Source organism: Candidatus Flexifilum breve (genome assembly GCF_016713355.1).
Genome location: NZ_JADJPI010000035.1, coordinates 922,743 through 1,038,085, shown reverse-complemented (window position 1 = coordinate 1,038,085; position 115,343 = coordinate 922,743). Strand labels below are relative to the sequence as shown.

The 115,343-nt window shown below is 60.7% G+C and carries 97 protein-coding genes and 1 pseudogene (1 of these 98 only partly in view); 36 read left to right on the top strand and 62 right to left on the bottom strand.

The features are described 5' to 3' along the window. Nucleotides 1-37 precede the first annotated feature (37 nt). Together IPK17_RS27425 and IPK17_RS27420 are read left to right on the top strand one after the other, a co-directional pair. Nucleotides 38-1,591, top strand: a complete 1,554-nt coding sequence (locus tag IPK17_RS27425) for a xylulokinase (RefSeq protein WP_343420881.1) — start codon at nt 38-40, stop codon at nt 1,589-1,591. Beyond that, nucleotides 1,588-2,652 carry a galactitol-1-phosphate 5-dehydrogenase gene (locus IPK17_RS27420; protein WP_343420880.1) on the top strand — a complete coding sequence of 355 codons (1,065 nt, stop codon included), beginning with the start codon at nt 1,588-1,590 and terminating at the stop codon, nt 2,650-2,652. Before IPK17_RS27425 ends, IPK17_RS27420 begins: the two co-directional genes overlap by 4 nt. Before the next feature lie 330 nt (nt 2,653-2,982). On the opposite strand, the gene IPK17_RS27415 is transcribed toward IPK17_RS27420, so the two are convergent. Next, the gene (locus IPK17_RS27415) at nt 2,983-4,332 is read right to left on the bottom strand and encodes a sensor histidine kinase (protein ID WP_343420879.1); all 1,350 of its coding nucleotides are present in this window, start codon (nt 4,330-4,332) and stop codon (nt 2,983-2,985) included. Between the two features lie 2 nt (nt 4,333-4,334). Continuing rightward, the gene (locus IPK17_RS27410; protein ID WP_343420878.1) at nt 4,335-5,036 is read right to left on the bottom strand and encodes a response regulator transcription factor; all 702 of its coding nucleotides are present in this window, start codon (nt 5,034-5,036) and stop codon (nt 4,335-4,337) included. Nucleotides 5,037-5,203: 167 nt separating this feature from the next. Here IPK17_RS27410 and IPK17_RS27405 point away from each other — a divergent pair, with 167 nt between their 5' ends. The 15 genes and pseudogenes from IPK17_RS27405 (at nt 5,204) to IPK17_RS27335 (ending at nt 18,874) form a co-directional block, all read left to right on the top strand. Further along, the gene (locus tag IPK17_RS27405; protein WP_343420877.1) at nt 5,204-6,451 is read left to right on the top strand and encodes an HlyD family secretion protein; all 1,248 of its coding nucleotides are present in this window, start codon (nt 5,204-5,206) and stop codon (nt 6,449-6,451) included. A 12-nt stretch (nt 6,452-6,463) separates the two neighbouring features. Further along, entirely contained in the window at nt 6,464-8,050 is a 1,587-nt protein-coding gene (locus IPK17_RS27400) for an efflux RND transporter periplasmic adaptor subunit (protein WP_343420876.1), read from the top strand. 2 nt (nt 8,051-8,052) lie between these two features. After that, nucleotides 8,053-8,889: an ABC transporter ATP-binding protein gene (locus IPK17_RS27395; protein WP_343421512.1), complete on the top strand. Its 837-nt coding sequence runs from the start codon at nt 8,053-8,055 to the stop codon at nt 8,887-8,889. Continuing rightward, entirely contained in the window at nt 8,889-10,121 is a 1,233-nt protein-coding gene (locus IPK17_RS27390; protein ID WP_343420875.1) for an ABC transporter permease, read from the top strand. The genes IPK17_RS27395 and IPK17_RS27390 overlap by 1 nt, the downstream gene beginning before the upstream one ends. Beyond that, nucleotides 10,118-10,828 (top strand): annotated as a pseudogene (locus IPK17_RS27385) (ABC transporter permease); the annotation flags it as partial. The gene IPK17_RS27390 and the pseudogene IPK17_RS27385, both read left to right, overlap by 4 nt. Next, on the top strand, nt 10,811-11,329 hold the full coding sequence (locus IPK17_RS27380) for an ABC transporter permease (protein WP_343421511.1): 519 nt from the start codon (nt 10,811-10,813) through the stop codon (nt 11,327-11,329). The pseudogene IPK17_RS27385 and the gene IPK17_RS27380, both read left to right, overlap by 18 nt. 21 nt (nt 11,330-11,350) lie before the next feature. Next, entirely contained in the window at nt 11,351-11,593 is a 243-nt protein-coding gene (locus IPK17_RS27375; RefSeq protein WP_343420874.1) for a hypothetical protein, read from the top strand. Further along, a complete protein-coding gene (locus tag IPK17_RS27370; RefSeq protein WP_343420873.1) occupies nt 11,572-11,892 on the top strand; it encodes a hypothetical protein in 321 nt (106 codons plus the stop codon). Before IPK17_RS27375 ends, IPK17_RS27370 begins: the two co-directional genes overlap by 22 nt. 52 nt (nt 11,893-11,944) lie before the next feature. Further along, nucleotides 11,945-12,283 (top strand): SH3 domain-containing protein, encoded by a 339-nt coding sequence (locus tag IPK17_RS27365; protein WP_343420872.1) that lies wholly within the window; start codon nt 11,945-11,947, stop codon nt 12,281-12,283. A 122-nt stretch (nt 12,284-12,405) separates the two neighbouring features. Continuing rightward, nucleotides 12,406-13,413, top strand: a complete 1,008-nt coding sequence (locus IPK17_RS27360; RefSeq protein WP_343420871.1) for a DUF2059 domain-containing protein — start codon at nt 12,406-12,408, stop codon at nt 13,411-13,413. Between the two features lie 188 nt (nt 13,414-13,601). After that, a complete protein-coding gene (locus tag IPK17_RS27355; protein ID WP_343420870.1) occupies nt 13,602-14,006 on the top strand; it encodes a hypothetical protein in 405 nt (134 codons plus the stop codon). 204 nt (nt 14,007-14,210) lie between these two features. Then, a complete protein-coding gene (locus IPK17_RS27350; protein WP_343420869.1) occupies nt 14,211-15,233 on the top strand; it encodes a LacI family DNA-binding transcriptional regulator in 1,023 nt (340 codons plus the stop codon). 242 nt (nt 15,234-15,475) lie between these two features. Next, nucleotides 15,476-16,702 (top strand): extracellular solute-binding protein, encoded by a 1,227-nt coding sequence (locus IPK17_RS27345; protein ID WP_343420868.1) that lies wholly within the window; start codon nt 15,476-15,478, stop codon nt 16,700-16,702. Nucleotides 16,703-16,778: 76 nt separating this feature from the next. Continuing rightward, complete coding sequence (locus IPK17_RS27340; protein WP_343420867.1) at nt 16,779-17,891, top strand: carbohydrate ABC transporter permease; 1,113 nt, start codon at nt 16,779-16,781, stop codon at nt 17,889-17,891. Then, nucleotides 17,888-18,874: a sugar ABC transporter permease gene (locus IPK17_RS27335; protein ID WP_343420866.1), complete on the top strand. Its 987-nt coding sequence runs from the start codon at nt 17,888-17,890 to the stop codon at nt 18,872-18,874. The genes IPK17_RS27340 and IPK17_RS27335 overlap by 4 nt, the downstream gene beginning before the upstream one ends. Before the next feature lie 248 nt (nt 18,875-19,122). Here the strand turns inward: IPK17_RS27335 and uxaC are convergent, their stop codons facing one another. The 36 genes from uxaC to IPK17_RS27155 all read right to left on the bottom strand — a co-directional run bounded on the left by uxaC (nt 19,123) and on the right by IPK17_RS27155 (nt 58,009). After that, entirely contained in the window at nt 19,123-20,520 is a 1,398-nt protein-coding gene (gene uxaC, locus IPK17_RS27330; protein WP_343420865.1) for a glucuronate isomerase, read from the bottom strand. Nucleotides 20,521-20,603: 83 nt separating this feature from the next. Further along, nucleotides 20,604-21,830 (bottom strand): glycoside hydrolase family 2 protein, encoded by a 1,227-nt coding sequence (locus IPK17_RS27325; protein ID WP_343420864.1) that lies wholly within the window; start codon nt 21,828-21,830, stop codon nt 20,604-20,606. Nucleotides 21,831-21,849: 19 nt separating this feature from the next. Then, on the bottom strand, nt 21,850-23,130 hold the full coding sequence (locus IPK17_RS27320) for a glycoside hydrolase family 2 protein (protein WP_343420863.1): 1,281 nt from the start codon (nt 23,128-23,130) through the stop codon (nt 21,850-21,852). Then, on the bottom strand, nt 23,130-25,535 hold the full coding sequence (locus IPK17_RS27315) for an alpha-mannosidase (RefSeq protein WP_343420862.1): 2,406 nt from the start codon (nt 25,533-25,535) through the stop codon (nt 23,130-23,132). Before IPK17_RS27315 ends, IPK17_RS27320 begins: the two co-directional genes overlap by 1 nt. A 27-nt stretch (nt 25,536-25,562) precedes the next feature. Further along, complete coding sequence (locus IPK17_RS27310) at nt 25,563-27,395, bottom strand: MBL fold metallo-hydrolase (RefSeq protein ID WP_343420861.1); 1,833 nt, start codon at nt 27,393-27,395, stop codon at nt 25,563-25,565. A gap of 145 nt (nt 27,396-27,540) precedes the next feature. Further along, entirely contained in the window at nt 27,541-29,535 is a 1,995-nt protein-coding gene (locus tag IPK17_RS27305; RefSeq protein ID WP_343420860.1) for a beta-galactosidase, read from the bottom strand. Nucleotides 29,536-29,576: 41 nt separating this feature from the next. After that, a complete protein-coding gene (locus IPK17_RS27300) occupies nt 29,577-30,482 on the bottom strand; it encodes a carbohydrate ABC transporter permease (protein WP_343420859.1) in 906 nt (301 codons plus the stop codon). 3 nt (nt 30,483-30,485) lie between these two features. Then, nucleotides 30,486-31,427, bottom strand: coding sequence for a carbohydrate ABC transporter permease (locus IPK17_RS27295; RefSeq protein ID WP_343420858.1), 942 nt, complete (start codon nt 31,425-31,427; stop codon nt 30,486-30,488). A 9-nt stretch (nt 31,428-31,436) separates the two neighbouring features. Next, on the bottom strand, nt 31,437-32,792 hold the full coding sequence (locus IPK17_RS27290) for an ABC transporter substrate-binding protein (protein WP_343420857.1): 1,356 nt from the start codon (nt 32,790-32,792) through the stop codon (nt 31,437-31,439). A gap of 167 nt (nt 32,793-32,959) precedes the next feature. Continuing rightward, nucleotides 32,960-33,970, bottom strand: a complete 1,011-nt coding sequence (locus tag IPK17_RS27285) for a potassium channel beta subunit family protein (protein ID WP_343420856.1) — start codon at nt 33,968-33,970, stop codon at nt 32,960-32,962. A gap of 73 nt (nt 33,971-34,043) precedes the next feature. Beyond that, nucleotides 34,044-34,496, bottom strand: a complete 453-nt coding sequence (locus IPK17_RS27280) for a hydrogenase maturation protease (RefSeq protein WP_343420855.1) — start codon at nt 34,494-34,496, stop codon at nt 34,044-34,046. Between the two features lie 5 nt (nt 34,497-34,501). Beyond that, entirely contained in the window at nt 34,502-34,906 is a 405-nt protein-coding gene (locus tag IPK17_RS27275) for a DUF302 domain-containing protein (RefSeq protein ID WP_343420854.1), read from the bottom strand. Between the two features lie 11 nt (nt 34,907-34,917). Further along, nucleotides 34,918-36,225: a Ni/Fe hydrogenase subunit alpha gene (locus tag IPK17_RS27270; RefSeq protein WP_343420853.1), complete on the bottom strand. Its 1,308-nt coding sequence runs from the start codon at nt 36,223-36,225 to the stop codon at nt 34,918-34,920. Further along, nucleotides 36,215-36,994 carry an NADH-quinone oxidoreductase subunit B family protein gene (locus IPK17_RS27265; protein ID WP_343420852.1) on the bottom strand — a complete coding sequence of 260 codons (780 nt, stop codon included), beginning with the start codon at nt 36,992-36,994 and terminating at the stop codon, nt 36,215-36,217. The genes IPK17_RS27270 and IPK17_RS27265 overlap by 11 nt, the downstream gene beginning before the upstream one ends. Nucleotide 36,995: 1 nt before the next feature. Next, on the bottom strand, nt 36,996-37,859 hold the full coding sequence (locus IPK17_RS27260; RefSeq protein ID WP_343420851.1) for an FAD/NAD(P)-binding protein: 864 nt from the start codon (nt 37,857-37,859) through the stop codon (nt 36,996-36,998). A 12-nt stretch (nt 37,860-37,871) separates the two neighbouring features. Then, nucleotides 37,872-38,333 carry a cyclic nucleotide-binding domain-containing protein gene (locus IPK17_RS27255; RefSeq protein WP_343420850.1) on the bottom strand — a complete coding sequence of 154 codons (462 nt, stop codon included), beginning with the start codon at nt 38,331-38,333 and terminating at the stop codon, nt 37,872-37,874. Further along, nucleotides 38,320-39,501, bottom strand: coding sequence for a 4Fe-4S dicluster domain-containing protein (locus tag IPK17_RS27250; RefSeq protein WP_343420849.1), 1,182 nt, complete (start codon nt 39,499-39,501; stop codon nt 38,320-38,322). The genes IPK17_RS27255 and IPK17_RS27250 overlap by 14 nt, the downstream gene beginning before the upstream one ends. 165 nt (nt 39,502-39,666) lie before the next feature. Further along, nucleotides 39,667-40,167, bottom strand: a complete 501-nt coding sequence (locus IPK17_RS27245; protein WP_343420848.1) for a hydrogenase maturation protease — start codon at nt 40,165-40,167, stop codon at nt 39,667-39,669. After that, the gene (locus IPK17_RS27240) at nt 40,164-40,535 is read right to left on the bottom strand and encodes a 4Fe-4S binding protein (RefSeq protein WP_343420847.1); all 372 of its coding nucleotides are present in this window, start codon (nt 40,533-40,535) and stop codon (nt 40,164-40,166) included. The genes IPK17_RS27245 and IPK17_RS27240 overlap by 4 nt, the downstream gene beginning before the upstream one ends. Further along, nucleotides 40,532-41,446 (bottom strand): complex I subunit 1 family protein, encoded by a 915-nt coding sequence (locus tag IPK17_RS27235; protein WP_343420846.1) that lies wholly within the window; start codon nt 41,444-41,446, stop codon nt 40,532-40,534. Before IPK17_RS27235 ends, IPK17_RS27240 begins: the two co-directional genes overlap by 4 nt. Beyond that, a complete protein-coding gene (locus IPK17_RS27230) occupies nt 41,443-42,618 on the bottom strand; it encodes a hydrogenase large subunit (RefSeq protein ID WP_343420845.1) in 1,176 nt (391 codons plus the stop codon). Before IPK17_RS27230 ends, IPK17_RS27235 begins: the two co-directional genes overlap by 4 nt. Next, nucleotides 42,602-43,054 (bottom strand): NADH-quinone oxidoreductase subunit C, encoded by a 453-nt coding sequence (locus tag IPK17_RS27225; RefSeq protein WP_343420844.1) that lies wholly within the window; start codon nt 43,052-43,054, stop codon nt 42,602-42,604. The genes IPK17_RS27230 and IPK17_RS27225 overlap by 17 nt, the downstream gene beginning before the upstream one ends. After that, nucleotides 43,051-43,521 (bottom strand): NADH-quinone oxidoreductase subunit B family protein, encoded by a 471-nt coding sequence (locus IPK17_RS27220; protein ID WP_343420843.1) that lies wholly within the window; start codon nt 43,519-43,521, stop codon nt 43,051-43,053. Before IPK17_RS27220 ends, IPK17_RS27225 begins: the two co-directional genes overlap by 4 nt. 12 nt (nt 43,522-43,533) lie before the next feature. Further along, on the bottom strand, nt 43,534-43,851 hold the full coding sequence (locus IPK17_RS27215) for a hypothetical protein (RefSeq protein ID WP_343420842.1): 318 nt from the start codon (nt 43,849-43,851) through the stop codon (nt 43,534-43,536). Then, nucleotides 43,848-45,308, bottom strand: a complete 1,461-nt coding sequence (locus IPK17_RS27210) for an NADH-quinone oxidoreductase subunit N (RefSeq protein ID WP_343420841.1) — start codon at nt 45,306-45,308, stop codon at nt 43,848-43,850. Before IPK17_RS27210 ends, IPK17_RS27215 begins: the two co-directional genes overlap by 4 nt. A 1-nt stretch (nt 45,309) precedes the next feature. Continuing rightward, nucleotides 45,310-47,178, bottom strand: coding sequence for an NADH-quinone oxidoreductase subunit L (gene nuoL, locus IPK17_RS27205; protein ID WP_343420840.1), 1,869 nt, complete (start codon nt 47,176-47,178; stop codon nt 45,310-45,312). A gap of 9 nt (nt 47,179-47,187) precedes the next feature. After that, a complete protein-coding gene (locus IPK17_RS27200; protein ID WP_343420839.1) occupies nt 47,188-47,517 on the bottom strand; it encodes an NADH-quinone oxidoreductase subunit K in 330 nt (109 codons plus the stop codon). Continuing rightward, complete coding sequence (locus IPK17_RS27195) at nt 47,517-48,029, bottom strand: NADH-quinone oxidoreductase subunit J (RefSeq protein ID WP_343420838.1); 513 nt, start codon at nt 48,027-48,029, stop codon at nt 47,517-47,519. The genes IPK17_RS27200 and IPK17_RS27195 overlap by 1 nt, the downstream gene beginning before the upstream one ends. A gap of 104 nt (nt 48,030-48,133) precedes the next feature. Further along, complete coding sequence (locus IPK17_RS27190; RefSeq protein ID WP_343420837.1) at nt 48,134-48,676, bottom strand: hypothetical protein; 543 nt, start codon at nt 48,674-48,676, stop codon at nt 48,134-48,136. 9 nt (nt 48,677-48,685) lie between these two features. Next, entirely contained in the window at nt 48,686-50,695 is a 2,010-nt protein-coding gene (locus IPK17_RS27185; RefSeq protein ID WP_343420836.1) for a beta-galactosidase, read from the bottom strand. 102 nt (nt 50,696-50,797) lie between these two features. Next, entirely contained in the window at nt 50,798-51,670 is an 873-nt protein-coding gene (locus IPK17_RS27180) for a beta-L-arabinofuranosidase domain-containing protein (RefSeq protein WP_343420835.1), read from the bottom strand. Between the two features lie 35 nt (nt 51,671-51,705). Beyond that, on the bottom strand, nt 51,706-52,596 hold the full coding sequence (locus IPK17_RS27175; RefSeq protein WP_343420834.1) for a beta-L-arabinofuranosidase domain-containing protein: 891 nt from the start codon (nt 52,594-52,596) through the stop codon (nt 51,706-51,708). Nucleotide 52,597: 1 nt separating this feature from the next. Further along, complete coding sequence (locus IPK17_RS27170; RefSeq protein ID WP_343420833.1) at nt 52,598-53,497, bottom strand: carbohydrate ABC transporter permease; 900 nt, start codon at nt 53,495-53,497, stop codon at nt 52,598-52,600. A gap of 14 nt (nt 53,498-53,511) precedes the next feature. After that, nucleotides 53,512-54,459 carry a carbohydrate ABC transporter permease gene (locus IPK17_RS27165; protein ID WP_343420832.1) on the bottom strand — a complete coding sequence of 316 codons (948 nt, stop codon included), beginning with the start codon at nt 54,457-54,459 and terminating at the stop codon, nt 53,512-53,514. Between the two features lie 76 nt (nt 54,460-54,535). Continuing rightward, nucleotides 54,536-55,915, bottom strand: coding sequence for an ABC transporter substrate-binding protein (locus IPK17_RS27160; RefSeq protein WP_343420831.1), 1,380 nt, complete (start codon nt 55,913-55,915; stop codon nt 54,536-54,538). A gap of 144 nt (nt 55,916-56,059) precedes the next feature. Beyond that, nucleotides 56,060-58,009 carry a glycoside hydrolase family 127 protein gene (locus IPK17_RS27155; RefSeq protein ID WP_343420830.1) on the bottom strand — a complete coding sequence of 650 codons (1,950 nt, stop codon included), beginning with the start codon at nt 58,007-58,009 and terminating at the stop codon, nt 56,060-56,062. Nucleotides 58,010-58,214: 205 nt separating this feature from the next. Between IPK17_RS27155 and IPK17_RS27150 the strand changes: the two genes are divergently transcribed. Continuing rightward, complete coding sequence (locus tag IPK17_RS27150) at nt 58,215-59,039, top strand: helix-turn-helix transcriptional regulator (RefSeq protein WP_343420829.1); 825 nt, start codon at nt 58,215-58,217, stop codon at nt 59,037-59,039. Nucleotides 59,040-59,042: 3 nt separating this feature from the next. Here IPK17_RS27150 and IPK17_RS27145 read toward each other — a convergent pair whose 3' ends face one another. Beyond that, on the bottom strand, nt 59,043-60,071 hold the full coding sequence (locus tag IPK17_RS27145; RefSeq protein ID WP_343420828.1) for a PfkB family carbohydrate kinase: 1,029 nt from the start codon (nt 60,069-60,071) through the stop codon (nt 59,043-59,045). Nucleotides 60,072-60,088: 17 nt separating this feature from the next. Next, nucleotides 60,089-61,507, bottom strand: coding sequence for an NAD(P)/FAD-dependent oxidoreductase (locus IPK17_RS27140; RefSeq protein ID WP_343420827.1), 1,419 nt, complete (start codon nt 61,505-61,507; stop codon nt 60,089-60,091). 202 nt (nt 61,508-61,709) lie between these two features. Here IPK17_RS27140 and IPK17_RS27135 point away from each other — a divergent pair, with 202 nt between their 5' ends. Further along, the gene (locus tag IPK17_RS27135; RefSeq protein WP_343420826.1) at nt 61,710-62,108 is read left to right on the top strand and encodes a response regulator; all 399 of its coding nucleotides are present in this window, start codon (nt 61,710-61,712) and stop codon (nt 62,106-62,108) included. A 70-nt stretch (nt 62,109-62,178) separates the two neighbouring features. Here the strand turns inward: IPK17_RS27135 and IPK17_RS27130 are convergent, their stop codons facing one another. Further along, on the bottom strand, nt 62,179-63,279 hold the full coding sequence (locus tag IPK17_RS27130) for a class I fructose-bisphosphate aldolase (protein WP_343420825.1): 1,101 nt from the start codon (nt 63,277-63,279) through the stop codon (nt 62,179-62,181). Between the two features lie 210 nt (nt 63,280-63,489). Between IPK17_RS27130 and IPK17_RS27125 the strand changes: the two genes are divergently transcribed. From IPK17_RS27125 to IPK17_RS27110, 4 genes are all read left to right on the top strand, one after another. Then, a complete protein-coding gene (locus tag IPK17_RS27125; protein WP_343420824.1) occupies nt 63,490-64,638 on the top strand; it encodes a 6-phosphofructokinase in 1,149 nt (382 codons plus the stop codon). Between the two features lie 93 nt (nt 64,639-64,731). Then, the gene (locus IPK17_RS27120) at nt 64,732-65,706 is read left to right on the top strand and encodes a 6-phosphofructokinase (RefSeq protein WP_343420823.1); all 975 of its coding nucleotides are present in this window, start codon (nt 64,732-64,734) and stop codon (nt 65,704-65,706) included. Nucleotides 65,707-65,732: 26 nt separating this feature from the next. Beyond that, nucleotides 65,733-67,970 (top strand): 6-phosphofructokinase, encoded by a 2,238-nt coding sequence (locus IPK17_RS27115; RefSeq protein WP_343420822.1) that lies wholly within the window; start codon nt 65,733-65,735, stop codon nt 67,968-67,970. A gap of 304 nt (nt 67,971-68,274) precedes the next feature. Next, nucleotides 68,275-69,993, top strand: a complete 1,719-nt coding sequence (locus IPK17_RS27110; RefSeq protein ID WP_343420821.1) for a WD40 repeat domain-containing protein — start codon at nt 68,275-68,277, stop codon at nt 69,991-69,993. A gap of 267 nt (nt 69,994-70,260) precedes the next feature. On the opposite strand, the gene IPK17_RS27105 is transcribed toward IPK17_RS27110, so the two are convergent. From IPK17_RS27105 to IPK17_RS27085, 5 genes are all read right to left on the bottom strand, one after another. Next, a complete protein-coding gene (locus IPK17_RS27105; RefSeq protein ID WP_343420820.1) occupies nt 70,261-71,532 on the bottom strand; it encodes a DUF5667 domain-containing protein in 1,272 nt (423 codons plus the stop codon). After that, a complete protein-coding gene (locus IPK17_RS27100) occupies nt 71,525-72,298 on the bottom strand; it encodes an RNA polymerase sigma factor (RefSeq protein WP_343420819.1) in 774 nt (257 codons plus the stop codon). Before IPK17_RS27100 ends, IPK17_RS27105 begins: the two co-directional genes overlap by 8 nt. A 415-nt stretch (nt 72,299-72,713) precedes the next feature. Then, complete coding sequence (locus IPK17_RS27095) at nt 72,714-73,394, bottom strand: hypothetical protein (protein ID WP_343420818.1); 681 nt, start codon at nt 73,392-73,394, stop codon at nt 72,714-72,716. 19 nt (nt 73,395-73,413) lie between these two features. After that, complete coding sequence (locus tag IPK17_RS27090) at nt 73,414-74,142, bottom strand: FFLEELY motif protein (RefSeq protein WP_343420817.1); 729 nt, start codon at nt 74,140-74,142, stop codon at nt 73,414-73,416. 276 nt (nt 74,143-74,418) lie between these two features. Further along, a complete protein-coding gene (locus IPK17_RS27085; protein ID WP_502749419.1) occupies nt 74,419-77,076 on the bottom strand; it encodes a sodium-translocating pyrophosphatase in 2,658 nt (885 codons plus the stop codon). Between the two features lie 471 nt (nt 77,077-77,547). Between IPK17_RS27085 and IPK17_RS27080 the strand changes: the two genes are divergently transcribed. Next, on the top strand, nt 77,548-77,805 hold the full coding sequence (locus tag IPK17_RS27080; RefSeq protein WP_343420815.1) for a hypothetical protein: 258 nt from the start codon (nt 77,548-77,550) through the stop codon (nt 77,803-77,805). 78 nt (nt 77,806-77,883) lie between these two features. Beyond that, nucleotides 77,884-79,887: a S41 family peptidase gene (locus tag IPK17_RS27075; protein ID WP_343420814.1), complete on the top strand. Its 2,004-nt coding sequence runs from the start codon at nt 77,884-77,886 to the stop codon at nt 79,885-79,887. A gap of 97 nt (nt 79,888-79,984) precedes the next feature. Here IPK17_RS27075 and IPK17_RS27070 read toward each other — a convergent pair whose 3' ends face one another. The 6 genes from IPK17_RS27070 to IPK17_RS27045 all read right to left on the bottom strand — a co-directional run bounded on the left by IPK17_RS27070 (nt 79,985) and on the right by IPK17_RS27045 (nt 88,930). After that, entirely contained in the window at nt 79,985-82,498 is a 2,514-nt protein-coding gene (locus tag IPK17_RS27070) for a glycoside hydrolase family 38 N-terminal domain-containing protein (RefSeq protein ID WP_343420813.1), read from the bottom strand. A 9-nt stretch (nt 82,499-82,507) separates the two neighbouring features. Next, a complete protein-coding gene (locus tag IPK17_RS27065) occupies nt 82,508-84,544 on the bottom strand; it encodes an alpha-galactosidase (protein ID WP_343420812.1) in 2,037 nt (678 codons plus the stop codon). Nucleotides 84,545-84,562: 18 nt separating this feature from the next. Further along, the gene (locus IPK17_RS27060; protein ID WP_343420811.1) at nt 84,563-85,447 is read right to left on the bottom strand and encodes a carbohydrate ABC transporter permease; all 885 of its coding nucleotides are present in this window, start codon (nt 85,445-85,447) and stop codon (nt 84,563-84,565) included. Between the two features lie 2 nt (nt 85,448-85,449). Continuing rightward, nucleotides 85,450-86,325: a carbohydrate ABC transporter permease gene (locus tag IPK17_RS27055; protein WP_343420810.1), complete on the bottom strand. Its 876-nt coding sequence runs from the start codon at nt 86,323-86,325 to the stop codon at nt 85,450-85,452. Between the two features lie 272 nt (nt 86,326-86,597). Continuing rightward, nucleotides 86,598-87,899: an ABC transporter substrate-binding protein gene (locus tag IPK17_RS27050; RefSeq protein ID WP_343420809.1), complete on the bottom strand. Its 1,302-nt coding sequence runs from the start codon at nt 87,897-87,899 to the stop codon at nt 86,598-86,600. Nucleotides 87,900-87,970: 71 nt separating this feature from the next. Continuing rightward, on the bottom strand, nt 87,971-88,930 hold the full coding sequence (locus IPK17_RS27045; RefSeq protein ID WP_343420808.1) for a GntR family transcriptional regulator: 960 nt from the start codon (nt 88,928-88,930) through the stop codon (nt 87,971-87,973). An 88-nt stretch (nt 88,931-89,018) separates the two neighbouring features. Here IPK17_RS27045 and IPK17_RS27040 point away from each other — a divergent pair, with 88 nt between their 5' ends. From IPK17_RS27040 to IPK17_RS27030, 3 genes are read left to right on the top strand one after another with little or no spacing between them, the layout of a single operon-like run. Beyond that, entirely contained in the window at nt 89,019-89,777 is a 759-nt protein-coding gene (locus IPK17_RS27040) for an SDR family NAD(P)-dependent oxidoreductase (RefSeq protein WP_343420807.1), read from the top strand. Between the two features lie 12 nt (nt 89,778-89,789). Next, nucleotides 89,790-90,965, top strand: a complete 1,176-nt coding sequence (locus tag IPK17_RS27035; protein ID WP_343420806.1) for a mandelate racemase/muconate lactonizing enzyme family protein — start codon at nt 89,790-89,792, stop codon at nt 90,963-90,965. A gap of 6 nt (nt 90,966-90,971) precedes the next feature. After that, complete coding sequence (locus IPK17_RS27030) at nt 90,972-91,970, top strand: aldose epimerase family protein (protein WP_343420805.1); 999 nt, start codon at nt 90,972-90,974, stop codon at nt 91,968-91,970. Nucleotides 91,971-92,016: 46 nt separating this feature from the next. Here IPK17_RS27030 and IPK17_RS27025 read toward each other — a convergent pair whose 3' ends face one another. Both IPK17_RS27025 and IPK17_RS27020 read right to left on the bottom strand, forming a co-directional pair. Next, a complete protein-coding gene (locus tag IPK17_RS27025) occupies nt 92,017-93,588 on the bottom strand; it encodes an FAD-dependent oxidoreductase (protein WP_343420804.1) in 1,572 nt (523 codons plus the stop codon). Nucleotides 93,589-93,864: 276 nt separating this feature from the next. Beyond that, nucleotides 93,865-94,803 (bottom strand): aldo/keto reductase, encoded by a 939-nt coding sequence (locus IPK17_RS27020; RefSeq protein ID WP_343420803.1) that lies wholly within the window; start codon nt 94,801-94,803, stop codon nt 93,865-93,867. 117 nt (nt 94,804-94,920) lie between these two features. Between IPK17_RS27020 and IPK17_RS27015 the strand changes: the two genes are divergently transcribed. Further along, the gene (locus tag IPK17_RS27015; RefSeq protein ID WP_343420802.1) at nt 94,921-95,964 is read left to right on the top strand and encodes an arabinan endo-1,5-alpha-L-arabinosidase; all 1,044 of its coding nucleotides are present in this window, start codon (nt 94,921-94,923) and stop codon (nt 95,962-95,964) included. A gap of 72 nt (nt 95,965-96,036) precedes the next feature. On the opposite strand, the gene IPK17_RS27010 is transcribed toward IPK17_RS27015, so the two are convergent. The 4 genes from IPK17_RS27010 to IPK17_RS26995 form a co-directional block, all read right to left on the bottom strand. After that, complete coding sequence (locus IPK17_RS27010; protein ID WP_343420801.1) at nt 96,037-97,428, bottom strand: family 43 glycosylhydrolase; 1,392 nt, start codon at nt 97,426-97,428, stop codon at nt 96,037-96,039. After that, nucleotides 97,428-98,273, bottom strand: a complete 846-nt coding sequence (locus IPK17_RS27005) for a carbohydrate ABC transporter permease (RefSeq protein ID WP_343420800.1) — start codon at nt 98,271-98,273, stop codon at nt 97,428-97,430. The genes IPK17_RS27010 and IPK17_RS27005 overlap by 1 nt, the downstream gene beginning before the upstream one ends. 12 nt (nt 98,274-98,285) lie before the next feature. Next, complete coding sequence (locus IPK17_RS27000; protein ID WP_343420799.1) at nt 98,286-99,176, bottom strand: carbohydrate ABC transporter permease; 891 nt, start codon at nt 99,174-99,176, stop codon at nt 98,286-98,288. A 165-nt stretch (nt 99,177-99,341) separates the two neighbouring features. Beyond that, nucleotides 99,342-100,697, bottom strand: coding sequence for an ABC transporter substrate-binding protein (locus IPK17_RS26995; RefSeq protein WP_343420798.1), 1,356 nt, complete (start codon nt 100,695-100,697; stop codon nt 99,342-99,344). Between the two features lie 311 nt (nt 100,698-101,008). Between IPK17_RS26995 and IPK17_RS26990 the strand changes: the two genes are divergently transcribed. The 5 genes from IPK17_RS26990 to IPK17_RS26970 all read left to right on the top strand — a co-directional run bounded on the left by IPK17_RS26990 (nt 101,009) and on the right by IPK17_RS26970 (nt 109,422). Further along, a complete protein-coding gene (locus tag IPK17_RS26990; RefSeq protein WP_343420797.1) occupies nt 101,009-102,046 on the top strand; it encodes a LacI family DNA-binding transcriptional regulator in 1,038 nt (345 codons plus the stop codon). Nucleotides 102,047-102,199: 153 nt separating this feature from the next. After that, entirely contained in the window at nt 102,200-103,678 is a 1,479-nt protein-coding gene (locus tag IPK17_RS26985) for an alpha-N-arabinofuranosidase (protein ID WP_343420796.1), read from the top strand. Nucleotides 103,679-103,804: 126 nt separating this feature from the next. Further along, nucleotides 103,805-105,064: a glycoside hydrolase family 27 protein gene (locus tag IPK17_RS26980; protein WP_343420795.1), complete on the top strand. Its 1,260-nt coding sequence runs from the start codon at nt 103,805-103,807 to the stop codon at nt 105,062-105,064. A gap of 6 nt (nt 105,065-105,070) precedes the next feature. Further along, nucleotides 105,071-106,561: an alpha-N-arabinofuranosidase gene (locus IPK17_RS26975; protein WP_343420794.1), complete on the top strand. Its 1,491-nt coding sequence runs from the start codon at nt 105,071-105,073 to the stop codon at nt 106,559-106,561. A gap of 14 nt (nt 106,562-106,575) precedes the next feature. After that, the gene (locus tag IPK17_RS26970; RefSeq protein ID WP_343420793.1) at nt 106,576-109,422 is read left to right on the top strand and encodes a glycoside hydrolase family 2 protein; all 2,847 of its coding nucleotides are present in this window, start codon (nt 106,576-106,578) and stop codon (nt 109,420-109,422) included. A 182-nt stretch (nt 109,423-109,604) separates the two neighbouring features. Here IPK17_RS26970 and IPK17_RS26965 read toward each other — a convergent pair whose 3' ends face one another. Next, nucleotides 109,605-110,615, bottom strand: a complete 1,011-nt coding sequence (locus IPK17_RS26965) for a LacI family DNA-binding transcriptional regulator (RefSeq protein ID WP_343420792.1) — start codon at nt 110,613-110,615, stop codon at nt 109,605-109,607. 188 nt (nt 110,616-110,803) lie between these two features. On the opposite strand from IPK17_RS26965, the gene araA reads away from it, so the two are divergent. Further along, nucleotides 110,804-112,306 (top strand): L-arabinose isomerase, encoded by a 1,503-nt coding sequence (gene araA / locus IPK17_RS26960; RefSeq protein ID WP_343420791.1) that lies wholly within the window; start codon nt 110,804-110,806, stop codon nt 112,304-112,306. A 105-nt stretch (nt 112,307-112,411) separates the two neighbouring features. Here araA and IPK17_RS26955 read toward each other — a convergent pair whose 3' ends face one another. Continuing rightward, on the bottom strand, nt 112,412-113,170 hold the full coding sequence (locus IPK17_RS26955; RefSeq protein ID WP_343420790.1) for a glucose 1-dehydrogenase: 759 nt from the start codon (nt 113,168-113,170) through the stop codon (nt 112,412-112,414). 174 nt (nt 113,171-113,344) lie between these two features. Here IPK17_RS26955 and IPK17_RS26950 point away from each other — a divergent pair, with 174 nt between their 5' ends. Then, a complete protein-coding gene (locus IPK17_RS26950; RefSeq protein WP_343420789.1) occupies nt 113,345-114,376 on the top strand; it encodes an alpha/beta hydrolase in 1,032 nt (343 codons plus the stop codon). Here IPK17_RS26950 and IPK17_RS26945 read toward each other — a convergent pair. Both IPK17_RS26945 and IPK17_RS26940 read right to left on the bottom strand, forming a co-directional pair. Continuing rightward, nucleotides 114,366-115,217, bottom strand: a complete 852-nt coding sequence (locus IPK17_RS26945; protein WP_343420788.1) for a carbohydrate ABC transporter permease — start codon at nt 115,215-115,217, stop codon at nt 114,366-114,368. The two genes, IPK17_RS26950 and IPK17_RS26945, sit on opposite strands and share 11 nt — an antisense overlap. Further along, on the bottom strand, nt 115,214-115,343 hold the 3' end of the coding sequence (locus IPK17_RS26940) for a carbohydrate ABC transporter permease (protein WP_343420787.1). 1,415 nt of this gene lie beyond the right edge of the window; only the last 130 of its 1,545 coding nucleotides appear in the window; its start codon lies beyond the right edge, outside the window; it ends in the stop codon at nt 115,214-115,216. The genes IPK17_RS26945 and IPK17_RS26940 overlap by 4 nt, the downstream gene beginning before the upstream one ends.

Sequence of the window (115,343 nt, the reverse complement as noted above, 5' to 3'; positions counted from 1 at the left end):
GCCTACATCTGGTCAAACGAGAGCATAGACGACAAAAATGAAATATTTCCTCGGCATTGATGTCGGTACATCAAGCCTGAAGACGGGGTTGTGGCGCGAGGATGGTGAACTCGCGGCGAATGCCAGCCGTCCCTATCCAACTGTGCGCCTCGCGCCGAGTTGGGCGGAGCAGGATCCGCTCGATTGGTGGCGCGCGCTGACCGAAACCGTCGCGCAGGTGCTCAATAAGAGCGGCGTCCGCCCGGCAGAGATCGCCGGGATCGGTGTGGACAGCATGGGCTGGACGTTCGTCCCGGTCGACAAAGCGGGCGAACCGCTGTACTCGGCGCTCACGTGGCAGGATCGCCGCGCCAAGGAAGAAGCGGCAGCGCTGCGCGCACATCCCCAAGCCGATCAGCTCGTCCACCTGAACGCAAATCCGCTCGACGAAGCGTATTCGACGGCCAAAGTGCAGTGGCTCAAGCAGTATCACCCGGACATTTACGCTGGGGCTGATCAACTGTTGATCGCCTCCAGCTTCCTCGTGCGCAAGCTGACGGATGTCAACACGTGCGATTATACGCAGGCTTACGCCTTCCATTGTTTCGATGAGTGGAATCTGCGCTGGGATGAAGCTGCCGCTGACCTGATTGGCCTCGACCTCGCCAAGCTGCCGCCGCTCTACCAGTCGTGCGCGGTCGTCGGCGAAGTCACGACCCGCGCTGCCGCCGAACTCGGACTGATCGCGGGCATCCCGGTGATCGCGGGCGGACTCGATGCCGCGGTCGGGGCGTTCGGCAATGGGGTGACGCGTGTTGGACAAACTGCGGATCAGGGTGGGACGGCGTTCGGCATGTCGATTGCCGTCGATCAGGTGGTCGTCGAGCCGCGCCTGATCTTCTCGCCGCATGTCGTGCCGGGGTTGTATCTGCTGCAGGGGGGTACGGTCGGCGGTGGCACATTCGAATGGTTCCGCGCGCAGCTTGGGCAAGCCGAGCAGCTCGCCGCCGAGATCACGAGCGAGAATGTGTTCTCGATCATGACGGCAGAAGCGGAACGCGCGCCTGCCGGGGCGAACGGTCTAATCTTTCTGCCGTATATGTCCGGTGAGCGCAGCCCGATCTGGGACAGTGATGCGCGCGGCGTGTTCATCGGCTTGAACTTCAGCACAAAACGTTCGGACATCATCCGTGCCCTGATGGAAGGCTGCGCGCTGGCCGTCTACCACAACATGCAGGTGGCCGAAGAATCGGGTGCGCCTGTGCTTGAGTGGATCGGCATTGGCGGCGGGGCGAACAGCCCGAGCTGGTGCCAGCTCAAGGCGGACATCACCAACCGGACGTTCACGGTCAACCGCCGCGCGAATGGCGAAGCGGGCGATAACTCGCTCGGTGTGGCGGTGATGGCGGGCTATGGCGTCGGGCATTACGGCAACCTCGCGCAGACGATTGAGCAGTTTTTGCCCCGGCGGCAGGTCTACCAGCCCAACCCGAAAAACCACGCCGTCTACCAGGAACTTTACCCGATTTACCTCAACGCTTACGAACCGCTCAAACCGACCTTTACGGCGTTGGCGGCGTTTACCCAGAAAGCAAAGGAACAGACCTCATGACTCTCCCGGAGATGATGAACGCGGTCGTGCTCGAAGCACCGCAGCAGATCGTCTACAAGCAAATTCCTGTGCCCGCGCTCGAACCCGGTTGGGTGCTGCTCAAGGTGGGCGCAGTGTCGATCTGCGGGTCGGATGTGCTGCGCGTGTGGGCGGGACATGCCCGCGTACTGCCAATTGTGCTCGGTCACGAATGCGCGGGGACTGTCGTCGCCGTCGGCGACGGTGTGGATGCGGGGCTGATGGGACGGCGGTTCGCGCTCATCCCGCTCATCCCGAACATGGACTCGCCGATCAGCGACCTGGGTTTTTACTCGTCATCACCCGGTTATTCATTCATCGGGTCACGTATCAACGGTGGCTTTGCGGATTACGTGGCTGTGCCTGCCGCCAACATCATCGAACTGCCCGCGGACGTGCCGCTGCACCTCGGCGCGCTGCTGGAACCGTGCACGGTCGCACACCATGCGCTGAATCGCAGTGGCGGCGTGGCCGGTAAGTCGGTGAGCGTGTTCGGCGTGGGCGCAATCGGACTGCTGACGATTCAGGTAGCGAAGGCGCTCGGCGCGCGGCAGATCATCGCCGTCGACTTGTCCGACGCGCACCTCGAAGCGGCGCGGCACTTCGGGGCGCACGTGACGGTCAACCCCAAGACGACCGACGCGGTCAAGGCGATTATGGAGGCCACCGAATTCGGCGCGGATGTCTCGGTCGAAGTGGCGGGTGTCCCGGCGACGCTCATGCAGGCCACACTGAGCACTCGCGCAGGCGGCGATCTCGTGCTGGTCGGCAACCAACCCGTGCACAAGGAGATTTCACTCGACTTCTTCGAGCAGTTCATGCGTCGCCAGCTCAACATGCACGGCTCGTGGATGTCCTATTCCAAGCCGTTCCCCGGCATGGAGTGGCAGCACTGCCTTGATTTGATGCAGGCGGGCGAACTCAACCTCGAAGAGATGATCACGCACAAGCTGACCCTGCCGGAACTGCCCGACATGTTCGCGCAGATCAACGCGGGCGGGCTGGACTACCGCAAGATCATGGTGTTTGCTGACGGCGCGTAACCTCACCCCGTTTCGCTGCGCTCAACTGCCCCTCTGCAGCGGGCGAGGGGATCCAGAAATGACGCTTGTGTAGGGACAAGGTATGCCTTGTCCTTTTTGTTTTCAATTGGTAGTGATTAGGACGAGGCATGTGGGTGTTTAAAGAGCTTTCGTAAAGCCTTTCCACTCGCCAGCGGACGCAATTCATTGCGTCCCTACGAAAACTATTTCGACTTGGCGGGTGATGTTGGCTCGCCTCCCTGAATTCGGAGGCGTGGGGTCGGGGTGGGATCGGAATCTGACGTTTTCAACACCCTCAAGCCTCGTCGTTACGAATCTTTGAAACCGCTTCTAGGTCGCGCCGACGGGCAGCGACACAAGCATACACGTACCCTTGCCGAGGTCGCTGCTCACACTTACCTGCCCGCCATGCGCGCTGATGATCGCCTTGACGATCGCCAAACCTAACCCCGTGCCGCCCATATCACGACTGCGGCCTGAATCGACGCGGTAGAAACGGTCAAAGACGTGCGGGAGGTGCTCCGGCGCGATGCCTTCGCCTGTGTCGCTGATGCTGATCTGCAAATCGGAGGCGCTTCTGCCAACGGCTAACGTTATCTTGCCACCTTCGGGCGTGTGCCGCAGCGCGTTGCTCAGCAGGTTGTTGATCACCTGCGTGATGCGGTGTTTGTCCGCCAGTACGGTCGGCAGCGCGGGCGCGATCGCGACTGCAAAGGCGATCTCTTTGCTCTCCGCGACGACGCTGAAGGGCGCGGCGATCTCCTCGATGATGCCGCCGAGATCAGTTGGCTTGCAGTTGAGCGGAAGTTGACGTGCCTCCGCCTGAGCGATTTCGTGCAGGTCGGTGACAAGGCGACTGAGCGTGCGCGTCTGCTCGTACAACCCGGCGATTTCGGTCTTGGTCATGGGGTAGGCGTCGTCGAGGATGGCGTACAGGTTGGCTTGCAGCGCCGTGATCGGTGTGCGCAGTTCGTGCGCCACATCGGCGACGAGGTTGCGCCGGAGCTGCTCCGCATCGTGCAGTTGATCGACCATCCGGTTGAACGACTTCGCCAGCGTTTTGACTTCTTCTGTCCCGGCTTCTTCCACGCGGCGATCCAACTTGCCTTCGCCAATGGCGCGGGTGGCTTCGGCCAATTCGTCGAGGGACGTGGTCAGCCAGCGGCTGATCATGATGCCGAACAGCAAACTCAGCGTGCCGCCGACGAACATCAGCAGCACGAGCAGTTCATCGAGCCGCACCATATCGCGGAAGATCCAGAAGCCGCCGCCGATCGGCTTGTTCTCAGGGGAGGGCGGCGCGGCGACTTCAAGCATGCCGATGGTGACGCCATCCACCGTGATCGGTGTACTTTCGCCCACCTGCGCGTCGGTGGGCAGTTCCCCGGCGACTGTGTTTCCGTCCGCGTCGACCAGTCGCACCCCGTCATTGAACATGCGGTAGGGGAAGGCGGCCTGCGCACCGCTGAAAAGAGAGGCGACGCCGTCCCAATTGCCGCCCGTGAGATAGTATTCCCGCAGTTGCGTGGTCAAGCCTTCGACGATGCGCTCGCGTTCCTGCTCAAACGAGTTCTGCGCGTTGGCGCGCACAATGGTTACCGTGAGCACGGCGACCAGCGCGAACGAGATGAACACGACTGCGCTGAAGGCGAGGCTCAGCCGAACCCACATCTGTTTCATGATCAGCGATTCCCTAACCGATAGCCAACACCATAGACCGTCTGAATGTATTCCGGGTCGCGCGGGTCGTCGCCCAGTTTGCGCCGCAAGTTTTTGATGTGCGTGTCCAGCGACCGCTCCATGCCGTCGTACTGGTAGTTGAGCGCCGACTCGATCAATTCGCCGCGCGTAAAGATGTGCTCCGGGCTGCGGATGAGCGCATGCATAAGGTCGAATTCGATGCGCGTGAGTTCGACTTCGGTCCCACTTAGCGTCAACTGCCGGCGCGATACGTCGAGCCGCAGCGTATGGTACACCAGCACTCGTTCGACCTCCGCTTCGAGGTCGCCTTTCGCGCGGCGCAGCACTGAGCGGACGCGGGCGGCGACTTCGCGTGGGTTGTAGGGCTTGGTGATGTAATCATCCGCGCCGACTTCCAGCCCGACGATCTTGTCGGTGTCGTCCACGCGCGCGGTGAGCATGATGATCGGGATCGACTTCAACGCGGAATCGGCGCGGAGTTGGCGCGTGATATCCAGTCCATTGTGATCGGGCAGCATGAGGTCGAGGATGATGAGATCGGGGTGGTCTGCGCGGATGAGCTGGAGACCGCTTGTGCCGTCAAAGGCGCTGAGAATGCGGAAGCCCGCGTCTTCGAGAAAGACGCGCAGTGCGCGCACGGTTTCGCGGCTGTCGTCGACGATCAAAATGGTTTGTGCTGCCATTGTGCCTTGCCATAGTCCAACGTTATGCCCCCATTGTAAAGGACGATTGTGGCAAAAGTGTAAAATTTCGCGCTCCTCGAAAAAGTTTACAGTTTCCCCAAAATCCCCACACCAGACCTTCAAATTCGCTCGTGACAATGGGGCCATGTCGAATGGTTGGAGGGGTTATGCGTGTCACACTGGCTTTGTTCTTACTCTTGCTTTTGACCCTCGCCGTGCCGGCGGGCATCGGCGTGTTTTCCGCTAGTCAGGGGGGCACTTCGGCGTCGATGGAAACGGTCACGCTGCCGAATGGGCAGCAGGCGCAGGTTCCCGCGCAGGTCGCCACGCGAATCGCTGCGAACGGTGGGACGTTCCCGCAGGTGGGACAGTTCGGCGCGGCGAGCGCGGAGACGACGACGGACACCGTGACGAGTGTTGCGGTTCTGGGATCAGTCGAAGAAAACCTGACGGCTGATCTTGCGTTTCAGACATCCGGTACAGTCGGTGAAGTCTACGTACAACCGGGCGATTATGTGGAAGCGGGGACGGTGCTGGCGGGGTTGGACGACACCGACGCGCAGATCGCCTACCGGCAGGCGCAGTTGAGCCTTGAAAACGCGCAAATCAACCTGCACAACCTGCTCGATCCACCCAGCGAAGACGAAATCCGGCAGGCGGAACTCAGCATCACCAGCGCGCAGGCCAGCTACGGCGACGCGGCGGACAACAATAACGATGCGCAAGTGCAGCAGGCGCAGATCAAGTACGACCAGGCGGTCACGAGCTACAACCTCGCCGTGCAGCAGCGTGCCAACATGAACGGCTCCGAGCAGGAACTGGCGCTGCAAGAGGCGGCGATCGGGCAGGCATCGTTCAACATGGAAATCGCGCGCTTGCAGCTTGAAGACACGCAGACGACCGACAATTCGAACTTGTGGGCGGCGGGCGTGCGCATTCAGATCGCCCAGCTCCAGTACGACGAACTGCTGGCGGGCGCGGATGAGGCGCAGGTGACAAACGCTCAGCTTGCCGTCGAGATCGCCGAGGCGAATCTCGCCAGTGCCGAGACGACGCTGCGTCGCCTTGACCTGATTTCGCCGATTGCTGGGGTGATCAGCGCGGTGAACATTGAAGTGGGCAATACTGCGGGGGCAGGGACGGCGGCCATCACCATGACCGATCTGTCGCACCTGTGGCTGACCGCGCCGATCCACGAGCTGGATCTCGATCAGGTGACGGAAGGTATGAGCGCGAGCATCGTCCTCGACGCCATCCCCGACGAAACTTTCGCCGCCACCATCGAACAGATCGCGTGGATTGGCACGGAGAGCGATGGCATTGTGCAGTATACGGCGCGCTTCCTGCTCAACACGGATGATCAGCGCATTCGACCGGGCATGACGGGTGAAGCCACGATCGCGCTGGACGCGTAAAGGAGCATGAACATGACAGTCAAAAAGTATCCTAAGCGCGGGCTGCGGCGCGGTATTGTGATTATCAGTCTGGTCGCCGGGGTGACAGTGGTTGGGTTTGGCGGCTACACGATCGTGAGGTCGCAAGACAATTCGGTGACGAGTGAAGCGACGAGCACAGAGACGGTGAGCATCAGCGAGCGCGCGACGGTGTCGACCGGGACGCTCACGCTCACACTGGATGCGGCGGGGTCGCTTAGCCCGGCGGCGAGCGAAACGCTCAGTTTTGGCGCATCGGCCCCGGTGACGGAAGTGCTTGTGCAGGTCGGCGATACGGTGCAGGCGGGTGATGTGCTGTCGCGGCTCGAAACAACGGACGCGGACGCCCGCATCCGGTTGGCTGAACTCCAATTGGCGCAGGCGCAGGCGTCACTGGATGCGCTCCTCGCGCCGCCCACGCAGATCGCCATCGACCTCGCGGAAGCGAATGTGACACTGGCACAGGCGCAGTTGTACTCGGCATCGCTGTCGGGCACGACCAGCGATGCCGATGTCGAGATCGCGCGGTTGCAGGAAGAACTAGCGCGCAATTCGCTGTGGCAGGCGCAGCTCCGCCGCGATCAGAGCGTGGCGCAGGATATCTATCGCAGCGGCGAACTGACATGGGTGGAGTCGCAGGCGTATGACCAATCGGTCAATAACGCGGCGGACAATGTGACGTTGGCGGAAACGAATTACGAGGAAACGCTGAATCCGACGACTTCCAGTTCAAGCCTCGTGTCGGCGAGCGCGTCAGTCGAAAACGCGCAGGCGCAGCTTGACAGTTTGCTGGCGGGCGCGACGGAAGACGAAATTCGGCAGGCCGAGATCAAAGTCGAACAGGCACAGTTGAGCCTCGACTCGACCCGCGAGACGCTCGAAAACTATGTGCTGGTCGCACCGTATGCCGGGGTGATTGCCGAACAAGCGCTGATCGTCGGCGTGAATCCGCCGGTGACGGGCGCGATCACGCTGCTGGATACGAGCCAGTACACGATTGACCTGAGCATTGCCGAAGCTGATGTCGTTAACGTGAGCGAAGGGCAGGCGGTGACCGTCGACGTGCAAGCCTTCTCCGGTGCCAGCATCAACGGGACGATCACCCACCTCGCCGATGTGCCCACGCAGAGCAGCCAGTTGGTTACCTATGATGCGGAAGTTCTGCTCAACGCGACGGACAGCGTGACGCTGCGCCCCGGCATGAGCGCGACCGCGACGGTCATCCTCAAGCAGTTGAACGATGTGCTGCTTATCCCCAACCGCTTCATCTCCACCGACAGCGCGACCGGCGAAAACATCGTTACGGTGGAGAACGCCGACGGCACGTACACAAGCGTCCCGGTCACGATTGGCGAACGCAGCACCGACTCGAGTGAAATCACAAGCGGGCTGGAAGCCGGACAGACGATCGTCATCATCGCGCGTGAAGTCGACGCGGTGACGGGGACGCAGGGTGGTCTCGGTCTGGGTGGTTTGCTCGGCGGTGGCGCAGCCGGTGGCGGCGGTCAACCGCCGGAGGGCTTCCAACCGCCGAGCGGCGGTATGCCGAGCGGCGGCGGGTTCCCCGGTGGTGGAGGCTGATGATGAAACTGTTCAAGCGCACCAATGGCAACGGGGCACACGAACCCGAAGTTGACAAACCGGTGATCTCCATTCGCGAGATCACCAAGGAATATCAGATGGGCGAAGAGAAGCTGCAAGTGCTCAAGGGCATTTCGCTCGACGTGCACAAAGGCGAGTTTCTCTCCATCATGGGGCCGTCGGGGTCGGGTAAAAGCACGCTGATGAACATCCTCGGCGCGCTCGACTCGCCGACGAGCGGCGAATACTTCCTCGATGGGGAAGACATCGCGCGGCTGAGCGCGACGGCGCTGGCGAAGATCCGTAACCGCAAGATCGGCTTTGTCTTCCAGAACTTCAATCTGCTCAAGCGCACTTCGGCGTTGCGGCAGGTGGAACTGCCGCTGATCTACGCGAATACGCGGGATCGCAAGGGGCGGGCGCAGGCCGCGCTCGAATCGGTTGGTCTCGGTCAGCGCCTACATCACTTACCAAGCGAACTCTCCGGCGGGCAGCAGCAGCGCGTGGCGATTGCGCGGGCATTGGTCACTAACCCGGCGATCATCCTGGCCGACGAGCCGACGGGCAACCTCGACTCGCGCAGCGGCACGGAAGTCATGCAGATCTTCCAGCGGATGAATAACGAGCAGGGCATCACCACGATCTTTGTGACGCATGACCCGTGGATCGCGCGGCATACCAAGCGCGTCGTCATGATCCGCGATGGGCGCATTGTGGCCGATCAAAAAGTCGGGCAGCCGCTGGTCGCTGGTGTGGACGAGCGACCGTCGGAAGCGCATGAGCTCCAATCGATCTTTCAGGAGACGTACTACAGCGGCAAGGCGGAGGAGTACACCTGATGCGCTTCTTCGAAAGCTTCCGTATCGCTGTGGTGAGCCTGCTGCTCAACCGCACGCGCGCACTGCTGACGATGCTCGGCATCATCATCGGCGTGGGCGCGGTGGTCAGCCTGATGAGCCTGGGGCGCGGTGTGCAGGATTACGTCGCGTCGCAGTTTGAAGGGCTGGGCGCGGATCTGCTGACGGTGCGCGGATCGCCGCCGATGCGCGGGTTCTTTCAGGCGACGAATCCGCTGACGATGGTCGACGTGGAAAAGCTGGCGGGTGACACCGTCGCGCCGGATGTGAATCAGGTCGCGGCAGACTACTCGGTCAACGGCACGGTCGTCGACGGCTACACCAGCGTCAGCGTGACGGTGCGCGGCGTGACCGGCAGCTACTTCGCCGTGCAGGACTGGCTGCCGAGTCTGGGCAGTCTGTTCACGCAGCAAGATATTGACGCGCAGGCGCAGATCGCGCTGCTGGGCACAACGGTCGTCGAAGACTTGTTTGGCGATGCGACCTACAACCCGGTCGGGCAGACCATCCGCATCAACGACCTGGCGTTCGTGATTGTCGGCGTGATGGAAGAACGCACGGCCACGCGCAGCGACCCGAACAACGAAATTCTCGTGCCGATTTCGACGGCGCAGGCGCGGCTGGCCAATGCCCGCGTCGCGGGGGAGGGCTACACCGTCTCGACGATCTACGCGCAGGTGAGTGAAGACGCGTCGATGGATGCCGCGCAGACGCAGATTGAAGCCTACCTGTTGGATAAGCATGGCATTGCCGATGCAGATGAAGCGGATTTTGACGTGACGAGCGCCGAAACCATCGCGGAGTCGCGCACGGCGGTGCTCGGCACGCTGACCATCTTCCTGAGCGGTATCGCGGCCATCTCGCTGCTGGTCGGCGGTATCGGCGTGATGAACATCATGCTTGTGTCGGTCTCCGAACGCACGCAGGAGATCGGTTTGCGCAAAGCGGTCGGCGCGCAGCATGGCGACATTCTCAGCCAGTTTCTGTTCGAAAGTATCCTGCTCTCGCTCCTCGGTGGCGCGGGCGGGGTCGCGGTCAGTTGGGGGATTTTGCAGATCGCACCGAATTTCCTGTCCGGCGTGACCTTCAGCCTCAGCCCGGATGTGATTTTGCTGGCGACGAGCGTCAGCAGCGGCATCGGCATATTCTTCGGGTTGTTCCCGGCCAACCGTGCCGCGAAGATGAGCCCGATTAAGGCGTTGAGGTTCGAATGATGTTCACTCCCATTCTGGAAAACGTTCGCATCGCCCTCAATCAACTGCTGGGCAATAAGCTGCGCACCATGCTGACCATGCTTGGCATCATCATCGGCATCACGTCCGTCGTGCTGCTGCTCTCGCTGGGGCAGGCCGTGCAGTCGAGCATCACCTCGCAGTTTGAAGGGCTCGGCGCAAGCCTCATCCGTCTGTAGCTGACGGGCAGCAGTTCGACCAAGCCGCTCACGCAGTCACTGGCGGACGCGCTGGCCGACGACAGCCGGGCTCCGGCGATTGCGTATGCCATGCCCACCACCAGCGGCAGCTACGCGGTCGTGTACAACGCCGTTGAGGACAACATTTCCGTCACCGGGGCGACCGCCGAGTACCTTGATGTTAATGACCGCTCGATCAGCAGTGGGCGCATGTTCACGCTGGCGGAACTCGAAGATAGTGCGCGGGTCGCCATCATCGGCGTGGACACGGCGGAGAACCTGTTCGAGAGCGCCAACCCCATCGGGCAGCAGATCCGGGTGCGGCAGGTGTTCTTTCAGGTGATCGGCGTGCTGGATGACACCGGCGGCGAGAACGACGACCTAATCGTTGTGCCGCTGACGACCTCCCAGACGCGCCTCAACGCGGCGCGCAGCCTGACGGGCGACGCGGTGATCAACATGATCCAGATTAAGGCGGTCGATAACGAGCAGGTGGATGCCGCAATTGAACAGGCCACGCGCATCATCCGCGAAGAACGCAATATTACATCGAGTGCTGACGAGGATTTCCGCCTCTTTACGGCGACGACCATCATCGACTCGCTGTCCACGACCATCGAAACGCTGACCGTGTTCCTCGGCGTGCTGGCGGGGATTTCGCTGGTGGTTGGCGGCATCGGCGTGATGAACATCATGCTGGTGACGGTCAACGAGCGCACGCGTGAAATCGGCTTGCGCAAGGCGGTCGGTGCGCAGCGCGGTGATATTGTCTTTCAGTTTCTGACCGAGGCGGTCGTCATGGCGCTGTTCGGCGGCCTGCTCGGCATTCTGTTGGCGGTGGGTGGCTCACTGCTGATTTCAGCACTGGTGGACAGCCTGCCGGTCGTCGTGCAAGCCTCCAGTATTGCGCTGGCAGTCGGCATTTCGGTGAGCGTCGGTGTGTTTTTCGGCGTCTACCCGGCGAGCCGCGCCGCCAGCCTCAACCCGATTGATGCGCTGCGCTATGAATAGCGCGGAAAGTGGTGGTAAATCATGGAACAACTGATGCTGATAGCAGGCTTTGTGCCGCTGCCCTACGTGCTTTACTCGATTGTGCAGACGCTGCGCAAGCACCCGCAAGCGAACTTCGTCGGCGTGCTGCTGGCGTATCTCGCCGTCCTCATCCCCGTGGGGGTTTTCGCGTGGGGGACGGCGCGACAAACGCTGCCCGATTTGCTCACGCTGATCATCGTCAGCAGCGCGGCAATCAGCTTGTGTTTGGCCTCGTGCTGTTGATCCGCGAACTACGCAGCGCGGGGCGCAAAGTCACGCGGTCGTACGGGTTGCTGAACTTAGGCGTGAGCGCCTTGATCGCGCTCGGGCTGGTGGTCACGCCGACGATTCTCACGCTGATCCCGAATGCGACGGTCAGCGTGGCAACCGCTGCCGCGGATGGATTCCCCGCGTTTGGACAGGGTCGAGGAGCGGCGGGCAGCACTGATGCGGCAGCCGCGGACGTGATCGATCAAGCGCACCGCTGCGGCGAGCGCGTTCCCGGCAGCGCCAGCGGGCTTTGCAGCGCCGGCGGGGTTTGAAGCGCCATCCGGTCTCTCTGCTGAGAGCACGCAGGAAGCGGAGCCCGCCGCCGTGCCGCAAGCCACTGCGACTGAAGTGCCGACCCGTGTCCCGGCGCGGCAAGCGGTGCTGCCGACCATCACGCCGACGCTGGTGGTCACGGCGACGCCGCTGGTGCAGGCGACCGCCGTACCCACGACCGGACCAAGCTGCGCTTTGCTCACGATCTACAACCTGAACCTGCGCGCGGAACCGAGCGCCGATGCCGCGCTGCTGACAACCATTCCGTTCTCGACCACGCTCACAGCTTACGAAGTCAACACCGACGGTTGGTGGCGTGTGGACTATGCCGGGCAGACGGGGTGGGTGAGTGGGGAGTATGTTTCGCCGCCACCGCGTGTATCGCGTTGACTGGCGATTAACGATGAGATCAGGCGTGGAGAGATGGATTTCCTGTAAGTCGGCCTCTAGGCGCGGATCGAACAACGCACTGGAACATGGAAGCACTCTTTAGGATGAGAAAGGACTCGCGAATGAAACGGTTGTCACTGATAGCAGTCGTGATCTTGGTACTCGGCGTCTTCAGCGCGGCGCACGCGCAGAGTGACCCGACGCTGGTGGATACCGTGGTGCAGGCGTTTGAGCAAACCCGCGCTAGCACCAGTCTGCATGTCGCAGCGCAAAGCCTGACCGAACAAAGCGGCGATGCCGGGTTTGGCGGCGGTAGTCAGCAGGGGCAGTCGGCATGGGATGTGGCGGTGGCGGCGGATGGATCGTGGAATCTCTCCGGCTCAACATCGACGGTGCTGCAAGTGGGCGATAACCAGATGCAGAACGCCATTCAGTATGTGGTCCTCGATGGTGTGACGTATGTCAACCTCGACGAGGCGCAAATGGGACAGATGCGCGGCCAAACGGATCAGGCGACCGCACCGCAGGGCTGGATCGAAGTCAGCGCGGACGGTACCGATCAGACCGCAGGTTTCCCGATGCTGGGGTCGACCGCCAACTTGTCGGGGCAGGCACTCGGTGCGCTGCTGCTGCCGATGAGCGCGACCAGTATCGCGGCGATGGCCGCGCTGCCCGATGACATCATCGATGGTCAGACGATGCACGTCTACCAGATCAACCTTGACGCGCAAGCGGTGATCGACAGTGAGGCTAGCGCACTTCTGCGCGGCAATGGCTTCGGTGGCGGGTTTGGCGGCGGCTTTGGGGGTGGTCAGCCGTCACAGGGATCAGGTGATGGGAGCGGCGTTCCCCCAGATGGTCAGACTCCGCCGACGGATGGACAGGGTACACCGCCGAGCGATGGACAGCGCCCCAGCTTTGATCAGGCATTGGACTCGGCGAATGTCATCGTGACGATTGCCGTTTACATCGGCGCTGATGACGGCTTCGTGCATCGCATTTACAGTGTGATCGAAACGGCTTTGACCGCGCGGGACGGCAGCAGCGTTGTATCGACGGTCACCAGCATCACCGATTTCTCGGCCTTCAACCAGCCGGTAAGCATCAACGCGCCGCAGATCGGCGCGTAGTTTCCGGGGAAAAACATCTGGTTATCGAATACCCGTGGTCGAATCGATCACGGGTGTTTTTATGCCTGACTCAGTTTACAGAAAGTTTACGCTCCCTCGACCAGACTCCACATTGTCTACCTAAGTTCCTCACAGCGGCGGCCTATGCTTAGGACAAGTTCGAATTCAGACAAGGAGCAACACCTACCATGAAACGCAATCTCACCATTCTCGCTGTTCTCGCCCTGCTGCTGATGTCCTTCGCGGTCGCCGCGTACGCCGATGATGAAGTCGTGCTGCCGACGATTGAAGACGGTCGCATCAACAAGTTCGATATCGCCAGCCCGGTCGCCATCTTCGCCGACTACAGCTATCCGTATGCCGACGACATCAACATGGGCGTGCTGGAACGCCTCGAATTCTGGGGCATCACCTATGAAGATCACGTCGAAAAGGTGTTGGATGTGAGCGCGGCGCAGCTTCAGGCGGCGGATAACTCGGCGGGCAGCGCGGTCGTGGCCGCGGCGAATGGTTACACGCTGATCCTCGAAGCAGACGGCAGCCTGACCCTCACTGGCGCGGGCTACACCTACAACTGGACGCAAGCCTTCTAGCTCCCTCCCAGCAGCAGCCTCGCTGTAACCCGGCCATTATTCCCCTGATAATGGCCGGGTTTTTATTTGTTGCGCAAGCAACACTCCAGAAATATAAGAAAATCCGGTTGTGTGTGCAAACTATACAAAGACTCTCCTTGACAGGCGTTTGCGGAAGGCGTTAAGCTTAGAATCAACGCAATCGATTGCGAAGCTATATTCTTGATGCCGAATTCGAAGATTACCTTAGCTGACATTGCCAAACTCGCGGGCGTTTCGACCTCCACCGTCTCGCGGGCGCTCACCGACAGCCCGCAAATCAGCGACCCCGTCAAACGCAGCATTAAGGCGTTGGCTCGGCAGCATAACTATCATCCGCATCTCGGCGCGCGCAATCTGCGCTTGAGAAAGACCAATGTGATCGGCTTGGTCTTACCCATTGAAGCCAACGACGCCGCGACACTCTCCAACCCGTTCGTGTTGGAATTTGTCGGAGCGGTGGGTTTGGAACTGCGGCAGTATGAGTGCAATTTACTGCTGCTCCAGGAGCGCATTATCAACCCGCAGTTGTGGAATTCCGGTCTGGTGGATGGCTACCTGATGCTTGGCCACGGGAATGACCCCCGCCTGCTGAATGAAGTTTCCGGCCTCGTTCCGCTCGTGGTGTGGGGCAATCGACTGGCGGAACAGCAGTACGTCACGGTGGGCGTCGACAATACCGATCTGGCTCGGCAGGCGGTCGAACATCTCATCCAGTTAGGGCGGCGGCGCATCGGCATCATCGTCGGCACGTTTGGAGCGAACAACACCGAGTCGTACCTGCGCTACCGCGGCTACTGTCAAGCGTTATCCGCTGCTGGCCTGAACTACGACCCGGCGCTCGTCGTCTTCACGGAATTTGACGCCAATTCGGCCTACTGCGCCGCGCGGCAAATTCTCGACCAGGCGCCGCAGATTGATGCGTTGTTCGCGGCGCACAGCGATGTGGTGGCGCTGGCCGCAATTCAAGCGTTGGGGCAGGCCGGGCGGCGTGTGCCGCAGGATGTCGCTGTGATCGGCTTCGACAACATCAGTTTGGGGATGCATTTCGGCCTGCCGTTGACCACGGTGAGTCAGGAAGTCCAGTCGACGGGCGCTCGGGTGCTCGTGAAAACGTTGATGCAGTTGATCGCGGGTGAACCCGCAGAGTCCACCACAATTGCAGGGAAGCTGATGGTGCGGCAGTCATGTGGTGCAGGTACTAGTTAGTCCGAAGATCACCTAAACCCATGACGCTTCTCATGTTTTGGTTCTAACGCGCTTGAAACTAAGCGCTGGGAATGTAAGGTTAAGCAGGATGGTTATGCCGAGTGTCGACTCGACATGCACCATAGCTACTCGCCCGGTTGAGAGCCTGCTGCTCATAGTAGTCTAGGAGGCGTATCGGTAAAGAGTAATTCGGTCTTGTCGTCCATTTGGTTAGCATTCGCCTTTCAAGGAGATTGGTTTTCATGAATCGTAGATTCCTCGTGTTCGTTATGTTGTTTGTCCTCGCTCTCGGTACGGTGAGCGCGGTGGCCGCGCAGGATGCGGTCAATCTGGTGGTGTGGAGCCAAGACGGCGACGAAAACAACGTCGTGCTGCAGGCGCAGTTCGAAGCGTGGGCGGCGGAAAATGCCCCCGGCGCGACCATTGAAATCGTCCAGAAGGAAACCGAAGTTCTGCGTAACGACATCCTGACCGCCGGTCTCGCTGGTTCCGGCCTGCCGGATCTCATCCTCGGCCCGAACGATGCCATCGGCGTGTTCGTCGACGCTGGCCTGCTCCAGCCGCTGGACGAACTGTTCGATACGTCCATGTATCCGTACAACCTTGGCGCGGCGCAAATCGGTGGCGTGACCTATGGCGTGCCCACGAACGCGGGCAACCACCTCATGTTGATGTACAACAAGAGCCTCGTCGCCGAAGCTCCCCAGACGTGGGATGAACTGATCGCGACCGCCGCCGAAATCGAAGCGGCGAATCCGGAAGTCCAAGGCTTTGCCTACAACCTCAACGAACCGTTCTGGTTCCTGCCCTTCGTGCACGGTTTCGGTGGCAGCACCTACGCGGAAGATGGCAGCATGGTTCTGGACAGCGAAGCGTGGGTGAACGCCTACCAGTTCGTCCATGACCTGAAGTTCGTCTCCGAAGCTGTGCCGCAGGAATGCGACTATGCGTGCGCGAACGACCTCTTCAAAGAAGGTAGCGTCGCCATGATCATCAATGGTGACTGGGCCATCGCCGAATACAGCAACGTCGAATCCTCGCCGGCGCTCGGCGCGGAAAACCTCGGCCTCGCGCCGTGGCCGGAACTGCCGAATGGTTCGCGTCCGCAGCCGTTCACCGCTGGTAAGTTCCTGAGCATCCCCGTGACCGTCGAAGGCGCGCAGTTGGACGCGGCTGTCGCGTTCGCGACGTGGCTGACCACGGACCCCACTTCGGTTGAAGCCTACGCGCTCGGCACGGGCCGCCTGCCCGCCATCGCCGCTGTGACGGTTGATGCCGAAACCAACCCGATTCTCGCCGCCTCGAACGAAGCGCTGTCGACCGGTGTGGGTATGCCCGCCGACCCGACGCTGCGCTGCATGTGGGACAGCGTCCGCCCGAGCCTCGAAGGCGTGATGAGCGACAGCATGACGGCGGAAGATGCCGCCATGGAAGCGCAGATCTCCGCTGAGGACTGCCTCGATTCGTAAGCTGTACCGCTTGCCGTAAAGACATCACAGGGCGGGGTCAGATGATCCCGCCCTGTGTGTACTAGGAGACGTACTTATGGAATTCAGCGGTTTATCTGTCGATATTGTTCTCAATACGTTGGGGCAATTAGTTCCCTTACTGATCGGCGTGATCCTCGGGATTGTGGTGCTGGAAGTTGCTCTGTACCAGTTTCTCACGAAGGTGGTGAAGTCCAAGCACGCCCTACCGTATACGCTGCTCGCCCCGGCCATTATCGCGCTCGTCGTGTTCATGATCTATCCGCTGGTGTTCAATGTCGCACTGGCGTTCTCCGACCTCAAGCGCAGCACGTTCCCGTGTTACAGCCCGGTCGCCATCGGGGAATGTGAACTCGATCACACCTATGGTGTCGACTATGCTGTCAAAAACTTCTCCGACGTGTTCGTCCGGCAGCGTGATGGCGAAATTGTCGGTTGGGGACGCCTGCTCCGCACCGCTGATTCGACGTTTCCGATCCTGTTTGCCCGCACGGTTCTCTGGACGGTCACGAATGTGATCTTCCACTTCAGCATAGGTATCGGCCTAGCTTTAATTATGAACCAGAAGATCCGGTTCAAGGGGCTGTACCGATCTCTGATTGTCATCCCCTGGGCGATTCCCGCGGTCATCGTCGGGTTAACATGGAGGCAGGAATTCCATGCCCAGTATGGTTTCGTCAACGCCTTAATCACCGCGTTGGGGGGGCAGCCCGTGAGCTGGTTGGACGAACCGACGGCCGCGTTCATCGCCGTGGTGTTCGTCAACATCTGGCTCGGCGTGCCGTTCTACATGGTGATGCTGCTCGGTGGAATGCAAAGTATCCCCGGTGAATACTACGAAGCTGCATCGATGGATGGCGCGAGTGCCTGGCAGCGCTTCAACAGAATCACGATGCCCTTGCTCAAACCGATTGTCATCCCCGCGGTGACGCTCGACGTGATCTGGACGTTCAACAAGCTCGACATCATCTTCCTGATCACGGGTGGCGGGCCGCAAGAGAGTACCAATATTCTGGTTTCCGCCCTGTATAACGCTGCCTTCGGTCCGGCCGCTACGCAAGAACTCGGGTTCGCCGCCGCCTTCTCGATCATCATATTCATCATCCTGTTCTTGTTCGCGTTGATCTGGATTACGACCAGCGGTGGTTTGAAGGAGATTTACGACCGATGAGCGCCAATGCTGCTGTAAGTCCTGCTCGTCAATACCAGGAACCCGTGAGCACGGTGACGCGCGTGCGGCAAATTGTCGCGATCGCGCTGGCAGCGGGCGGACTAGTGCTCACGCTGCTGAACGGCTTTGCCATCGCTTACCTGCTGGTGGGTCTGTGGTTGGGGCTGCTGGTGTGGAAGCCGTATCACGGCATTCTCGTGTTCTACTCGATCATCTCGGTGTACCCCGTGCTGCGCGTCATCAGCATTTCGCTGCGCCCGACGAGTGGTCTGCTCTCACGCTCACTGGATATCATTCCACCCGGTGCGAATTTCAACAGCTTCGTGCAGTTGTTCACCGAAGAAGAGTTTTTGCGCTGGATGTTCAACAGCCTCGCGATCACCGTCACTGTGTCGCTGATCGGCATCGCCATTGCCGCAACGGGCGCGTATGCCTTCAGCCGCTGGCGCTTCCCCGGTCGCCGCCCCATGCTGATTTTCCTGCTCACCACGCAGATGCTGCCCGCCTCCATGCTGCTCATCCCGATCTTTGTGATCGTCGCGCAGTTGAACCTGACCAATAACATCATTGGCCTCGTGCTGGCGTATACGTCGACCGCTGTGCCGTTCAGCATCTGGATTCTGAAGGGCTACTACGACACCATTCCGCCGGACTTGGAAGAAGCAGCGATGGTCGATGGCTGCGAACGCCTGCAAGCGTTCTGGCGCATCATCCTGCCGCTGTCCACACCCGCGCTCTCGATTGTGTTCCTGTTCAACTTCCTCGCGTCGTGGTCAGAATTCATCGTCGCAAAGGTGATTTTGCAGGCCAACAGCGTCATGACGTGGCCGCTCGGCCTGAACGAACTGATCGGCACGTTCAACACGGACTGGGGCAAGTACGCCGCCGGGTCAGTGTTGGTGACGCTGCCCGTGCTGCTGCTGTTCATGTGGCAGTCGAAGTACCTGATCTCCGGCCTGACGCTCGGCAGCGTCAAGGGCTAACCGGAAAAATTTTTCAACGGGAAAACAAAAACGCTCTCATGCCGAGAGCGTTTTTGTTTTCCGGGCCTGTCGCGCAAGTCTTTGGAGAGAGTCGCCTCCCACCCCCAGCCCCTCTCCGAATTCAGGGAGGGGAGCCAACAGCGCCCGATCAACCGAGTTAGTTTGCGTAGGGACGCGATTTATCGCGTCCGCTGACAGGGTGAGCCGTCAGGCGAGGCTCATGAAAGAGGCACACAATTGATAGAGTTCTACAGCTTATAGGTTTGTTTGGCGAGACCGTAGGCCAGCGCGGTCATCATGTCCCGGGCATCGTCCATGTCGATAAAGCCGCGGGACACCATCCCCGCCAGCCAATCAGCCGCGTGCCGCCGCCACAGATCATGCCGTGCTGGAATCGACGGGTAGGCGCGGGTATCGTCGTTGAAACCTGCTGTGTTGTAGATGCCTGCCGTTTCGATGACATTGTCGAAATAGCGGCGCATGCCGTTGAAGCTGTCGAAGAACCACCACGGCGGGCCGAGGCGCAAAATCGGGTAGTGCCCCGCCAGCGGGGCGAGTTCGCGGCTGTAGGTCGTTTCGTCCAGTGTGAACAGCACCACGGTGAGGCGCGGATCATTGCCGAAGCGGTCAAGCAGCGGCTTGAGGGCATACGTCCATTCGGTCGCCGTCGGGATGTCCGCGCCCATGTTCGCGCCGAAGCCCTCGTACAGCGCTGGGTTGTGATCACGGCGGCTGCCGACGTGGAGCTGCATGACGAGGCCGTCTTCGAGGCTCATGCGCGCCATTTCACACAGCATGTGACCCGTGAAGCGCATGGCATCCCGTTCATCCGCTGTGCCCTTGAGCGCCCGGTCGAAGAGCGCATGCGCCGCACCGTCGCTCAGGATTTCAGTGTAGGCACTCACCGCCGCGTGATCGGTCGCCGTCGCGCCCATTGACTTGAAGAACCAGCGCCGCTTTTCCAGCGCGGTGATGTAGCTCTTATAGTCGGTCACGGTGACGCCAGACATCTCCGTGAGCGCATCGATGGTTTTGCGCCAACCGGGTGTGCCGATGTTCACCACGGCGTCGGGGCGGAAGGTCGGGATCACCCGCCCGGTCCAGCCCGAGTCGCGAATCGCCTGATGATATTGCAGCGAATCGGTGGGGGCGTCAGTCGTTGCCAGCACTTCGATCTTGAAGCGTTGGAAGAGCGCGCGTGGTCGAAATTCCGGCTGCTCCAGTTTAGCGCTCACGGCGTCATAAATCGTTTGCGCGTTCGCCCCGTTGATCTTCGCCTCGACGCCGAAGACGTCGCGCAGTTCGTCGCGCAGCCACACTCCGGTCGGTGTGCCGCGGAACAAGTGCCAGTGATCGCATACCAACTGCCAGATTTTCCGATGATCGGTTGCGATCGCGCCGCCATCCGCGCGTGGAATGCCCAGTGCCTCCAGCCGTATCCCCTGCGAATACAACATGCGGAAGATGTAGTGGTCGGGGATGATGAGCAAATCGACGGGGGAGCCGAATTGATAGTCGGGGTCGGCGAGCAAGCGCGGATCGACATGCCCGTGCGGGCAAATCAGCGGGAGAGCGCTGACCGGCGCGTACAGCTCAAAGGCGAGGGTTTTGTGCTCGGGCGCGAAATAGCGGTACAGGTCAGACATGTTTAGGCATCCAGAGGTATAAGTTCAACCTGACCGCAAGTATAACGTTTGGCGCAGTTATCCGCCGTTCACGCCACTGCTGCTCACTGGGCGATGCCCGTCGTGATGCGAATGACGGGGCGCGTGCCATCACTGCACCGCGCGGTGATGGTCGCCGTTTCGCCGGGCAGCAGATACAGGTAATTGTCGCTGAACTGCGTGTAGTGACTACCGACTTCATCTTCCAGCCACAGGCCGAACGCGACCGCTTCGCCGCTGTTGGCGAGCGTGAGGGTCGCCATACCTTTGACATCGGTTTGCTGCATGTAGACGCCAGTCGACGGAAGATTAAGCAGCGGCGCGAGCGTGTCGCTCCGCGTGAACGGGTAGCGATTTTGGGCAATCACGCTGCCGTCTGAGTCCGTCAAGCGCAGGTCGAGAAAGAAGACCTCGGTGACATCGACGAGCGGGTGCGCGAGCGCGAAAATCTGCTGCGCGCTGTTTGCCGTCCATGCCACTGAGCTGACCCATTCGTGGATCACGGTACCGCGCACCGAGTGCAGCCGCACGCGCAGTTCGACCTCGGCATAAGCGCGTTCATAGGCGTTGTTGACCCAGACCTGCGCGGAGAACGTCGAACTCTTCCCCCATGCCATGGTCGCAAAGCGGGCGGAGACATGGATCGGGGCATAGGCACGAGCGACCGCATAGTAGGCAGGTTTAGCGATCCCATAGTAGTCGACGGCGGCGGTACAAGTCGCATTGGGGTAGGGTTCGTTGAACTGCCACGGAAGCGTGCCGCTGTTCTGGTATTTGCGCCGCTGATCCGCTTCGATGGCATAGCGCAACCCTTCCGCTTGTGTGAACTGCGTCGCGCGGACCAGCGTCGGCACGTCGGCGATTTCACCCCAGGTCGCCGTCCATGTGCGCGTTTGATTCCACCAGGCGCCGAGGTGCTGCCAGTACAGGTTATCCAGCGTAGGCGGCAGTTGATGTTCGGGCGCAATCGTGCGGTTGAGCGTGGCGAGGTTGGTCACCCCCTCGACGCCGAATTCGCTGTGCAGCAGCGATGTGCTGTGGTTGTAGAGATCGTACTGCGCGCGCACACCCTGATATTCCCACGGACCATGCACATCATGTAGGCTGGTTGGGTCGCGGACGATATTCTCCAGTGAGTTCATGAAAACGCGCCCGGTGGGCGAGGTGGGCAGCCAAACGCGATCCGGATCGAGGCGGGCGACGGTCGCACCGAGCGCACCGAGCAGCGGATGTCGAGCATCGAGCGGTGTGTTGTCCGCAGTCGTGAGTTCGTTGCCACCGCACCAGATCACCAGTGACGGGTGATTGCGCTTATGCGGGATGATTTGCTCGGCCTCGCTGCACCATCAACTCGATGAACTCAGGCGCGGCCGAAGGCGTATTTTCGATGCCCGAGCTGGACTGAATGAATTCCTGCCACACCATAATCCCGAGTTCATCGCAGCGATTATAGAACGCTTCTTTCTCAATCAAGCCGCCGCCCCACACGCGCAGCAGGTTGACGTGGGCGCGTCCTGCCAGCGTCAGCAAATGTTCGAGCTTATCGGGGCGGGGGACGCCGTACAGCGCGTCGATCGGCACCCAGTTCCAGCCTTTGGCGAACAGCTTCACCCCATTGACCTGAAAGGTGTACGGGCGGGCGCTGGTATCGGGGGTGTTGTTGCGTACCAATTCGACGCGGCGCACGCCAAAGCGTACGGTCCGCTGATCGAGCATGGCTGAGTCGGGTTCGGACAGCGTGATCTCGGCCTCGTAGAGCGGCTGATCGCCGTGCCCGTTCGGCCACCACAGGCGCGGCTGATCGATAGGGAGGAATTGCGTGAATGGGGTGTGCCCTTCAGCAAGTGCAAGGTCGGCGTGACCGCTGGCAACAACTTTCCCCTGATAGCGCAACGTCGTCTCGACGCGCGCCGCCCGCGCCGCGAGTGCGTCCAGCTCCAGCGAGATGACGACATCGGCGTGGGTGAAGTCAGCGTTGAGTTGGGGACGGACGAACACCGAATCAATCCGCGCATCTCCGGTCGCTTCCAGCCACACGTCATCCCAGATGCCCACATGGATCATGCGCGGGCAGAAGTCCCACCAGTAGGTCATGCGGCTCTTGTGTGTCCGTACTAGACTCGTGCGCCCCACCTGTGGCTGTTCGTGGGGCGCAGGCTCGATCACGACGGCGATCAGGTTATCCTGCCCATAGAGCAGACGGTCGCTCACGTCAAATTGGGCGGGCGTGAACATGCCGACATGTGTGCCGAGCAGTTCCCCATTCAGGAAGAACTGCGCTTCGTAGTCTACCCCCATGAAACACAGCCGCATTCGTTGGCCGCGCAGCTCGTCGCCGACGCGGAATGTCTTTTTGTAGAGCCATGTGCGTGCCGGAATCCATTCCAAGAGCAAGCTGTTGCGTTCAAAGTACGGGTTCGGCACCGCGCCGACCTGCCACAAATCATGGTGCACGCTGCCGGGCACGCTGCCGGTGTGCCAGTGACGGATGTCTGTAGTCTGTGGTTTGTGCGCGTCCCGCCAGCGCCAGTCTTCGCCTTCAAACGCTTTGAACTGCCAGTCCGACCCATTAAGTGCCAGCGTGCGCGCCATCAAAGCTCCAGTAGATTGGTTTCGACCACGGGCAGACTCGGGTCGGCGGGCAAGCGGAACGTCTTGATCGCGCACGGCTCAAAATCGGCTTCGATGACGCGATTCCATGCGGGCAGGCAAATGCGCGCGCGGGTGGCCTGCTTGTCCGTTTCATAGGCGCGCACGATGATGTCGCGGCTGTCATCCGCCTGTTTGATGGCGCTGACCACGATGTTGGGCTGGTCCACTTCGATGAAGGAGGCGGACTGCGGGAGCTTGCCGTGCGGGTGAAACGTGCCGAACAGCGCAAACGGCCGCTGGTTGAGTTCGGCGGCACGTTTGATTGTGCCCGCTGCTGCCCAACTGCCCGTGTGCGGCAGCAGCGTGTAGCTGAAGCGCTGCACACCCTGATCGATGAAGCTGTACAGCCCGTCCGGGTCGAGTGCCGCCGGGATGTGATGCGCGTAAGCGGGACTGCGCAGAATCGTCAGGCCGATATCCGCGCCGTCGATGTCGAGGCTGTATTTGCTGTCGTTGAGTAGGCTGAAGCCGCAGGTGTCATCGGGCGCGGTCACATCAACCCAGCTCTGAAACGGCACTTCATCGCCGTTAGCCACCTGTTCGAAGTGGCCGTAGGGGATTTCATGCGTGACGCGCGCGGAGTTCAGGTTAACCGGGAAGCGCAGCTTGAGCAGCTTGGACTGTTCGTGCCAGTCGACGACTGCGTTCACATCGACCTGCCGCTGACCGGGATAGAGGATGAAGTCCTGCGTGAGCGTCGATCCTCCGTAGCGGCTGGTCACGCGGATCACCGACTTGACCGCCCCGTGCTCAATCAGTTTGACGTGGGCATCCTGAAAGGTGCCGAGGCGTTCGTCAAAGCGAATGACATTATGCCCCCACGTGTCCGACGGGTCGTTGATGACGACGGCCTGCGCCGCGGCCCCGGCGAAGACCTGCCGTCGCTGCTGTATATCGTAGAGGCTGGCGATACTGCCGCTCATCGGATCAAGCTCCAGACGCAGGTACTCGTTTTCCAGCACGGTATCGCTCGCCTGTGTGGTGACGACGGGGGCGATTCCGCCCGTGGGCAGTAGGCGGTAGGTGCGGTAGCCGAGCGCGGGCAAATCGGCGGTGAAACTTAAGCGGCGGCGATGGGTTAGCGTGGCCGAGCGCACCGCCTGATGGGGCACAACGTTCCCGGCGTCATCCAGCAGCACCGCAGTATCGGGGATGCGGTTCGTCTCCAGTTCGATGTTGGCGCGCACCGGCCAGGCGTGTGGGTTGAACACGACCATGGGGTGGACGCCAGCTTGCTCCTCAATGCGGATGTTCCATGCCAGCGCTTGCACCGCGTAGTTGAGGTTGCGGTCGGCAATCGACAGGGCTTCGCCGAAAGCGTTCTGCGCGTCGTCGTAGGCGGCTTCGAGGCTCGTCCCGCCCATGATGTCATGAAACTGGTTGAAGAGCACGGATTTCCACGCGCGGTCGAAATCGTCCGGGTAGGGCTGGTCAGCGACCGTCGCGGCCACCGACGACCACTTTTCCGCGGCCAGCAGCGCGTTTTCTGAGCGGCGGTTGAGGCGCTTGATGGTCGAATGCGCGGCATAGCAGCCGGTCGCGTGGCGCTGCAAGTCGGAGTGAATGATGGGGAGCGTCCAGTTCTTGGCCTCGACGGCGGCGAAAAACTGTTCGGGCGAACTGCACACGATCTGCGGGTAGTCCGGCGCGGTTTGCAGGTGACGGATGCTGTCGAGATTGGCTTTGGTCGGCCCGCCGCCGTGGTTGCCCACGCCGTAGAAGCACATCATCTGGTCGATCGGCGCGCTCATTTCGTCGGCGCAGCGTTTGGCGTGCTCGTCGAGTTCCTTGCCCCAAGACAGGTATTCGAAGGGGATACGGAAGGCCAGCACGCGCGAAGTGTCATCGGACTCCCACCAGAAAATGCGCGCGGGCAGTGTCTTCTCGTGGGGCTGTGGGCGCATGAACACGTAGTAGGGCAAACCGCTCTTCAGCAGAATCTGCGGCAGGCTGGCCGTGTGACCGAAGCTGTCGACGTTGAAGCCGACGCGCGCCATCACGCCGAACTTCGCCTGAAAGTAGCGCTGGCCGTACAGTCCCTGCCGCACAAACGATTCGCCGCTCGGGATGTTGCAGTCGGGTTCTACCCACCAGCCGCCAACCACCTGCCAGCGGCCTTCGGCGACGCGCCGCTGAATCTCGGCGAACATGGCCGGGTCGGACTTTTCGACCCACTCATAGTGAGCCGCGGAACTGGCGACGAAGACAAATTCCTCGTATTCGTTCATGCGATCCAGCGCCGAACGAAACGTCGCCTTGACCTCATGGAAACCTTCGTGCCACTGCCACAGCCACACCGGGTCGATGTGGGCATGGCCGATCATATGCAACGTATTGGACTTCATGAATGCTCTCGGAAAAACTCAGATTTGTCAGATAAGGGTGACCAGCGCCTCGGCCTGCTGGCCAAACGCCTGACCATGCACTGTGAGATCCAGCGCCACGCGCGCGCGCCGGACGGGTGTGTCAGTTGGTGTGACGCGGAATACCACCGAATAACTTTCCGTGCCTTCCAAACACACAGTGACCCGCTGCTGGGCATCAAACGTGAGCGCCGCGCCGCGGAACGTTGCCCCTGCCACCTGCCAGCCCGGCGGCACGACCAAGTGCAGCGCTGCCTCGACCGGGAAGGGATGCGGGCTGCGAACTTCCGCGCGAATATCGATGGAGTCGCCGCGCCGGGCAGTGGTCTGGTAAGGCGCGAGGTGTGCGAGGAAGCCGCCCGTGCCGAGATCAAGGTGGTTGGGCAGTAGATCGCGATGGAGGCGTTCAAGTTCGGCACCAATGGCGCGGATCTGCTCGAAATACTCGGGCGTCGTCCACTGCGGATTCCAGTGTCCGGTCAGAATCACGGCAGGGCACAGGCGCGTATACAGGTCGGCGCTTTTCACATAGTCAGCCGCTTCGAAGCCGCCGCCGTACACATAATTCAACTGTGTGCCGAGCGCGCTCTGATACTGGTCACCTGTTGCCAGCACGACATGCCCATCGGCCTCAAAGCATATGGCGACCGCGTACTTGGTATGTCCGGGCAGGGCATACAGCCGGAACGTGTATTCTTCCCACTCGAAGGCGGTGTCGAGCGGCAGCACGCGATCCATGCGGATCGGGTCGTACCACAGACACGGCAGATCGTAGTCGGCGGGATGCTCAAGGATGTCAGCGAAATTAGCCGCCGCCCACACTTCGGTGCCTTCGACCCGACGCAGTAGGTTGCATCCGGCGACATGATCGTCGTGGTAGTGCGTCGGGATCACAGCATCAATGTGGCTAATGTTGAACTGGCGCTTGAGCGTGTTGATCGTGTATAGCCATGGGCGGCGCGCGGCACGATCCGATCCGGCGGCGAGGCCGGTTTCGAAGTCGTAGCCGAAGTCGATCATGAGGGCTTTTCCGCTCGCCGACAGCACGACGTAGCTGTTGGCGAGGCACACGCGCGACTTGAGTACGTGCGGCGTGACATGACGGTAGGGTTCGGCGCGCAGTTCAAAGAGGCGCACATGTTCGCCGCGCAGCTCCAGCAGCTGCCAGAAACGCGCCACGAGCAGATCAATGGCTGTGTCGGGATCTTCCATCGGGTCACCGTGGGCGGGCAGCAGCAGACTTGGCTGGCGCTCTTTAAGATCGAGCAGCGAAGCGATACCTGCGGGCACACCGTCAGCAGAATTGTAGCCCCACTGCGTCGCGGCCATGCTCCATACCTTGCCCGGCGCGCAGATCAAATCGCCCGTGAAGGCGAGGCGTTCGCCGTCGTGCTCGACGAGCAGCGTGATCGAGCCGACGGTGTGGCTGGGCGTCGGGATTACGGTCAGCGCGTAATCGCCAAAATGATAGGTCGCGTAGTCAAGCAGCGTCGCGGTGACGGGGACGGACTCCAGCAGCGAAAAGCGATCCTGCCGCAGATTGTAATTGTTCGTGACGGCGCGAGCTTGCCAGTGGGCATCAACCTCCGCGAACAGGTCGCGTTCGGCTTCGGGGACGAGAATCGGGATGCCCGCCGCGACGGCGCGGGGTAAGCCTTGAGCTTGATCGCGGTGATGGTGCGTCATGAGGATATGGGTGACGCGCTCGATGCCGATGGCGGCGAGCTGATCGAGCACTGCTCCGTCCCCAAAATCGATGAGGATGGCGTCGCTGCCGGAGCGCAGCACATAGACATTGCACGTGTCGTGGTAGACGAACAGGTTGCGCAACAGTTGCCGCATGACGCCCCCCAGCAGTCATGTTGCAGTTGGAAATTAACGCAAATGCTGCGGAGATGGGTGCGGAAGGGAGGTTAGTTTCCAGCCGTAATAATTCGTTATTCTTAATATACCACATCGGTATGCATATGTTGCGTAAAGAAGATGTTTATTTTTGCCCCCCGGACAACCGCAGCATTGTACTGTCTTTACGGGCGACCGGGACGCTGATCTGCCCGGAGGCGGCGACGACAGTACCGCTCACCAGATCGCGCCAGTGACCGCTCTGCGGCGCAGGCAGCTGAATCGTGGCGGTCTTGCCTTCGTCGCCGACGTTGGACGCGATCAGATAATAGTCGCCGTCGCGATGAAAGAGGGCGGTCGTCACGTCGGGCGTGGTCGAGCGGCTGGGAATGCCGACGCCAAACTGGCGATGCAGAAGCACGAGCAGTTCGGGCGTGGGCTGCAAGCCGATCACCGTGATGCGCCCGCGCAGACGGCGCACGGTATAGCCGATGGTGTACTGCTGTCCGGTGGCTAAGTCGAACTGCAGCAGCAGTTCTTCGGATGGAGGAATGCGTACGCTCAACCGCGTGATGCTGATCGGCTCGCCGGGGACTTCTTCGTAATGCTGAAGCCACGCGCTTTCGACCGTGCCATCCCACAGCGCGAGGTTCAGCTTGCCCACGCCGCTTACGATGCCGGCGGGGTTGGGGATGTTCAGCAGGTTCAAGCGGCGGAAGTGCTCATCGGTCGTGGGGTGCGTCCCAATGCACACCAGATGCCCGCCATGTTCAACATACTCCACCAGACGTTTTTGCCCCGTACGAGAGAGCCATGAACCACCCGCATATAGCAGCAGCGGTTTCTTGGAGGGGGTCTGCGACAGGTCGAAGAAATCGTAATCGATGTCGGCTTGGTACAGACTGGTGAGCAAATCCTGACCGGGACGCTCGGTGCTGCGCTGGAGCGGGTCAAAGGTGACGGCGGTGTTCGTCAGCCGCGTCAGCGTCGTCGGGTCGACTTCCTGATACAGCGCCGTGATCTGCTGGAAAGCGCGAAACAACGGCGGCCGTGTGCGTCCCCATTCGTTGATCGGGCTCTGGTACCAGTTGTCACGATTCACGAGCATGTACCAGTTCCAACCCGCCGCCCCCGCTTGCAGCGCGGACAGGCAGATCAGGCGGTAGTGATTTGGCGTGAGCGTGCCCACGTCTTCCAGCCAGTCATGCCAGATGCCCGATTGATATTCGGGGATGTAGGGCAGCTTGGAATAGCTGCTGGCGTAGCGCAGCGCTTCGAGGATGTGCGCGTGTTCCTTCGCGCCACCGCGGTTCAGAAATTCGCGTGACGGATAAATATCTGGCCCGGCGAGATCGCCGATCTTTTCGAGTTCCGCCCAGCGCTGCGTGCCGACGCCGCTGTAGGTGTTGAGCAGCATGGGCACATCCACGCCAAGCGCGCGATATTTATCAACTGCCCACTGGCCGACCTTGTTCACATACCAGTGCAGAAAATTCCGGTAATCCTGATAGCGGCTCATGAGCGCGTGATCGCTCGGGAACAACTCGGTGACGGCGCGCGCATCGTCAAACGAGCGGTAAAGCGTGCGCCACGCCGTATTTAACACGCTGATTTCACCGTAGCGTTCGCGCAGATACTCCTGAAAGCAGCCCGCCGTGCGCCCCAAACCGAGCGGTTCGGTGTAGAGGTGCGGCCACGGGTCGATCTCGTTGTCGGCTTGCCACAGGATGACCCGCCCGCCGCGCGTCGCCAGATAGGGACGCGTCGCCTCGGTGACGGCGGCCATGTAAGTCTCGGCGGCGCTGCGAAAAGCGGGGTCGAGACGGTGATACTTGGCCGCGTGGTCGGGAACGCCATTGTTCTTCCACTCGGCGTAAATGTAGGGGCCGGGACGGAGGATGACCCACAAATCTTCCTCCGCCAGCATGTCGAGAAAGCCGAGCAGGTTGCGTCGCGCATCCGTCTTGCCCTGAAAGTCATACTGGCCGGGCGCGAGCTCGTGAAAATCCCAGCACACATAGGTCGCGACGATCTTGATACCCAGCTCTTTGATGCGCCCCAGAATGGGACGCCAGTTGCGCGGGTCAAGCCGCCAGTAGTGCATTTCACCGCTTAACAGGGGGATGGGCTGGTCGCCCACCCGGAGTTTGCGCTCGGCAATCGTAACGGGGATCAGAGTAGTCAGCCTTTCAAACCGGTGGTCGCGATTCCATCCATGAAATAGCGCTGCCCCAAAAAGAAGATAATGATCATCGGCAAGGTGACGATCACGCTGGCGGCCAGCACGACTTCCCACTGCATTTCGCCGCCTTGCCCGAACTGATCAAGAATCGCCTTCAATCCGAGCGGCAGCGTGTATAAATCCGTCTTGTTCAGGTAAATGAGCGGCTTGACGAGGTCGGTCCAGCTCGCTTTGAATTCGAAGATGAACACGACGATTAAGGCCGTGCGCGTGAGCGGCATGGCGATGTGCCGCCAGATCTGAAAATATGACGCGCCATCCACGCGGGCAGCCTCAAATAGCTCACGGGGCAGCGACAGGTAGAACTGGCGGATCATAAAGATATAGAAGGCCGAGCCGAATAGGTTGCCTGCCCACAGCGGAAGATGCGTATTGGTCAGCCCGAGATTCTTCCAGATCAGGTAGACCGGAATCATCGTGACGACGCCGGGGAGCATCATCGTCGCCAGCACGAACCCGAACAAGGTGTCGCGCCCGCGAAAGCGAAAATACGAAAACCCAAAGGCGATCAGCGAGCAGCTCACGGTCACGGCGAGCGCCGCCAGCACGCCGACGACCAGGCTGTTCTTAAGCCAGGTGAGCAGCGGCGCGGCTTGCCACACGTACACGTAATTTGTCCACGCGACCGGGTCGGGAATCCATTCGCTGTTGAAGACTTCAGACCGGGTCTTGAGGGAAGCGCTCAGCAGCCAGGCGAACGGCGTGAGAAACAACACCGTAAAGAAGATCAACAGGGCGAAGTAGATGACTCGCGCCACCGTCCAACGGGTGCGAAACGATTGGGGCGGGCTGTCATGCACATCGGGCGGGCGGATGGTAGTGCGGTCCGCTTCGATCACCGTCATAGACTATGACCCTTCATAGTACACCCACCGTCGACTTACGCGCAGTTGGATGAAGGTCAGGATGAGGATGATGACGAACAACAGCCATGCCATCGCCGAGGCGTACCCCATACGCAAGAACTCGAAAGCCTGCCGGAACAAGTAGACATTATAGAACAGTCCGGCAGAGGACGCCGCGCCTGAGCTCATATTGCCGAAAAACATCGTATACACTTCGGTGAACAACTGCAATGAGCCGATGGTATTGACGATCAGCGTGAAGAAGATCGTCCCGCTGATGAGCGGTATGGTGATGCGGATGAACTGCTGCCAGCCATTCGCGCCGTCGATGCGGGCGGCTTCGTACAGCTCGGGCGGGACATTGCGCAGCGCGGCGAGGTAGAGAATCACCGTGCCGCCGACATTCCACAGGCTCATCAGCACAATCCCCGGCTTAATCCACGCGGGATCGGTTGTCCAGCCCGGGCCTTGAATCCCGAGCAGCGCCAAACCCTGATTGACTAAGCCGATCCGCGGATTGAGCAACCACAGCCACAGCGTTGCCACGGCGACGGCGGGCGTGATGGACGGGAGGTAGTAGGCGGTGCGAAAGAAGCCCGCCGCTTTGCCGACCCGATTCAGCAGCAGTGCCAAGCCCATGGCGACGAGGATCGCCAGCGGCACATGGAACAGCGCATAAATGAACGAATTGGCCAGGCTGAGCCCCAAGCGAGGATCGCTTAGCAAACGCTGATAATTTTCAAAGCCAACAAATTCTGGCGGGCTTAACACGTCGTAGTCAGTGAACGATAGGCCGAGACTGACGGCCATTGGGCCGGCAGTGAAAATGAGGAAACCGACGATCCACGGAGAGATGAACGCCAGCCCGGCGAATAGTTCGCGTTGTTGAGGCGTGACCCGCCGCTCACGACGGGAGAGACGGGTCACGACAGCTTGATCAGTCATGCGTGGGGGTTATTCGCTCGCCGCCCACGCTTCGTCCAGGGCGGCCTGGGCTTCGGCTTGCGCCTGATCCAGCGCTTCCTGAGCGGTCTGTTCGCCGTTGAGCACGCGATTCACAGCGTCAACCCATGCCTGCCGGAATTCCGATCCAGCCGGGTTGGCCGCGACGGCGAACCCGTTTTCCTGCACATCAAGGATCGTATCCACGCCGCCAGCGAACGCGGGCACGTCGATGGGCTGCACGACCTCGCCGAAAATCTGTTCATCGGCGACGCTGTTGCCCGTGTACACACCCGTGTTGATCGCACCGGATTCCGTACGCAGATCCGCGCGTTCCTGAGCTGCCGCCACCCACGCTTCGGGCGCGGTGATCGCCTGCATGAAGGCGCACGCTGCCTCCGGATTGGACGAGCCGACCGGAATGGCCCACGCGCTGCCCGTCACAAAGTTGATCGGGTTGCCTTCGCGGTCGAGGAACGGCGCGAACGTGATATCCACGTCCGGTGATGAGCCCGCCAGCACGTTCATGTACCACTGTTCCATCGGGAACACACCGAGCTGATCGGCGACCATTTGGTTTTCCGAGCCGAAGAAATCCCACGTGTCGCGGAAGGCGATGAACGGCTGGCGACCACCCGCCGCATCGTGCAGGCTGGTGGCGAATTCGAGCGCTTCAACCACGCGTGGATCGTTCAACTGCGCGGTGCGGCCATCGTCTGACAGCAGGGAAGCGCCGTTGGCCATCGCCCACAGCGGCAGGAATTCCGGCAGTTTGGGGTCAAAGCCGATGCGTGTGACATTGCCATCTTCGACGCGGGTCAGGGCGTCGTTCAGCGCGCGGATGCTCTCCCAATCGCTCGTGTCAACGTCTTCCGGGCTCAGGCCTGCTTCAGCCAGCGCGGCATTGTTGATGAACAGCATGATGCTGTTGTAAAACTCGGTAATGCCGTAGACCTCGCCGTTCACCGTGACCTGATCGACCGCCGTCTGGCGGTACTGGCTCATGTCAATCCCCCGCGTGTCGATGCATTCAGTCAGCGGCATGAGCGCGCCGCGCACGGCGTAGGTGCTGAGCACATCACGCCCCAGGTAGACGAGATCCGGCGGGTCACCGCTGGCAACAGACGTGAGAAACTGCTGCTCATCCAGCGCGCCTTCGGTGAAATTCAGTTCGAGATTCGGGTAAGCGGCTCTGACCTGATCGACCCGCACGGTGGCAATCTCGTCACCCAGGCCGAAGCCCATGATGTCGAGCGAACCACTGATGTCTTCCTGCGCGGCCAACGGCACGACGAGCAGGAACACGGCGGCCAATACTATCAGCATCGATGAAAAGCGCGGCGAAGTCTGTCTGAACAAACGCAACATGACCATCTCCTTGATGCTTTTCTGATAGAGCCAATCTGTAAGTTGGAAAGGTACTTCCCCTAAAATTTATAACGAATGAAATAACTTGTCAAATCGGTGGACTTACGCGGAATCAAAATGGGACGTCGCAGCGGACGTCCCATTGCAATTACGTTCGGCGAATTGGACTATTCGCTCGAACCGTACAGACGCGTTTCTTTGTTGCCGAGCACCTTGTCGATTTCCGCCATGACATCGTCGGTCAGCAGCGGCACGACATCCAGCGCGGCAAAGTTCTCGGTAACCTGTTCCAAGCGCGACGCGCCCGTGATCACCGTGCTGACGTGCGGGTTCTTGACGCACCACGCCAGCGCCAGCTTGGGCAGCGTCGTGCCGAGGTCGCCCGCGATCTTCGCGAGTCCGGGGATCTTCGGCAGGCTGTTTTGCCCCCACGGGCCTTCCAGCATGGCCTTGAGCCATTCGTAACCAGGCAGGTTGACGCGGCTGTCCGCCGGAATGCCGTCATTGTACTTGCCCGTGAGCAGACCGCTCGCCAGCGGCGACCAGATCGTCGTGCCGAGGCCGACCGTGTCCGTGTTGTACAGGCGCTTGTATTCGACTTCCACGCGGTAGCGCGTGAGCATGTTGTACTGCGGTTGTTCCATCGTCGGCGGGATGAGGTCGTACTGGCGGGCGACCGCGTACGCTTCCATGATTTCCTGCGCCGACCATTCGCTCGTACCCCAGTAGAGCACATCGCCGCGCCAGATGAGTTCGGTCATGGCGCGCACGGTCTCTTCGATGGGGGTGTTGCGGTCCGGGCGATGGCAGAAATACAGGTCAAGATAGTCGCACTGCAGGCGGTCGATGGCCTGATAGGCCGCTTCATAGATGTGTTTGCGCGACAAGCCGCGCTGAATCGGCGAGGGGTTCTGGACCGCGCCGCCGAAGACTTTGCTGGAGACGATGTAGCTATCGCGCCGCCAGCCCGCCTTCTTGAGCGCCTCACCCATAATCGTTTCCGCCTGACCTTTGGCGTACACTTCTGCGTTGTCGAAGAAGTTGCAGCCATGATCATAGGCGGCGGCCATGAGTTCCAGCGCCGCGTCGACGTTCAACTGCGTGCCGAACGTCACCCACGCGCCGAACGACAATACACTCACCTGCAAACCGGATTTGCCTAAGCGTCTGAATTCCACGATAAATCCCTTTCGAAGTCGATTTGTCGGACGTATTTTCCCGAGTCAAACCCAACCGCGCAAGGAATTGGACTCATCGTGGATCGGCACAAATGAGCTGTGCAACCTCCCGCGCTGCCGCTTCCACCTCGGGCGACAAGCGCTCTGCATGGTCAAACTGGCCGCCTTCGATGCCGTACACGAACAACTGATTCGGCAGACAGTCGAGCACGCGGGCGAGTTCAACCGCCGCCGCGACGCCGAACTTGTGCGTCGACGTGCCGTTCATGGCGACCGGCATCGGGTGGCGGTGCGCGTCAAAGCGCGTTACTGAGCCGGGCGCGCCGCCGCTCACCATCGCGTCGATCACATAGACGGTGGGCACGCGCGTCGTCGTCCACAGCTCGATCAGGTCGGCGGGATCGCCGGAGCTTTCGCGCACATCGGCATCGGGTAAGGCGGCGCGTACCAGCCGCGCCGCCGCCAGACCCACGCCATCATCGCCACGCTGTGGATTACCCACGCCAATGATGAGGCAGTCGTTCATGTTGGTTAGCCTGTCACCGCTTCAATGACGTGGCGCAGCTGATCGCGCAGTTCCTCCGCAATCGGTCTGAGGAAGGCGGCGTGCATGTCGCCCCACGCGATGAGCGGATCGGTCGCCTGCACTTCGACCAGTTCTTCGGTCGGCTGCGAGATGGCAACCTGACACAGCAGCGCGACGCTTACCTGCGGCGCGACCGCCATGGCCCGCTGCGCGATCTCCGGTTTGATCACCACCAGCACACGGTGGGCGAGGCTGTAGGCGGTCTCTTTCGCCAGCAGCGGATCGAGATCCACGTCGGCGACGATTTTGAACCCGGCGGCGTTTAAAGCGAGCTGCGCCTGCCGGTAAGCAGTCTCGAACGATGTGTTGAGCGTGCGCTGTAAGCCAATTGCCACGGGAGTGTGAGACATGACGCCCTCCTCTAGGTTCGTTCAATCGTTAAGTTCAGGAAATGGGTGGCACACGAGATGCACGGGTCATAGTTGCGGATCACCTGTTCACATTGCAGCGTGAGTTCCTCGTCGGGCGTGTCGAGATGGTCGGAGACATAGCGGCGCAGATCGTCTTCGATGACTTTCTGGTTCTGCGCGGTCGGTGGGACAATGCGCGCGTCGAGAATCGCGCCGCTGTAGTCGAGGCGGTAGCGGTGATACAGGAAGCCGCGCGGCGCTTCCGTGCAGCCCCAGCCAATCCCCGCGCCCGGTGTGACCTCAACGGCGGGACGCGGCGGCGGCTCGTACTGCTCAATCAGCTCGATGGCATGGTCGCACGCGTAGACCGTCTCGACGGCGCGCACGATGATCGTCTGGAAGGGATTCGTGCAGATCCGCCCGAGTCCGCCCGCCTGTGCTGCCTGTTTTGCTAAAGGCGTGAGCTGATCGTAGTTGAGGTTGTAGCGCGCCAATGGGCCGACGTGATACTGCCCGCGGCCCTTGAGCACCGAATGCAGCGCGTTGGAGTGCGCGACGTGTTCTTCGATAAAGTACTTCTCGTAGTCCTCAATGTCGATATTCAGCCCCTTGTTCGAGACGAGCCGCCCTTCGCAGAGCGGGTATTCGTCGGGATGATGCAGCGCGACAAACTCGTAGTCGTAGGTGAAGTCGGGGAACGGCAGCGTGCCGACCCATTCCGCGGTCTCCAGCGCCGCATCGCGCGCCCATTTGAGCTGTTCCAGCAGCGGCTGGAAGTCGCGTTTGCTCGGCACATGATAGAAGCCGCCCACGCGCACATTGATCGGGTGGATTTCCCGCCCGCCGAGCACGCGCACGATCTCATTGCCGATCTTCTTAAGCTTCAGCCCGCGTTTGACCGCGTCCGGGTGATCTTTTGCCAGCGTGAGCGCGTCCGGGTAACCGAGGAAGTCGGGCGCGTGCAGCATGTAGACGTGCAGCACATGGCTTTCGATCCATTCGCCGCAGTAGAGTAGGCGGCGCAGCGCGCGGAGCTGACCGTCAACTTTGACATTGAGCGCGCGTTCCATCGCGTGCACCGAGCTCATCTGGTAAGCGACCGGGCAGATGCCGCAAATGCGCGCGGTGATGTCGGGCGCTTCGCTGTAGGCGCGCCCGCGCAAAAAGCCTTCAAACAGGCGCGGCGGCTCGAAGATATTGAACTTGATGTCCGCGACTTGATCGCCCTTCACCTTGACGTACAGCGCGCCTTCGCCTTCCACGCGCGCCAGCAGGTTGACTTTGAGGGTGCGGGTTGGGGCAGCGACGTTAGCTTTCATGAACATCACTCTCCTTGCGGAAGGCATCCGCATACGCGTTGAAGGTGCGGAACGCGCGCACGAGGTCTTGCGGTGATTGGCCGAGCGCTTTCCACTGCTCCGCCAGCGACCGCGTATTCGGCGCTTCCGCCGGGCCAAAGCAGCCGAAGCAGCCGCGTTGATACGCTGGGCACAGCGCGTTGCAGCCCGCCTGCGTCACCGGCCCGAGGCAGGGCGTCCCCTGCGTCACCATCACGCAGGGCGTACCGCGCCGCTTGCATTCTACGCACACGCTGTAGCGCGGGGTGATCGGTTTGCGGCCGTCAAGGTACGCGCCGATCACCTCCAACAGCTGCGTTTTGCTGATGGGGCAGCCGCGCAGCTCAAAATCGACGAAGACGTGATCGGCAATCGGCGTCGATTTGCTCAGCGTTTCGATGTATTTCGGGTTCGCATACACCAGCGCTGTGAGCGCTTTGGTGTCTTTGAAGTTGCGCAGCGCCTGAATGCCGCCCGCCGTCGCGCACGCGCCGATCGTGATCAGTACTTTGGAGGCGCGGCGGACGCGGTGAATGCGTTCGGCGTCGTGCTGCGTCGTGATCGAGCCTTCGACCAGCGACACATCATACGGCCCTTTGACCTGCGTGCTCGTCGCTTCCGGGAAGTAGGCGATTTCGACGGCATCGGCGACGGTGAGCAGTTCATCTTCGCAGTCGAGCAGGCTCAACTGGCAGCCATCACACGAGGCGAATTTCCAGACGGCGATTTTGGGTTTGCTTTTGCGCTCCATGTTACAGCTCCCATCTGGTGAGCAGATGCTCGACCTGGCTGTGCTGGAAGACCGGGCCATCTTTGCACACGAAGACTGATCCGAGTTGGCAGTGACCGCACAGGCCGATGCCGCACTTCATATTGCGTTCCAGCGAGACATAGATGTTGCTGCCGCTGATGCCGCGCCGCATGAGTTCCTGCGTGGTGAAGCGCATCATCAGTTCCGGCCCACACACCAGCGCCTGCGAATTGAGCGGGTCGAAGGGCGCCCGTCCGATCAACTGGGTGACGAGGCCGACGCTCCCGCGCCAGTTGCCCGTTGCGCGGTCGACGGTTACGTACACGTCCAGATCAAAGTGCGCGCGCCACTGTTCCAGTTCTTTACGGTACAGGACATCGGCGGGGGTGCGCGCGCCGTAGAGCAGCACGACCCGCCCATACTGTTCGCGCCGCGCGAGGATGCGATACATGGCGGGGCGCAGCGGCGCGAGGCCGATGCCGCCCGCGACGATCACGATGTCTTTGCCGCGCCCCAGTTCGACCGGCCACGCCGACCCGAACGGGCCGCGCACGCCGAGCGTATCATCGACGTTGAGCTTGCTCATGGCATGGGTTACCGTGCCGACCGCGCGGGTAGTGTGGATGAGTACATCGCGGCGGGCAGGGTCACCGCTGATCGAAATCGGAATTTCGCCCACGCCGTAGATGTACACCATATTGAATTGTCCCGGCTCAAAGGCGGGAATGTCGCCGCCTTCCTGCGGTACCAGCTCCAGCGAAAACGTGTCGCCCGTATTCCAGCGTGTCCGCAGTACGCGATACACGCGGGGGATCATCGGGTCAGCGACGTTGACCGGGACGGCTGCGAAGTCCAGTGTTGTCATACGACTGCCCCCTCATTGGCTCACCTGATACAGGTCGATGAGCTGAATGCGCGTCGCCTGCAGGCGTTCCATCATGATGTGCGAGAAACGTTTTAGGAATTCATAACCGAAGCCCGTGTCGGTTTCGCATTTCTGGCGCAGACACGCGGCGTCAAAGGCGAGTACACGCAGTTCGGTCGCCGCGCGCCCGGAAAAGTGCCAGCGATACGGCGGGAACAGCCACGACCAGCCGACGATTTCGCCGGAATGGATGGTTTGCAGGGTGACTTCGCCCGCCGCGGGCATCTGCACCATCAGCTTGAGTGTGCCCTCGCGAATGACATAGAAGTGATCGGCCTGTTCCCCTTCGTGGAACAGCAGTTCACCCGACTTAATAATCTGATTGGAGGCGCAGCCCGTGATCAATTCTAAATAGGTGGGCTGGAGCCCGGCAAAGAATGGATGTTTAGCGATAATCGGTTCAAGCGTTTTCATGGATTTTCTTCTTTCGCGTCTTGGCTTCCGGTTTGGGCTGGCTGTGTGCGCGAATCGTCGCCGCCTCTTCGGTCAGGTCGATGCCGACGGGACACCACGTGATGCAGCGCCCGCAGCCGACACAGCCGAGCGTGCCGAACTGGTCGACCCACGCGGACAGCTTATGCGTCAGCCACTGGCGGTAACGCGACTTGGCCGAGGCGCGGACATGCCCGCCGACCATATATGAGAAGTCCATCGTGAAGCACGAGTCCCAGCGGCGAATGCGCTGTGCCGACGCGCCCGTGAGTTCCGCCACATCTTCGAACGTGGTGCAGAAGCAGGTCGGACACACGAGCGTACAGCTCCCGCAGGTCAGGCAGCGCGTCGCGACTTCGTCCCATTCCGGATGTTCGAAGTTGTTTTCGAGCAGTTCCTTGAGGCCGTGCGTATCGAGCGCCCGTCCCATGTGCGCCGCTGTGTCGGCGATGATCGCATCGGCGGCTTGCACGTCGGCGTCCGTGGCGGGCTGCAGCGGCACTGCGTCGAGAATACGCTGACCGGCCTCGCTGCCCACTTCAACGACGAAATAGTGTTGTTCCGTCTCCAGAACTTCGGTCAGCGCAAGGTCGAAGCCGGTTTCAGCGCGCGGGCCGGTGCCCATCGACGCGCAGAAGCAGGTGCTGCCCGCCCGCCCACAGTTCACCGCGACGATGAACAGGCGCTCGCGCTGCGTTTCGTAGACGGTGTCGTGATACTGGCCGCCGCTCAACACGCGGTCGAGGATGCGGAGCGCGCCGAGTTCGCACGCGCGTACGCCGATCAGGGCGAGGCGTTCGGGCACGTGATCATTGGCGGCGATGGCCATGCCGCTGTTCAAGTGAGCTTGCCAGAGCCGCAGCTCGGCGGGGTACAGGAATTTCTTCCACGAGTGGGGGCCGAGACCACAGCCGAACACGCGACCGGGATCGCCGTCTTTGAGGCGATATGTGCCGCGTTCCTGCTCGTCGGTCAAGCCGATGGGGAGGTCTGCAACTGCGTTGATCTCATCGTAAACCACCGCGCCGGCGCGTGGGGTTGGGCCGATGAGCCGGTAGCCATCTGTGTTCAGGGCATCCAGCAAACTCTGGAAGTCCTGCCGATCTAAAACAAACTTCGACCGTAAATCCGCTTTGGACGATTTCGTCATGGTTATTCCCCTTCGTCCAGCCACCGTATGAGTTTGAAACGTTCTCTTTGGTTGAACTGATGTGCTGCTCAACCGACTCGGTAGGGGCAGACCGATGTGTCTGCCCGGCTTCGGGCGCACACACAGGTGCGCCCCTACATCCGTTCGTGGATCGTTTTAACCGACTTACGCTGGTTCCGGTAAGCGCAGCAGATCTTCCAATGTCAGCGCGACCTGCGCCGCCGCCGTGGTGACCGCACTGGTCGGCGGGTGACCGAACTGCGCGTCCCCGACCTGAATGCCGATCAGCGCGATATCGCAGCCGACCTGATCGGTGAGATAACTGCACATCATCTTGAGGGGCAGGGTGTGCGTAGACATGCAAATGCCATCGGCGTACTGCCACGGGATGAGATGGACAGTTCCCGGCGGCTCGTTCATCTGCGCCGCATCGATCACGATGATCAGCTCCGGACGCACCTTGCGGATCAAGCCCGTGAAATTTTCCGGCGCGAGACCCGCGTCGATGATCAGTCGGTGATCGTTGGATGGGATGTGCTCGCGTAACTGCCGGGCGATGAGCACGCCCACGCCGTCATCGCCGCTCAAAATCTGGCCGACGCCCATCACGGCCACCTTGATGCCGGGCTGAATCTCCTGCTTGAGGACATCGCTCCACAGTGTCACAACACACCTTCCTCGCCATACTCAATCACAAAGGCATTCCGCTGAACGGTCGCCAGTTCCCACTGGTCATGCGCCAGTTCCAGACAGTTAAAGCGACAGCTTTGTACGCACTGACCGCAGAATGTGCAGCGGTCGACGTGGTAGCGCAGTTTGAACTGTTTATTCGCCCGGTCAATGTCGATGAGCTGAATCGCGTCCGCGGGGCAGTCCTTCACGCACAGCGAACAGCCGGTACAGCCGACTGAACGCCACACCAACCGCCCGCGCAGTCGCTCTGAGACGGGCGTGCGCACCTGCAGATAGCTCCGCGTCGCGGGACGAATGAACAGCGAATGCAGCATATTGCCGAAGAGGGTCGACACTTTCATAGGGGGGCCTTTCCCAACAGCGTGATCAGCCATTGACCGAGCGCCAGCAGCACGCCGTAGCGCCACCACAGACCGATCGTCTGGTCGATGCGGAGGCGGGCGAACAGCGTCTGCGCGATGGTCACAGCGAACAGCAGCAGCAGCGTTTTGGCGAAGAACAGGAGCGGGTTGGCGGTGCCGCCCAAATACAGCGCAGCGATCAGCGCGAGGCCGATGACCAGCACGACAGCGCGACTCAGACGGAACAGGGCGAGCCCGCGACCGCTGTATTCGGTCAGCGACCCGGCGACAATTTCGGTGTGCGCTTCCGGTGCATCGAAGGGCGGCAGTTCCAGCTTGCCCATCAAGCCGATCACGGCGACCACAAAGCCGATGGGCTGCGTGAGCAGCAGCCACGTGTGTTCGCTGGCATACGCGGCGATCTCCCCGATCTGCCAACTGCCCGCCGCCAGTGCGGGGAGCAGGAGGGCGAGCAGGAAGGGCGCTTCGTAGGAGAACAACTGCGTGAGCACGCGCAGCCCGCCGACGAGCGCGTAATGGTCGTCGGTGATGAGCCCGGCGAGGCTGGTGCACAGACTGAGCACGCTCAACAGGTAGACGGCGACGATCAGGTCGCCGGGGAAGCTCCCCGCCGGGGTGAGGCCGAACAGCGGCACATAGACCGCCGCTGTCGTCACCGCTGCGAGGCTGACCACGGGTAGCAGGTCGAACAACGTGGGTGAGACACCCTGCGGGTAAATCTCTTCTTTCGCCAGCAGCTTCACCAGATCGGCCAGCGGTTGATACCAGCGGGGCCCGACGCGGTTTTGCAGCCGCGCCGCCAGCTTGCGATTGAACCACTCGTACAGTAGGGCGGTCAGCAGCAGCGCTAATCCGCCGGGGAAAATGAGCAGAGCGCTGAGTTCGGTCATGACTTTGCCCCCTTGCGCCGGAACTGATCCCAGTCGAGCGCGAGGCGTTCGCCTGTTTCCACGCGCCGGACGGTTACGAGACGGTCATTGCACGAGAAACACGGGTCAACGCCGACGAGCAGCATGGGGATATCGGCCAACTGTCGACCACGGCTCAAGTCGAGCACAGAGGCGAGGTTACACAGGGTCGGCGTGCGCACTTTGATGCGCTCCGGCATGTCACTGCCCGCGCTTTTGATGAAGTAGAACAGCTCGCCGCGCGGCGCTTCGACCCGGCTGATGGTTTCGCCCGCCGGGATTTTACGCGGCATGCGCGCCTGCAATTCGCCTTCGGGCAGCGCGTCGAGGATGGCGCGGATGACACGGATGCTTTCCAGAATTTCCCGCACGCGTACGATGAAACGCGCGTGCAGATCGCCTGCTGTTTCTGTCACAGCCTGCACGGGGAAAATAGAGTACGCCGAATACGGCGCTTCGACGCGCAGATCGCGGAGGACGCCGGAAGCGCGCGCCGTCGGCCCAACCACGCCGAGCCGCGCGGCGTCGGCCTCGCTCATCACACCGATGTTCTGCGTGCGGCCGCTCAGCATCGGGTCATTCTGCACGAGGTCGAGGTAGTAGCGGGCGCGTTCGTCGAGGTAGTCAAGTCCTCTGCGGATCGAGTCGATGTGCGTGACGGTCAGATCGAATTTGACGCCGCCGAGCGTATTCACCGAGTGATGCACGCGGCTGCCGCTGAACTCCTCAAAAATGTCCATGACGGTTTCGCGGTCGCGCCACGAGTACATAAACAGGGTGTCGAAGCCCGCTTCGTGCGCGGCGACGCCGAGCCAGAGCAAATGACTGTGAATGCGTTCGAGTTCGGCGGTCAGCTCGCGGATCGCTTGCGCGCGCGGCGGTACGGTCACCCCGGCGAGCTTTTCCACGCCGAGCGCGTAAGCCAGCGCGTGAATGTGCGAGCAGATGCCGCAGATGCGTTCCAGCAGATACAGGTTTTGCACCCACGTTCGGCTTTCGGTCGCTTTCTCGATGCCGCGGTGCGCGTAGCCGAGTCGTACTGTCCCACTGATCACCGTTTCGCCTTCGACGGTGAACTCGAAGAAGCCCGGCTCTTTCAGCGCGGGATGCTGTGGGCCAATCGGGACGGTGAACTGTTTAGTCGGCGTGGTCATGGTCGACCTCCGCGAGAACCGCATCCTTCAAAAGCGGATACACGCCCTCCGGCCAATCATCGGGGAGGAAGAGGCGCGAGGTATCGGGCGCGCCGCGAAAGGTCACGCCGAACAATTCGCTGACTTCGCGCTCAAACACGCTCGCCGCCGGGACGAGGCGGCAAATGCTGGCGACGGTCGGTGTTGTGCGCGGCAAGCTGACGCGCAGGGTGACGATCACCGCGCCATCGGCGAAGTGATAAAGCAGTTCGAGCGCATCACTATGATCCAGCCCGGTGATCCCGGCGAGATAGCCCCAATGTCCGGCCAGCAGCGCGGACACCGCTGTTTGGAGTTCTGGTGCACTGATCGGCACATCAAGGCGGTTGGCTTCCGGAGTGCGGAAGTCGGCTTGCCAGTGCAGGAGCAGCATGCGGGCGAGTTCGAGTGTGGTCATGAGGCGGCGACCTCCGGCGGAGACTGTAATTTGCCGAGCAGCGCTACCATCCCGGCGATGATCGCTTCCGGTCGCGGCGGACAGCCGGGCACGTATACGTCGACCGGGATGAACGCATCAACCGGGCCGACGACGTTATAGCAGTGCTGGAACACTCCTTTGGAGAGCGCGCATGAGCCGAGCGCCATCACGAAGCGGGGTGCGGGCATCTGCTCGTAGATGCGGAGCAAGCGTTCCTGGGCCTGCCGCGTGACCGGGCCAGTTACCACCAGTAGATCGGCTTGGCGGGGGCTGCCTTGCAGCTTGACGCCGAATCGTTCCACGTCGTAGCGTGGGGTGAGAGTCGCCAAGAGTTCAATGTCGCAGCCGTTGCACGAGCCGCTGTTGAAGTGCAGCGCCCACGGCGAATTGATGCGTGCCCAGCGGGCGACTTCGCCGAAGGTTTGTTCCCACAGATGCGTTAACATGTTCGCCTCCTTTCAGCCCAAGATCAGGGCGAGGAGCGACAGAGCGAGAAATACCAGATAGATGGCCGCCGCGCTTGAACCGGCGCTGCTGCCGAGCATGAGTACGCCGATGTGCACGATGGCGAAGAAGAACGCGACGATAAACGTCTTGGAATACCCCGGCAGCACATCCGTCGTGGGCGGACGTTCACCGCCCGCGTAGATGCTGGTGTGCGGTGTGTTCGGCGTGCTGTGATCGCCGCCCGCCAGTCGATAACCGAAGCGGGAGAGCAGCGCGGCCAGCGCCAGATAGATCAGGAAGGCCGCAATCGGCGTGAGCAGCAGGGTCATGGAACACCTCCGAAGACCAGCACCGCGCTGGCGAGTTCGGTCAACCAGCGCACGGAGTCAGGCAGCACGCCGACGAGCACGATCAGCGCGCTGAGCAGGATCAGCGGCAGGCGCACGGTGAGCGGCGAGCGCTTCTCCTGTCTTTTTGATGGCGGTTGTTCACCGGCAAACAGCGTCAGCAGTGGGGGCAGGTAGTAGCCCAGCGCCAGCAAGATGTTTAGCGCAATGACGACAACTGCGCCGCGCACGATGGGGTCTGGGCTGATGAACGCGGCGGCGAACACCTGCCACTTGGACATGAAGCCGGCCAGCGGCGGCAGTCCCGCGAGGCTGAGCAGCGCCAGCAACAGCCCGACACCGACGAGCGGCGCGCGGTAAATGAGGCCGCGCAGATCCGCGAGGGTGATGTGTCGGTTATTCGGAAGGGTGGCGAGGCATAAAAAGGCGAGCGTTTCCATGAGGCCGAGCGTGAACAGGTGAAATAAGCCCGCCTGCGCGGCTTGGGGTAGGTTGGCGTACAAGCTGACGCCGAAGCCGAGCAGAATCGTGCCGATGTGGCTGATGCTGGAATAGGCGAGCAGGCGCTTGACATCCGTTTGGCGGAAGGCGAGCAAATTGCCGATCAGCGTATTGACGACACCCGCGCCGATCAGCAGCAGCCCCCACGTTTCTGCCGCGCTGACGAGCGGCAGCAGCGCGCGCATCAGGATGATCAACCCGCTGACCGTCACCGCGCCGGAGAGCAGCGCTGTCACCCGCGTGGGCGCATTCGCGTAGACATCGGGCAGCCACGTGTGCAGCGGCACGAGCGCGCTTTTGATGCCAAGGCCAACGATCAGCAGGACCCCCGCCGCCAGCAGACCCGGCGCTAAGCGGCCTGATTGCGCGCTGTCGAGCGTCAGCGAGCCGGTTTGCGCGAGCACCAGCGCGATGCCGAGCACGATCAAGATTGATCCGACCGCGCTTTGCGTCAGATATTTGATGCTGGCATCGAGCGCCAGCGGTCGATCCTGCTCCAGTGCGACGAGCAGGAACGAGCTAATCACGACCGTCTCCAACCACACCCACAGATTGAACAGGTCACGCGCACAGACCATGCCGATGAGCGCGCCCGTTGTCGTGAGCAGCGCCGCGAAATACTTCTCGCTGCCTTCGGTGGTTTCCGCACTCGAAGACACGAGCACCAGCGTGCTCACGCCGAGCACCACGAGCGCGAAGAACAAACTCAAGCCATCGACACGCAGCGCCAACAAACCGAAAGTCACGCTTAGTGTTTCACCTGTGGACAAGCTCAGCGCGGCGCGCAGCCACAGCCCCCACAAGATCAGCAGCACGCCGAGGCTGAGCCACCAGCTCGTACGCTCGGCGGCGCGGGCGGAGGTGCGGGCGCGGCTTGCCAGATAGATCAGCGGCGAGGAGGCCAGCGGCAGCGCGATGAGCAACGCCGTGAGGTTCATCTCAGCGCCCTCCGAGCCACAACGTGAGCGTGAGCAGCAGCGCCAGCCCGCCGATGATGGCGGCGATGTTCCAGTTGATCTGGCGGGTTTCCGTTCGTTCGAGAACGGAAGCGGAACGGTCCGTGCTCGTCAGCACGCCAGTTTCCAGAGAGGCGAATCCTGATTCGTCGGCTTGTTTCAGCCAGGCGCCGACGCTGTTAAAGCCACGAACGAATACCTGCGCGTACAGGTCATTCAACCCCCAGCCGCGCGCCAGCAGATCGAAGGTGCGGCCTACCAGCGGATCGCAGCGGTTCTCGGGCAGCGGCTGGAGTCCGTAGATCAGATAGGCCGCGCCGAGGCCGATTCCGCTTATGCCGACTGACAGCAGTGCGACCATCGGGTTGAAAGCCGCCTCATGGACTTCGCCCAGCGTATGCCCAAGCCACGTGCCGAGCGCGCCGTGCCCCGGCCAGTTGAGCGCGCCGCCGATGACCGCCAGCGCCGCTAAACCGATCAGCGGGAGGGTGATCAGGCGCGGACTCTCGTGCGCGTGTTCGGCAGGGCGGCTGCGCGGCGCGCCGAAGAACACAATCAGCGCCTGCCGTCCGATGTAGAAAGCGGTCAAGCCTGCTGCACCGAGCAGCGCCAGTCCGACCAGCGGCTGTGCCGTCCACGCTGCGCTGAGAATGTCATCTTTGGAGAAGAAGGCGGCTAGCGGCGGAATGCCCGCCAGCGACAGCGCGCCAATGCCATAGGTGGCAAAGGTCGTCGGCAGGTGCCGCCGCAGCCCGCCCATCATGCGCATGTCGTTACCGTGACCGAGCGCGTGCACGACCGATCCGGCGGCAAGGAACAGCAGCGCCTTGAAGAACGCATGGGTCACCAGATGGAAGATCGCCGCGGTGTACGCCCCGAGCCCGACCGCTGCCATCATGAAGCCGAGCTGACTGATGGTCGAGTAGGCGAGCACGCGCTTGATGTCGTACTGCGCAATGGCGGCGTTGGCGGCGAGCAGTGCGGTGAGCGCGCCGACCGCGGCGATCACCGCTTGGGTGAGCGGTGCGAGCTCGAACAGGGTGTGCGCCCGCGTGATCAGGTACACGCCCGCCGTGACCATCGTCGCTGCGTGGATGAGTGCGGAGACGGGCGTTGGCCCAGCCATCGCGTCGGGCAGCCACACGAACAGGGGGATCTGCGCGCTTTTCGCGGCACAGCCGATCAGCAGGCACAGTGTCAGCGCGACGACCAGCGGATCGCCAGGGAGGAAGTGTTCCCCATTGAAGACGACCGCGTAACCGAACGAGCCGCAGGTCGTGCCGATGATAAGCAGCGCGATGATGAACCCGGCATCGCCCACCCGGTTGACGAGGAACGCTTTACGGGCAGCGGTGCTGTTGCGCCAACCAACGCCGTGCGGCTGATCGAACCAGAAGCCGATCAAGAGAAACGAGCACAGCCCAACACCTTCCCAGCCGACGAACAGCATGAGGAAGTTATCGGCGGCGACGAGCACGAGCATGGCGACGAGGAACAGGTTGAGATAGGCGAAGAAACGCGCATAGCGTTCATCACCGCGCATGTAGCCGATGGCGTACACATGAATGAGCGCGCCGACGCCCGTCACGACGAGCATCATCGTCACGGAGAGCGTATCCACGCGCAGTGCCCAATCGACGCGCAGCCCGGCGACTTCAATCCACGTGAAGAGGCGGATGACCGTGCCTGTCGGTTCGGTGAGCAGAGCAACGAACTGGAGCAGGGCGACGCTAAAGGCGAGCACAGCGGCTCCACTCCCGATCACCCCAGCATGCAGCTTACGACCGAACGCGAGGTTGATCCCCGCGCCAAGTGCCGGAAAGAGGAGGACGAGCGGAACCAGCCCGAACATAGCGCACCTCTAATCGGGCGGTGATGAGGGCGGATCATGCACGGCGGTGAGATGTCGCAGATCGAGCGTTCCACACGTTCGCTGCATCTGCACTGCCAGCGCCAGCCCGATCACCGCCACCAGTGTATCGATGAGGAGAAAGGTTGCCGCGAGACTTTGCGCTAATTGGAGCTGACCGCTGGCTCGCCCCGCCAGAATCAGCGCGATGATGACGCCCTTGGCGGCGATTTGCAGCGCGATGATCAGCTTGAGCAGGTTGCCGAGTAGGAGTAAGCTGCCCATGCCGACTACAATCAGCACGATAGCGGCGGCTGCGCCAGCTGCAAACGGAAAACTCATCAGTGCGCCTCCGTTCGCTGCCTTCGGCTGGTTGCAACTGGCTTGACGGGTGCGCGTTGCACCGAGCCGAGCAGATGCAGGATGCTGAGCACCCCGGCGAAGATCAGCACGCCTTGCACGAGCATATCCAGCCCGCGCGTTTCCCAGAGCATCGCGTTGAAGCTCATGGTTTCGGTGGTTGGAGGCAGCACGGGCGACGCAAAGATCATCGCGCCGATGAGGAGCAAGCACAGCAGAACAAGAAACGAGGCGAAGGGAAGGGGGACGGAGGACGGTAGACTGGTCGATTGTTTGCCCAACAGGCTGGCCGCGAACACAAAGAGAACCGGAACCAGCCCCGTGCCGACGCTGAGTTCGATCACGGCGATCTCGTGGGCACCTAAGGTGTACAGCACAGCCGCTGCCGCGGCGCTCGTCAAGGCGAGCCACAGTGCGGCGACCAACAACTGTTTTGTCCTGATAGAAAGTACGGTGCAGATGACGATCACCAGGACAAGGCTTACAGTAAGCATCTTCGTCCCTCTTGTGAAATCTTGCACAATACTATTCTAACATGTCAGCCAGAACGCGCAACAGTGTGCAACGTCATCTCCTGTGTGGAGAAGCGGCACATCTGTTACCAGAGGTCAGCGCGGTCGAAGAGGGTTTTGTGCGGGGTGGTACGCACAAATACATCCAGGTCAATGTGAGTGAAAAGTCCGATGTTAAGTGTGGTCAGGTGGTATGTCCACGGCGCATCCCACCCGAAGCGACCGTTGAACTGCACCTGTCCCCATTGACCTGCCGCGAGCGTGATGCTGCGCGCAACCGGATAACGCGTCGGCGCGCCGGTCGCCGCCCACGAGTAGCGATAGATGACGGTGATGGCTGTCGGGGCGATTTTCAGCCGGGTACCGGGGAAGGAGACCTTATCATGGGCGGCGATGGCGCGGCTAGTGGTGAGGGGCGGCGGCATTTGGAAATCAGCCGCTTCGGTACAGCGGTACTGCTGGTGGATTAGGACGAGCGGCGCGGCTGACAGCGTTTTGTCGAGCGGCGGCAGGTCGGTCAGCGGTAGGGCGTGCGGGACGGCATTGCGCCGCCCTGCATTGACCCCACCGCGTGACGCCTTCGTCCATGTGACGCGAATATCCTGGACCACCAGCAGCAGTTGATTCATAGATTGTCCCTAGACGAGTAAATGCACTGCGTAGGGGGCGAGCGTGATGCTACCGCTGAGCGTCGCGCCCGTCAGCCGATCCTGATACGAACGGTTGCCGAGATCGAGCGTGACCATGTTCGCGTTGTGGTTGAGCACAAACGTGAGCGGTTGCCCATTCTTGACGCGCTGCGCGACCTCGACCCCCGCGGGCGCGCTGATCGTTGGCGCGATACCGTGCCCCCTGAGCAGATCGCCGTAGAAGCGGTCAAGGAAGGCTGGATCGGGATCGCTGCCGAGGTAGTAGGCCTCGCCTTGTCCCACGGGACTACGCGTGAGCACGGGCATGCCCGCGTAGAAATCACTGCCGTACGTCGCCAGCACCTGCGCGCCTTCCGCATGCAGCAGGTCGGCGATGTGACGGCACGGGAATGAGCCACTGCCATCCGTCATGACGATGGTATTGGTCTGATCCGGGTAGAGCGCGTCGATTTCTTCGACCCACACGCCGAGCACCTGGCTCAACGGGCCGGGGTAGCCGTTTTCAAACGCGAGGTCGGTCTCATCGACCAGTCCGGTCAGGTATGTGGCGATGAACGAACCGCCTTGCGCGACGAAGGCCTCGATTTTATCGGCGACGCCCGCTTTGACCATATACAGCATGGGCGCGATCAGCACATCGTAGCGGCTGAAATCGGAGTCGGGGAAGACGATATCGACGGGGACATTCTGGCGGTAGATGGCGCCGTAATGCTTGCGCACCGTGTCGACGTAGCGCTTGTTGCGCACCGGGCCGACTGCGTCGTCGAGCGCATGCCAGTTATCCCAATCGAAGAGGATGCCCACGCGCGCATCCACCGCCGCGCCGATCACCGTGTCGCCAAGCGCGGTAAGTTCCGCGCCCAGTTGACTCACTTCACGGAATACGCGCGTGTCGGTGCGCCCCGCATGTTCGATGATTGCGCCGTGGAGTTTTTCGCAGCCGCCGCGCCCACGCCGCCATTGGAAGTACATGACTGTGTCCGCGCCGTGCGCAACCGCCAGATAACTCCACAGGCGCAGTACACCGGGACGCTTAAGCGCGTTGATCTCCTGCCAGTTCTGGCTGCTCGGCGTCTGCTCCATGAGCAGGAACGGCTGACCATCCTTGATGCCGCGCATCAGGTCATGCAGGAAGGCAATATCGCTCGGAGAGTGATTGGGATTCGGGTAGCAGTCCCACGAGACGACATCCAGTTCTTTTGCCCACTGGCGATAGTCGAGCGGCTTGTAGGTGCCCATCAGGTTAGTGGTGATGGGGATGTTCGGCGTGATGCTGCGCAGGATGTCCCGCTCATTGCGGAAGCAGTCGAGCTGACTCGCGCTCATGAAACGGAAGTAGTCGACGTTGAGGCCGTGCGTCAGCCCTTCGGCGTTGGCGCGCGGCGGCAAAATCTGTGACCAATCGGTGTAGGTGTGACTCCAGAAGGGCGTCCACCAGCGCGCGTTGAGCTCGTCCAGTGTGCCGTATTTCGCTTGCAGCCAGACGCGGAACTGGGCGGCGCATGTGTCGCAGTAGCACGCGCCCGCGTACTCGTTGCTCACATGCCACAGCAGCACCGCCGGGTGCTGACCGTAACGCTCCGCCAGCTTGCGCGCGATGTTCCCGCTCAGGCGGCGGTAGTTGGGTGAATTGGGGCAGTAGTTGGTGCGCCCGCCCTGCTGCCGCCGGACGCCGTTTTCGTCGGAGCGGAGCACATCGGGGTACTGCTGCGACATCCACGCGGGCTGCGCGGCGCTCGGCGTGGCCAGTACGACGCGGATGCCGTGCGCGTGCAGGCCGTCGATCACCTCGTCCAGCCAACCGAACGTGTACTCATCTTCCGCGGGCTGAAGTGACACCCAGCTAAACACGCCGACGGTTGCCACGGTGACGCCCGCCTGCTGCATCAATCGAAAATCTTCCGCCCAGGTTTCACGCGGCCATTGTTCCGGGTTGTAGTCGCCGCCATGCCACAGAAACGGGGCAGAGGGCACGACCGGAGGGTACGTTTGCGGCATTCTTATCAGTCCTTTGGGTCAAAAACGGGACAACCATACATCGATCTGTGGGGGAAGTCACGAAAATCAGCGGCGCGGAGATCATCTCCGCGCCGCTTGAGGTTACGTCAGCTGCCAGTAGATGGTGTAGCGCTGGTGATGCAGTTTGTAGAACGGGAGAATCTGGACGGCGTGCGGGAGTCCAACGCCGCTCAACTGGTAGGTCAGCGGCTGTCCGGCGACGGGGTGAAGCTCTTCCAATACGCTCTGTGCCGATCCCTGCAGCGGGGGCACGGGCGGCGCGGGATGCCAGTTGACCGCCGCATTGCGGGTGTTCGGATCTTCGAGATACACGTTCGGCATATTTTCCGTGCCGAGCGCGCCCGCGAGCACAATGGGGCCGTAGAGCAGCGCGATGTGATCCGCCGCGCCGGGCAGCGGTTCGGCGTGGAGCCGCATGGGCAGGCGGAAATCGATTAGATCGCCGTCGTGCCATTCGCGGTCGAGACTGATGTATGAGCCTGGTTCGACGTTGAACGGCTCATTTACGCCGTTGATCTGTACGCTCGCACCCGTCGCCCAAGCAGGATAGCGCAGCTTGAGCGCGAAGCGCGTCGTCTGAGCGCAGCGCAGCGTCAGGTGGGTCGTGTCGCTGTCGGGGAACTGCGTCTCCTGCCGCACGGTGACCTGCCTGGCATCCCAGGTGAGTTCGGAGGCGATGAACAGATTGACGTACAGTGCGTCGTCGGCATGGTAGTAGATCGTGTCGGCGTATTTAGCGTGATTTTCGACGCCTGTGCCCGTGCAGCACCAGAACGAATGCTCGGGCGCGCTGTAGACTTTTACATGTCCCGGTTTGAGGGAGCAGAAATACAACATCATGCCTGTCTCGGGATCCTGCGAGGCGAGGATGTGGTTGAACAACCCGCGCTCGTAGAAGTCCATTGCTTCGGCGGAGGGTTCCCACGCGAACAGGTGCCGCGTTAGCTTAAGCATGTTGTACGTGTTGCACGTCTCCGCACTGACCGACGTCAGGTGATCGGCGAAGCGGTGCACCGGGAAAAGAGTTCGTCGTCGCTGTGCCCGCCGATCACGTACGAACGGTAATGTGCCACCCGTTCCCAGAAGAACTTGGCTGCGTCGCGCAGCACCGGGTCGCCTGTGAGTTCGTACTGCCGCGCCAACCCGATCAGCTTGGGGATCTGAGTGTTCGCGTGCAGACGATCCATCTGGTCGCTGCCCTGTTTGAGCGGGTCGAGCACCACATCGTCGTTGAAGGCGAAGGATAGGCGCAGGTGTTCCGGATTCTTGGTTACGCCATACAGGTTGGCGAAGACTTCGTTCATGCCGCCAAATTCCATCAGCAGCGTGATCTGCATCTGCTCGTAGGTGAGGTTGTCCACACGGAACTTGACCCAGTCCGCGCAGCGTTCGAGCACGGGCAGCGCCTGCGGGTTGCTGCAGTGCAGATGCGCGTCGAGCAGCCCCGCCATGATTTTGTGGAGGGTGTAGTAGGGTGCCCATACTGGAAAGCGCCCTTCGACGCGGTCGAAGTACGATTCTGGGAAAGCCGACAGGTAGCCCGGGTTGTAGCCTTGCGACGGCAGCGCCGCTTGCACAGCAGCGAAACCCGCTACCATGTGATCGACCCGCGCTTTGAAGCGGTCGTCGCCCGTGCTGGCGTACATCAGCGCGCAGGCGGTCACGTAATGCCCGGCGAAGTGGCCGCGCAGTTCGACTTTCGGGTCTTCCCAGCCGCCGTAAGGTTGGGCGGTCGTCGGCAAGCCCGCGTTGAGGTAGAACGTGTGCAGCAGACGGTCGGGATCGAGCTGAAGGAGATAGGCGGCGTCACGTTCCATCGCCGCCTTGAACGCGCCATCGAGCAGGCGCACGCAGGTGAGGTCAAAAGGGTGCGCGGTCATGTTAGCCCTTCAACCCGGTCATGACGATGCCCTTGATGAAGTAGCGCTGGGCGAAGAAGAACAGCAGCACCACCGGGATGATCATGGCCGTCGAGGCGGCAAGCTGCAAATCCCAGCTCACGTCCTGCACGCTGCGGAACGAAGCCAGCCCCGCTGCCACCGTGAAATTCTCCGGCGAGCGCAGGAAGATGATCGGACCGAGCAGGTCATTCCACGCATTGAGGAACGTAAAAATCGCGACGGTGATGAGTGCCGGACGCGCCAGCGGCATCATGATGCGCCAGTAGATCCCGAACTCGGTGCAGCCATCGATGCGCGCGGCATCCGCGAGCTCTTCGGGAATCGTGCGGAAGAACTGGCGAATCAGGAAGATGTTGAACGCGCCGCCGCCGAAAAACATTGGGACAGTCAGCGGCAGGAAGGTGTCGACCCACCCGAGGCGCGAGAACATGATGAACTGCGGCACGATCATGATGGCGTACGGCAGGAACAGCGTCGCGATCACGATGCCGAACCAGAAATCGCGCCCGGGGAAGCGCAGACGCGCGAAGCCATAGGCGACAAACGACGAGGTGAACACCACGGCGATCACGTTCAGTCCGGCGATGACCAGCGTGTTGCGCAGGTACAACCCGAACGGCTTGTACGTCAGCGCGTTGAAGTAGTTCTCGAATTTCACCGGATTCGGAATTAAGTCCGGCGGGTACTGGAAAATCTGCACCTGACTCTTGAGCGAACTGCTCACCAACCAGAGGAAGGGCGCGATCATGATCGTGCCCATGATCAGGAGCAGCGCGACGGTGACGTACCGCCAGATGCGGTCATTGCGAGACATCGTGCTGCGGCGCGGCGCGATGCGCGCGGGCGCGATATCGGTGAGAGGTTGTTGGACAGCGGCCATTTGCGATCTCCTTCCTATTCACCCGGATTTTCGTAATACACCCGCCGTCCGAGATAGCGGAAAATCACAACGGACAGGACCAGCAGAATGCCGAAGAGCACCCACGAGAGCGCCGCCGCATACCCCATCTTCAAACTCTGGAACGCGCTGCGATAGATGTACAGCACGAGGAACAGCGTCGCGTTTTGCGGGCCGCCATCGGTGACCAGATAGCCAATCACGAACACCTGCAGCGAATTGATGAAGCCGATCACGAGGTTGAAGAAGAAGACCGGGGAGATCATCGGGATGGTGATATGGCGCATCTTCGCCCAGCGCCCCGCGCCATCGATTTCCGCCGCTTCATAGTAGACATCGGGGATGCCCTGCAGACCGGCGAGGAAGATGATCATCGAACTGCCCGAGCCCCACAGGCTGAGGATGACGAAGGCCGGAACGGCGAGATTCGGGTCTTGCAGCCATGCGATCTTCGCGCCGCCAAACGCGCGGATCACGGCGTTGATCAGGCCAAATTCGGTGTTGAACATCCACGCCCACAGCAGCGCGTTCGCCACGGCGGGGACAATGCTGGGCATGTAAAAAATGGTTCGAAAAATAGAAATGCCGCGAATATTTGTGTTGATCAGATTGGCCAGAAAGAACCCGAACAGCAGCCCGAGTGGCACCGACAGCACGGTGTACAGGAAGGTCGCTTTGAGGGCTTGCGGGAGAATGGGATCTCTAAAGAGTGTTTCGAGGTTTTGCATCCCCACGAAGCGGGGCGCGGACATCAGGTTCCAACTGTGAAAGGTGAGGTAGAGATTGACCAGAACTGGGATCACCACCCAGAACAGGACGCCGAGGATGAACGGCATGATAAAAATGTAGCCTGTGATCGTCCGCCGCCGCCGGAGGGACATGTTCGTCCACCACTTCCAGCCAGATTGAGCGGACGCAGGCGCTGCTTGTATGCGCGTTGCCATAGTTGACCACCGTGTCTATCGTCAGAACGGGAACGGGGCGCGGTCAACCGACCGCGCCCCGGCAAAGCTAGACTGACTACAGATTCGCCATCGCGATTACATCGTTGGCCTGACGCACCGCTTCGGGCAGCACGTCGGCAGGCGGCGTCCCACCGGCAATCGCCTGCACGGCCGGGTCGATGAAGTTGGCGGCTGCTTCGATGTAGCCCGGCGGAATACGCACGGCGACGCCGTAGGTCGGCAGGTATTCGCTGACGAACTGGCGGTAGTTCTCCGGATGAATCCCTTCGGTGATCCACGTATCCAGACCCTCGGGGGTGGTCAGCGCGGTTTGGCTGGGCAGCCATAGACCGATCTTGAGGAACTGGGTCTGATAGAACGGCGTGGACAGGAAGCGTACCCACTGCCACGCTTCTTCGGGGTGCTGGGTATTGGCCAGCGCCGAGTGGAAGTGCGCCTGCATGACGGTCGCAGGCTGCACCATCTTGGGCAGCGCGCCGGTACCCATCGGCACGCTGACGAGCGACGGGTTCATCCACGACAGCGCCCACGAGCCATCGACGGCCATCGCCAGACGCCCGGTGTCGATCATCTGCGTGTTGGTCATGCCGAGGTCGGCCATCGACGCGCTGCGCGGCGCGACATGATGCACGTAAATCAGTTCATACAGGCGGGTGATCGCTTCGATGGCTTCCGGTGAGTCGATGGCGATGCGACCGTCGGCGAAGTACGCGCCACCGTTCGAGTGCACAGCGGCGGCAATCGGCATCCACCACAGCGGCCAATCAACGCCCCACTGCTGAATATCTTCCGAGTCGAAGCCTTCGTCATCCGGGTGGCGACCCGCGCTGTCCTTAGTCAACGCCTTGGCATTGGCCACGAACGTATCCCAGTCCCAGATTTCGTCTTCCGCGAAGCCGGGCGGGGTAATGCCCGCTTCCTCGAACAACTGCGCATTGTAGTAGATGTGGTGCGCGACCCAGCACGACCCAATGCCGTGCCAGCGACCGTCATTGTCGGCGCAGCGCGCTGCTTCCTGCGGCAAGAAGTAGTCCGGCGCGCCCAGCAGCGGGTCGGCGGTGATCCGGTCGGTGATGTCCAGCAGGAGACCCTGGGAAACGTAGGTTTCGTAACCATCGGCGATGATGAACGAGGTGTCGGGGGTGGTGCCCGCAGCGAAGTTGGTCAAGAGCACGCGGTTGTATTCGCCCGCGTCCGGGGTATGCTGCCATTCGACGGTGATGCCGGGCATTTCTGTTTGGAAGACCTCAATGGCCGCGCGCACGCCTTCATCTTCCGCGACGCCGCCCCAACCACCAAACGAAATACCGACCGCATCCTGTTGACTCGGCAGGGCGAACAGCTTGCCGCCCAACTGTGTCATGCTGGCAGCGAAGGCCGCCGAAGCACCCATAACCTTCAGAAAATCACGACGAGAAACGTTGTTACCTGCCATGTTTATAAGCTCCTAAAGTTTGCTCAAACGGACTTACTTTTTAGTACAACGAGACGCTGCACCGAGTCTCGACATACCCACTCAGGGGTCGCTGCAGATCACGTCCAACCGGAGAAACTCCCCGGTTGGCTTGACTTGAGTAATCTATTGCTCGCGCACCCAGACGCGCATTTCACCGGGCTCACGGTTCGCCCACAGACTGTAGGGAATAGCCTTGAACGGCACGGCATCATATGAATATTGGAGCGCGCTTTGCGGCTGATAGAGGCCACTCGCCCATACGGCTGGTTCAGTGCGGACGGCTTCCCCGGTGATCACGCCCACGCCGCTGAACAGGCTGCTGTCGACGTTGCCCACCAGCTTGGCGGTGCGCGGAATGACGAGATTGGCGAGATTCGGACCGTTATCGGCTTCTTCGAGGCAGTAAACGACCGGGCCGCGCTGGAGGGCGACTGTGCCCGCGTTGTGGCGCACGTTCGGGTGTGACACGATGCGTTCCACGCTCATAGGCAGCGCCAGCTCGATGGTGTCGCCGTTATTCCATGTGCGGTCGATGAACGCGTAACCGCGCTGGACGTTGGCGCTCACGGTCACGCCGTTGACGCGCAGCGTGAAGTTCGACGCCCAGTTGGGAATGCGCAGCGCCAGCTTGAACGGGGTCGCCTGCGCTACGCCGATGGTGAGGCTCACATCGCCGTTCCACGGGTAATTTGTTTCCTGATCGATCTGCACGCTGCCCGCGGGCAGGCTGACGCGCATGTGGCTGTGGTTATACAGGTGGAGGTAGATCGTTTCGGCGCTGTGCGACGAGAAGTAGTGGCCCAGGTTCGCAACGACGCGCGCGAGATTTGGCGGGCAGCACGGGCACACGAACCAATCCTGACGGCGGTAGTGCTTCGGCGTGTTGATGCCGCTGAAGTGTTCGTGCGGGTTGACGTACGGGTACGAGGCCAGCGGGTTGGCGTAGAAGAACTGGTTACCTTCCCACGACACACCCGACATGATGCCGTTATACAGCGCGCGTTCCATGACATCGGTGTAGCGACTGTCCGGGTCGATGTCGAACATGCTCTTCGCCCAGAAGACCAGCGCAATCGACGCGCAGGTTTCGGCATAGGCGGATTCGTTCGGGAGGTCGTAGCCGAAGGTGAAGCCTTCGTTGGCGTGCGCCGGGCCGAGACCGCCCGTAATATACATCTGCTTGCTGGTGAGGTCTTCCCAGATTACGCGGCAGGCGTCAAGCAGGGTGCTGTCGCCCGTTTCGGCAGAGATATCCGCCGCTCCGGCATACAGGTAGGCCGCGCGCACGGAGTGGCCGGTGGCGACGTTTTGTTCGCGCAGGGGTTTGTGCGCCTGGCAGTAGTGATAGGTCTTCGCCCAGAATTTGGTCGGGTCGTCGCCGCGTGCCGCCGCTTCGATGTCGAAGAAGTTTGGCTCTTGCCCGCGCTCGTCGACGAAGTACTTGGCGAGGTTGAGATAGCGTTTCTCGCCCGTCGCCCGGTACAGCTTGACCAGACCCAATTCGACTTCCGGGTGGCCGCAGTAGCCGTGCACCTGTTGTTCGCCCGGGCCGAAACGCGCGTCGATGTGATCGGCGTAGCGCGCCAGCGTATCGAGCAGCACGCGCTTGCCCGTGCCTTGGTAATAAGCCGCCGCGCCCTCCATCAGGTGACCCGCGTCGTAGAGTTCGTGCCAGTCACGCAGGTTACGCCACTTGTTTTGCGGTTCAATCACCGTGAAGAAGCTGTTGAGGTAGCCGTCTTCGAGCTGGCCTTCTTTAATCGCCTGAATGACCTTGTCGGCGAGCTGTTCAAGGTCGGGATCGGGGTAGCTGTCGAGGCTGTAGCCGACGGCTTCGATCCATTTGGCGAGGTCGGAGTCCCAGAACTTGTGCACAATGTGACCGTCAAACCGGGGATCGTTTTCCCCGCCGTGCAGATGCCAGGCATCGGTGCGGTGGGTGATTTCAAGCTGATGATGGATGGCGGGAATGGTCGAGGTGCGGACAGTAGCTTGGCGCTCACCCCAATAGCCACCATCAATTTTGACCTGATTAGACCGGATAGAACTTAAGGGCAGCCCATTATTAACCATGGCGGATCCTATTCTGAAATCGAATGCACTATTCAACAATTTGTATCCACTGTAACGAAACCGGGAGTCGGTGAACAGTAGGTGAAACCCGCCAATACCAGTCCGATTCCGACTTTTCCGACTTTTCAGCCTATAATCAGAATGACTAGTCACATTTGAACTACCGGACAACGACTGATGGATATAACCCGCTTTGCATTTGAGCATGAGCTGTCCAATCAAGGCACAGAATGCCGGGTTGTTCATTTCGCGGGGGACGGCACTGCATCCCACGCGCATCATTAACTCGCATGAACTGATCTTTGTGAAGCAAGGTGAACTTGAATTGTGGGAAGAGGGGCAGCAGTTTCATCTGCGCGCGGGGCAGACGCTGCACCTGTGGCCGGGACGGCGGCACGGCGGATCGAACCCCATGCCGCCCGACTTACGCTTTTACTGGATTCACTACGAGGTGATTTGCGAAACGGTGAGCGATGTACAGCTGACCACGCCTGATTATCATCCGAGCTTGGTCGTGCCGCAGATGGCCACGCTGCGCCAACCCGAACGACTGGAGCGCTTGTTCCGCACGTTTCTGGACGATCAGGAGTCGGGGATGCTGCATCCGTACGCGGCGAATCTGCTCATGACGCTTATGCTGCTCGAAGTCGTGCAATCACAAGTGGAACCTGTTGAAGTCAACGAGGATGCCAACGTGGTCGCGACGTGGGCGCACACTTATATTCGCATGAACTTTGACCGTCCGATTACGGCCAGCAAGATCGCCGCCGCACTCGGCTACAATACCGACTATCTCGGGCGCATCTATCACCGCTTGTACGGCTGCACTCTGACCGAGTCGATTCACCGCCGCCGCATTGAAAAAGCCTGCGAATGGCTGCTGGACACCAATCTGACGATTGCGCAGATCGCATCCCGCTGCGGTTTCAGCGACACCGACTATTTCCGGCGCATCTTCCGGCGCATCATGCAGATCGCGCCCGGTGACTACCGCACCGAGTTTTCGCGCATGCACATCAACACGCATTGACGCTCAGCGGCGAATTTTACCGGAGCTGTCGCCGGACATGAGCTGCTCGACCTCTTCCACGCTGACGAGCAGCGCGTCGCCGGGAATCGTGTGTTTGAGGCAGCCCGCGGCGGTCGCAAAGTTGAGCGCATACTCGGGATTCTCCGGGTGCTGGCGCAAACCGTAGATCAACCCGGCGGTGAACGCATCGCCCGCGCCGACCCGGTCGACGATGGGCGTCAGATCGTAGCTTGCACCGGTGTAGAACTGGCCGCGCTGCCACAGCACCGCCGACCACGTGTTGTGACTGGCGGAGTGCGAGGCGCGCGTCGTGAAGGCAATCGTCTTGAGCTGCGGGCAGCGCTCCGCCAATTGTTCCGCGACATCGCGGTTCTGGTCGATCAAATCGGCAGCGGGGTCACGCGGCTTCAGGCCGAACATGGTGTGCACGGTTTCCGTGTTGCCGACCACTACATCGGACTGCGCGACGAGATCGGGCATGACCTCCGCTGAGGTTTTGCCCCATTTCCACAGCGCATGCCGGTAGTTGAGGTCGCATGATATTGTCAGGCCAAGTTCGCGGGCAATGCCAATGGCCTCACGGCAGGTGGCGGCGGCGCTCTCCGTGAGCGCGGGCGTGATGCCAGTCCAGTGAAACCAATCCGCGTCAGCCGCCTTGAAGATTGCGCGCCAATCGATCATCCCCGGTTGCAGTTCGGCGGCGCTCGACCGTGCGCGGTCGTAGATCACTTTGCCGCCGCGCTGGGCTGCGCCCTGTTCGACGAAATACACGCCAAGCCGATCCCCGCCGCGCGCGACATGACCCACGCCGACGCCGTACTGGCGCAGATACATCAGCACCGCTTCGCCGAGGTCGTGCGCGGGCAGGCGGGTCACATATTCGGCGCGGTGACCAAAGCGCGCCAGCGCAATGGCGACGTTCGCCTCGGCGCCGCCGAAGGTCACGGTATACGACTGCGTTTGGATGAGGCGCAGTAAGTCGGGCGGTGTGAGGCGCAGCATAATTTCGCCAAAAGCGACTATCGCATGCATGTCGTTTGCTCCTCCGGTTATACGCGCGGCGAACTGCCTGTCAGCCGCGTAAACGTCTGATAGCCGATCCAGCGGAACGGTTCCGGCGGGAGCGGCGGATAGGTCTGCTGGTAGAAGGGCAGCCCGCGCCAACGCTGATCATCGCGCGAGTACAGGTCGGTGATGACTTCCCCGGCAATGTTCGCCAGCGTGACACCATGTCCGCAGTAGCCGATGGCAAAGTATACGTTGCGATTATCACCGCGCACGCCCATCAGCGCTTGGCGGTTCAGCGTGATGCCGAGTGTCCCTGTCCAGCGGTGCGTGATCGGCAGACTGCGCGAACCGGGCATGTAATTGGCCAGCGTCTCCTGCATTTTGGCGAAGGCGGGCTGCGCGGTGTGCGGCGTGCCGGGGTAGGCGGTGCGGTTGTTGAACAGGTAGGCGTAGGACTGATTGCTGCCGCCGCCAAACACGAGCCGCCCATCCGTGGTTAGGCTGCTGTATGAGATGCGGTCAAGGTCGTCGCTGAAGCCTGCCAGCGCTTTCCAGCCAATCTGTTCGCGCTGTTCCGGGGGCAGCGGCGCGGTTGCAAACACGTGCGAGTGCAGCGGAAAGAGCGCGTCACGGAAGTAGCCGAGCTTGCCCGTGTATCCGTTGGTCGCCAGCATAATCGCTTTGGCTTTGATGCTGGCGTGCGGCGTATGTACGGTGATCGTCGCGCCTTCGTCGATGCGCGTCACGGGCGTGCCTTCGTAGATTTCCACGCCGCGTTCGAGCAGTACCGGGCGCAGGCCGCGCACCAACTGCGCGCCGTTAATCTGCCCGGAATTCGGGTCGTAGATCGCGCCATGCGCCCCATTGAGCTGCAAACGCGCGGCCAACTGCTGCCGATTCAGGTAGGCTTCGGGTATGCCGAGCGACTGCAAATATTCGACTTCTTCGTGGGCGGCTTCGGCGCGCTGGGAATCGGTCAGTACGGTCACCGTGCCGTCATAGCGCGCGCTGACCGGAAGGTTGTGTCGTTCAATGATCTGGCGGATGGTGAGAATGCCCGTATGCGTCATCTGGTAGATGCGGGCGGTCATTTCGGCGCTGTAGCCGCTGGTCACGGCCAGCCAGTTGAGCAGCATGCCGCCATTGCGCCCGCTCGCGCCGTTCGCCAGCGATTTCGCCTCCAGCAGAAGCACGCGCTTTTCCGGGTAACGCTGGCTGAAGTGGTAGGCGGTCGAGATGCCCGTGAAGCCGCCGCCAATGATCACCAGATCGGCGCTGGTGTCCTGCTGGAGCGCGGGCAGCGGTTGATAATCGGGCGTTTCCGCCGTCCACAGCGCCTGACTCTCGTCCACTTCCAGTTTCTCTTTGAAGATACGCCCCGCCAGCGGCCACGTCAGCGCGGCGAGATTAGAGGCGGTCGTGAGGAAGCGGGTAGTCAGGTTGCGGGACGGAGTGCTCATCGTCATCTCTCGATCAGGTCTGGTCAGCAGCGCAATACGATATCCACAAACTGGCCCGGGCGCTAGCGCTCAAGCATCCTTCAGGATCTAAACGTCGGAAACTCGATAGAATTCTTATAGACGTTGGATGCATCCGGCGGCGAACACGGCATAGTCACAGCGCAGAAACATATTACGAATCCGCAGTTGAGGACATCGAACCATGACGTCATATGTCTACTTTGAAGATGACCAGTTGAGCGGGGAGATCATGAGTCTCACCCTGAATTTTCAACTGGGTATCACCGACCTGACGATCTGGAATGACAGCGTCGACTTCATGCCGCGCCTGCGCAGCCTCTGTGTGCTGCCCGAGGTGATCTTTCTGGATATTCACATTGGCCCAACCGATGGCTTTGGTATTCTCAAGGGAATTCGTGCGGATACGGCCTTTGACTCGGCCAAAATTGTCGCGGTGACAGCGGGCGTCACGGGCGACGAGGTCGATCAACTGCAGATGGCGGGCTTTGATGGCGCGATTGGCAAGCCGATTGAGATCGCCACCTTTCCTGAGGTACTGGCGCGCATCATGCGCGGTGAGCGCGTGTGGCAGTGTATGTAAGCCCCCGGACAAACAAAAACTCTCCCCACGTTCAGGTTGAACGCGGGGAGAGCTATCCCTTCCACCGCCCTTACGCGATGGTCACCTCAGCACACAGATAGACATCCTGAATCGCATTGAGCAGATCGACGCCTTCGGCCAGCGGGCGCTGAAACGCTTTGCGTCCGCTGATCAGACCCATGCCGCCCGCCCGTTTGTTGATGACTGCCGTCTTGACCGCGTCGGCGAGGTCGTTCTTGCCGCTCGCGCCGCCCGAATTGATTAGTCCCGCGCGCCCCATATAGCAGTTCGCCACCTGATAGCGCGTCAGGTCAATGGGGTGATCGCTGGTCAACTGGCTGTAGATGCGTTCGTCCAGCTTGCCATAGCTGGAGCCGCCCGCGTTGATCGCTTTATAGCCGCCGTTCGATTCCGGCTGTTTCTGCTTGATGATATCGGCCTCAATCGTCACGCCCAGGTGATTCGCCTGCCCGGTCAGGTCGGCGGAGGCTTCATAGTTGACGCCATTCACCTTGAAGCCGGGGTTGCGCAGATAGCACCAGAGCACGGTCGCCATACCGAGTTCGTGGGCGTGGACGAACGCCTCCGCTACTTCGACGATCTGGCGTGTGCTTTCCGGTGAGCCGAAATACACGGTCGCGCCGACGGCGACCGCCCCGAGATTCCACGCCTCTTTGACGGTGCCAAACATGACCTGATCGTAGCGATTCGGGTAGGTCAGCAGCTCGTTGTGGTTGATTTTGACGATGAACGGAATTTTGTGCGCGTACTTGCGCGCGACCGCGCCGAGCACGCCGAAGGTCGAGGCGACCGCATTGCAGCCGCCCTCAATGGCCAGTTCGACGATGTGCGCCGGGTCGAAGTAATCGGGATTTTTGGCGAACGAAGCGCCCGCCGAATGTTCAATCCCCTGATCGATGGGCAGAATCGAGACATAGCCGGTGCCGCCGAGCCGACCATGCGCGTGCAGTTGTTCGAGGCTGCGCAGCGCCTGCGGATTACGATCCGAGAGACCCCAGACTTCACTGACACAGTCCGGGCCGGGCAGATAGAGACGAGATTGGTCGATGGTAGTGCAGCGATGGGTGAGCAGCGAGTCGGCTTCATCACCGAGTAGTTCGGCGATCCGGTCGATAGACGGACTCCGAGTCGGGGTAGGGTGTAAGGTCATGGCAATATCCTCAAGAATAATATTTAGCCGTACTGTAATGATTATACACCGCATTACAGCCCGTGATTCAGCCCGGTGTAAACGTGTGACAAACATCACCGCGTGGTAAGTGCACTTCTTCATGACTTACGGTTCAAGCCGCGTTAAGACCCCCGTCCGCAGTTAAAATAAGACCAACATTGAAGACCTTGAAACGTTAGGAGCATAGCCATGCGGATCGCAGTATTGACGGGTGGCGGTGATGTTCCCGGGTTAAACCCCGCCATCAAAGCCATCGTAAATCGGGCGCTTGATAATGGTTACGACGTTCTAGGAATTCGGCGCGGCTGGCGCGGCTTGGTGCAAATCAACCCGGACGACGACAGCACGCGATCTTGGGTGTTCCCACTCACGAAAGAGACCGTCCGCCGGGTAGATCGCAGCGGCGGCACATTCCTGCATACATCGCGGACGAACCCTGCGAACATGAAACCGGATGAAATTCCTGCTTTTGCCAACGTGCCGCTGAAACCGGAGGCGAAGACCCACGATATCACGCCGCATATTCTGCGTGTGATCGAGACGTTGGGGATCGACTGCCTGATTCCGATAGGCGGTGATGATACGCTCAGCTATGGCGAACGACTGGCGCGCGAAGGCGTCCGCGTGATCGCCATCCCGAAGACGATGGATAACGACGTTTACGGGACGGATTACTGCATCGGTTTTTCGACCGCCGTGACGCGCAGTGTGGAATTTATCCATGCGCTGCGCACCTCCGCCGGGTCGCACGAGCGCATCGCGGTGATTGAGTTGTTCGGGCGCAATTCCGGCGAAACGTCGCTGATTGCGGCGTATCTGGCGGGCGTGGATCGCGCGCTGATTTCGGAAGTGCCGTTTGACATCCACAAGCTCGCTCGCTTGGTGCTGGAAGACAAGCACCAGAACCCGAGCAACTACGCCATGATCACCGTGTCGGAAGGGGCTCATCCGCTGGAGGGGCAGGTGATCGAAGGCGGCAAAGAAGATGCCTTCGGTCATCGCAAGCTGGGTGGCGTCGGGCAGTCGGTTGGCGATGCGCTTAAGGAGCTGACCGGGCAGAACATTATCTACCAGCAGCTGGCTTACTTGATGCGCAGCGGCGCACCGGACTCGCTCGACCTGATGGTCGCGGCGAACTTCGCGCACGTAGCGCTGAGCCTCATTGAGCGCGGCGAAAGTGGGCGTTTGGTGTGCTTGCAGCGCGGCGTGTACAGTGATGTCCCGCTTTCGACGGTGGCGCAGGGCAAGAAACGCGTCAACGTCCCAGAGTTGTATGATACGGATTGCTATCGTCCGCGTGTGCGCCATGTATTGGGGATGCCCATGTTCCTGACGTGAAGTCGGGACACCCGCCTCATCTAGCCTAATGTGCAGACCGCTGACGGCCGGGAAACCGCGCCGTCAGCGTTTTGCCCGAGGAGTTGATCGGCTATGAACCAGCGACTAGCAATTGTGACTGGTGACGACCCCGCGCCGGGGATGAACGCGGCGCTGCGCAGCGTAACCCGCCGCGCGTTGGAACTGGGCTGGCAGGTGATCGGCATTTGTGACACGGATGGCGACTTGCTGCCAGAAGATTGTATCCCGCTGACCGCGCGTACCGTCGACGGCATTAGTCCGCGCGGCGGCAGCCTGTTAGGGTGCATGGATACGCGCCCGATGCTGACGGAGACGGGCATGAATATCGCCCGCCACTGCCTGACGGAGACGCGCGTCGATGCGCTGATCTTCATTGGCGGGCGGGAGACACAGGCGGCGGCGCAGGCGTTCGCCCAGAGCGGGCTGCCCGTCAACGGCATCGCCGCATCGGTTGAAAATGATGTCGCCGGTCTAGAAATGATCATCGGCACGGACAGCGCGCTTAACATTGCGTTGGATAAAATCGACTATCTACGCGCATCCACGCCGACGGGGCATCTGCTGCATCTGATCGAAGTGGCCGGGCGCAGTTCCGGCTATCTGGCGCTCATGTCGGCGGTGGTCGGCGGCGCGGCGGCGGTCATCCTGCCCGAGACCGATGGCGAACTCGTGCGCAATGTCGCCAACGTGGCCGCGCTGACCGAGGCCGGTGATCCGATCATCGTGGCGGCGGAAGCCACCTATGATGCGGTGCGCGTCCGGGCTTCCAGTCTGGCGCAGGAGCGCAAGCTGCAAGGCCATCAGATCGCGCATGCGCAGCGTCACGCCGCCCCGAGCGCGTATGATCGCCTGCTGGCGACCCGCTTAGGCGCGCAGGCCGTCGACGCGTTGGTCCGCGGCGAATCCGGCGTCGTTTTTGGTTTTACTCACGGAGCTATTCATGCAGTCCCGTTTGCCGAGGTGGTCGGCCAAGCCAAACCGCTCGACGACGATCTGCTCCATCTCGCGGCTCTCCATACGGTCAGCGCCGCGCTGCACGAACACTGATACAGGCATTGGAGGAACATCCCACTATGAATAAACGGCTGGCGGTAATGACGAGCGGCGGTGATGCGCCGGGAATGAATGCCGCGATTCGCTCAATTGTGCGCATCGCACTGAATCGCGGCGTGGATGTCTATGCGATCTACGAAGGTTATCAGGGCTTGATCAACGGGGCAGACTTCATCCGCAAGCTGTCGTGGGATGCGGTTGGCGGTATCCTGCACCGGGGCGGTACGATCATCGGCACGGCGCGCTGCGATGCGTTTCGCACGCACGAAGGGCGCCGGATCGCCGCGCTCAACCTACTCAAGCACGAGATCGATAACCTGATCATCATCGGCGGTGATGGCAGCCTGACCGGGGCGGATGTATTCCGCCGCGAGTGGGGCACGCTGCTTGAAGAGTTGGTCACTGCGGGTGAAATCACGCGTGAAGTCGCCGACCAGCATACACACCTAACGATCATCGGCCTCGTGGGGTCGATTGACAATGACATGTACGGCACCGACATGACGATCGGCGCGGATACCGCGCTGCACCGCATCACCGAAGCGGTCGATGCGATCAGCAGCACGGCGGCCAGCCATCAGCGCACGTTCGTCGTCGAGGTGATGGGGCGCAACTGCGGTTATCTTGCCTTGATGGGCGGCATCGCGACGGGAGCGGATTACGTGCTCATTCCCGAGAATCCGCCGGATGCCGATGTCTGGGAAGACAAAATGTGTGCCGACCTCAAAGCAGGACGCGAGGCGGGACGGCGTGACAGCATCGTGATCATCGCCGAAGGCGCGCAGGACTGCAACGGCAAGCCCATCGACAGCGCGCATGTCAAGAAGGTGCTGCAAGAGAAATTCAATGAAGATGTGCGGATCACCGTGCTCGGTCACGTGCAGCGCGGCGGGACGCCGACCGCGTTTGACCGCAACCTCGGTACGCGCATGGGCGCGGCGGCGGTCGATGCCGTGCTCAACGCTACGCCGGAAACCGAGCCGCAGTTGATCGGTTTGCGCAATAATCGCATTGTGCAAGCGCCGCTCATGAAGTGCGTGGAGCAGACGCGCGCGGTGGCGGCGGCCATTGCGGCGCACGACTACGAAAAGGCGATGGAACTGCGCGGCACGAGCTTCAAGCAGACTTACAACACGCTGCAGGTGCTCCTACGCGCGCTGCCACATCCGCCGCAGCCCGGCCAGAAGCGGCTGCGCATCGCCGTGATGAACTCCGGCGCGCCCGCCTCCGGCATGAACACCGCCATCCGCGCGGCGGTGCGCAGTGGGCTGGATCAAGGGCACATCATGCTCGGCGTGACCAACGGTTTTCAGGGTTTGATCGACGGTACGGTGCGTGAAATGGACTGGATGAGCGTCAATGGCTGGGCGTCGGTCGGCGGCTCGGAATTGGGCGCGAATCGTACCGTTCCCAGCGGCCGCGACTTCTATCACATCGCCCGCACCATTGAGAAATTCGACATTCAGGCGCTGCTGATCATCGGCGGGTGGTCGGCGTATCAGGGCGCGTACCAACTGCACCGAGAAGTCGACAACTTCCCGGCGTTCAATATGCCGACGATCTGCCTGCCCGCGTCGATCAATAACAACCTGCCCGGTTCGGATCTCAGCATCGGCGCGGATACCGCGCTCAACAATATCGTCTGGGCGGTGGATCGCATCAAGCAGTCGGCGATTGCGCAGCGCCGCTGCTTTGTGGTCGAAGTGATGGGGCGCAACTGCGGCTATCTGGCGCTGATGAGCGGCCTGGCGACGGGCGCGGAGCGCGTCTATCTCCCCGAAGAAGGCATCACGCTCAGGGATCTGCAAACGGATCTGGATCAACTGCGGTACGGCTTCCGGAATGGGAAACGGCTCGGCCTCATGATCCGCAACGAGAATGCCAATCCGATCTATACGTCGCAGTTCATGGCGTCATTGTTCGAGCAGGAAGGCGGTGAGCTGTTTGACGTGCGCCAAACCATCCTCGGGCATGTGCAGCAGGGTGGGGATCCATCCCCGTTTGATCGGATTCATGCGACGCGCCTCGCCGTGCGCTGCATCGGCTATCTGATTGAGCAGGCGCAGAGTGACACGCCGACGAGCGCCTTCATCGGCATCGAGGCGGGCGAAACGCGCATCCACAACATCGAAGACATGGCGCGCATGGTCGACCAGACGCATCAGCGCCCGCGCCGCCAATGGTGGCTCGATCTGCGCCCGATTGCGCAGGTATTGGCGCAGCCAGAACCGCAGAAGCCCGCCAACGGGAACCCCTAACCCGAACGGTAAGCGGCGTGGGGTCTAGCCCACGTCCGCAGGCGCACGGTGCGATCACTATGGTGGTCGCACCGTGCGCATTGGCACAGGGATTGATACGCCCCCTTGGTTTTACGCCAACAAGCACCAGCAACTATGACTTCCTCACGAACAGTAACCCACTTGGAATATTTGGAGTGTCGTAGCCTAGGCGTAGCTCTTACGGCGCATTCGCATCGGGGCCGCGTACGGCGCCCGTACTGCTGCCTCTTTAGACTGATATGGAAGTTACATGCCGCTTTTTCACACGACCGGGAGCCTCAGCATGTTACGTACGCGTTTGCGCCAGATGATAGTTATTATCACGTCTACTTTCGCAATAATGCTTGGGAGCGGCGGGATATCAGCTCAAGCCGTGATGCCGCCACCCGTCATTACCATCGAAAATGCTGCCGAGCTCGTGCCTGTTTTTCAGTTTGACTTGAGGACTTTGGCAACCGAGTGGGTGGAAGGTGAGCCGCTGACCGCCGTCACAACGCCGACGCCCACGCCCTACCGCAACGATCACACGGTTGTTCCGCCCGTCATTCACATAAGTTCCGATGGTATGCGCGCCGCGATTATCACAAGCCAGCCTGACGTGCTGTGGTTAGTCGATTTAGGGGCTCGCACGTGGAGACCTTTTCTGCTACCTGAGCCACCGCGACGCTACTTCGTAGACTACCCGTTGGAAATAACGCTCAGCCCTGAACTCACGTGGCTGGCGATCCGCGGAGAATGGATCCAGAATGGCGATAATTTCGCACGCTTCTGGCGCTTGGATGAGTTGTTCGCTCTGGGTGGCGGTTCGATTAATGTGCCTGCGGACGATTGCGCAGCGCGGATCATGGTTAGTAGTACCACTCTGCGCGCCGAACCCCGTGTTGATGCAACACCGATCCGCTATCCGCTAATGGATGAACGATTTGATGTGCGTGCCCTCACTCCAAATCGCCGTTGGGTGCAGGTCAGTACTGATGGACAACGTGCGTGGCTGAGTTGGGATGCGGTTGACCTGACTGATAGCTGTGTCGGAATTCCCTTTATGCTGGAACGCGGGACAGAATATGCTTCGGTGCCGCTGCCCTATGGACTGAATACTTCAGCCTTTTCTCATGATGAACGTTCCCTGATCATGACCACACGCACGGGTAGTTATGGAACCACCGTGACGACTGCAACAGGACTCACGCTTATCGATGTGGCGACGGGAACGATTGTCGAGCGACTCACGGGCGAAGTAATGGATGGGATCGAGCAATTTTCCGAGCCTGAAGCACACCTTGGGCTCATCGGGGACGTTATCTACGATATTAGCTTGCGCGAAGTGGTCGCCACTTTGCAGTCGCAAAATGTTTACGTGGGAGCGCCGCGCCACGCAACCTTCAATGCTGATTACAGCCGGGTGTTCGTCACATATACCACGATTGGCAGGTTGTACGACAGAGCCACTGGCGTGCTCCTGAAAGAAATCGCCTGGCGCGAGAATTATGTCCAGAGCGAGTGGAGTCCCGATGGGCGTCATTTGCTGATCACTGTCCGTAATCCGGATGTATCGGGTACTGTGCTGCCCTTCCTGTGGGATACCAACAACCCGGCCATAACGCTCACACTGAATGACACGGCAGTCACTGCGTTGCCCGCCATCGTTTACGCTAGTTCGATATTGCAGTTCAGCCCGGACAGTCGCCAAGTGCTGCTCGATAGTTTGCCCGCGCTATGGGATATCGCTAACGCAACGATAGTCGGTGATCGTCTGCCGGATACCAATGTGTTCACTCCGGCGCTTCCGCTTTTACTGCCCGATGGTACTGGTTTTCTGCGTGTACCTATGGATGAATTGAGCACCGAGATCGTTGATTTTCGGGGCAATCAGCACGGAAGAATAAGTGAACGCATGCCACCGGATACAGCATTTTTCGCGGCTGAGGGACGCTGGTTAGTGAGGGTGGACGCTGCCACCGGAATCACATTGTGGGCAGTGAATGTCCCAAGCTTGGACTGATTCACCAGCAAAACTCAAACTTTTACGGTTTTTGTGCGACATTGGCGGCGGCAAGTCGTTTATATACGTGACAACTCCAACCCAACCGAATGCTCGTGTATAGAGTTGTTGCAGCACTAAAGCTGATTTGCCATTCACTGCAAACATGCGGCGACCGCTCGGTCTGGCGCATGCGAGGTAGGCAGATGCAGTGAACCCAGACCACCACTAACTGTCTATCTCAGCTATGACAACGGGGACGCCTCTCATTCGTCCCCGTTGTCGTTTCTAAACTAAGTTGTTGGCTTTGATGAGTCCGCAATAAAGTCTATTCAGCTGGCGCTTAGCCGTTCCCATTCCGCCATTGTTGCCGTTGTTCCCGTTGCCGCCAGCATTGGAGTTTCCATTGCCTTGATCAGCAACGCCGGGGGGATCCCCCGGCGGGTTAGCTGCGCTGCCATTACCATTGTTACCGTTGTTGCCGCCACCCGGATCGACCGGAGGATTGCCTCCGCCCGGATCAGCGGGTGGATTACCCTGCGGCGGATTAGTCGCCTGAGCGCTGCACGAGTTACCCGGGCAGTTGGTCGCCTGCTGACTATTGCCATTCCCGGGATCTGCCGGCGGATTACCCTGCGGCGGGTTGGTTGCCTGCTGACCACCTTGCGCCTGAGTCGGCGGGACGTGCGTCGGGCGTGGCGTGTTCGTCGGGCGCGGCGTGCGGGTCGCACTCGCGGATTCGTCTGTCTCATCTGTGGCGGGCACACGCGTGCGCGGCGTGCGGGTTGGGCTGGGCGTCACAGATGGCGTTGGCGTCTCTGACTCGGCGAGGAGCGGGAGACCGGATGGTTGTTCGCCTTCTGGCGCTTGACCGGGTGGCACACTGCTGCCATCCACCGCGTCGATCACCGCGTTGATGGCGGTGATACTCTGCGCAAACGCTGGCTGCGTCATGAGTTCCGGGGCGAGCCGCTCGGCTTCGTTAAGGTTCTGCCGAGCTTCCATAAGAACGGTGTTCGTGTCTTCGCGGCGCACAGTGAGGACCAGCGCTTCTTCGGCGCGGCGCCGCGCCTGCTGGAGCAGCACTTCGGCGCGGTCGGCGGACGTGCGCGCGAAGACCAGTTCGACTTGTTCGACGGCGCGTTTCACGGGATACAATGTGTCGCCCGGCACAGCCGATGCGGACGCGGCGCTTAAGCCACCGCTGAGAATGACGAGAATGAGTACGGCGGCCGCGGCCCAGCGAACCAGAATGGGCACGGGTGAACGGCGCTGTTTGGGCACCGGGGCGATGGACGGTTGGGCGGTCGACGGGCGCGCTCCGTTGGCGTGTACTTTGCCGTTTTGCGCCGGATACCGCTGGTCGAAAGCGGCAAGCATCCGGGCCTCGATGCGCTTACTCACTTCGTTGGAGAGCGCTGGGAACGGGGTGGCTGCGACGTCAATGGCGGTGTTGACCAGCGGGTCTTTGGTGCGCGGGGGCGTAAAGGTCGTCCCCGGTGGCAGCACGCGGTCGAGGCGCGCGGCGAGTTGTTCAGGGGTGTTGCGCATCTCACTCATGGATGCCCCTTAAATAGTGACGGCTTTTTGACTCCCCACCCAGGATCGATGTGAGGTGTTCCAGCGCCCGATGCTGAGCGCTTTTGACTGCAGTCATCGACTTGCCCAAGATGGCGGCAACTTCCTCGTGACTCTTGCGATCAACAAACCGCAGAATCAGAATCGTCTGGTGTTCTTCAGAAAGCTGTCCTAAGGCTGCGCGCAGTCGATCAAAGGACTGCTTTTGCAGCATTTGATCTTCGGGTAAAGTGAGATCATCAGGGAGACTCTCGGTCAACTCGCTGATCGGCTGGCGCTGGCGGGCGCGATAATGATCCGCGACCCGCGATGCCGCGATCCGATAGAGCCAAGCGGCGAAGGGAGCTTCTGTGATCTGGTACGATGCTAGGCCTTTGACCATGCTGATGAAGACTTCTGATGTAATGTCCTCCGCGTCTTCGGCGCTGCGCACCCGGGCGATGACATACCGGTAAATCGATTGGGAGTATGCCTGATACAGCGCCCCCACTGCTTCGCGATCTCCGGTCTGAGCTCGCTTGATGAGCAGTCGTACATCCACTTGCAGGGATACAGTATCTGCCGTATCGACTGTCAGGAGGAAGAATGCGGTAAATACACTATATAGAGACATCGCTACCCGATAGAATGAGTAAAGGCGAACAAACCAAGCACTCGCTTCTATCGATTTTACATGAAATTCATGATCTTCAGCATGATTGGCTGAGATAAGCGTATGAATTTCAGTATGAACGAGTGTAGCCTGCACGCTTGTAGCCCTGCATCCGATCGGTTTCTGACAACAGTACTAGAACCATGCCTTTGTCAGGGTGGCTGGATGCTCTGACCCCCGTATATGTCGTCTAGAGTGCCGCAAGTACTTTCGTACTGATACGACGTTCACGTAGACTGGTAACTGCCCGTTAAACAGTCCCGCTGGCAGGCTTTGCGCGCCCGCGTTTGGCTGGATTCCGGCTGGTTTTGGCTCACGCTTGCTCCTGCTTCATCCGTCTTTGTTGTATAAACCGTAGGTTGCAGTCAGATGTCGCGTGAGGTTGGTAAAAATAGTTGTAATAGCGTAAAGAAACCCCAATTTACAGCAGGCGTGGGTCAGGGTAACTCGATTCATGGCCGCATGGCAGCGTGCGTCGCAGCCGCACTTGCAATCTGCCATCGACGAGACACTAGAAGCCGAGCGGGGAGATCCGGTCGAGGAATTTGCGGACGAGCGGATGACCAAACGCGCCGATGTTCTGCGCGACCAACCACGCATCCTGTTGATCAGGTTTGAGCGTATCGGAGTTCACCACGATTTTGTCGTAGTGGGGTGTCGGCAGCGACCCGACGCTGAAAACCTGAGTGACATCGTGGTCAGTCTCGTGATAGGTGATCGGCGGCAGCATGCTGATGATCTTGTAGGTTTGGCGCTGAAATTCCTGGGCTTTGGCATCCTGCAGGACATGCACCCGCAGTCGCCCTAATTCCGCGCCAAAGTACGCTGACCAGATGTGAATTGCCTCTTCGTCCGGGTATTCACGGGTCAGGGTTTTGAACAGCCGCGTCTGGAAGCCGTATTCAAAGCGGTACAGGCGGGCGATGGCATCGAGAATGTGCTGGTTGATGTTGAGGATGGCGTCGAGCGCTGCTTCCGGGTCATCGCAGCGTCCCACGAAGTACCCCTCAAAGCCCGTCCCGTCTTCGAAATACGGATTACATTCGCGCCGCACGGTCTCCCAGGCGAGGTAGGTCTTCTCCATCTGGTCATGCTGAACGACTCGGTTCAACGGCAGGTTATTCAGGTGCAGACAAACATACAGCGTGTGCCCGAACGGGACTTCGCTCTCAACGGTCGTGATGCCGCTCATTGTTTGGTGTGCTCAACTGTCATTCAGAAGTGACAAACGGGTCAGGTAGGCGATCCCAGATCTGCTGCAAAATGCGTTTCTCACGGGTTTCGATGGCCTGCGCGAACGGGTCAATGCTGCGGATGTGCGCGAATGCGGCATAGCCACGCCGGAGAAAGTCGTAGATCTCTTCCCAGCCGAGGCGATGCGCCAGCGGTTCAGCCAGTTTCAGCCCGAAGTTCACCATGGGCAGATGCGCCAAGGCATTGACTTCGCGCACGACTTTGACGAGCAGATCGATTTGCTGGTGGCGGGCGTCCGCATTGGCGCAGCGGCGGTAGCCTTCGGCGTAGGTCGCGCCGTCGATGCAGTCGGTTACGTCGAGTTGATCGATGAGCACGCGCACCAACTGCTGATCGAGTTGATCGGTCATTTTGGTGAGCGTGAGCGCGTCTTCCATGACTTTGACCACGCGCGGCGGCAGAAGCGGCGAGAGCAGGTGATGCAGGCGCTGCACGTCGTAGTTGCGCTGGCTAAAGTCACGCGCGGCATACAGATCGCTCAGGAAAAAGGCGCAGGCTGGATGAAAGCGCGGGTCGGCCAGCAGATCGGCGTAGGTCGCGGCGAGCCGCGCGGACTGCCAGGTGCGCAGCAGTTCCAAATCCCGATCCAACTGCATCTCGGCGATCAGTTCGCGTTTGAAGTTCGTGCCGCTGCGAATTTGGGCGGCGGCTTGCAACTGCTGCAGGGGATCGGGATTCTTGTCCATCGTGGTTCACACCTTCATATACATCAATTTTGATGGGGGCGTTCAGTCGTCCCCAGTGTCAGTTACTGTGTTCTTGATGTTCTGTCCTGTAGCTCTTAGAAAACCCGGGAACTTTCTCGTAGGGGCGCACGGCCGTGCGCCCCTACAATCCCATATCTGATTTCTACAGAACTCGAAAATTGTCGTGTAGGGGCAGACCTATGTGTCTGCCCGGATGTGGGCGCACACGTAGGTGCGCCCCTACAATCTTTCATGGGTTTCTTACGCTAGCCTACTTTAATCGCCCGCGGGCGCATGCGCCTTCTTGAGTTCCTTGGGCGGGGCGGCGATTTCGACCGTGTCAGTGTCGCGGTCGCTGCGGCGGATGCTCAGGACGATGAGTACAATGCCGATCAGCGAGATGATCACCACCGGGAGGGTCGCATCGGCGGCCTGGGTCTGCACGACCAGCGGCGCCATGATCAGCGCGACCAGATTGATCACCTTGATCATCGGGTTGAGCGCCGGACCCGCTGTATCCTTGAACGGATCGCCAACGGTGTCGCCGACGACGCTGGCTTTGTGGTTGGCGCTGCCTTTCCCACCCATATTGCCATCTTCGATGTATTTCTTGGCGTTATCCCACGCACCGCCCGCGTTCGCCATGAATACTGCTTGGAGCTGCCCGGAGACGATCACGCCGACGAGGAAACCGCCGAGCGCCTGTTCCTTGAGCAGCAGCCCGATCACGATGGGGGAGAGAATGGCGATCAAGCCGAGCGGGATCAACTCCGTTTGCGCGGCGCGCGTGGAGATCGACACGGCCTGCGCGTAATCGGGCGTGCGTTCGCCCTTCATGATTTCCGGAATTGCCAGCTGCCGCCGGACTTCGGCCATGATGTAGCCTGCCGCGCGGTTGACGGCCTTGATCAGCAGACTGCCGAAGATCAACGGGAGGCACGCGCCGAGCAGCACGCCGATGAACACGATGGGATCGGCCAGGTTGATCGAGCGGGTGAAAGTGGCGAGGCGTTCTTCCGGCATGACGCGTTCAATGTCGATGAAGAACGAGCCAAACAGCGAGACCGCGGCGATGACCGCCGAACCGATGGCGATACCTTTGGTGATCGCTTTGGTGGTGTTGCCCGCCGCGTCGAGGTCGGCAAGGATTTGCCGGGCGTTGTCGTCGAAGTCTTCGCCCGCCAGTTCCGCAATCCCATTCGCATTATCGGAAATGGGGCCGAACGTGTCCATCGAGACGTTATTGCCGGTGTGCGAGAGCATACCGACGCCGATCAGCGTGACGCCGAACAGGGTATACACGAAGCGGTTGTCCGCACCCACATCGCGCATGCTGATGAGGAAGAGCGCGAAGACCATGATCCACAGCGCCTGGAAGATGCCGCTCACCACGTCTTTCTTGAGGAAGCCGCGGATGATGGCGACGACCGCGATCAGCGCGCCCACACTAAACACCGGGAGCGCCCATTCCTGCGGGAAGTTGACGCTGAACACGAGCACCGAAGCGAGGATGCTCGCTACGATCACAATGGCTGACCACACGCTCGACATGTAACCGAGCGACACGCCTTCGAGGATGACGAGCGCCGGACCAAAGACCGTCGATTTGGCGATCTTCTGGACACGGGGGCTCTTGGCGCTGGTCGCGAACGCGGTCAGCGGGTTGAAAGCGACCGCCAGCGCGACGCCGATGGCCACCATCGCGCCGAGCGACAGGTGCGACAGTAAATCACCGCCGGGGTCTTGCGCGCCTGCATAGAACACGGCGAGCAGGAAGGTCGAGATGATGGTGATGGCGCTGGAGATTTCGTAGCTCTTGTACATCGCTTCTTCAGCATCGTCGACTTTCCACATCGAAACGGTGTACGTTCCAATAATCGAACTGACGACGCCGATGCCACGGACGAGCAGCGGCAGTACGATCCAGAATAACTGCCCGGTCAGCGAGGTGAGCGCGAGGCCGAGGATCAGGCTGGAGACGATGGTCACTTCGTAGCTTTCGAAGATATCGGCGGCCATCCCGGCGCAGTCGCCGACGTTGTCACCGACGAGATCGGCGATCACCGCCGCGTTGCGCGGATCGTCTTCTGGGAGATCTGCTTCGACTTTGCCGACCAGATCCGCCCCGACATCCGCCGCCTTGGTGTAGATGCCGCCGCCCACACGCATGAACAGCGCGAGGAGTGTGCCGCCGAAGCCGAAGCCGAGCAGTACATCCGGCGACGCCTTGCCGAAAATGATGAAAATCAGCGTGCCGCCGAGCAGACCGAGGCCGTCAGTCAGCATGCCGGTGATCGTGCCGGAGCGATAGGCGATGGTCAGCGCGCGCTTAAAGCTCACGCGGCTGGCCGCGGCGACGCGCACGTTGCCCTGCACGGCCATATTCATGCCCATGAAGCCGACGGTCGCGGAGAAAATTGCGCCCATCGCAAAGGCGAGCGCGCGCCCGGTGGCGACGCCCGTCACTGCCGAGGGACACTCGACGCGCGCGGCGACACGTTCCGGATTGAAGTCGGCGTAACCGTAATTGGTGGCGATTTGCTTGGGCGTCTCGGCGCGGAGCGCGAGCGCCGCCAGAACATTGGCTTCGGTGATTCCTCCCGGGGCATAGGTGCTGATATCAAGGGCATAAGCGGCCTCGACGTCCGCCGGGCAGAAGAGCTCATTGGCTTCTCCCGTCGGCTTGACAAGGGCGACGCTCAGGAACATAGCAATGGTCAGAACGACAATCAGAATAGCAATGGTGCGCAGCTGCGTGCGGAGGTAGGCGTTCGCGCCGTCCTTGATGAACCCCCAGACGCGCTGCATCAGTTGGCTGCCTTTATCAGCCGAGAAGGTTTGGCGGGCCAGCCAGTAGGCATAACCCAGAGCAATGAAGGCGGTAGCGAGGACAACGAGGATGAGGACTTGCTCGAATACTTGGATACCCTGCATAGCTTGCATTGTAGTATTCCCTCAATAGTTTGGGCGTCCCGCGGTGGGGACAGTGGAGAAGGGATAGAACAGAAGGTGTGGATACGAGGAATGGTGCCGGAACGGGCTGCGCCCCGAATCACTGCGCGGAGGGAGAACCTGGGGTGCACGCAGGATCCATACTTCTTGATGCCAGCGCATGTCTTGCCAAGGCAGTGCTGACCCTGTTGCATCCATGATAGCCTCCTTCGGATGCACGGTTCTGCTGGACAATGCCTCATATGACAGATTATAGGCTGGCGCGACGGGAAAACGCTGTGCTCAAGATCACCGCCAAAACGGACGAGTGTCACTAGGGACTAGATGATTTGCCTAAGTGGCTCCCCACTAACGCCCTACGCGATTTGCACAAAATTACATAGTCGTTCCCCCATCTGAGTGAAGGTGTGGTAGAGTTTCTGTGTCGGTTTATTTTTACCCAAAGGAACGAAGATGCAATTTAGACGAATGCTTCTGGTCGTCTTCCTCCTGCTGCTGGTTGTGGTGCCAGCCGCCGCGCAGGATATGCCGGATGCAGAACTTCAGGATGACGAAGGTGGCGTCACCTTCGTGACGGGCCAGTTGGCTTACACCAACCCGAACCTGCCGGACTTTGGCACGCAGCCGATTGTGTTCCTCGGCGATATGTCGGAAATCTTCGGCGGTGAATTCGAGTTCTCAACCGAATACCTCAATCTGGAATCGCCGTAGTTCCTCGCGACCATCACCTCGCCGATTTCGGAATCGCCGTTCTCCTTTGAGCTGCGTCTGCCGATTGATCCCGGTGGCGTGCTCGCGGATGTTGACAACGACGGTGAAGAAGATGCCGGGATTTCGCTGTACAACATGAACTTCAGCTTCAACGGTATCGACGACCCGTTCATCGACGACCGCGAATTCATCTACTACCGCTCGAACAACCAGAGCCTCGACTTCGCCACGCTGTATCAGGTGAACGGTGGGCGCGTGCTCGTGTGGGCGCCAGATGATCAGCAGGGTTTCCCGTCGGGCTTCGGCGACGACGGTGAAATCTTCACCGAAGATGACCCGATTGTGCGTATTCCGGCGGGTTGGACCGTGGTCGACCTCGACAGCGATCCGTTCACCTTCATCCGCTCGAACGAAGCGACCGTCGACGTGATCGAATCGGCGGGCGAAGAACTGCCCGATTTCTCGAACCTCGGCTACGCCGACGCCTTCTCCGGCATGATCGACATGATGGAGAACGAATACGCCTTCACCGAACTGAAGGGCATCGACTGGGAAGCGCTGCGCGCCGAATACCTGCCGCGCTTTGAAGAAGCCGAAGCCAACAACGATTCAGAAGCGTATCAGCTCACGCTGCTGGAATTCTTCGAGACCGCCGTGCCAGATGGCCACTTCGGCATTGGGTCGCAGTTCCTGTTCTCGCAGGGTCTGCCCCCGGGCATTATGGGTGGTCTGGGGCTGGCGATTGTGGAACTCACCGATGGTCGCTTCATCGCCAACTACGTCGGCGAAGACACGCCCGCCAGCGAAGAAGGCATTGAACTGGGCGCGGAAGTCCTCGAAATCAACGGCACGCCGGTCGCCGACGCGATTGCCGACCTGCCCGGCCTGAACCCACCGTACAGCAGCGACGTGCTGCGCCGTCTGGAACAGATTCGTGAAGTGATGCGCTTCAACATCGGCGACGAGGTTGAACTGACGTACCAGAATCCGGGCGCCAGCGAACCGACGACCGTCACGCTGACGGCCATCGAAGAGAGCGCCAGCCGCCTATTCTCGCGTTCGAACGTGTATGGTGAGCCGCGCAGCTCGAATTTGCCGCTCGAATACGAAATCCTCGACAACGGCTACGGCTATATCGCCATCTACAGCTTCAGCGATGATATTCTCGCGTCGGTGCTGCTGTGGCAGCGCGCGCTGGCATTGTTCAATTCGTCGGGCGTGTCCGGCATTATCATCGACATGCGCTACAACGGCGGCGGTTCGCCCGACATCTCTAACCCGATGCTCGGCTACCTGTTCGAAGAGGAAGTCTATGCCGGGACGAGTGGATTCTACTACCCGGACATCGACGCGTTTGAGCTAAATCCGTTGTACGATACGACGATTGTCCCCGCGCCCGATCCGGCGGATCGCTACCTCGGGCCAATTGCCGTGCTGATCTCCCCGGCCTGCTTCAGCAACTGCGAATTCTTCACCTACACGCTCACGCTGCGCGACAACGTGGAAGTCATCGGCTTCTACCCGACGGGCGGCCTCGGTGGTGGCATTCAGGAATTCGCCATGCCGGACGGCGTGTTCGCGCAGTACACGGTGGGGCGTGCGGTGGGCGCGGATAACGAAATTCACATCGAAGGCACGGGCGTGCCGCCGACGATTGCCGTCCCAGTGACGGAAGAAACAGTTTTCGCCGAAGGCGATGTGCTGCTCGATGCCGCGGTCGCGTGGTTGGACGAAGCGTCCGCGCCGCCGCTCACCGATGCCGGCCCGATTGCGATTGGCGACGCCGTCAGTGGTGAGCTGGCTGTCGGCGAGCGCGCGTTCTACACGCTGACGCCGGAATCCGACGCCACGATCAATATCGCGCTGGGCGACGAAACGGGTACATTCGACACCGTCCTGCGCCTCTATGACGCGGCAGGCGAAGTGTTGGCCGAAAACGACGACTCATCGGCGGGCAATACCTACAATTCGCTGCTGGAAGCCGTCGAAGTCGTGGCGGGTGAAACCTACTACGTCGAAGTCGCGACCTACGACGACTCGGGCGAAGGCGCGTACAACCTCACGATTGAAGAAGCTCCGTAGCATTCTCCATAAAATTGGTCGGGCGACCCACTGGGTCGCCCGACCGTGTCGCCTTACTGCCTTCCATGTATCCACAGCGCAGCCAGTGCGCTGATGTCTACCGCACTTCTTCCAGTAAATTGCAAGCCTGCCACGTGCTGCCCTTGGCGATTTTGAACGTGCGAATCTGGTAGGGCGTGAACTCCGCAATGAACGGCGCTGCGCCATCCAGTTCAATCGTCGCGGTGACGCTTGTGCCTGCCGTTTCCTGCAACCGGATCACCAACGCGTCTTCGGTTTCCGCTTTTTTGAGCGCGCCGAGCACCACGCTCGACGGCGAGACTTGCAAGAGTGGCGCAGGGTTGGCGACCGCTCCGGTCGATGGTGTCGGCGCGAAGTAGGCGAAGAATTTCTCCAACGGGTGATTCAGTTCCTGCGCGGCGGCGACCAGCGCCCCTGCGGTTTCCGCGCGATCTTCCCCGGCGACGATGCGGAACTTGGTGTTGATCTGTTCCTGATCCATGAACGTGTACGACTTGTTCGGGTCGGCGTCCGTTTCCAGCGGCGACCCGTGAATCGCGCCGCGGGCGACGCTCAGGTTGAGCTTGCCATCCGCATTCACGTCAAAACCATTCAATCCATTATTGGCGACCCCGACATTGACATGATGCGAATCGAGCCGTACCCAGCGGCTGAACGGGTATTCGCTGGCATCCGCCGGGTACTGCGCGATGCCGTACGGGATTTCCGCGGACGGGCGGCAGTTCCACGCGGTGAACGGGAACTGCAGCTTGAGCATTTTGGCGCGCGCGCCCATATACAGCGTCGTGTTCAGGTCGATGTGTGGCAGGTCGGCGTACAGCGTGAAGCGCAGCGAGGCGCGCGTATGCGCCCAACCGCTCAGGCATTCGACCGTCACCCACACGTCGCCGTTGGTGATCACGCGCACGCCGGGGCCTTCGCGCGACTCCGCCCCGACGAACGCGCCGACTTCCGCCGGGGACAGAATCTCCAGCGGGGCGAATGGCTCGTTGAAGACAGCGCTGAAGTCGCTGCCCCACGCGTTCGGGCGGTCTTTCATAGCGATGAAGCGCACCGCCCCGTTGAGCAGGTCTTTCCCGCTCGCTTTGTGGATGAGCGAGACGAGCCCACAGGCCCGATCAAACGTCGCGGTCCAGAACGGCGTAGTGACGGAGATGGCTTGATCCGTCTCCTGCACAGCGATTCGGCGCTCAAAGGTTGGCGCGGGCTGAAAGCGAATTTCGTAGCGGCGGATGCTCAGCGAGGGAACGTCTGCGATGAACCCGCAGAACGGTTTCCACGCATTCTCGTCGAGGATGATCGCGTCGCCGCCGCGATTCTGTGAGGTGACTAACGCGCCCTGATCGTCGTAGAGCGCGTACTCTTTGTAGGCAGGTGGGGGCGCGTAATCGCTCAAAAAGTTGAGTCCGACCGCAGTGCGAATGGATGTTCCGTGCGGGTTGCCCACGTAGACGGGGATCGTTTCCGGCGTCGGCGCAACGTGCGGCATGAGTGCATGCTGCCCTTTGACAATCACGCGGCGGGCGACATCATGCGCGAAGCCGAACATGTCATCGACACCGCCGATGGCTTCTTCCGAGAGCGAACCGCACAGCGTATCGTGAAAGCTGTTGAACAGATGCCGTTTCCACGCCTCGCGCAGTTGGTCGGCGGGGTAGGGACGCCCAAAGCGCCACCACGCCGCCGCTGCCCAGCGTTCCGCCGAGGCGAGCAGGGCTTCGCCCTCGCGCATCTGCCGCTTGATCGGCGCGACGCTGGTATACGTGCCGCTCAGCGTGCGCTGCAGTTCACCCTGATACACGGGATACTCGTGCAAGTACGGCTGGTGCGCCGCGTAGAACGCTTCCGGCGTGCTGTGGCGGATTTCGACATCGGCGTCTTTGAATTCGGCCAGCAGCTTGCGGAAGTTGAGCAGTTCGGCGCGGGTCGGCCCGCCGCCGTGATCGCCTAACCCCCACATGACCAGCACATCGCGCCCAGTTTGCCGCGCCCGCTCGACGCCGCGCCGCGTCTCGCGCTCCGGCGAGCCCGGCCACGGCGTGCAGTACCATGCGTCGGGGCGTACGGCGAAGACTTCGCTGCCATCGGCGCTGCGCCAGCGGTAGTACATCCCCGGCAGGTCGAGGAAGCGGGTGTCCGGTCGGTAATGGATGTACATCTTGAAGTCAGCGCCGCTCAACAACTGCGGCAGACTGCCCGGATGCCCGAAGGTGTCGAAATTGTATGAGACGGACGGGCGCACACCGAATTTCTCGGCGAAGTAGCGCCGTCCTTCGAGGATGACGCGCACGAGCGTTTCGCCGCCGGGCAGGTTGACATCGGGCTGCAAGTACCAGCCGCCGGTGATGTTCCAGCGCCCGCTGGCGACATGCCCGCGGATGCGTTCGAACAGCACCGGATCATACTCTTCGACCCACCCGTAGAGCACGCTCTCGTTGTGGTTGAACACGAACTCCGGAAATTCATCGAGCAGGTTGGCCGCGGTTGTGAAGGTCGAAATGGCTTCCCGCAGCCCTTCTTCCCACGTCCACAGCCACACCGGGTCGATGTGCGCGTTGCAAAACAGGTGCACGACTGGACGACTAGACATCGGCAGCCCTTACAGCGGCGTGACCCGCACGAGCAGCGAGCCTTCTTCGGGCAGGTTGTCGATGTTCAAACCCGTCTGCATCAGGTCGCTGCCCAAGCACGCGCCGAGATCTTCGCCCTCAAAGCCGGCAATGCGATACGTGCGGTTGGGCTGCAAGTCTTGCAGTTTGATGCTGCGCGCTGCGCTCGCCCCCGGCAGGCGGAACACGAACAGCAGATTGTCGCTCGCGTCGGGCAGGCGATACTGGAAGGCGCTCCAACGGTCGCCGCCACCTTCACGGGTCGGTTGTCCCGTCAGCCGATACAGATCGGCCTCTTTGACGAAGCGGCGCACATGATTTTTGAAGACCTGCACGTGCGTGGTCATACGGGCATCGACCCACGCGGGCAGTTCCGGCAGCTTCTGCGAGTAGCCGAACACGTTCAGCATCGAAATGCGCGTGTAGTAGTCGAACTGGTGCGGCTTGAGCTTGGGATCACGCGGATTGAAGATTTGCGGCGGGATCGGATCTTTGTTGATCCATTCGCCGAAGCTCCAGTGCAGGCAGGCATCCGGCGCGACATGCGTCGTTGCGCCCCAGAATAACTGCAAATCGTGGACGGGGTAGTCGGGGTCGCTGAGGAAGTGCATGTCGATGCGGCGCAGCAGGCCAAGGTCGATGCGCAGCCCACCCGACGAGCAGCCTTCCAGCACAACTTCGGGGAATTCGCGGCGGATGCGTTCCAGCACGCGATAGTAGCCCATGTAATGCTCGTACAGGCCGTCGCCCGCCGCGTGACCGTGATCGGTGCGGTTGCAGCCCGCGCCGGGGTCGAGGTTGAAGTCGAGCTTGATCCAGTCGAGGTCATACTCGGTGATCAGGCGCTTGAGCGTCTGGTAGCCGAAGTCTTCGCCTTCCGGACTGCCAAAGCACACATAACCGAGGCGTTCACCATCGCGCAGCGCGACCAATTCGGGACGCTTTTCGGCCAACTGCGCTTTGACGCCCAACGCTTCGATTTCGCACCACATGCCGAACTTCATGCCGCGGGCATGGGCGTCGTCGGCCAGCGGTCGCATTCCCTGCGGGAAGCGCACGGTGTTGACCACATCCCAGTCACCGCGGTAGTCGTACCAGAACGAGGCCGGGTCGCTGGGGCCGAACCAGCCTGCGTCGAGCATGCAGATTTCGACGCCCATGCGCTCCGAAATGGCGATGTTTTCGTGGAAAATCTCAGCGCTGATGTGATCGTCTTCGTATGACCACCAGTGATTCCATTCGACCGGGACTTTGGCCGAGAGCGATGTGCGCGGGTACCAGTGGCGCCGCCCCACGCGCGCATACTGCTGCGACACAGCGTTGAGGTCTTTGCCAAGTACGAGAATTACAATGGGCGATTCCATCGACGCGCCGGGGGCGAGCGTTTTGGCGAATTCCCAGTCGTGCAGGCCGCCGCTGAGCTGGTAACCGCCGCCGTGAATGGGATCGAAGCGGAATACCCAGTTGCCCGACCACGCGACGGAACCCGACAACACCGCCCCGCTCACGTGGGTGAGCGCGAACCACGGATGCATGCCTTTCGAGGAACGTCCGAGCTTGGTTTCAACGACTTTAGCGCTGTCGAGCGGCGTATAGACCGAGGTGAATTCGGCACCCCAATCTGATGTGTAGTAGTGGAGGGCATATGCGCCCGCGGGGATGTCCAGCGCGAACGAGTCGATGCGCGTGACGGTGATCGCTTGCTCGCCCGTGCAGCGCACCACCTGCCACGACTCGGTCAGCGCGGTGTCCGCGTAGACCTTGAGGTGATGATCGACTTCGAAACCGCTGCCTGTGAAGCGCGCAATCAGGTGCTGCACGCCCGCGGTCGCATAATCGAAGTCTACGGCGGATAGATCCAGTGTGGCGCTGGTATGGCGCTGACCGTCAATGGTTACGGCAAACAGTGCGCCGTCGCCGTTCGCGCGCAGCCACGAATAACCTGCGCCCGCGTAGCTGGCGTAGGCGAGATGCTGATCGCGGCGCAGGCTGAAATCGAGCGCGGCGGTTGAGAGTGCAATGGTCATGTGCTTGGAGGCTCCGTGTTACTTGCCGATGCCGGCAGAAATGCCCTTCACCAGATACTTCGAGAAGATAATCAGTACGACGATGGTCGGCAGTGACGACATGAGCAGCCCAGTCTGCAGCAGCGGTTCGTTGGTGATGAAGCGCCCGACGACCATCGCCACCGAGGTCGTGATCGTGCGCTTGTTTTCGTCAGGCAGCAGCAGCAGCGCGAGGATCAGCTCGTTCCACATGCTGAGGAAATTCAAAATGCCGAGTGTCAAGATCGAGGGGCTGCCGATGGGAAGGATGATCTTGCGATACACCTGCAGCAGCGTCGCGCCATCGATTTTGGCCGCTTCGATCAGTTCGTCGGGGATGCTGCGAAAGCTAGCGCTTAGGAAGAAAATGCTGAACGGCAGGCTGCCGACCGCGTACATCAGAATGACCGACAGGTAGTTGTTGATCATTTGCAGGCGGGAGAACAGCAGGTAGATCGGGATGAGCAGCACCTGGCCAGGGATCAGTTGCAGCGAGATCAGCATCAAGAAGAAGACGCGCTTGCCGCGAAAGCGCAGCTTGGCGACGGCAAAAGCCGAGAGACTGCCGAGGAACAGCGACAGGAGCAGGGCCGACCCGACGATGAACACCGAGTTGCCGAAACTCCGCAGGAAACCGTAGGTCTCGATCATGATGCGAATGTTGTCGAGGTGTAAACCCTGCGGTAGACCGTACGGGTTGGTGAAGTACTCGGTGCGCTCCTTCATGGCCGTCATCGTCATGTAAAACAGAGGCAGCAAGGTGCTGGCCGCGACGAGGCACAGCAGCAGGAAGACCGGAACTTTCACCAGCAGCGTATGGCGGAGTTTGTCCCGGTCGCCAGAGGCGTAGGCCGAACTGGGCAGCGGGCGAGATTGAGTGGCCATTACTAGTTGGTCTCCTCATCAAAGCGGGCGACGCGCAGTTGAATCACCGTGAGAATGAGCGTGATGACCGCGAGCATCAGCGCAAGCGCCGCCGCCTGACCGAAGTCGAAGCCGCTGAACGCCTTCTGGTAGATGAAATAGTCGAGAGTGGTGGTTTCGTAGCCGGGGCCGCCGTTGGTCAGCACATAGATCAGGCCGAACAGCGACAGGAAGGTGTAGATCACGTTGATGACGGTGAGGAAGGCGATCACTTTGGCGATGAGCGGGATGGTGATGAAGCGCAGACGCTGCCACCAGTTCGCGCCGTCCAAACGCGCCGATTCGAAGATCGTCGGGTCGATGGCGGTCATGGCGGAGAGCAAGACGAGCATTCCGTAGCCGAATCCGCTCCACACGAGCACGAGAATGATGACGATCATGGATGTGCTGCCGCGCGCTAACCAGTCGATGGGTTCATTGCCGAGACCGATGAGAATCTGGTTGATCGGCCCGCTGTAGTCGAACAGGCGGCGGAAGAGCGTACCAATGACGACCGTGGAGATCACCGAGGGCATAAAGAACACGACGCGGAAGAAGCGCCAGCCCCAGACTTCCTCGTAGATCAATGCCGCGCACACCAGCGAGAAAAACAATACCAGCGGCACCGCCGTCAAAAAGACGAAGTTGTTGCCGAGTACGCGCCAAAGAATGGGCGAGTTGAGCAGACGCACGTAGTTGTCCAGCCCAATCCACGTGAAGTTGATACCGTTTGCCGTCCGGTTGAAGCTCACAAAGATCGCATAGCCGATGGGGTACAGCAGCAGCACGCCGATCAGGAGGATGGCGGGCAAAATGGCGATATAAGCGAAACGCTGTTCAGCTTTTGCCAGCTTATTCATACGAAAGACTCTTTTCCCAAAAGGAGTGGCCTGTTTATTCGGGATATACGGGTGTCAGATACTGTAACGTAAGGGCAAGGGCTTCTGTCAGTTCCGTAGGACAGCGTGAAGTCTCGGTTTTCAACCTCACCCCTATCCCTCTCCTAGAGGAGAGGGGAGATAGGCGGTGCTTTTCAAGTCCCCTCGCCCTTGGGAGAGGGGACTTAGGGGTGAGGTTGAACTGATCACGCTATTACTTGCCTTGCCCCTACAAAACCAGTGACCTTTATGCGCTACGGCATGGCTTCGTAGGCGGCTTGCAGTTCGTTCGCGGCATCTTCCGGCGTCATCTGACCGATGAACACGGCGGCGTTCAGGCGATAGAACATGTTGTTGATTTCGCCCGGCATGATGTTGTCGAACGGATAGATGGTGCGGCCATCGAGCAGCAGACGCGCCTGTTCCTGCAGCAGCGGGTTCTGAATGACGTTCGGATCAGCCTGCAGGTGATTCGACGGTTCCGTCTGGTTCAGCGCGACATACAGGTCGAGGACGTCGGGGCGCAGCAGGAACTTGATGAAGGTGACCGCTTCTTCCTTGTGCTGCGAGTAGTTGGAGACGGCGAGGGCGATGTTCGGGCCACCCGCGATGCCGCCGGGGTAAACCGAGGCTTCCAGCGTCGGGATGGGGAACAGACCGACGTTATCACCGAAGATGTTGACGAGATCTTTGTTCGCCCAACCGCCCTGAATCCACATGGCGGATTCGCCCTGCGTGAACATGAGCTGGCCTTCGCCGCTTGGCGTGGAACCGGCATCAACGTTGGTCAGGCCGAGATCGTACATCTGACGATAGGCATTGTACGCGGTGATCCATTCGGGGGAATTGATCGGCACTTCGCGTGACCGCATGTCGAAGAACACCTGCGGACCAGCGAGACCGCCCACCAGCGTCGCCATGACCCACGCGCCCGTGTAACCTTCCTGTTCGCCGATAGCGAAGGGCAGCACACCGTTATCTTTGATGCCCTGCGCGAGGGCGATCAGTTCTTCCCACGTGGCCGGGGGTACGAAGTTGTCCATATCGACGCCACCTTCAGCCATCTTTTCCTTGTTGTAGTAGATGGCGAAGTACGAACCCGCGCCGTACGGCACGCCGAGCAGTGGGGCGCTCGGGTCAAAGTTGTCGTGGACGGAGTCCCACCCGACGATCTGCGCGATTTCTTCTTCCGTGAAGTAGCTGTCCATTGGCTCGATGAACGGCGAGAAGCTGATCAGGCTGCCGCCCGCGAACTGATTGAAAACATCGGGGCCGTTGCCGGCAATGCTGGCAGCGCGCAGGAGCTGATCAAACGTGCCGAGATCGGGGGCTTGATGCACACGGTCAATGATGATGTTCGGATATTCTTCCTGGAACATATCAATGGCGCGCAGGATGAACTGCTCTTCCCGAGGCCCATCTTCGACAATGGCGAACAGGTTGTCCCAAAACACGACGTGCACGGGTTCCTGCGCGGCGACGGGTGCGATGCCGACTGCAACCACTAGCAGACTGCACAACAACAGTATGTGAATGCGAACACGATTTTTGAACATAATTTACTCCCAATACAGAATCCCACTTAATTTGCTGCTCGGTTCTACGGGCGGATGTACCCCCCTCAAACCTATGTAGCCGGGTGCAAGGCCGCAGTTTTATGCGTCTGAATCTCGTGGACGCGGCGGCTCACGAACTGGATCGACTGCTCGTCGATCTGAAAATTGACCACGACATCCGGTGTCCGCCCGGTCAACTGCGTGACTTGGTCGGCGCAGGTGTGCGTGACGACCAGATGATCACAGGTGCGCGCTGCGGCGACAACGGCGTCGAGATCGGTAATCGTGACCGCTTGAATGCTGCGGTCCGGGTAATAGCTGTACAGCATATGTTTGAGCATGTGGGTGGTGGTTTGCAGCGTGGCGACGATGCCCATATTCGGTTTGGGCAACCGCGCAATTTTGAGCATGGTTTCCGGCGTGATGCGCGTGTCGATGCCCACCACGTGGTCGCGCCCGCGCCCCACCTGTTCCACTACTTCCGCGAGATGGTGGAAGGTCGTCACGATGAGATCGTAGTCCTCGGCGATCCCCGCCGGGTCGGCGTTGAGTTCGTCGAGTACGCCGCAGTGCACGTCCATGTCGAGCGTGCGGCTGAGATAATGGCCCATTTCCGTGCTGTCGTGCGCGTTGCACTCGTAGAAGGCGATGCGGACGCTGCCCAGTTCAAACACATCGGCGACGGCATTGGTCAGATGTTCCAGCGTGTCTTCCGCAGTCAACCCGGCGGCGAGCGCCTGCCAGACCAACTTGACCGCCTGCTGGTAGAAATACGCGCTGAATTCGCCTTGCGGCTGCGTCTCCGCGATCTCTTTGACGAGGAAGCCCTTGCGCCCACCGGGCAGGCTGGCAATCACGCCGATGTCGGCCAGCATCTGGTACGCCTTGTTGACCGTGTTGCGGTTGGAGCCCAGTTCTTCGGCGAGATCACGCACGGATGGCAAGCGGTCGCCCGATTCGTACTGGCGACTCATAATCCGGTTGATGATCGCTTGCTGGATTTCCTCGGCGGTGACCAAATCTTTGGGCACGAGTTTTGTCCTGTGGCTTGCGACAAGTGACAGTATGAGTTAGTGTATAGACCATCATTGGATTTGTCAAATCAAAGGCTTGGTCACTATGCACCAACGCAAGCGGGTTATTGTCACCGGGGCCTCATCCGGCATAGGCCGGGCGACGGCTGTCCGCTTTGCCCGAGAAGGCTGGGATGTGTGCGTGATGGCGCGGCGCGAAGCGCTCCTGAACGATCTGCGCGCGGAACTCGCGGCGGGGCAGCATCTGGTCTGTGCCGGATCGTATGATGACCCGGCGACCATCGAAAAGTTGCACACGCTGCTGCGCGCCGAATGGGGGAGCGTGGATGCGCTGGTCAACAGCGCGGGAGTGTCGATGGGCGCGGATGTGATCAACGCGCCGCTGGATGAATGGCGCAGACCGTTCGATCTGATGTTCAACGGCGCGGTCTATGTCACGCGTCTGGCGGTACGCCTCATGCCGAACGGCGGGCGCATCATCCACATCACGTCCATTCATGGCGAACGCGCCGAAAATGGCTCGTCGGCGTATGCGATGGCCAAGGCGGCGATCAACCAGTACTGCCGCGGTTTGGCGCTGGAGCTGGCGCCGCGTAATATTCTGGTCAACGCGCTGGCGCCGGGCTTCATCAGCACGCCGATGAGCATCAAAGCGGACGGCGAGAACGAACTCGACAGCGAATGGTTCCGCCAGAACTATGTCGACGGGCATCACCTCCCCTTGAAACGCGCCGGTCAGCCGGAAGAGATCGCGGGCGTGGCGTATTTCCTTGCGGGGCCAGATGCGACGTACATTACCGGGCAAGTCATCACCGTAGATGGCGGGTTGACGATTACTTTTTAGTGAGACGTTTGGATGAAAATAGAAGCGGTCGACTTTTTTTACCTTTCCATGCCGCAAGTTGAAGATATTGGCGACGGCAGTCAGGACGCGCTGCTTGTACGCGTCGCCGCGGGGGGCTATGTCGGGTGGGGTGAATGCGAAGCCGCGCCGCTCGTCACCATCGCGGCGATGATCTGCCCGATGTCGCACAGCGCGTGCAAGCCCGTGCTGGCGTCTGTGCTCGGCGCGTCGCTCGACTCGCCCGCAGATATCGCGCGGATTCACGCCGACGTGCATCAAAACAGCATGGACTTGCTGCAAGCTGATCACGCGCTCTCTGGCATCGATATCGCGCTCTGGGATCTACTCGGTCATCGCTACCAAGAGCCCGTCTGGAAGCTGCTCGGCTATGAGCGGGCGTACCCGAAAACGCCGTATGCGTCCATGTTGTTCGGCGATACGCCACAGGAGACCTGCGACAAGGTGCGCGCGACCCGTGAACGGGGTTTTCGCGTCGTGAAACTGGGGTGGGGGCCATACGGCAAAACGACGCCGGAAGCCGACCGCGATCAAGTGTTGGCGGCGCGGGAGGGCCTTGGCGCGGACGGACTGCTGTGCGTCGATGCGGGGACGGTCTGGGCGGACGATCTCGCGTTAGGTGAGGCGCGGCTCGCGGCGCTGCGGGAAGCCAATGTCTACTGGCTGGAAGAGCCGTTCCACACCGGGGCATTGCATGTTTATAAGGCGCTCGCCACGCTCAGCGCACCGATCTATATTGCGGGCGGTGAAGGCGCGCATAACGAACACATGGCGCGCCACATGATCGATTATGCGGGCGTGGGCTACGTGCAAATCGACACGGGGCGCATCGGCGGCATCACCGTCGCCAAGCGCGTGACGGACTACGCCGTTCAGCGCGGCGCGCGCTACATCAACCACACGTTTACGTCGCATCTGGCTTTGAGCGCGTCGCTGCAGCCGTATGCCGGAGTGCGTGAACATCACCTGTGCGAGTATCCGGTTGAACTCAAGTCGCTGGCTTATGATTTGACGTCCGAGCACCTGCTGCCGGATGCGAACGGCGATATTCAGACGCCCGACCAACCCGGTCTCGGAATCGCGCCGGACGTGGCGGCGCTCCGAAACTACCTGGTCGATGCGGAGATTGTCGTGAACGGTCAAACGCTCTACAAGACGCCCGCGCTGTGAGGTCAGATGGCCGCGACGATTGATGCCCATTGGCACTATCACGGCGTCCGCGCCGTCGTGCTCGAAAATCGATTGCTGCGCGTCGTCGTGCTGCCGGAAACCGGCGGACGCATTTACAGTCTCGTCCATAAGCCAAGCGACACCGAATTTCTGTGGCATAACCCGCGGATGCATCCGCGGCTAACGCCCTTTGGGACGTCGTTTGACGACAATCTGGTCGGCGGCTGGGATGACTTGCTGCCAACCGTCGATGCCTGCATGTACAAGGGCGAGGCGATCCCCGATCATGGCGAGGTGTGGGGTCTGGCGTGGGACTGGCAGGTCATGGCGACGGCGGATGGTCAGCCCTGTCTGTTCACGGCGGTCAGCGCGCCGATCACGCCCGTGCGCCTTGAGCGTTGGCTGAGCCTTGATGCCCACCAACCGGAACTGCGCGTCCGCTACCGTTTGACCAATCTCGCGCCGCAGCCCGTTGATCTGTTGTTCGGGCTGCATCCCATGTTCGCCATCAGCCCGACGCACCGCCTTGACCTGCCGCCAGCGCGGATGCTGGTCGAATTGGCCTCCGCTGAGCGGTTCGGGCAGGTGGGGCAGGTGTACGAGTGGCCGCACTTGCCGACTAACTCAGGCGCGGTCGATATGCGTACGATCCCAGCGTCCGATAGGCAGGCATACGCTGGCCACTACGCGACCGAGACCACCGCTGGATGGTTTGCGCTGACCGACACGGCGAGTCAGGTAGGGTTGGCGTTCGTCTACCCGACGAACGTGTTCAAGGCGTTGTGGCTGTGGATGTGTTACGGCGGGTGGCGCGATCATTATCACCTTGCCGTGGAACCGTGGACAGGGTATCCGGTCAACCTCGCGCAGGCCGCCGCTGCCGGACGCCAGTTAATTTTGGCGGCGCACCAGTCGCTGGAGTTCAGCGTGACCGCGTTCGCGTATACCGGGCGCATGGAGGTCAGCGGGGTCGATCAGCGGGGCGAACACTACACCGCGCGGTGAGTCTAGCGGATCCAACGTCGTCCGAAAAAGCGCGTGTACCTCGTGCCTACGAGTCGCGTTTTCCCCGTCGTCGGAGCAGGCGCAGCGGGACGCCGAATACCCTGCGTCCGCCATAGACGATCTGGCCGAGACCCCGCGCGACGATCCCCGGTGGCGGCGGATCGAGCAGGGGATAGGGTTCGCAATTGCGTGCAGCGAGAACCTGATTCGCCGCGGCAATCGCGGTCGTGCAGGAGCGTTCCATCCACAGCGACGGCGTTTCCCAGTCGATCCAGTCCCCACAGGCGTAGACATCCGGGAAGGGCGTGCGCACCCCGAGACAGTCGTCGGTCGGCACGCGGAAAATCGTCTGCGTTTTGCTGTTGCGGCGCACCGCGCCATGGACGAACGCGCCCCGCAGTTCGGGGAAAGCGCGTACCACTTCGTTGACGCCCTGCAAAATCAGCAGATTGTCCGGCTGATCGTTGTCCTTGCTGGTCGCGTACAGGTGCATTTCGATGGTGCTGCCCCCCGTCGCCGCATGCCACGCGCGGAATGGTGTCTGCATTTGATCCAGCCAGAAGTAATTGTCAAAGGCGAAGTCGCCGGTGAACATACCGCTGACGACGGCGTCTTTCGGCGTCTTGGTGAACCACAGACGCACCGTGGAGGTGTGAATGCCGCCGGGAATGCGGAGCTTCGACGCGGTCGGCGCGGTGTTGGGCGATGCGCCGAGCAGATCGGCGGCGGCGGGCGGGTCAAGCGCGAGGATCACGTGTTCGGCTTCGGCAGTGCGCGGCCCGCGCTTCGCGTCTTCGATGCGGATACGCCAGCCCGATTCCGTGCGGATCAAGCTTTTAGCGGTCGCGCCGTAGAAAATGCCGCCGCCGAGTTCTTCCAGCTTGGCGATCATCGGGGCGATCAGCGCTGTGTTCGCATCGGCGGGCAGAAAGTACGGATGCCATGTTTCGCGGTTGAGCATGGTGAAAAAGCGGAGCGCGGCGATGAACCCCGTCAGCGAAATCTCTTCGGCGGGGGCGGCGAGCAGATTCTTGCCGAGGCCGACGAAGGTCGCCTTGAGGTTGGGCGTCCAACCGCGGAAGTATTCGCTCATGAGCAGTCCATCGAGTGGGCGGCGCTCGCGCAGCGGGTCAAAGCCCACGGTCAGCAGCACACTGACGAGGAAACCGGGCAGTGACAGAAAGTCGAGCGGCGTGATGGTCGACCAGAAGCGCGGTCGGAAGAGCAGCTGCAGGTAGTGAAAGGGCGCGGGCAGCCAGCGCGACCGCACCGCCGTCCCGGCTTCAACGCGGCGCACGGCGCGCCCCCAACGGTTGATCCACATTTCGCCGGGGGAGGGCACGAGTTCGATGTCGAGAAAGCGGTCGAGCGTGGCGCGCATGTTGACGTAGCCGCCCCACAGCGCGTGCATGCCGTGTTCCGTGGGGAACGCCCAAGTCTGACCGCCATATTCGAACGTTTCGGGATCGCCCCCCGCCAGTCGTCCACCGGCCCACAACTGATCCGCTTCGAGCACAAGCGGCGTAAGGCCGCGCTCGGCGAGGTGCAGCGCGGCCGTCAACCCCGCCAACCCGCCGCCGATGATGACGACCGGGAAAATCTCTTGGTTACCTGCCATGCATGACCCTACTCTGTGATCGACAACGTTCTAGTTGTACCCGATTTTGCCAGTTTGGCGCGTAAAGAGGACTGGGGCAAGGCGCACCGATCGCTACGTAGAATAGCGTGAAGTCGTTTTTGGAGCCGCGGACGCAAGGTGCGTCCCTACCCCCGGACCACTTTCTTGTAGGGGTGCGATTTTTCGCGTCCGCAAATTCCAAAGTTGACCTAGCACACGTATTCACGCTATTCGATGCACTTACTGAAGCACCTTGCCCCAACCGCGATGCAAACCTTATTCCGTTCCGGCGCGGTTCAGGCGATCCATCTGTTCGGCGCTCAGGTTGACGTGCAGCGCATCGAGGTTTTCCGCGAGCTGTTCTTCGGTGCTGGCGGCGATCAACGGGATGACCTGGCGCTGGAGCATCCACGCGAGGATCACCTGATTGACGCTGGCACCCGTTTCCGCGGCGACGGCACGTAAGGCTTCGAGGCGGCGCTCATTGTCCGGCATGCTGAATTCGGAGCGCAGGGCGCGATCCGCGCGGGTATACGCGCCGGACTGCAGCACACTGTAAGCCAGTAGGGTGATGCCGCGTTCGGCGATGTAGTCGAGCAGGTCATCGTTCACCATGATCTGCGGGCTGACGTTGGTACCGGGACGCAGACGCAGATAGGTGTAATGCTGCTGAACGCAGCAGTACTGCGCCCACCCGTGCGTTTCGCTGATCCATTTGGCCTGTTCCAAACGCCACGCGAGATAGTTGCTGCCGCCGATGTAGCGGACTTTGCCCGCCTGCACCAACTGATTGAACGCTTCGAGCGTTTCTTCGAGCGGGGTGGTGCGGTCGTCGACGTGCGCGTAGTACAGATCGATCACATCCGTGCCGAGGCGCTTGAGGGTTTTATCGCACTCGGTGGTGATGTCGGCGGCGTGCAGGCGTTTAGGCACGTCGCCGTAGTTGAAGCCGACCTTGCTGGCGATCAGAACCCGGTCGCGGTTGCCGCGCTGGCGCAGCCATTCGCCGAGCAGGACTTCGCTTTCACCGCCGCGCCCGCCAGCGACCCAGTGCGCGTAGATGTTGGCCGTGTCGATGAAGTTACCGCCTGCCGCCACATATTGATCCAGCAAGCGGAAAGACGATGCCTGATCGTTTTTGGTGCCAAAGTACATGGCGCCGAGGCACAGTGAACTGACCTGCAAATCTGTTTGCCCGAGAGGTTGGTACTTCATCGCAATCTCCTTCGTCGTGTGGTGAAACTGAAGTTTGTTGATTCAGTATTCAATGCGTAAAATAAATGCATACGATTAACTGTATTCGATTTCAGTCGAAAGAAAAGGTTACTATCAATGAGTAAATTACTCAGCCGCCGTCAATTTGTGCAGATGGGGGCAATTTTAGGCGCAGGGCTGACACTTCCGCAAATTGTGTTGGGGCAAGAGGTGACTCCGGAAGTGCCGCCAACGTCGCCGTTTGAAGTCACGGGCAGCATCGGGTATGTCCATGATCCGGTCGTCATTCGCGGCGAAGACGCCTACTATCTCTTCTATACGGGTAATGGCATCCCCTACCGCAAGTCGACCAATCTGGTCGATTGGACGCGGCCTTTCCCGCAGTCGGTATTCACGAATATGCCGGATTGGATCGAAGCGGCCATCCCCAATCAGCAGGCAATTTGGGCCCCAGATATTTCTTACTACAACGGCAAATATCATCTTTACTATGCGGTCTCGACGTTTGGCAGCAATCGTTCAGTGATTGGTTTGGCGACGAACATCACCCTGAACAACGCGCGCGAAGACTACCAGTGGGTGGACGAAGGTCTGGTGATCGAATCGCAGACCGGGTTCAACTATAACTGCATTGACCCGAACCTCGTGATCGATCAGGAAGGCGTGCCGTGGTTGGCGTTTGGCAGTTACTGGTCAGGCATCAAAATGCGCCGCATCGATTACGCGACCGGGAAACTGTCGACGGAAGACGAAACGCTGTATTCCATCGCTTCTAGATCGAACACGACGACAGCAGTGGAAGCGCCGTTCATCATCTGGCGTGACGGTTACTACTATCTGTTCGTCTCATTCGATCAATGCTGTCAGGGGCTGCAAAGCACGTACCGAACGATGGTGGGACGCTCGGAAGCGATCACCGGACCGTATGTCGATGCCGACGGCGTGCCCATGATGGAGAGCGGCGGCACACAGGTTACGTTCCCCTCTGAAGAGTATCGTGGCCCCGGTCACTGCGCGGTGCTGCAAGATGAGAACGGCACCGACTACATTGTCTACCATGCCTATGCGTACCGCCGGACTGGGCAGCCCGTGCTGCGCATCGATCCGCTGGTGTGGGATGCCGAGGGTTGGCCGCACATTGAAGGGCAGGGGCCAGCCTGACCCCTGCATGCCGATTGAAACGAACAGGGCGCAGTCATCTGCGCCCTGCATGATTTTCGTCAAAGATTGTGTTTAGCGGATGAGACGGAAGGTCGCATCTTCCCGCGCGCGTTGATTGCTGCTCTCGGTGATCGGCGTCAGTGCCAGCACCCCGAACAACTGCCCGATGTATTTGCCCGGCTGACTGAATGATTCGAACGAACTTGCCTCAGGGTCAGAAAAACCCGCGTGGAGAATCCACGTCGCATCTTCGGCAGCCAAACCGGGAACCAGCATGAACATCGAGTCCGCGACGGGCGTCGGGTTAAAATCCTGCTGCAGTGTGAACGCCGAATGCCGCAGGTAGGCGCTGTCGAGCGCAGTGGCCTGAAGACGTACAACATCGATTGGGGGCAGCGCGACATCCTCGCCTGTATCACCCGAGGGGAGGGGGATCGGTGTGTCGAGCGCCAGCGGTTCGCCGAGATTGGGCGTCCCATCTTCGTTCCACGTGATCGGCTGGACGCGGGTAGTACGGGTGCCATCGCAGCCGTACGCGGTCGAATCGTTGGCGTGGTAGACGATCCAATCCTCTGTACCATCCGGCGAGCGGAAGAAACCGTTATGACCGGGGGCATACACGCCCGCCGCGTCGTTGCGCACGAAGATCGGCTCAGGGCTTTTCACCCATGATGCTTCGTCCAGCGGATCGCCGCCGGTGTACGTCAGCATGCCCAGTTGATAATTCGGCGCATTGCACGAGCTGGCCGAATAGACGATGAAGACATCGTCGTCGTGGTAGAGCGCGACGGGGCCTTCGTTGACATTGCCGTTCAACTGTTCCCACGGGTAGGTCGGCGAGGCGATGCGCGTTCCCGGACTGCTCAACGTCCACGGATTGGTCATCGGGGCGATGAAGAGGCTTTGCAAGGGGCCAACCCACGACGAATACAGAAAGTAGACCGCGCCGTTGAGTTCGAGCACGCTGCCGTCAATCATCCAGATATCGTTGGCCGCATACCAGACGCGCCCTTTATACGTGTACGGGCCGAGCGGATCCGTGCCGGCGCTTTCGAGCACATGGGTGCGCTGAAGGCCATAGGTACCCGCGACGCCCGCTGTGTAATAGAAATACCAGTGCTGTTCGCCGTCCGGGCCGGTCAGCAGGTGAAACTCCGGCGCCCAGAAGTTGCAGCAGCGCGACGGATCGGTTTCGTGATAGATTTCGACCGCTTCGGCGGTTTTGAGGCCAGCGAGCGTCGGCGAACGGCGCATGTACCACGTCGACGACCACGTGGTTGTCGCGAGGTAGTAATTTCCTTCGTAGTAGGTCAACCACGGATCCGCGCCGCCGTTCGCGTTCAGCGGATTGAGGAACGTCCCCGGTTCATCGGACTGCCCGCCCACCAGACTAACAGACAGGAGCAGGCAGGTGAGAATGGCGCTGAGCAGTCCGATGCGCCGGAGGAGGGGTGACACTGGCATCAGCGGCCACCCATACCTGTGAGCGTGACGCCCTGAATAATGCGGCGCTGGAACAGCGCGTACACAATCAGAATGGGCGTAGTCGAGAGCACCACACCCGCGAGGATCATGGGGCGGTACTGACCGGCATATGACGACTGAATGATCGACAGACCAACAGGCAGCGTACGGGTTTCCAAGCTGCTGGTCACGATGATCGGCCAGAACAGGTCGTTATAGTGTCCGAGGAAGACGAAAATCGCCAGCGCCGTGAGCGCATTGGTCGACAACGGGATGATCACGTGGCGGAAACGTCCGAAATAACCCGCGCCGTCGAGCACCGCCGCCTCTTCCAATTCCGCTGGGATTTGCATGAAGAACTGGCGGAGCAGGAAAACGCCGAAAACGTTGGCCGCGCCCGGTAAGATAAGCGCGTAGAAGGTGTCCAGCCATTTCAAATCACGCATCAACAGGTAATTGAGAATGAGCGTGACTTGCCCGGGGATCATGATCGTCACCAGCAAGATGCCAAACAGTAAGCGATTGCCAGGGAAGCGCAGGCGGGCGAAGGCATAGGCCGCGGGCGTACAGACGATCAGCACGGCGATGGTGTAGCCCGAAGCGGCGAACAAGCTGTTGCGCAGCCACAAATCCAGACGGACATCCTGCTGGGTGAGAACGAGATTATAGCTCTCAAGCGTCGGTTGGGTGGGAATGATGCGCGGAGGCCAGCGATTGACTTCCTGGTTGGTCATCAGGGATTGTGAAACGGTAATCACCAGCGGGAACAGCACAATCGCAGAGAGGATCGCCAGTACCAGATAGGTCGGCCAGTGGCGGACCATCGATGATTGTCTGAAGTTCATGCTCGATTTCCTCTAGTACTCGACGCGACGGCTGATGACGAGGAACTGGACGGCTGTGATCAAGGCCATGATCACTGCAATGGCCACAGCGACCGCAGCGCCATACCCCATGCGGAAAGCGACCCAGGCCTGCTGATACAGGTAGATGATCACGGTCCACGATGAGCGTCCCGGACCCCCGCCACCCGTTATGATGTAGGGTTGTCCAAAGACCTGAAAATGGCTGATGATTCCGGTCACAGTGATGAACAGGATCGTCGGACGCAGCAGCGGTAGTGTAATGCGGAAGAAGATCTGCCGCGCATTGGCGCCGTCGATTCTGGCCGCTTCATACAGATGCTCGGGAATACCCTGCAAACCAGCGACGAAAATCAACATCGGGAACCCAAACGTCCACCAGATGGTCGCCATACTGAGTGCCGGGATCACGAGATTTGGGTCACCCAGCCAGTTAATCGGGCGAATGCCGACAAAACTCAGGAAGTAGTTGATGACGCCAAACTGGGTGCTGAGGAGCCAAGTCCAGACCAGACCCATCGCGCCGACCGACATGAGCTGCGGGATGTACAGGAGCACCCGGAAAAAGGATTGCCCGCGAATCGGGCGCGTCACGGCGATTGCGGCCAGCAGCCCGACCGTCGTGGTGCCGATGACGGTGACGACGGCGAAGTAGATCGTGTGAACGACCGAGGTCCACCAGATCGGGTCATCGAGCAGATCTGCATAGTTGTCGAAGCCGACATAAGGCACGGATGGACGCAGGAGCCGCCAGTCGTAGAAGCTCATCCCCACGGACGAGATGGTGGCGCGAACGAAGAAGATCGCAAAGAAGATGAGAAACGGTGCTAAGAAAAGATACGCTGCAATCGCCTCTCGGCTTTTCAGGTTAATTGAAAAAGGCAATGCTAATCGTTTTGGCTCAGTGAGCCTCGGTCCAGTGATTCCAGCCATACGCCAACAGGCTCCCTAAGAGACCTTATATATACGTGGTACTGTCATTACAAAAGTGTGGGGCAGATCGACGTGACTCCGCCCCACAGTTACTTATTTCAAGCGTACAGGTGCTGCTTACTGGCGATCCAGGGCTTCCTGCATCAGCACGGCGGCGTCATTCAGCGCCTGATCAGCGGGCTTAATGCCGTTGAGGGCTTCCTGCATACCGGCGTCGAGGAGGGTGAGCAGTTCCTGCGTCACGGTCGTGCGCGGGTCCTGAATACCGTAGGCCGAGAAGCTCTGGCCGAGGATGATGTTCGATGGATAGTTTTCCGGATCGAGCGCGGCCTGCGCCGACAAACGAGCGGGCACCTGACCCGAAGCCGCCCAAGCGACCTGATTTTCGCTGACCCACTGGATCATGCGCAGCACGGCGTCCAGCTTTTCGCCTTCGGTCGAGCTGGGGATCATGAACGTGTGCGTGCCGAACCACGTGGCCGGCTGAGCGCCGAACTGGAAGTTCGGCCACGCCATGCTGGGGATGTCGCTCTGGAGCAGGGACTGATTGCGGTACCATGTGCCGGTGGGCAGCACGGCCACCGTGCCAGCGCCGAAGCCCTGCCACGTGTCGAAACCAGCGGCGGGCGGCGAAACATGATAGGTGTAAACCAGGTCGACGAGCTGCTGGAGGGCGGCGATGCCTTCCGGCGAGTTGACGGTCACGGTCGTGCCGTCTTCGCTCAGGAACGAGCCACCGTTTTGCGCCAGCGCGGCCATGAAGTTCACATTCGGCCATTCACCGACCGTGAAGCCCCACTGAACCACGTTTTCGGGGTCAAAGTCAGGCGACAGGGCGTTGTTGCCGTTCGCATCGAGGGTCAGCTTCTGGAACAGTTCGACCCAGCCTTCATAGGTCGTCGGGGCAGTCGCGGGATCGGTCGAGATACCAGCGGCGTCGAACATGTCCTTGTTGATCCACAGACCACGGCCATGGTTGTCCAACGGAATACCATAGGTCACGCCGTCCCAGCTCATACCGCTCATCGTGGTTTCGGAGATGTCATCATCCGGGAGCCAGCCGCCGCCGGAGGTGTACTGGTCGCTCAGGTCACGGAGCACGCCGTAGCTGCCGAACTGGGGGATTTCCGAAGCGTGGAGCAGGATCATGTCCGGCTGCGTGCCCGCGACAAAAGCGGTCTGGAGCTTCTGATACAGCGTGCCCCAGGCGATGATTTCAACGGTGACCGAGATGTCCGGGTTTTCCGCCGCGAACTGGGTCAGCATGTCGTTGAGGGTGACGCCGTCGGAGCCGGTCAGACCGTTCCAGAAGGAGATGTGCGTGCCGCCCGTACCGAGTTCAGCGATAATCGGGGTTGCAGTCGGAACCGGGGTCGCGTCTTGGGCTTGGACGCTCATCATGGAGAATGCCAGCACGAGGATGGCAATAAGGGAGAATAGTGACAAACCAGTAGCGCGAGTACGCTTCGACATTTCAAAACTCCTGTAATTAAAAGACGAATTTCTCTGGGGGCTTACCTGTAACCGTTTTGTATTTCGCTTTTCTACAACCTCCTGTATAATTTCATGCTGTAACCGAATACATGTATTCGTATTCACAAAGCCAATTAGAGCATAGTCCAAAAATTCTGTCAAGCAACTCCATCATTGAGAAAGATTCACGGGAAAATAGGTAGAACTGCATATTTATTCACCATGAATTCATATAAGATAATAGAGTTCGCTGAGCAGATTTTCCTTCGGAGAATAGCTCGCATTCTTTCTGATAACAAGAACGGACACTTATGATGGCCAAAAAGCACGTGTCGAAGCCCAAGATGCCAACGATGTATGATGTGGCGAAACTGGCTGGTGTTTCCCAACCAACGGTCTCGCGCGTGTTGAATCAAAATGATACGACGGTGCAAATCAGCGAGGAAACGCGGGCGCGGGTGCTGGCCGCTGTCGAGGAATTGGGCTATCGCCCGAACGTCCTCGCGCGCAGCTTACGGACGCAGCGCACCCAGACGATTGCGCTGCTCATCGCCGACATTTCCAACGGCTTCTACCATACAATTACGCGCGCCGTGCAGGATGTCGCGCACCTCAACGGCTACGAAGTGTTGATTTCGAACAGCGATCACATCTACGACAACGAGAAGCACTTCTGCGAGGTGGTGTCGCGCCGCCCGGTTGACGGCATGATTATGGTGCCGATCCATCTCACCGAAGACGACCTCGATGGGTATTTCGGCAATAGTCACACGCCGATCGCGATTTTGGGGAGTCACATCCGGTATGCGGGTGGCGATAATGTCTATATGGACGACGAACAGGCCACGTACGAGGGTGTCCGCTGGATGATCGCGGAGCGGCACTATGAAAGCTTCGGGTTCATCGGTGTGGCCGATGATCTGCCGCCGGGTCCGCGCCGCCTGCATGGCTTCAACCGCGCACTGAGCGAATTCGGTCTGCACCTTGACCCGCGCCTGATGTTCCGCGGCGACTTCACCACGGAGAGCGGGGCACAGTGTGCGCGTCAGCTCATTCACGGCGGCATCCTGCCGCACGCGCTGTTTGTGCTCAATGACCTGATGGCAATCGGCGCGCTTCTCGCGCTGCAAGAAGCGGGCTTACGGGTGCCGGAAGATATCGCCGTGATGGGCTTTGATGATATTCCCGAGGCGAAGATTGTCCGCCCGATGCTGACGACCATCGCGCAGGATCCCCGTGATATCGGCCTGAAACTGGCGAATGCCTTGTTCACGCGCATCAATGACCCGGATGTCCCGCCAAGCGTGCTGGAAAGCCCCTGGAAGCTCGTCATCCGCGACTCCGCCTAGGTTCTCCGGTCCCCTCGGTAACCGAATTGTCAACTGCTGTGAGCCCATAGCTGGACTGGTTGACAGATTTTCTGTGCCATGGTATGAATACGAATAACTGTATACGTATTCACCGCGAACTAAACAACTGTTTTCTTGAAAGTGGGGCTCATTTTGAATCGAATTGAAGTGGATCTTGGGCGCACCTCTGGGAGCATCTCTCGGAACCTGTTTGGCGGTTTCACCGAACACCTCGGTCGCTGCATTTATGGCGGGCTGTACGAACCGGGCTCACCGCTGGCGGATGAGCAGGGTTTTCGCACAGACGTGATGGCGGCGCTCAAACGGCTGAATGTGCCGGTAGTGCGCTACCCCGGTGGCAACTTCGTCTCCGGCTACCGCTGGATGGATGGCGTCGGGCCGAAAGCTGACCGTCCGTCACGCGTCGATATGGCGTGGAACGATGTGGACTCAAATCAGTTCGGCACGAACGAGTTCATCGATCTGTGCCGCAAACTGAACTGGGAGCCGTACCTCGTCGTCAACTGCGGCGACGGTGACATGCGCGAGGCGCGCGATTGGGTGGAATACTGCAACGGTTCCAAGCATACCGCGCTCGCCAACCTGCGCCGCCAGCATGGTTACGAACAGCCGCACAATGTGAAATACTGGGGGATCGGCAATGAAGTCGACGGCCCGTGGCAGATCGGCTACAAGACGCCGGAAGAATACGCCCGCGCCTACCTCGAATTTGCGAAAGTTATGCGCTGGATCGACCCGTCGATCAAACTGATCGCCTCGGCGGCCTCGCATTGGCAGGGCGGCACGGTCATTGAACGCACGCAGCTCCTCTTTGAACAGGCGGCCAAGTTCATCGACTATCTGTCGATTCACTGGTATGTCGGCAACCCTCAAGACGACTTCGAAGGCTACATGGCGCAGTCGGAACTCATCGAAGAGCGCTTGTTCGCCTACGAAGGGCTGATTCGCGCGCTGAGCCTACAGGAGGGCGTCAGCCGCATCCCGATTGCCGTCGATGAATGGAACGTGTGGTACCGCACGCATCCGGCGACCATGAAACCGGGCACGAATTGGTTTGGCCTGGAAGAGATTTACAACCTCGAAGATGCGCTGATGGTCGCCATTCAGATGAACTCGATCATCCGCCACGCCTATTCGGTGAAGATGGCGAACATCGCGCAGTTGGTTAACGCCATCGCGCCGATCTTCACCAATCAGTCTGGTCTCGTCTTGCAGACGATCTTCTACCCGTTCGAAATCTACAGTCAGACGTGCGGCGACACTGCGCTTGATGTCTTCTGGCAGGGCGACACTTTTAGCACGGGCAATTACACGGGCGTGCGCGTGCTCGATGTGTCGGCGACGCTCGACGAAAGTAAGCGTCAGTTGACCGTGTATGTCGTCAATCGCAGTAAGAACAATGCGGCGGAAACCACCATCAACCTGACGAGCGGATGCTTCGCAGGTGACGTCTCCGCTTATGTGGTCAACGGCAGCGACATCTACGCGACTAACACGTTCGACACGCCGAATCAGGTGGGCACGGTGGCCACCAAGCTCACGGCGGAGGGCACGAAGTTCACCCACACTTTCGAACCTCACTCCGTCACCGCGTTAGTCTTCGCGCTCTAGCAGGCTTACGAGTTATCGTATATAGGCTGGGAGGTAGCATGGGGCTTCGCCCGAGCGACCTTCCAGCTCCTGTTATCCGTGAAGCTAGCGTGTCGGGTATGCCGCCCGGCAGAAGAGTGACGCACAATGAAAAAGAACTTGCTGCCGCCGCTGGGGTGGAACAGTTGGGATTGTTTCGGCACGTCGGTGACTGAGGCTGAGGTTCGCGCGAATGCGGCCTTCATGGCGCAGCGTCTGCTCTCTTTCGGGTGGAACACGGTCGTTGTCGACATTCAGTGGTCAGAGCCAGACGCACAAGCGGGCGGCTACCGGGCGTTTGCGCCGCTGATTATGGATGCGTGGGGGCGGCTGACGCCCGCGGTTAATCGCTTTCCGTCAGCGGCGGAGGGCAAGGGCTTCAAACCGCTGGCGGACGAAATTCACGCCTTGGGCTTGAAGTTCGGCATTCATGTGATGCGCGGTATCCCCCGGCAGGCCGTCGACCGCAATCTGCCGATCTGGAATTCGCCCTACACGGCGCGCGACGCGGCCAACATCGCCGATACCTGCCCGTGGAACACCGACATGTTCGGCCTGAACATGGCGCACCCCGCCGCGCAAGCCTACTACGACTCGATCCTCGCCCTCTATGCTTCATGGGATGTAGACTTCATCAAAGCCGACAACATGCTCGACCCGTATCACGCCGACGAGATCGCGGGTTTCCGCCGCGCGATGGAGAGGTGCGGGCGCGACATGATCCTGAGTCTGTCCCCCGGTGTCGACGTGCCGACCGAACGCATCGATCACCTGCGGGCGAACTGCGAAATGTGGCGGATTTCGCCGGATTTCTGGGATCTGTGGAGTGACCTTAAGCACCAGTTCGACCTGTGCCGCCAGTGGTATCCTTATATCATGGAGGGCGCGTACCCGGACGCCGATATGCTGCCCCTCGGGCATATCAGCCTGCGCGGCGAACGCGGTGAGGATCGGCAGACGCGCTTCACCCGTACGGAAGTGATCACCATGCTCACGCTGTGGTCGATTTTCCGCTCGCCGCTCATGCTGGGGTGCGATCTGCCGTCCACAGATGCTGAGACTATTGCTCTGCTCACCAATGCCGAAGTGCTGGAAGTGAATCAGCACAGCCGCAACAACCGTGAAGTACGCCGCGACGGTGATGCCGTGGTGTGGGCAGCGGATTTGGGAGCACAGCGCTGCGTGGCGTTGTTCAATCTCGGCGAGGAAGAGAAGACGGTGCGCGTGCCGCTCGCCGAACTCGGTTTCAAGTACTGCAATCAGCGTGACCTGTGGGCGCGCGAGGAAATGGGCGCGATCACCGGGAATCTGGCGGTGACGTTAGCGCCGCATGCCGCGGCCTTTTATCGATTAAGCCCTTTGGAGTAAAAAAACATGCTGGATACACATTTAACCGTTCGCACGGACAGCCCCATTGGCACGATTTCTCCGCGCCTGTATGGGCACTTTGCCGAACATCTCGGTCGCTGCTGTTACGATGGCTTGTGGCTTGGCACAGAGCAGACGCTGGTGCCGACCTATGGCGGCTTCCGCAAAGACGTGGTCGATGCGCTCAAGGCCATGCCTGTGCCGCTGCTGCGCTGGCCGGGCGGCTGCTACGCCGATCACTATCACTGGCGCGATGGCATTGGCGAGCGGGTGCGCCGTCTGGGGCTGTCATGCGGTTTGCAGGTGGAAGATGACAACACGCTCGGCACCCACGAATTTATGGCGCTGTGCCGCCTGCTCGGCGCGGAACCGTACCTCGCCGGGAACATGGGCAGCGGTTCGGTGCAGGAACTCTGCGATTGGGTCGAATACTGCAATTCCGGGCTCAATACCTCGCTGGCCGCCGAACGGGTCGCCAATGGGGCGCGCAAGCCGTTTGATGTAAAGCTGTGGGGCGTGGGCAACGAAAACTGGGGCTGCGGTGGCAACTACGACGCCGAAACCTACGCCCGCGAATACCGCCGCTACGCGACCATGCTGCGCCATGTCGACACGACCATTGAACTGGTGGCGTGCGGTCAGGAAGATGAGTGGAACCTCAAATTCCTGCAAACTAACCAGCGCTGGCTGAATCTGATGGATCACCTGTCGATTCACCGCTACTGGATTCACGGTGGGCCGGAACTTAACTTCACCGACGAACAGTACTACGGCCTGCTCTCAGAAGCGGACGAGACCGAAGATTTCGTCAAGCGCACCGCCGATTACGTTATGGATGCGCTTGGCACGAGCAGTCACCGCATTGGCATCGCGCTGGACGAATGGGGTGTATGGCATCCGGAAGCGCGCGCGTGGGGGCCGGACGGGGCGGAACTGCACCGCGAACCGATCACATACGAGCAGGCAGGGACGCTGCGTGATGCGCTCTCCATCGGCGTGACGCTGGAAGGCTTCCACCATCAGTGCAACGTGCTGACGCTCGCCAACCTTGCGCAGATCGTCAACGTGCTGCACGCTCCGGTCATGACGGATGGCGCGGCGATGTGGGTGACCCCGTCGTACTATGCGCTGCAGCTCCATCTGCCGCACATCGGCGCTGAGGCACTCCCGGTTGACGTGACGCACGGTGCGACGATGCCGGGCAGCAGCAAGGGTGTCAGCGCGGTCACGGCGACGGCGTCTTCCACCGAAGCGGGAGTCGCCGTGACGCTGGTCAACCGCCACATCAGCGAAGGCGCGTCGGTCGTGGTCAACGTCGCGGGGATGAGCCGCGTCGCCAATGCGGGGCTGCTCGCGGGCGACTCGCCGCGCGCGGTCAACAGCGCGCAGGACCCGGACTGCGTCAAGGTTGCGCCGTTGAATGTCGGCGCGGATGGCGCGGGGCTGTGGCGAATCGAATTGCCGGCGCACTCCATGGCGACGGTTCAACTGGCTTAAGGAGACGGACTTTCATGCGTCAGCAACTTTCACTCGCCGGGCAGTGGGATTTTCAACTGGACCCGGCGGGACAGCTCGCGGTGGATGCCGTGCAGCCGGATCGGACGATCCCCGTCCCCATGCCGATTCAGGCGGCGTTTCCCGAACTGCGCCGCTACAGCGGTTATATGTGGTATCAACGCAGCTTCGACGTGACCGAGGGCGATGGCGAACTGCTGCTCGACTTCGGCGCGGTCGATTACTGGTGTCAGGTGTTCGTCAACGCGGCGCTCGTCGCCGAGCATGAGGGCGGCTATATGCCGTTCCGCATCCCGATTCGCCGCTACGTGCAGGCCGGAGCGAATCGCCTGACCGTGCGCGTGTACGATACGATCCAGACGCAGATCAGTGTGCCGCGCTGGATGGACAAACCCGCGCCGGAAGGCCATCAGCCCCCGTTCCATGCCGAGACGATTCCGCACGGCAAGCAGACATGGTATCTGGACGCCAGCGGCATCTGGCAGGATGTCACGCTGACCAGCGTGCCCACGCGCTACATTGATCAAGTGCACGTCACCCCCGATATTCACACCGGGCAGGCGCACGTGCGCGTCAAGCTGGCCGGTGCGGCGACCGAAGGCGCGGTGCGCGTGAATATCGGCGGCGTGACGGGCGAAGCGCTGGTCGGCGCAGATCAAGCGGAAGTGACGGTGACGGTCAGCGTGCCGAACCCCAGCCTGTGGACGCCGCACACGCCGACGCTCTACACGGCGGATGTGCAGTTCGGTAGCGATCAGCTCGCTGTGCGCTTTGGCTTCCGTGAAATCCGTGTCAACGAGGGCATGCTGCTCCTCAACGGCGAACCGTTCTATCTGCTGTGCGCGCTCGATCAGGATTTGTACCCGGACACGATCTACACTGTGCCGTCGGATGATTTCCTGCGCGACCAGTTCGTCAAAGCCAAGCAGATGGGCCTGAACAGCCTGCGCTGCCACATCAAACCGCCGGACCCGCGCTATTACGACGTCGCGGATGAGATCGGCTTGCTGATCTGGTCGGAAATTCCGTCGTGGCGCACGTTCTACGGCGCGAAATCCGCGCATCCCAACGCCTATTTCCTCGACGACGCGGTTAAGGCGCGGGCGCGGGCGATTATGCATGAGATGATCGCGCGTGACTTCAATCATCCGTCGCTGATGATCTGGACAATGATCAACGAGGACTGGGGATCGACTCTGCTCCTGAGCGCCGACGACCGCGCGTGGATCGCGGAGATGGTGGACGAATGCCGCCAGCTTGATCCGACCCGTTTGGTAGTCGACAACTCGCCGTGCCCCGCGCCGTGGGGCTTCAGCGTGCATGTCAAAAGCGACCTCGACGACTTCCATGTGTACACCAACATCCCCGATCAGGCGGATACGTTCGAGGAATTCGTCGAAGGGCTGGCCTCGCGCCCGCTGTGGAGCTTCTCGAACACGGGCGACGCGCAGCGCACCGGCCACGAAGCGATCATCCTGTCGGAATTCGGCAACTGGGGCGTACCGTCGCTCAAGCAGTTTGGCGGCGGTCTGCCCGATTGGGCCGACTTATCCGGGTGGTGGTCACCGTGGGACGGCGAAGCCGGACGCGCCGAAGGGCTGCTCGAACGCTATGAAGCGCTCGGCCTCAAATCGATTTGGCCGGATTACGAAGCGTTCGCGGCGGCGGCGCAGTGGCACGAATACCACGCGCTCAAGTACGAGATCGAGACGATGCGCCGCCTGCCCAAACTGCAAGGCTACGTGATCACCGAACTCAGCGACATCTACTGGGAGAGCAACGGCCTGCTCGATTTCGCGCGCAACGAGAAAGTGTTCCATCACCAGCTCGCGCAGTTCAACGCCGAAGATGTGATCGTGCCGCAGCTCGACCGCTACGCCTACTGGAGCGACGAATCGGCCAGAGTCACCGTGTATGCGTCGCACTACAGCCCGGAAGATTGGGCGGGCGCGCGGGCGACGGTCAGCGCGGATGGCGCGGTGCTGCTGGAATCGGATGTGAGTGATATGAAGCGCGGCGCCGTGCATGAACTCGGTTCGGTGAGCTACAAGCTCGCCGGATCGAATGGCGCGATCAGCTTGAGCGTTAGCAATGGCAAGACGTTGACGACGAACATGGTGCAGTTGACCGTGCTGCCCGTCGAAGCGCGACAGGCCGCTTTCCGCGGGGAAGTCGCGGTGGTGCTGCGCCCGGCCAAGTCCAACGCGGCCATCGATGCGTGGAGCGCTCCGGCGGTCGCGACTCCGGTCGCACAGGATCAACTGGTGGAGAGCGCCGAAGCCATGCACCTCACCGGATCGCTGCTGCGCGGGAGCGGCTACACGGTCACGCGCACCATCAGCGACTCGACCAAGCTGGTCATCAGCGACAACCCGACGGCGGACGTGCTGGCGTGGGTGCAGGCGGGCGGCGATCTGCTGTATCTCGCCAACAATGCGGGCAGTCCGTTCTTCTGGGTGAATGGGCGCGGCGGGACATACGGCGGACGCTGGATCACGAGTTGGAACTGGCTGCGACCGGGCATCTACAAGCGCGTGCCCGTCGACAATCCGCTCAAATTGCCGTTCATGGATATGACGCCGGATGGGGTCATCCTCGGCCTGCCCGTCACCGACGCGGCGGTGCAGGGCGACTTCCTCGCCGGGCAGATCGCCGGGTGGGCGCAGCATCCCGCGCTGCATACGGTGCAGTTCCGCTATGGGCAGGGGCGCGTGATCATGACGACCTACCCGATCCGCGAGTCGCTGCACTTCCAACCGCTGGCGCTGGCCATGCTGCATGATCTGGTCGATCACCTGAGCTCGGAAGCGTGCCAGCCTGTGCTGAGCATGAACTACCGCTAATTTCGTGTTGTAGGGGCAAGATATGAGGGCGTTTGAAAACCCCTCACCCCCAACCCCTCTCCCACGCAAGCGGGGAGAGGGGAGACGTTGCGAATGATGTTTGCTCCCCTCCCTGAATTCGGGGAGGGTCGGAATCTGACCCTTTTTAAGACGTCTATACCTTGCCCCTACCCAAAACGATGTTATTTGCGCGGGGCGGTGCTCTGTCGTTCGATGAGCGTTGGCTCGATATGAGTCTGCTGCGGTTCGCCGTCCGGTTCGGCGATACGCTGGAGCAGCCCCGCGATCCCCTGCTGGCCGACGGCGGCAAAGTCCTGCCGGACGGTCGTGAGCGGTGGTATCAGGTAGGCGGCTTCGGGAATATCGTCGAAGCCGATCACCGACACATCCTCAGGAACGCGCCGCCCCGCCTCGCTCAGGGCTTGCAGCGCCCCAATCGCCATTTGATCATTCGCGCAGAACAACGCTGTGAAGTGTGTACCCGCGGCGATCAGCGTCTTGATCGCGTGATAGCCGCTGCGGGACGACCAGTCGCCGTGGACAGTGGCAACCGGGGCGGTGTTGGCTTTCCCTAGACGCGTCACAAAGCCGTGATGGCGTTCGGCGGCGTCGAACCAGTCGTCCGGCCCGGCGAGCTCGGCGATCTGTTCATGTCCAAGTGACAGCAAGTAGTCGGCGACGAGTTCGCCGCCTCGGTGCTGGTTGACGCCGACCGAAGGCACCGACGCGCCCCGCTCCAACCCGATCTGCACCATCGGGTAGTCGCCGGAAAGCGAGCGCACATCGTCCAAGCTGATATTGGTCAGCGGGGTGATGAGGATCAGCCCGTCCACCTGCCAGTGGAGCAGGCGGTTGAGCGCGGCGCGCAGACTTTCGACGCGGCTGTCCGGCGTATGCACGAAGATCAGGTCGTAGCCCGCGGCGCGCGCGGCTTGCTCCGTGTGGATCATCACCTGCGCCGGGCCGTAGTTCTCAATCCCGAACGTGAGCATCCCCAGTACATGTGACTGATTAGCGGCGAGGCTCTGCGCGGCGCGGTTGGGGCGGTACCCCAACTCGTCGATCGCTTTGAGGACGCGTTCCCGCGTCTCCGGCGCGACATACGGGTGATTGTTCACCACCCGCGACACCGTCTGGTAGGACACGCTGCAATGCCGCGCAACGTCATGTAGGGTAGCCCGACGATCTGACATGAATGCCTCTTTGTTGACAAGGTGAACGCGTGATGCTACATTCTCTGTGAACGCTCACAGACGCGTTATCCCCCTCAGACTACCCTAGAGGGAGAAACGGCGCAAGTACAAAATCACGCCGAGCTCCGAGTCAGCGCTCCGCGTGGCAGCACCTTTAATCGATGGCAAACTAAGGGATACCTAGGATTATGCACGCTTTCAATGAATTCGAAATATGGTTTTTGACCGGTAGCCAGCATCTGTACGGGCCGGAAACGCTCGCGCAGGTGGCAGAACACTCGCAGGCGATGGTCGCGGCGCTCAATGACACCTCGCTGGCGGTCAAGATCGTATATCAGCCCGTGCTGACGACGCCGGAAGAGATCACGAACATTTGTCAGGCGGCCAACACGACCGCCAACTGCATCGGTGTGATTGCGTGGATGCACACGTTCTCGCCCGCCAAGAACTGGATCCCCGGCCTGAAGGCGCTGCAAAAGCCGCTGCTGCACCTGCATACCCAGTACAACCGCGATATCCCGTGGTCGGAAATCGATATGGACTTCATGAATCTGAATCAGGCGGCGCATGGCGACCGCGAATTCGGCTTCATGGTCAGCCGCCTGCGCATGAATCGCAAGGTCGTCGTCGGGCACTGGAGCGATGCCGAAGTGCAGGCGCGGATCGACGCGTGGATGCGCGCGGCGGCGGCGTGGGCGGATGCGCAGAACGCGCGCCTCGTCCGCTTTGGCGATAACATGCGCTCGGTCGCGGTGACCGAAGGCGATAAGGTTGAAGCGCAGGTGCGCCTCGGCTATCAGGTGTACGGTCACGGCGTGGGCGATCTCGTCGCGGTGATGAAGGGTGTCACGGACGCCGAGATCAGCGCATTGGTAGACGAATATCGCGCGGCCTACTACCTCGCGCCGGATCTGCAGCCCGGCGGCGCGCGTCACGACTCGGTGCGCGAAGGCGCACGGATCGAACTGGCGCTGCGACGCTTCCTGCAGCAGGGCAATTTCAAGGCGTTCTCCACCACCTTTGAAGATCTGCACGGTCTTGCGCAGCTCCCCGGTCTCGCCTGCCAACGTCTGATGGCGGATGGCTACGGCTTCGCGGGGGAAGGCGACTGGAAGACGGCGGCGCTCGTCCGCGCGATGAAGGTTATGGCGACGGGGTTGGACGGCGGCACGTCGTTCATGGAAGACTACACCTATCACATGCACCCGAACGCCATGCAGGTGCTCGGCGCGCACATGCTCGAAATCTGCCCGACAATTGCCGAAGGTCAGGTGCGCCTTGAAGTGCATCCGCTCGGCATCGGCGGCAAAGCCGACCCGGCGCGCCTCGTGTTCGACGCGCGCGTCGCCCCTGGCCTGAACGCCGCGTTGATGGATATGGGCAATCGCTTCCGCCTGCTGGTCAATCTGGTCGACGGCGCGGCGCCCGCCGAACCGCTGCCGAAGCTCCCGGTCGCGCGCGTATTGTGGACGCCCCAGCCGGACCTCAAAGTCGGGGCGGCGGCGTGGATTTACGCGGGCGGGGCCCATCACACGGGCTACAGCACGGCGCTGACCAGCGAACACCTCTACGACTTCGCCGAAATCGCCGGGTTGGAATACCTGCAAATCGACGCGCAGACGGACATTCGCTCGTTCAAGAATGAACTGCGCTGGAACGAAATCTACTACATGCTGAACAACCGCTTCTAGTTTAGCGGTTGCTCTACAGGAGGACGAGACATGTCTCGTCCCTACAAATACGCAAACTTGTAGGGACGAGGCATGCCTCGTCCTGTTTGTTCGGAACTCAGTTCCTTACGGTACTTCCCAACCGCCCGCCACGGGCATCACATGCCCGGTGACGAAGGACGCGCCGTCGGAGAGCAAATACGTGATCGCGCTGGCGACTTCGTTCGGCTCGCCGATGCGCCCAATGGGGTGGAACGTCGACATGTAGGCTTCCGCTTCCGGCGTGCCGCCCGAGAAGCGCATATACATCGGCGTGCGCGCCGACCCCGGACACACCACATTGATGCGAATATTCTGCTTGGCGTATTCGAGCGCGGCGGTCTTGGTCAAGCCGATCACCCCGGCTTTCGAGGCGGTGTAAGCGGGCAAACCGGGGAAGGCGATCACGCCGATCACCGAGGCCACGTTGACGATCGCCCCACCGCCGTTTTTGAGCATCTCCGGAATGGCGTATTTCATGCAGTACCACGTCCCCGTGATGTTGGTGTTGATGACGGCGTACCAGTTATCCTCGGTGCAGTCGACGGTGTTCGCGACCGAACCCTCCGAACCCGCGCTTTGCACCAGATAGTCGAGTTGACCGAACGTGTCCACGGTGAAGCGAACGAGCGCCTCAATGGTCGTGGGTTTCAGCAGGTCGACGGGATGATAGACGGCTTGCCCGCCGCACCCTTCGATGTATTCGACGGTCTGCCGTCCATGTTCCGGATCGCGCCCGGCCACCACAACCTGCGCGCCTTGCTGAGCGAGCAGCAGTGCCGCTGCCTGCCCAATGCCCAGTGTCCCGCCGACAACTAGAGCAACTTTATTTGAGAACTGCGCCATAGCTTAATCCTTCTGGCTGTTTCTGAGCTTCGTAAATATGCTCTCAATACAATCTTAAGAGTAATATATGCGACACGGCGTATAGATTTGTCTGGATTTCCCACGCTTTTGCTCGTCGCCGCGGGGTGCGGTAGGCTCTACCCGCTCAGGATAGTGAAAATGGGGATGAAGTCGATGGCGCTCTGGAAACGCTATACCGATCAGGTTGCGGAGCACACGGTAACTGGCGATTTGCGTGTGGCGCGGGATGTGCACAGCCCGCAGTTGAATAATCAACGTGACGTGTTCGTGTGGCTACCGCCGACCTACGCAGCGTCCGCGCGGCGCTATCCCGTGATCTACATGCACGATGGCCTGAATCTGTTTGACCGCTTCACCAGCTATTCCGGCGAATGGCAGGTTGACGAAACCGTCACGACGCTGGCACTCGAAGATCCTCGGTACGAAGCGATCATCGTGGGCTTGCCGAATATGAAAGAGAAACGGGGGGTCGAATACTCGCCGTACGATTATGATTTATTCGGCGCGCGGATGGTCGGGCAGGGTGACTTTTACATGCGCTTCATTATAGAGACGATTAAGCCGCTCATTGATCACGACTTTCGCACCCGCCCCGAAACAGCAGCGACCGGCATTGCCGGATCATCGATGGGCGGACTAATCAGCTTATACGGGTTCCTGAGGTATCCGCAGGTCTTTGGTCTGTGCGGCGCGTTCAGCACAGCCTACTGGTTTGGCGAAAACGCTCTCCTGCGTACTGCCCGTGAGCGCGCGACCGGGCACGGACGCGTGTATCTCGATGTGGGCACAAAAGAGGGCGAGACCCTGCTCAATTGGACGCAGATCCCGCCGGAGCAAACCGACGCCGCCTATTGTGACGGCGTGCGCGCCTTGCGGGATGCGCTGGTGGCGGGCAGGTACACGGACGGACATAACCTCATGTACGTCGAGGAGGAAGGCGCGTTGCATCGCGAAGCCGCCTGGGCGCGGCGGCTGCCAGAGGCGCTGCGCTTCCTGCTGCGCCAGTGCAAGGGTACGCCAATGAGCGCCTTAGTAATCGCCAAAGAGGACGGGGCATGCCCTCCCCCCCCCCCCCCCCTCTCTCTCCCCCCCCCCCCCCGGGGGGGGGGGGGGGGGGGGGGCGCACTGTCCCCAATTGCCCCCCCGCCCCGCTGGGAAGCGTATTGGCATGCCTTTAGCCCTTGACGGCACCCGCCGTCAACCCGGCGACGATGCGCTTTTGGAACACAATGACCAGCACCAACAGCGGCAGGGTGACGAACATGGCCGCCGCCATGACTTCGGCAATCGGCTCCTGCCGCATGACCGTGCCGTTGAACTGGGCAATGGCGACGGGAACGGTCTGTGAGGCCGGGGTCGTCAGCGTGAAGGTGAGCGCATACAGGTACTCATTCCACGCGGAAATGAAGGCGAGCAGCCCGGTGGTCACCAGCGCCGGAGCGGTCAGCGGCAGCATGATCATGTAGAACGTCTGGAAGCTCGTCGCGCCATCCACCAGCGCGGCCTGCTCAATTTCATCGGGGAGACCCTTGAAGAACGAGGTCAGCACCCACACGGTGAACGGCAGGGTGAAAATCGGGTAGGCGAGAATCAGTGACAGCGGCGACCCGTACAGGCCGACATCGGTGATGATGGTGAACAAGCCCGACAGGATCGAGATTTGCGGGAACATCGTCATCGCCAACACGACGTACATCATCGCCGTGCGCCCTTTGAACTCCAGGCGACCGAGTGCATAGGCGGCGAATGCGCCGACGACCAGCGAGAGCAGCACCGTCACCCCGGATACCCACGCCGAATTGAACAGCGCCCGCATGAAATTGCCGTTGTTGAGCACACTCTGATAATTGATCGTCGTGAAGCTCTGCGGGAAGTATGAGGCGGGCTGGAACAGTTCCTGCTCACCTTTGAACGACGAATTGATCGCCCAGTAGAACGGAAACAGGGTGAAGACGAGGATCACCAGAATGATCAGGTAGAAGCCCACGCGGCCTAGAAGCTTGGAGAGATTGTTTTCTGAGGTCATTGGGCTTCAATCCTCACGCTGCGAATGTACAGGAAGGTGAAGACGGAGATCAGCACAAAGATGATCACCGAAACCGACGAGGCATAGCCCGCCTGTTGTTCCTGAATCAGGACTTCATAGTTGTAA

Excerpts from the sequence above, each read along its gene's own strand:
- IPK17_RS27015 (WP_343420802.1), top strand. The coding sequence starts at position 94,921 with ATGAGTAAATTACTCAGCCGCCGTCAATTTGTGCAGATGGGGGCAATT.
- IPK17_RS27180 (WP_343420835.1), bottom strand. The coding sequence starts at position 51,670 with ATGCTTAAGCTAACGCGGCACCTGTTCGCGTGGGAACCCTCCGCCGAA.
- IPK17_RS27170 (WP_343420833.1), bottom strand. The coding sequence starts at position 53,497 with ATGGCCGCTGTCCAACAACCTCTCACCGATATCGCGCCCGCGCGCATC.
- IPK17_RS27030 (WP_343420805.1), top strand. The coding sequence starts at position 90,972 with ATGGCCGCGACGATTGATGCCCATTGGCACTATCACGGCGTCCGCGCC.
- IPK17_RS27065 (WP_343420812.1), bottom strand. The coding sequence starts at position 84,544 with ATGACCATTGCACTCTCAACCGCCGCGCTCGATTTCAGCCTGCGCCGC.
- IPK17_RS27355 (WP_343420870.1), top strand. The coding sequence starts at position 13,602 with ATGAAACGCAATCTCACCATTCTCGCTGTTCTCGCCCTGCTGCTGATG.
- IPK17_RS27405 (WP_343420877.1), top strand. The coding sequence starts at position 5,204 with ATGCGTGTCACACTGGCTTTGTTCTTACTCTTGCTTTTGACCCTCGCC.
- uxaC (WP_343420865.1), bottom strand. The coding sequence starts at position 20,520 with ATGTCTGACCTGTACCGCTATTTCGCGCCCGAGCACAAAACCCTCGCC.
- IPK17_RS27055 (WP_343420810.1), bottom strand. The coding sequence starts at position 86,325 with ATGAATAAGCTGGCAAAAGCTGAACAGCGTTTCGCTTATATCGCCATT.
- IPK17_RS27130 (WP_343420825.1), bottom strand. The coding sequence starts at position 63,279 with ATGACCTTACACCCTACCCCGACTCGGAGTCCGTCTATCGACCGGATC.
- IPK17_RS27125 (WP_343420824.1), top strand. The coding sequence starts at position 63,490 with ATGCGGATCGCAGTATTGACGGGTGGCGGTGATGTTCCCGGGTTAAAC.
- IPK17_RS27250 (WP_343420849.1), bottom strand. The coding sequence starts at position 39,501 with ATGACGAAATCGTCCAAAGCGGATTTACGGTCGAAGTTTGTTTTAGAT.
- IPK17_RS27140 (WP_343420827.1), bottom strand. The coding sequence starts at position 61,507 with ATGAGCACTCCGTCCCGCAACCTGACTACCCGCTTCCTCACGACCGCC.
- IPK17_RS26990 (WP_343420797.1), top strand. The coding sequence starts at position 101,009 with ATGATGGCCAAAAAGCACGTGTCGAAGCCCAAGATGCCAACGATGTAT.
- IPK17_RS26975 (WP_343420794.1), top strand. The coding sequence starts at position 105,071 with ATGCTGGATACACATTTAACCGTTCGCACGGACAGCCCCATTGGCACG.
- IPK17_RS27260 (WP_343420851.1), bottom strand. The coding sequence starts at position 37,859 with ATGACAACACTGGACTTCGCAGCCGTCCCGGTCAACGTCGCTGACCCG.
- IPK17_RS26970 (WP_343420793.1), top strand. The coding sequence starts at position 106,576 with ATGCGTCAGCAACTTTCACTCGCCGGGCAGTGGGATTTTCAACTGGAC.
- IPK17_RS27115 (WP_343420822.1), top strand. The coding sequence starts at position 65,733 with ATGAATAAACGGCTGGCGGTAATGACGAGCGGCGGTGATGCGCCGGGA.
- IPK17_RS27345 (WP_343420868.1), top strand. The coding sequence starts at position 15,476 with ATGAATCGTAGATTCCTCGTGTTCGTTATGTTGTTTGTCCTCGCTCTC.
- IPK17_RS27220 (WP_343420843.1), bottom strand. The coding sequence starts at position 43,521 with ATGTTAACGCATCTGTGGGAACAAACCTTCGGCGAAGTCGCCCGCTGG.
- IPK17_RS27185 (WP_343420836.1), bottom strand. The coding sequence starts at position 50,695 with ATGCCGCAAACGTACCCTCCGGTCGTGCCCTCTGCCCCGTTTCTGTGG.
- IPK17_RS27290 (WP_343420857.1), bottom strand. The coding sequence starts at position 32,792 with ATGTTGCGTTTGTTCAGACAGACTTCGCCGCGCTTTTCATCGATGCTG.
- IPK17_RS26965 (WP_343420792.1), bottom strand. The coding sequence starts at position 110,615 with ATGTCAGATCGTCGGGCTACCCTACATGACGTTGCGCGGCATTGCAGC.
- IPK17_RS27240 (WP_343420847.1), bottom strand. The coding sequence starts at position 40,535 with ATGAAAGTGTCGACCCTCTTCGGCAATATGCTGCATTCGCTGTTCATT.
- IPK17_RS27175 (WP_343420834.1), bottom strand. The coding sequence starts at position 52,596 with ATGACCGCGCACCCTTTTGACCTCACCTGCGTGCGCCTGCTCGATGGC.
- IPK17_RS27090 (WP_343420817.1), bottom strand. The coding sequence starts at position 74,142 with ATGGACAAGAATCCCGATCCCCTGCAGCAGTTGCAAGCCGCCGCCCAA.
- IPK17_RS27010 (WP_343420801.1), bottom strand. The coding sequence starts at position 97,428 with ATGCCAGTGTCACCCCTCCTCCGGCGCATCGGACTGCTCAGCGCCATT.
- IPK17_RS27235 (WP_343420846.1), bottom strand. The coding sequence starts at position 41,446 with ATGACCGAACTCAGCGCTCTGCTCATTTTCCCCGGCGGATTAGCGCTG.
- IPK17_RS27200 (WP_343420839.1), bottom strand. The coding sequence starts at position 47,517 with ATGAGTTTTCCGTTTGCAGCTGGCGCAGCCGCCGCTATCGTGCTGATT.
- IPK17_RS27190 (WP_343420837.1), bottom strand. The coding sequence starts at position 48,676 with ATGAATCAACTGCTGCTGGTGGTCCAGGATATTCGCGTCACATGGACG.
- IPK17_RS26955 (WP_343420790.1), bottom strand. The coding sequence starts at position 113,170 with ATGGCGCAGTTCTCAAATAAAGTTGCTCTAGTTGTCGGCGGGACACTG.
- IPK17_RS26950 (WP_343420789.1), top strand. The coding sequence starts at position 113,345 with ATGGCGCTCTGGAAACGCTATACCGATCAGGTTGCGGAGCACACGGTA.
- IPK17_RS27425 (WP_343420881.1), top strand. The coding sequence starts at position 38 with ATGAAATATTTCCTCGGCATTGATGTCGGTACATCAAGCCTGAAGACG.
- IPK17_RS27105 (WP_343420820.1), bottom strand. The coding sequence starts at position 71,532 with ATGAGTGAGATGCGCAACACCCCTGAACAACTCGCCGCGCGCCTCGAC.
- IPK17_RS27295 (WP_343420858.1), bottom strand. The coding sequence starts at position 31,427 with ATGACTGATCAAGCTGTCGTGACCCGTCTCTCCCGTCGTGAGCGGCGG.
- IPK17_RS27390 (WP_343420875.1), top strand. The coding sequence starts at position 8,889 with ATGCGCTTCTTCGAAAGCTTCCGTATCGCTGTGGTGAGCCTGCTGCTC.
- IPK17_RS27265 (WP_343420852.1), bottom strand. The coding sequence starts at position 36,994 with ATGGAGCGCAAAAGCAAACCCAAAATCGCCGTCTGGAAATTCGCCTCG.
- IPK17_RS27270 (WP_343420853.1), bottom strand. The coding sequence starts at position 36,225 with ATGAAAGCTAACGTCGCTGCCCCAACCCGCACCCTCAAAGTCAACCTG.
- IPK17_RS27050 (WP_343420809.1), bottom strand. The coding sequence starts at position 87,899 with ATGTTCAAAAATCGTGTTCGCATTCACATACTGTTGTTGTGCAGTCTG.
- IPK17_RS27145 (WP_343420828.1), bottom strand. The coding sequence starts at position 60,071 with ATGCATGCGATAGTCGCTTTTGGCGAAATTATGCTGCGCCTCACACCG.
- IPK17_RS27060 (WP_343420811.1), bottom strand. The coding sequence starts at position 85,447 with ATGGCCACTCAATCTCGCCCGCTGCCCAGTTCGGCCTACGCCTCTGGC.
- IPK17_RS27280 (WP_343420855.1), bottom strand. The coding sequence starts at position 34,496 with ATGAACGACTGCCTCATCATTGGCGTGGGTAATCCACAGCGTGGCGAT.
- IPK17_RS27315 (WP_343420862.1), bottom strand. The coding sequence starts at position 25,535 with ATGAAGTCCAATACGTTGCATATGATCGGCCATGCCCACATCGACCCG.
- IPK17_RS27420 (WP_343420880.1), top strand. The coding sequence starts at position 1,588 with ATGACTCTCCCGGAGATGATGAACGCGGTCGTGCTCGAAGCACCGCAG.
- IPK17_RS27415 (WP_343420879.1), bottom strand. The coding sequence starts at position 4,332 with ATGAAACAGATGTGGGTTCGGCTGAGCCTCGCCTTCAGCGCAGTCGTG.
- IPK17_RS27135 (WP_343420826.1), top strand. The coding sequence starts at position 61,710 with ATGACGTCATATGTCTACTTTGAAGATGACCAGTTGAGCGGGGAGATC.
- IPK17_RS27395 (WP_343421512.1), top strand. The coding sequence starts at position 8,053 with ATGAAACTGTTCAAGCGCACCAATGGCAACGGGGCACACGAACCCGAA.
- IPK17_RS27070 (WP_343420813.1), bottom strand. The coding sequence starts at position 82,498 with ATGTCTAGTCGTCCAGTCGTGCACCTGTTTTGCAACGCGCACATCGAC.
- IPK17_RS27095 (WP_343420818.1), bottom strand. The coding sequence starts at position 73,394 with ATGAGCGGCATCACGACCGTTGAGAGCGAAGTCCCGTTCGGGCACACG.
- IPK17_RS27400 (WP_343420876.1), top strand. The coding sequence starts at position 6,464 with ATGACAGTCAAAAAGTATCCTAAGCGCGGGCTGCGGCGCGGTATTGTG.
- IPK17_RS27410 (WP_343420878.1), bottom strand. The coding sequence starts at position 5,036 with ATGGCAGCACAAACCATTTTGATCGTCGACGACAGCCGCGAAACCGTG.
- IPK17_RS27300 (WP_343420859.1), bottom strand. The coding sequence starts at position 30,482 with ATGACGGTGATCGAAGCGGACCGCACTACCATCCGCCCGCCCGATGTG.
- araA (WP_343420791.1), top strand. The coding sequence starts at position 110,804 with ATGCACGCTTTCAATGAATTCGAAATATGGTTTTTGACCGGTAGCCAG.
- IPK17_RS27080 (WP_343420815.1), top strand. The coding sequence starts at position 77,548 with ATGCAATTTAGACGAATGCTTCTGGTCGTCTTCCTCCTGCTGCTGGTT.
- IPK17_RS26980 (WP_343420795.1), top strand. The coding sequence starts at position 103,805 with ATGAAAAAGAACTTGCTGCCGCCGCTGGGGTGGAACAGTTGGGATTGT.
- IPK17_RS27035 (WP_343420806.1), top strand. The coding sequence starts at position 89,790 with ATGAAAATAGAAGCGGTCGACTTTTTTTACCTTTCCATGCCGCAAGTT.
- IPK17_RS27040 (WP_343420807.1), top strand. The coding sequence starts at position 89,019 with ATGCACCAACGCAAGCGGGTTATTGTCACCGGGGCCTCATCCGGCATA.
- IPK17_RS27255 (WP_343420850.1), bottom strand. The coding sequence starts at position 38,333 with ATGAAAACGCTTGAACCGATTATCGCTAAACATCCATTCTTTGCCGGG.
- IPK17_RS27310 (WP_343420861.1), bottom strand. The coding sequence starts at position 27,395 with ATGCGGCAACTGTTGCGCAACCTGTTCGTCTACCACGACACGTGCAAT.
- IPK17_RS27210 (WP_343420841.1), bottom strand. The coding sequence starts at position 45,308 with ATGAACCTCACGGCGTTGCTCATCGCGCTGCCGCTGGCCTCCTCGCCG.
- IPK17_RS27320 (WP_343420863.1), bottom strand. The coding sequence starts at position 23,130 with ATGGCGCGCACGCTGGCACTTAATGGGTCGGACTGGCAGTTCAAAGCG.
- IPK17_RS27110 (WP_343420821.1), top strand. The coding sequence starts at position 68,275 with ATGTTACGTACGCGTTTGCGCCAGATGATAGTTATTATCACGTCTACT.
- IPK17_RS27335 (WP_343420866.1), top strand. The coding sequence starts at position 17,888 with ATGAGCGCCAATGCTGCTGTAAGTCCTGCTCGTCAATACCAGGAACCC.
- IPK17_RS26995 (WP_343420798.1), bottom strand. The coding sequence starts at position 100,697 with ATGTCGAAGCGTACTCGCGCTACTGGTTTGTCACTATTCTCCCTTATT.
- IPK17_RS27160 (WP_343420831.1), bottom strand. The coding sequence starts at position 55,915 with ATGGCAGGTAACAACGTTTCTCGTCGTGATTTTCTGAAGGTTATGGGT.
- IPK17_RS27155 (WP_343420830.1), bottom strand. The coding sequence starts at position 58,009 with ATGGTTAATAATGGGCTGCCCTTAAGTTCTATCCGGTCTAATCAGGTC.
- IPK17_RS27340 (WP_343420867.1), top strand. The coding sequence starts at position 16,779 with ATGGAATTCAGCGGTTTATCTGTCGATATTGTTCTCAATACGTTGGGG.
- IPK17_RS27360 (WP_343420871.1), top strand. The coding sequence starts at position 12,406 with ATGAAACGGTTGTCACTGATAGCAGTCGTGATCTTGGTACTCGGCGTC.
- nuoL (WP_343420840.1), bottom strand. The coding sequence starts at position 47,178 with ATGTTCGGGCTGGTTCCGCTCGTCCTCCTCTTTCCGGCACTTGGCGCG.
- IPK17_RS27225 (WP_343420844.1), bottom strand. The coding sequence starts at position 43,054 with ATGACCACACTCGAACTCGCCCGCATGCTGCTCCTGCACTGGCAAGCC.
- IPK17_RS27020 (WP_343420803.1), bottom strand. The coding sequence starts at position 94,803 with ATGAAGTACCAACCTCTCGGGCAAACAGATTTGCAGGTCAGTTCACTG.
- IPK17_RS27120 (WP_343420823.1), top strand. The coding sequence starts at position 64,732 with ATGAACCAGCGACTAGCAATTGTGACTGGTGACGACCCCGCGCCGGGG.
- IPK17_RS27005 (WP_343420800.1), bottom strand. The coding sequence starts at position 98,273 with ATGAACTTCAGACAATCATCGATGGTCCGCCACTGGCCGACCTATCTG.
- IPK17_RS27230 (WP_343420845.1), bottom strand. The coding sequence starts at position 42,618 with ATGACCACGCCGACTAAACAGTTCACCGTCCCGATTGGCCCACAGCAT.
- IPK17_RS27150 (WP_343420829.1), top strand. The coding sequence starts at position 58,215 with ATGAGCTGTCCAATCAAGGCACAGAATGCCGGGTTGTTCATTTCGCGG.
- IPK17_RS27275 (WP_343420854.1), bottom strand. The coding sequence starts at position 34,906 with ATGTCTCACACTCCCGTGGCAATTGGCTTACAGCGCACGCTCAACACA.
- IPK17_RS26945 (WP_343420788.1), bottom strand. The coding sequence starts at position 115,217 with ATGACCTCAGAAAACAATCTCTCCAAGCTTCTAGGCCGCGTGGGCTTC.
- IPK17_RS27025 (WP_343420804.1), bottom strand. The coding sequence starts at position 93,588 with ATGGCAGGTAACCAAGAGATTTTCCCGGTCGTCATCATCGGCGGCGGG.
- IPK17_RS27350 (WP_343420869.1), top strand. The coding sequence starts at position 14,211 with ATGCCGAATTCGAAGATTACCTTAGCTGACATTGCCAAACTCGCGGGC.
- IPK17_RS27165 (WP_343420832.1), bottom strand. The coding sequence starts at position 54,459 with ATGGCAACGCGCATACAAGCAGCGCCTGCGTCCGCTCAATCTGGCTGG.
- IPK17_RS27085 (WP_502749419.1), bottom strand. The coding sequence starts at position 77,076 with ATGCAGGGTATCCAAGTATTCGAGCAAGTCCTCATCCTCGTTGTCCTC.
- IPK17_RS27195 (WP_343420838.1), bottom strand. The coding sequence starts at position 48,029 with ATGCTTACTGTAAGCCTTGTCCTGGTGATCGTCATCTGCACCGTACTT.
- IPK17_RS27375 (WP_343420874.1), top strand. The coding sequence starts at position 11,351 with ATGGAACAACTGATGCTGATAGCAGGCTTTGTGCCGCTGCCCTACGTG.
- IPK17_RS27215 (WP_343420842.1), bottom strand. The coding sequence starts at position 43,851 with ATGACCCTGCTGCTCACGCCGATTGCGGCCTTCCTGATCTATCTGGCG.